The following is a 111242-nucleotide window of genomic DNA, read 5'->3' on the forward strand; positions in this document are numbered from 1 at the left end:
CTCGATGTGCCGCTGGCGAAGTCGCGGGCCTCGACCAGGCCGACGCCGAGCCCGCGGGTGGCGGCGTCGAGCGCCGCTCCGGCCCCGACCACGCCGGCCCCGATGACCAGCACGTCGAGCTCTTCCGTCGCGAGGTGGGCCAGGGCCGCCGACCGGGCCTGCGGTGAGATAACTCCGGTGTTCATCTGAGGTCCTTTCGTCAGACCCAGTCGAGGGTGCGGTCGATCGCCGCTCGCCAGCGGGTGCTGCCTTCGTCCCGCCGCTGCTGGGTCCAGGACGGCTCCCAGCGCCGGTCCTCCTGCCAGTTGGCGCGCAACTCGTCGGGGGACTTCCAAAAACCAACGGCCAGACCAGCGGCGTACGCGGCACCGAGCGCGGTGGTCTCGGCCACGGCCGGCCGGCTGACCGGTACGCCGAGGATGTCGGCCTGCAACTGCATGCAGAGCGCGTTGGCGGTGACCCCGCCGTCGACCTTCAGGCAGTCCAGGGCGGTTCCCGCGTCGAGAGCCATGGCCTCCATGACGTCGCGGGTCTGGTAGCAGATGGCCTCGAGCGCGGCCCGGGTGATGTGCGCGGCGGTGTGGTAGCGGGACAGGCCGACGATGGCGGCCCGCGCGTCCGGCCGCCAGTAGGGGGCGAAAAGGCCGGAGAAGGCGGGTACGAAGCAGACGCCCTCGCTGTCCTCGACCTGGGCGGCCAGCTCCTCGCTGTGGCCGGCCGAGTCGATGACCCCGAGCTGGTCGCGCAGCCACTGCACGGCCGAGCCGGTGGCCGCGACCGAGCCTTCGAGGGCGTAGATCGGGGCGCCGGTGCCGGATCGGTAGGCGACCGTGGTGAGCAGGCCGTGCGTCGAACGGACCGGGGTGGTGCCGGTGTTGAGCAGCACGAAGTTGCCGGTGCCGTAGGTGCACTTGGCCTCGCCCGGCCCGAAGCAGGTCTGCCCGAACAGCGCGGCCTGCTGGTCGCCGATGGCCGCCGCGATGGGAACGCCGCGCAGCGCGGCTTCCGCCGTCCCGTAGATCTCCGACGATGAGCGGATGGCGGGCAGCATCGGCCGGGGGATGCGGAACAGGGCGAGCAGTTCGTCGTCCCAGTCGAGCGTCGTCAGGTTCATCAGCATGGTGCGGCTGGCGTTGGTGACGTCGGTCAGGTGCCGGCCGCCGCTGAGGTTCCAGATCAGCCAGCTGTCCAGGGTGCCGAAGAGCACCTCGCCCTTCTCGGCCCGCGCCCGGAGCCCCGGGACGTGGTCGAGCATCCACTGGATCTTGGTGGCGGAGAAGTAGGTGGCCGGCGGGAGGCCGGTCTTCTCGCGGATGAGACCCGCGTCCAGCGACGGAATCACGCCGGCCGTCCGGGTGTCCTGCCAGACGATCACGTTGTGGCAGGGCTCGCCGGTGCTGCGGTCCCAGATCAGCGCGCTCTCGCGCTGGTTGGTGATGCCGATGGCGGCCAGGTCGGCCGGGCCGAGGCCGGTGTCGGCGAGCGCGACGGCGATCGTCTTGAGGGTGTTCTCCCAGATCTCGGTCGCGTCGTGTTCGACCATGCCGGCGCCGGGCAGGATCTGCCGGTGCTCGATCTGGTGCCGGCCGATCTCGTGGCCGGCCCGGTCGAAGATCATGAAGCGCGTGCTGGTGGTGCCCTGATCGATCGCGCCGACGAAGTCCGCCACATCGCCTCCCTGGTGTCGGGCTGACGCTAGGAACGGCTCGGAACAGGGTCAACGACGATCGTGCGACAATGTCGCACGTTGTCGGGGCGCCAATAGTGGGCTAGTCTCGCGCGGTGCCCGGGATGATCCAGTCCATCGAGCGGTCGTCGGCCGTGTTACGGCTGCTCGCGGCCGGTCCCGACCGGCTGCGGGTCAAAGAGGTCGCCGACGCGCTCGGGCTGCCCAAGTCGACCGCGCACGGCATCCTGCGCACCCTCGAGCAGGTCGGGTTCGTCGAGCAGGACCCGCGCACCGCCCGCTACCGGCTCGGCCGCGGGTTGCTCGACCTCGCCAACGTCGGGCTCGACGTCAACGAACTGCGCTCACGCGCCCTCGACTGGGCCGACGCCCTCGCCGGCCGCACCGTCGAAGCGGTCCGGATCGGGGTCCTGCAGGGCGCCTCGGTCCGGGTCGTCCACCACGTCTTCCGGCCCGACGACACCACCCAGGCGATGGACACCGGCCTGGTCGTGCCGGCGCACGCCACGTCGTTGGGCAAGGTCCTTCTGGCGTACGACGTGACGGCGCTCGCCAGGGGCGGGCTCGACCCGTACACCCGGAAGACCGTGACCGCCCCGCGAGAGTTCGCCCGGGCTCTCGCCGAGGTCCGCGCCCAAGGGTGGGGCTCGGCGGTCGAGGAGTGGGAGCCGGGCCGCGCGGGTATCGCCGCCCCCGTGCGCACCTACGGCGGGCTGGTGGTCGGCGCGATCGGCATCTACGGGCCGGTCGAGCGGATCTGCGACGGCCGGCTGCGGCCGCGAACCGCGCTGGTCGAGCAGGTCTGCGCGACCGCGCACGCGATCTCCCGCGATCTGGCCGGGCCACGCCGATGACTTCACCCGAGCGCTACATCCTCGCCATCGATCAGGGGACCACCTCGACCCGGTGCATTCTCTTCGACCGGCGGGCCACCGTCGTCGCCGTGGCCCGGGCCGAGCATCCGCAGAGCTATCCCCGCCCCGGGTGGGTCGAGCACGACGCGGCCCGGATCTGGCGGGACACCCAGCGGCTGATCGCCCGGGCGATGCGGTCGGCCGGGATCGGCGCGTCCCAGGTCGCCGCGATCGGCATCGCCAACCAGCGGGAGACCACGGTGGTGTGGGACCGCGCGACCGGCGTGCCGGTGGCGCCGGCCATCGGCTGGCCGGACACCCGCACCTCGTCGCTGGCCTCGGCCCTGGATCCGGCCCTGATCGGTGCGAAGACGGGACTCCAGCCGGCCACCTACTTCTCCGCGACCAAGGTGCAGTGGCTGCTCGACCACATCCCCGGGTTGCGGGCCCGGGCCGAGAAGGGCGAGGTGCTCTTCGGGACGATGGACAGCTGGCTGATCTGGAACCTGACCGGCGGCCGGGAGCACCTGACCGACGTCACCAACGCCAGCCGCACCATGCTCATGGATCTGTCGACGCTGGCGTGGGACGCTTCGCTGCTGGATGTGTGCACGATCCCACAGGCGATGCTCCCGTCCATCCGCTCCTCGTCCGAGGTCTACGGCGCGGCTTCGTCCGTGCTGCCCGGCGTGCCGATCGCCGCCGCGATGGGGGACCAGCAGGCCGCGCTCTTCGGCCAGACCTGCTTCGCGGCCGGAGACGCAAAATGCACATATGGTACGGGCGGGTTTCTGCTCATGAACACCGGCTCCACGCCGGTGCGGTCGACGCACGGGTTGCTGACCACGGTGGGTTACCGGATCGGCTCCGACCCGGTCGCCTACGCGCTCGAAGGCTCGATCGCCGTCGCCGGGTCGCTGGTGCAGTGGGTGCGCGACGGGCTCGGGCTGATCGGCACCGCCTCGGAGATCGAGACCCTGGCCGGGACGGTCGCCGACAACGGCGGCTGCTACATCGTGCCGGCCTTCTCCGGGCTGTTCGCGCCGCACTGGCGCAGCGAGGCGCGCGGCGTGATCGTCGGCCTGACCTCCTACATCACCAAGGGGCACCTGGCCCGGGCGGTGCTCGAGGCGACCGGGTGGCAGACCCGCGAGGTGGTCGACGCGATGAACGCCGACTCGGGCCTCGCGCTGACCGCGCTCAACGTGGACGGCGGGATGACCGCCGACAACATGCTCATGCAGATCATCGCGGACGTCCTCGATGTGCCGGTGGTGCGCCCGATGGTCGCCGAGACCGTGTCGCTCGGTGCCGCTTACGCGGCCGGCCTCGCCGTCGGTTACTGGTCGGACCTCCAGGACCTGCGCAACAACCGGCACCGGGCCGGCCGCTGGCTGCCGGCCATGGAGGCGACCCGGCGCGCTGCCGAATACCGCAAGTGGCAACGCGCCGTCGATGCTGCGGTGCTATTCAGTTCGGTCGGCGATCACGGCCAGACGTAGGGCGACCTGGCCGGCTTCGGCTCCTTCCGCTGCTTGTACGGGTGGGTGCGGAACTGCTCGCTGTGCAGCCCGAACGACCGGTCCAGCTTCGGCATCCAGTACGAGTCGGCGTGGTTGCCCGCGCCCAGCTGGTAGTCGTGCTTGACCCCCTTCGACGCCAGGGCCACGCTCATGTTCTTGGCCGCGGTGCCGAAGCCGTACTCGTCCTGGTCGCCGCCGTCGAAGTAGTAGGTGTGCACATTCAGCTGGGTCGCCGTCATCCCGGTGACCATGTTGATCGGCTGGAGACCGGCGTTGGCCGCGCGCTCGGCGGCGGTGCCGGCCAGCGGCGGGTAGCTGAACGCGCCGATGTGGCTGGCGATCGAGCTGAACAGGTCGGGCCGGGTGAGGCCGATCGTGAACGCGCCCTGGCCGCCCATCGAGACGCCGGAGATGCCGCGGTGCTCCCGATCGGGAATCGTGCGGTACTCCCTGTCGACCATCGGCACGATCTCACCGGTGATCATCGTCTTGTAGTTGCCGGCCGAGGTGTCCACATACCACCCGCTGCCGCCGTCCGGGAAGACCACGACGAAGTCCTCGAGGCCCTTGTCCTTGATCAGCTTGTCGAGGACCGTGTCGATGTCGCGGGCCTCCCACTCGATGTTGCTGCCGTTGATGCCGTTCAGCAGGTAGACGACCGGGAAGCGCTCGGCCGTGGTGCGGGTGTAGTTCTTCGGCAGGTAGACGTTGAACTGGACCCGCTTGCCCATCGCGGCCGAGACGTAGCTGTCCCGGAAGAAGCGGGCATGGTCGCCCAGCTCGACGCTCCTGCGTGGGTCGAGGTAGAGCATCTCCCGGGTGGCCGGCAGCAACTCGGTGCCGTCGGCGGCGGTCCAGCCGCGGATGGTGTCGACCACGAGCCGGCCCTGCGAGTCGACGAAGACCTCGGCCTGCGTGTCGGTCAGCGTGATCTTCTTGTTGGCGCTGATCCAGCCCTTGACCTCGGACAGTCGCCGGTCGGCGGTGTCGCCCCGGTGGAAGAAGCCGTCGGCCAGCGTCGAGGCGTAACCGCGCACGTCACCCGAGGCGATCGCGCGGTGCTGCTTGTTCAGGATCGCGCAGGCGTACGCCAGCTGGCTCTTGGTCGCGGCCTTGCCGGTGATGCCGTTGAGCGCCCGCAGATGCGCCTTCGTGTAGAGGCCGACCGGGCCGGCGTAGAAGCCGCCACCGCCGGTGCCGTCGTAGGCCCGGACCGCGATGGTGTTGGTGGCGCCCCACTTGAGCAGGCCGTCGGCCGGGTAATACTCCCGCGGGACCTCCCACGTGGAGTCGAAGTTGGGCGGGAAGCCGCCGGTGCGGCCGATCTCGGTGCCGTTCAGGAAGGTCTGGTCGGCGTCGTCGATCTGCCCGAGCGCGGCCACGATCGTCGAGTCGGTGACACCCGACGGCCGGGCCGGCAGCGTGAACGTCTTGCGGTACCACGCATAGCCGTCGTACTTGGCCAGGGTGGCGTCGGTGTTCCAGTTGTCCGGGACCGTCCACGACTTCCAGGCGGTGTCGTCGAAGGACGGCGCGGCCCAGGCGACGTCGTCGCCGGTGGTGAACTTCCAGCCGTCGCCGGCCAGGTCGAATCCATAGTCGATCGAGCCGGTGGTGGCACAGGAGGTGTCGCCGCCGCCGGTGGCGAGGGCGGGCTCCCCGGCGGTGACGGCGAACGCCGTGCCGGCCACGAGGGCGACGGCCAGCAGAGCGCGAGGGGTTGTGCGTGACATGGGATTTGGCTCCTTGTCGAATGCCGACTACGTGCACGTGCACACGTTGCACAAAATCAAACACGAAACACGATGGTCGAACAGTCGCAACATTCGTGACCGATGTCAACGGCTGGGAAGATCAATCCTTTCGCCAGCTAGAGGCGGCATTGGCGCAAGTTGTGCGTCGATGTTTGGTCGCGTGGGAAAATCGACGCGATCAAGGGGGTCGATACGGCTTTCGAAAGCGACGCCCGCTCTGCGGGCAAGCCGCACGACGACCCACGCGTACGCGCTGAGCACCAGCACGTCGACCACCAGGAACTGCCACGGCATGTCGGCCGCCGTCTCGTCCGTGCCCAGCTCACCGAAGGCGGCCGCCGCCACGCTGCCGAGCAGGTTGTTGGCCACGTGCAGCGCGATCGCCGCCTCCAGACCGCCGGTGCGCACCGTCAGCCAGCCCGTGACCACCCCGAACAGCAGCAGGTCGGTGAACCCCCACGGCGTGCCCCACCCGTGCAGCGCCGCGAAGATCACGGCCTGGATCCCGATCGGCAGCCACGGCCGCCGGCACCACGAGCCCACCGCCTGCAGCAGCCAGCCCCGGGTCACGAACTCCTCGGCCGCCGCCTGCGGCGGGACCACCAGCACGAGCACCGCCATGGAGGCCAGGAACGGCCCCCAGCCGACCAACTCGGCCCGGTCGAACCCGGCATCGACCCCGGTGGCCGCGGCGAGCGCCGTGCCGCCGCCGAGCAGCAGCACGATCGCGACGGCCGCCACCGCCAGGCAGGTCAGCAGCCAGCGCCACCGCAACCGCCCGGTGACCGACGCGAGCGTGCCGGCCGGCCGTCTCTGGATCGCCCGCGCCGCGACCAGCGTCACCGGCAACAGCGCCGCGACCATCAGGAACGCGAGCGCCAGATCGGCGCGCTCGCCGAAGCTCGGCACCCCGTCGGGCCCGTCGGGCCGCCCGGCGATCGCGGCCGCCATGGTGACCAACAGGAATCCGCCGATCGCGAGGACCGGCCCGGCGATGACGATGAACAGCGTGCCGAGGACCGTGCGGGAGACTCTCGGACCGGCGAGGCGGTGATATCGAGGCATGCCGAGAGTTTGGCGGCCGGGGCACCTTGATCGAATCGGACCACGGTCTGAATTGGCCTAGGACCTTGGTTATAGACCAGAGTCCAGGGACATGAAGCAGTGGAGAACCTGGCTGCTGCCGGCGCTGCTGGTGGCGGTCCAGTTGGCCCTGTGGCCGCACCACGCGCTGCCGCCGCTGCGTGCGATCGCGCTGGCCGGGACGACCCTGGTGATCGGCGCGGCCCTGCTGTGGCGGCGCACCCGGCCGGTCCTCACCATGATCGCGGTCAGCATCGCGATCCCGGCCGGCGAGCTGATCGCGCCGCGCGATTCCCTCCTGGTCGTGTCGGCCGCCGACATGGTGGCCCTGTTCAGCGTCGCCGCCCGCCGGGACGGCCGCACCACCGCGATCGCCACCGCCGGCGCCGTCCTGGTCCAGGCCGGGGTCACGGCGCTCGACGACGAGGTCGGCGCCGACTACCTGTGGATCATGCTGGCCGTGGTCGCCGTCTACGCCGCGATCGCGGCCCTGGGCCGCCGCCGGGGCCAATGGGTCCGAGCCCGCGCCGAGGCCGCCGACCGCCTGGCCGAGGCCGAACGAGCCGAACGCGAGGCGGCCGTGGCCGAACGCCGCCGCCTGGCCCGCGAGCTGCACGACGTCACCGCCCACCACCTCACCTCCATCGTGATCAACGCGTCGGCCGCCGAGATGCTCGCCACCCAGCGCCCCGAACTGCGCCCCGAGGCCCTCACCTACGCCGCCCGGACCGGCCGGGACACCCTCGCCGCCCTGCACCGCCTGGTGCGGATCCTGCCCGCCGACGAGCTCCCGCCGGACCGCCCGCAGAGTTTGGCCGACCTGGCCGAGGCCTTCGCCCCCCTGGGCCAGCCGGTGACCACGGACCTCCCGCCCGGCGATCCGCCGCCCGCCATCGCCGACGCCGCCTACGGCATCGCCCGCGAGGCGCTGACCAACACCCTGCGATATGCGCCAGGCCGTCCGGTCCGGCTGCATTTGCGGTACGCGCGGGAGCACGCCGAACTGGTCATCGACGACGACGGGCAGCCCGATGGCCCGGCGGTGACCGGCCTCGGCGGCGGCCGCGGCGTGACCGGCATGCGCGAGCGCGCGGCCGCGGTGGGCGGCACCGTCACCGCGGGCCGGCGCGACGACGGCGGCTGGCGGGTGCGCGCCGTTCTCCCGCTGACCGCACCCTCGCCCCGGCGGCGACAGTGGAGTCCCGTCGTGCTGGATGCCGTCCTGGTCGCGCTCCTGGTGGTGGCACCCCTGAGCGGCCTGGCCGTGAGCGCGGCGGAGGACGGCCTCACCGCCCCCGGCATCGCCCTGGTCGTCCTGGCCGTCGTGGCGCACCCGGTGCCGCTGTTCTGGCGGCGCAGCCACCCGTGGCCGGTGTTCGCGGCCGTGGCCGCCACCACTTGGCTGGGCCCGCTGCTGGTCGGCCTGGCCGTGATCCCGTCCGGCACCGCCTGGCTGTTCCTGTTCAGTGCGGGCGCCGAATTCGCCGCCGTCTACTCCGTCGCGTCCCGGGGCAAACCCGCCGGACTGACCTGGCTCTCCGCCGGGATCGCGGCGATCTCGTCGGCCGCGGCGCTCGGCACCCTGATCGGCCTGGACCCGCCGGACGCCACCGAGCCGGCGACCAGCCTGGCGGCCCGCATCTTCATCGCCGCCTTCCTGGCCGGGGTCGTCGCGGTCCTGCTGGCCGTCCCGGCCGGCCTGAGCTGGCTGGCCGGCCACCTGGAACGCGGCCGCCGCGACCGCCGCCACGCCCGCGAGGAGGGCCGGGTCGAAGCCGTCCTGTTCCGGGCGGCCGACCACGCCCGCGGCGAGCGTGCCCGGGTGGCGGCCGGCCTCCGGGACGCCGTCCTGCAGCATGCGGCCCAGATCCCGGCCGCGGCCGCCCGCGACGACCTCCCCGCCGTGGTGGCCGCCGCCCGGCACGCCCTGGCCGCGATGCGGGCCCTGCTGGACGGCCTGGGCCGGCCCGCCGAGCCCTACGATCGGGGCGTCGGATCCGAGGCTGCCGGGGAGGTGTCACCATCGCCGTCCGAGTGATGATCGTGGATGACCAGGTGATGGTGCGGGCCGGGCTGGCCGCCATCGTCGGGTCGCAGGACGACCTCGAGGTGGTGGGGGAGGCCGGTGACGGCGCGACCGCACTGACACTGGCGGCGGCGGTGACACCGGATGTCGTACTCATGGATGTGCGCATGCCCGGGATGGACGGCCTGGCCGCGACGGAGCGGCTGGCCGCCTCGGCCAGTCCGCCGAAAGTGCTCGTGCTGACGACGTTTCATCAGGACGCCCACGTCTTTCAGGCGCTCAAGGCGGGGGCGTCCGGGTTCCTGCTCAAGGACGCCGACCCGGCCGACCTGGTCGCGGCCATCCGGGTGGTGGCGGCGGGGGAGGCGATGCTCAGCCCGACGGTCACCCGGCGGTTGATCGACGCGTTCGCGACGGGCGCGGTGGCCGCCGCGCCGGAGGCCGACCGGCGGCTGGCCGCCCTCACCCCGCGCGAGCGCGAGGTGCTGCTCGGCGTGGCCCGCGGGCTGTCCAACGCGGAGGTCGGCGCCGAACTCGGCATCGGCGTCGGCACGGTCAAGGCCCACGTGAACGCTCTGATGGCCAAGCTGGGCGCGGCCAACCGCGTGCAGGCCACCATCGTCGCCTACGACCTGGGCTTGGTCCGCCCGCGCTGACGTGGTGGGTGAGCCCGGTGACCCTCCGGGCAGGAGGTCACCGGGCTCGGCCGGCGGTTCGGGTGGAGGAGCCGACCGCCGGCGGCTCAGCCCCGTGCCTTACGGGCCGGTCACTCCGGTGGCGATGCAGCTGGTGCCGTCCGGGCCCTCGCCGATCTTGGTGGGCTCGTCGCCGGTGTCGTTGCCCTCGAAGAGGTCGCACAGGGAGATGTCGTCGCCGACCAGCGTCACGCCGTTCAGGGTGACCTTGTCGCCCAGGTTGACGTTGATGCCGGCCAGCGTGTTGCCGGGGGCGGTGGCGGTGATGTTCTCCAGGGTGGTGGTGCGGGCCGCCTGGGTGGAGCAGTTGCCGCAGGAGCGGTAGAGCTTGCCGAAGTCGGAGACCGCGAAGTTGCGGATGGTCACCGAGCCGCCGGCGCCGCGGTTGTCCTGGAAGACCTTGTCGTCGGCCGAAACCGCGCTGCCGCCGTCGATGACCACCGTCGCGTTCGTGCCGCGGAAGGTGGCGGCGTCCTCGCCGACGTCCTCCCATTTCACGTTGCTGAGGGTGCAGCTGCCGGCGCAGTGCACGCCGTCGGCGGCCGGGGTGCCGAGGATGACGTTCGTGAGCGTGGCTCCGGCGGCCAGGTCGAACAGAGCGTCCTGGCCCTCGGCCTGGCCGCCGTCGCCGAGATCGCCACCGCCGATGAAGCGCTGGCCGGCGCCGTCGAAGACCCCGGTGACCTCGATCGTCTCGGTGACCACCTGGTCGCCGGCGGCCGTGGTGCGGGCCGCTGTCGTCTCGGCGGCCGAGGCGAAGTTGGTGAAGACCACCGCGGAACCGACGCCCACGAGGGCGATCGCCGCGGCGAGCAGTCGTTTCACACGAGTCCGAGTCATCGCTGGAACCTTTCGCTAGCAGGGACGGTGGCAGCGATAGGTACGGATGAATCAGGTAAGCGGTTTCCTCGGGAGCGAAAAGTTTTCTTCGGAGTCGCCGTGCCAGGAGTGCCAGAGCGCCGAGTAGGGGCCGCCGGCGGCCACCAGCTCGTCGTGGGTGCCCAGCTCGATGATGCGGCCGTCGTCCATGACCGCCACCGCATCGGCGTCGTGGGCGGTCTGCAGGCGATGGGCGATGGCGATCACCGTGCGCTCGTGCAGCACGGCGGCCAGCGCGCGCTCGGCGGTGCGGGCCGCGGTCGGGTCGAGCAGCGCGGTGGCCTCGTCCAGGATCACCGTGTGCGGGTCGGCCAGGACCACCCGGGCCAGCGCGAGTTGCTGCGCCTGCGCGCCGTCCAGCGGCCGCTCGCCGAGGTCGCGATCGAGGTCGTCGGCCCAGTCGGCGCCGACCGTGGCCAGGGCCTCGCGCAGCACCGGGTCGGGGGCCGGGACCATCAGGTTGTCGCGCAGCGTCTCCCGGAACACGTGGTGCTCCTGGGTGACCAGGACGACCTGGCGGCGGAGCACGTCGGGCGGCAGGTCGGCGATCGGGACGCCGCCGACCGTCACGGTGCCGGCGGTGGGCCGGTCGACGCCCGCGATGAGCCGGCCCAGGGTGGACTTGCCGGCGCCGGAGAGCCCGACGATGGCGAGGCGTTCCCCCGGGCGCACGGTCAGGCTGACGTCGTGCAGAACGTCCCGGCCCTCGTCGTACGCGTATCGGACGCCGGTCACCTCGATCCGGTCGCTGGTCGGGGTGGCGGTGGCGGGCGGGGGCGGCGGCGGGATCTCGGCGATGCCCTCGACCCGGGCGAAGGAGGCGCTGCTGCTCTGCAACTGCTCGATCCAGATCAGCAGGGTGTCCAGCGGGCCGACCAGCTGCCGGAGGTAGAGCACGGCCGCGCCGACCGTGCCCAGGCTGACTTCTCCGTGGATGTAGAGCAGACCGCCGACGACCAGCACGAACACGGTGGGCACGGCGTACGACGTCTCGACGCTCGGGAAGTAGACGCTGCGCAACGCCAGGGTCGCGAGCCGCGTGCGCCGGGTCTCGGCGATGGCCTCGTGCCCGGCGGTGAGCCGGCGCTCGTGCAGGCCGAACGCCTCGACGGTGCGGGCGCCCTCGGTGGTGGCGGCGAGCTCGTCGGCGAGCCGCGAGTTGGCGGAGCCCTCGGCCAGGTAGGCATCCCGGGCCCGGCGTAGATACCACCTGGTCACGAACCAGATGCCGGTCAGGCCGGTCACCCCGACCAGGCCGAGCAGCGGATCGATCAGCAGCACCGCGCCGATGATGAAGAGCATCTGGACCAGGCCGATGAACACGTTGGGCAGGATGTCGCGCAGCGTGGTGGCGACCTGGTCGATGTCGGTGGTGCCGCGGGCGGCGAGGTCGCCGGCGGGCACCCGCTCGATGACCGCGGCGGGCAGGCTGAGCGCCCGGCGCAGGTAGCCCTCGCGGATCCGGGCCGCGGTGCGCTCGCCGAACCGGTAGGCGATGGCCAGCGCCTGCCGGGACAGGATGGTCTGGGCGACGGCGCAAGCCAGCACGGCGATGGCGAGCCGGTCGACCGAGTCCGGTCCGTGCCCGGCGGTGACCTCGTCGATGATGCGGCCGAGCAGCCAGGGCCCGCCGAGGGCGGCGAGGGCGGCGAGCGCGTTGAGCGCCAGCATGCCGGCGACCGCTCGCCGGTCGGCGGCGATGAGCCGCAGCGCGGCCCGCCCGACGGTCTTCTGGCTCGCCACCGGCAGCACGGCGCTCACTCGTCCTCCTCGAACACCCGGGTGACCAGGGCGCGGTAGCCGGGCTCGGAGGCCAGCAGCGAGCGGTGCGTACCGGTGGCGGCGACCCGGCCGTCGACCAGGTAGTGCACGGTGTCGGCCCGGTCGAGCAGCAGCGGCGAGGTGGTCGTGACGAGGGTGCCGCGGCCGGATCGAGCCGCCGTGAGCCGCTCGGCGATGGCCGCCTCGGTGTGTGCGTCCACGGCCGAGGTCGGTTCGACGGCGAGCAGCATCTCCGGGTCGGTGTAGAGCGCCCGGGCCAGCCGCAGCCGTTGTCGCTGGCCGCCGGACAGGTTGCGCCCGGTCCACTCGACCGGCCGGTCGAGCGACGTGGCGACGTCGGCCGCGGCGGCCGTGTCGATGGCCGTCTCGACGCGCAGATCGTCGGGCTCGGCGGGGCCGGCGACCACCGCGCGCAGCGGGCCGGCGAACAGGTCGGCGTCCTGATGCGCCACCAGGATCCGCGATCTGATCTCGGGTTGCGCGATCTCCTCGAGGGGCACGCCGCCCCAGGTCGCGGTGGTCGGCCCGTATCGGCCGAGCCGTTCGACGATGGCGGCGCCGTCGCCCGCGAGCGCGGTGAGCTGCCCCGGCTCGGCGAACACCCCGGACTCGGGATCGTGGAGCCGCGCCGGACCGGCCGGCCCGGGCCGCCCGGCCGGGTCGTCGAGCGGGATGCGCAGGAAGTTGGTGACCCGGCGGGCGGAGACCAGGCCGTGGGTGACGTCGAAGCCGCAGAAGATCAGCACGCTCACCGGGATGACGAGCATCGCCGTATACCCGTACACCGCGATCAGCTGGCCGATCGTGATGTCACCGCTCGCGGCGAGGCGGGCCGCCAGCCAGATCACCACGCCGATGAACACCACCGGCAGGCCGTCGCCGATCGCGCCGATCCAGCTCGACGGGCCGCCCACCCGGTAACCCTGCTCGCGCAGGCGCGCCGACTGCTCTTCATACCGCTCCTGGTGGGTCTCCTTGCCGCCGAGCCCGTTGAGGATCTTCAGGCCGCCGAGCACGTCGACCAGCCGGGCGTTCAGCTCGCCCTGCTGCTCGCGGTAACGGGAACCGGCTTTCTGGGTGCGGCCGAGCAGTGGCCCGACGACGAGGACGAGCAGCGGCACGCCGATCAGCATGACGACGGCCAGGACGTGCGAGGTGTGGAACAGCAGCGCGGCGATCGCGGCCCAGGCCACGACGGATGCCACGCCGACCCCGCCGACATTCATGGCCCGGCCGATGGTCCAGACGTCGGAGATGCCGATGGTGACCACCTCGCCGGCGGTGACCCGGCGGGGGAGCGCGGCACCGAGCCGGGTGGCGTGGGTCATCACCAGGTCGGCGGTGTGCAGGGCGGCGGCCAGGCGCAGCTTGGTCATGCTGCGGTGCCGCATGATGCCGAACACCGCGTTCGAGATGCCGACGAGCAGCACCAGGGCGGCCCACTCCAGCAGCGGGCCGGTCTTCCGTGGATGCAGGCCGTGGTCGATGGCCTGGGCGAGCAGCCACGGAATCAACGCGAGGCTCAGGAACCACAGCGTTCCGAACATCGCGCCGAGCCCGACCCGCCCCTTGTGTTCGCGTGCCAGCCACCACAGAAATCGGCCCGGTCCCCGTGCGTCCACGTTCGTTATGCTGCCACGGGGGTCCGACAGGTCTCGCCCCTATTTCCCGGCCGCCGGCCCGGGCGGTGGCGCATCCACGCAGTGAAAGCGCTCCCATGCGTGGCGGACCCCCCATTGTGTAGCGACGATCTAGTACGGTCGCCCTTTGGTTTCGTCCCAGCGGGGTGGGAGAAGCTTCGTGCCGTCTTGGACAACCCGGGAGTTCCCGGCTGCCGCAGCCGCTGCGCTGCTGTCGATGGGCGCCTACTGCCTGTCGCTGTTCGCGAACGGGATCTATCCGTTCGGGCCGACCTCGCGCGCCGTCAACGATCTGGGCAACCAGTTCATCCCGTTCCACGCCGAGCTCTGGGACCTCGAGCACGGCAAGGCCGCCGGCGACCTGTTCTTCAGCTGGAGCAGCGGCTACGGCACGGCCTTCCTGCCCGACTTCTTCTCGTTCTTGACCAACCCGTTCTCCTGGCTGGTCGGCCTGTTCCCGCGCGACCTGCTCGACCTGCCGGTCTTCCTCGTCACGCTGCTCAGCCTGGGCCTCGCCGCGGCGCTGATGACCGTCTTCCTCGGCCGGCTGGCGCCGGGCTCACCGTGGTGGCGGATGCTGCTGGGCGTCGGGTACGGCCTGTGCGGCTGGGTGATCAACGACGCGTTTGCCGACCCGATGTGGCTGTGGGGGCTGGCCGCGCTGCCGGCGATCTGCATCGCCGCCGACTGGTGCCTGCAGGAACGGCACTGGGTGCCCGGCACGCTGATCATCGCAGCTGCCTGGCTGGGCAACTTCTACACCGCGGCGATGGTCACCATCGCCGCCGCGCTGATCTTCCTGGTCCGGTTGCTGCTCACCAAGTTTTCCTGGGCCGTCCTGCTGCGCGCCGGCTCGATGACGCTGGTCGGCGTGCTGCTGGCCGCGCCGGTGATCATTGTCTGCGGGCTGGCCAGCAACGGTGCCCAGCCGCCGCCCGCGATCGACTTCCGCGGTGCCCCGCCGCTGCTGGACATCCTGGCCCAGTTCCTGCCCGGCGGTAAGTCCCTGGTGTCCAGCCCGAACATCCTGATCGGCATGTTCGGGCTGCTGCTGGTGGCGGCTTTCCCGTTCCACCGGGGTGTGCCCGCCAAGGAGCGACTGGCCTGGATCGGCCTGCTGGTGCTGGTCCTCCTGTCGTTCTTCTGGCGGCCCACCATCCTGCTGTGGCACGGGCTCGCCATCCCCAACGGCAGCCCCTACCGCGCCGCGTTCGTGTTCAGCGGCATGCTGACCATGGTGGCGTGGCTGTCCCTGGCCCGGCGGCCGCGGGTCACCGCCCTGCTCGGCGGGGCCGCCCTCATCCTCGCGATCCTCGTGTTCGCCCGGAACACCACGGCGGTACGGCCGTCGACCTGGCGCAGCGTTCTGATCGGCGGCCCGCTGATGCTGGGTGCGCTGGTCCTGCTGCTGCGGGTGCGCACCTCCCGGTGGCTGCGGACCGGTTCGGCGGCCGTACTCGTCGCCGGGGTCTTCTTCGGCGCCGCCTACTCCACCTATGTGGCCGACGCGGTCCGGAAGGACATCCCGTTCTTCGACCCGCACCCGACCCTGCAGCAGTCCGATGTCCGGTCGACGTTCGACGCCATCCAGGCCGCCCGCACCTGGCCGGCCGCGCGGGTGGAGTCCGGCCCGCACCGGTTCGCCAACGGCGACCCCGCCCTGCTGCGCGCCGAGGGTTCCCGCTACTACGACACCTACGTGATGGCCGAGACCTCGCAGGCGCTGCAGTCCCTCGGCATCTCGTGGACCTGGCGCGGCCGGCACATCCACAGCCCCACCGACCCGGTGACCCGCGCCCTGATGGCGGTCAACACGTACGTCGACGACAGCGGCGCGGTGGTTCCGGCCGGCCCGGCCGCGCCGATGGTGACCGTCCACCCGGCCGGTTCCGGCAACCAGCCGTTCACGTCGGTCTTCGCCCGCCAGGAGGCGCTGCTCGGCGCCACCGTCTACGAGACGCCGGCGCTGACCTGGACCGACGGCCCGGCGGCGACGCCGGCCGGCACCGGCTGGCAGGTGCCACCGACGCCCAAGGGCAGCCGGTGGACGACCTTCACCGCGACGTGTACGCCCGGCCGCGAGGCCTACTTCTACACGCCCTGGTTCGCGGGCGCGGTCCACAGCCTGCAGTCGGAGATCCCGTTCGTCGCGACCGAGCCGATGACCAGCAACCCGATGCGGCTGCTCGGCACGGTGCCGGCCGACGGAAAGGTCAAGCTGGAGGTGTGGGCCTCCCGGCCGCAGGTCCTGCCCGCGCCGGTGCTCGGCTGCCTCGACCGCGCCGCGTTCGCCACCGCGGTCGAACGGCTCCGGGCCACCGGCGCGACCAAGGTCGAGGCCGGCGGGCACACCCTCAGCGCCACCCTCCCGGCCGGCAGCACCGGTACGGCGATGGTGGCCGCGCCCGCCGTCAAGGGCTGGTCGTGCGGGGTCGACGGCGGCGCGCGGCACGCGCCGATCTCGTACTACGGGTTCATCGGCGTGCCGCTGACCGACGGCGCCACCCGGGTGGACTGCTCGTTCGAGCCACCCGGCCTGCGGCCCGGCCTCGCCGTCGCCGGTGTCGCCCTGATCGCGTTGCTGGCCGTGCCGGTGGTGGCCACGGTGCGCCGGCGGCGGCGATGAGGTTCGCTCTGGCCGGCTTCGGCTTCCGTGCGGCGGCGATCCACCGGGTCGCGCAGGCGCTGCCCGGCCTGGAGTGCGTCGGCGCGATCGTGCGCGGCCGGCGCGAGCTGCCGGTCCCCGCCTTCGGCGACCTCGCCACCTGTCTCCGGCAGGCCCGGCCGGACTTCCTGATCAGCGCGGTCCCACCCGCCGCGGCCGCGAGGTTCGTCACCGAGGCCGTCGCCCACGGCCTGCCCGTGCTGACCGAGACCCCACCCGCCGCCGACCGGCCCGGCCTGCGGGAACTCTGGGCGGCCGTCGGCTCGACCGGGCTGGTGCAGGTCGCCGAGCAATATCTGCTGATGCCCGCGCACGCGGCCCGGCTCGCCGCGGTGCGCTCCGGGATCATCGGCACGCCCACCCAGGTGCAGGTGTCCTCCACCCAGCAGCACCACGCGGTGTCGCTGATCCGCGGATTCCTCGGCGCCGGACACGCTCCGGCCGCCGTCCGCGCGGTGCGCACCGTCGCGCCGCTGCTCGACCCGCTCGACCGGCAGGGGTGGACCGACGACCCGGCGCCGAAACCGGCCACCACGACCATCGCCACGCTCGACTTCGGCCAGGGCCGGTCCGGCGTCTACGACTTCACCACCGGGCAGACCCGCAACCTGCTGCGCTTCCGCCGGCTGCTGGTCCGTGGCACGCACGGCGAACTGCACGACGACGAGATCGTGCACCTGCCCGCCCCGCGCACCATCGCCCGCACGGCGCTGGCGCGCCGGCAGAGCGGCCACGACCTGGACCTGAATGGCTACGACACGGAGACCATCACGCTGGGTGGCGAGGTGCTCTACCGCAATCCGTACGCCGGTCACCGCTTCAACGACGACGAGATCGCCATCGCGACGCTGCTGGACGCGATGGCCGCGTGGATCCGGGGCGAGGCCCCACCGCCGTACCCGCTGGCCGAGGGCGCGCAGGACCACCTGCTGGCGCTGGCCATCGAGGAGGCCGCCGACACCGGCGAGCAGGTCACCACGACCGCCGAAGGGGGTTTTGGACTTTTTGTCCGTCGAGCTGAGCCGGAACGCCACTAACGTGCGCCGAGTTCCACCTCGACACTGGAGATGATCAATGAGGGCTCTGCACATGTTCGGTCTTGCTGCCGGCGCGCTGGTCGTACTCGGCGGATGTTCCAAGGCTGAACCGGCCAAAACCACGGCCAATGTGCCGGCCGCACCGGCGTCCGCACCGGCCGCCGCCCCGCCGGCCTGCAAGGACGTGTTTCAGCCGGGCAAGCTCGTCGACACCGAGAAGGCGAAGGCGGGCTGCTCGAGCCCGTCCGGCACCGCGCTGATGCTGGCCTCGATGGACTGCACGGACGGCACCCTGCTGTGGCAGGTCGAGGCCTCCTCGGGCGCACCGGCCGGTTACGTCCACGAGGGAGAGCCCTACCAGGTGGTGAAGGCCGACGCCGCCGGTGACGCTGCCTACAAGAAGGCGTATCAGGCCTGCATCGGCTGACCCTCGCGACGGGGTGCCTCGCTACGAGCGCAGGATCGCGTCCAGCGGCAGGTCGGCGGCGCTGCGCAGGAGCAGGTCGGCGGCGGCGAAGCGGGCGTGGTCGGCGTGCGGGTTCGGCACCGCCACGCAGCGCAGGCCGGCCGCCTGCGCGGCGGCCACGCCGTGCGGGGTGTCCTCGAAGGCGACGGCCTCCGCGGGCGGCAGCCCGAGCCGCTCCAGAGCCAGCCGGTAGACTGCCGGATCGGGCTTGTGCGCGGCCACCTCCTCGCCGGTCGCCAGCACCTCGAAGCGGGACAGCAGGCCGGCCCGGTCGAGCATGGCGCCCACATGGTCGAACGGGGAGCTGCTCGCCACCGCCAGCCGCAGGCCCAGCTGTGCGGCCCGGTCCAGCCAGTCCCGGACCCCGGGGGCCGGCTCCAGGGCGGCGTTCAACGTCGCGCGGTGGGCCATCCGCAGGGTGTGGCTGGACTCGCGGTCGTAGGCCGGCCCGACCGCGGCGGCCAGGGCCAGGTAGCGGGGTTCGTTCGCGTCGCCGCCGTGGGGTGCGAAGAAGCCGGTCGGGTCGAGCTCCAGGCCGTGCCGCCGCCACTCCCAGCGCCAGCTCTCCAGCAGCGTGGTCTCCGTGTCCATGAGCAGGCCGTCGAAGTCGAAGATCAGCGCCTTGATCGTCACGGCTACCAGTATCTCGGGGCAGGATCCGGCGCGGGCTCTGGGGTTTCCCGCGGCCGGCGAGTTAGATCAGCCCATGTCGATGCTCAAGGCGCTGTTGATTCCGCTGCTCCTGGTGGGCCCGGCGCCGACGCAAGCCGCCGCGGAACCCGGCTGGACCGCCCCGCTCAGCACGCGCGGACGCTACATCGTGGATGCCAACGGCGAACGGTTCAAGCTGCGCTCGGCCAACTGGCACGGCGCGAGCGGCACCCGGAACGGTTCCGGCGACGTCAACGACGACGCCGATCATCATGCCGGGGAGAATTCGCGGCGCATTCCGATGGGCCTCGACCGGGTTTCGATCGCCACCGTCGTGGCCGGCTTCCGGGCCATCGGCATCAACAGTGTGCGGCTGCCGTTCTCCGACGAGATGCTGCGCGACACCCAACCGGTCACCGGCGCCGCCGATCCGGCCCTCAACGGACTGACCCCACTTCAGGTGTACGACCGGGTGGTCGCCGGCCTGACCGGCGCCGGACTGGCCGTGATTCTCAACAACCATACGAACACCACGAAGTGGTGCTGTGGCGTCGACGGGAACGAGCGCTGGAATGCCTCCCAGACCACCGCGGAATGGGAGGAGAACTGGCTGTTCATGGTGCGGCGCTATCGCGACGATCCGCGGGTCGTCGGCGCCGACCTCTACAACGAGGTGCGCCGGAACGTGCTGGACGACCCGAACTGGGGAGGCGGCGACGACCACGACTGGTTCGCGGCGTCGCAACACCTCGGCGATCGGATTCTGCGCGAGGCCAACCCGAATCTGCTGATCATCGTGGAGGGCATCAACTGGACCGGGATCCCGGTGGACGGGTTCGCGCACGGGCGGCCCACCCTCGTTCCGGCCCGGACGCTGTCGCACACGCTGGTCGCCTCTGGAAAGCTCGTCTACTCGGCTCATTTCTACGACTACACCGGGCCCCATCACAGCGGGGCGACCGGCATCGGCGAGACGAGTGATCCGCGCTATCGCGACTTCTCCCGGGACGACCTTTTCGACGTGCTCGACCACGACGCCTTCTACGTCTCCGCGACGCCCGGCCAGCATTTCACCGCACCCGTCTGGATCAGCGAGTTCGGGGTCGACGCCGGATCCGCCCCCGGCTCGTCGCAGCGCCAGTGGTTCGCCAACTTCACCGACTACCTGGTCCGGACCGACGCCGACTTCGCCTATTGGCCGGCCGTCGGCTGGCTGGAGAATCGCTCGGTCAACAATTGGGCGCTGCTGTTCTGGGACCGTGCCGGCGGCTTCGACTCCGTGCGGAGCGACTGGCGCTACGACGCGTGGAATCGTCTGGTCACCTCGGGAAGGTCGGGTTATGTGGCTCCGGTCGCGCGTTGGTCGATGCTCAGCCCGGACCGCGGTGACTTCGTCGCTTCCGCCCTGCTGCGCGACCGCCCGGACTGGGATTCCGGCGCCCGCAAGTCGGCCTGCCCGGATGGGCAACGCCTGATCGGCCTGGCCGACAAGGGCAACCGAGGATTGTGTACGGATACCGCGGGCGTCTCGTCGTGGACCGGTTACGAGGTCGTCAAGGACGAGCGGTACGTGACCACCGATTGGGCGTCGGGGTACACCAAATTCCAGTGCCCGGCCGGTTCCCTGCTGGTCGGTTACGCGGTGCGCGGCGCCGCCATGTCCAGCGCTCTCTGCGGGTTCACCAGCGGGCCGGCGAGTTCCGGACGCACGGTCTGGTTCGACCGCGGCGACAACCGTCCGGCCGGTAACCCGGGCGGTGACTTCGCCACCGGCAATTACCAAGGTCAGTGCGCCGACAACGAGTACGCCGCGGGAATCGCGTGGACCGGTCGGATCGGCTCAGCCCGTACACCGGATGCCGTTTATTGCCGTCTTCTGGGGTGAGAAAAAAGGCCCGGCCCCTCGGCGGAGGGGCCGGGCCCGTGCACTGCCCGGAGGCGGCCGGACAGCGGTTCAGGACTCCCGGGTCGCCACCGCGGGCGCCTCCTCCTCGGGTGTGCGCGTCTCGTCATCGTCGGCGTCGAGCATCGTCGACTCGTCGAACGGCAGGTCACCGGCCAGCACGGCCTGCGCCTTCTCCCGGTTGATCTCGCCGGTCCAGGTGCCGACCAGAACGGTCGCCACCGCGTTGCCGGCGAAGTTGGTCATCGCGCGGGCCTCCGACATGAACCGGTCGATGCCGACGATCAGGCCGACGCCGTCGACCAGGTCGGGCCGGTGGCTCTGCAGCCCGCCGGCCAGCGTCGCGAGCCCCGCGCCGGTGATCCCGGCCGCGCCCTTGGACGCGATGATCATGAAGGCGAGCAGGGAGATCTGCTCGCCGATCGACAGCGGGTCACCCATCGCCTCGGCGATGAACAGCGACGCCATGGTCAGGTAGATCGCGGTGCCGTCCAGGTTGAACGAGTAACCGACCGGCACCGTGATGCCGACCACCGGCTTGCTGACGCCCAGGTGTTCCATCTTCGCGATCAGCCGCGGGAACGCCGACTCCGACGACGACGTCGACAGGATCAGCAGGAACTCCCGGGCCAGGTAGCGCAGCAGCGAGAAGATGTTCATCCGGGCGAACGCCCACAGGATCACCGCGAGGATCACGAAGATGAAGATCGCGCAGGTGACGTAGAAGCCGAGCATGATCTGGGCGAGGCTCTTCAGCGCGTCCACGCCGGTCTCGCCGACCACCGCGGCCATCGCGCCGAACGCGCCGATCGGGGCCAGCCACATGATCATCGCGAGGACCTTGAAGACGACCTTCTGCAGCAGCCCGATGGCCCGCAGCACCGGCTCGCCGCTGCGGCCCATCGCCTGCACCGCGAAGCCGACCAGCAGCGCCACCAGAAGCGCCGGCAGCACGTCACCCTCGGTCACCGAGGAGAACAGCGTGTCCGGGATGATTTCGAGCAGGAAGTCGGACAGCCCCTCGGAGGCGGCGCCGCTGGCTGCCTTCTGCCCGGCCGCGGCGGCCGCCGTGTCCAGGTGCAGCCCGGCGCCCGGGTGCACGATGTTGCCGACGATCAGGCCGATCGCCAGCGCCACCGTGGACATCACCAGGAAGTAGCCGAGGGCCAGACCACCGACCCGGCCGACCTTCGCGGCCTGCCGGATCGAGCCCACCCCCAGCACGATCGTGCAGAAGATGACCGGCGCGATCATCATCTTGATCAGGTTGACGAAGCCGGTGCCGATCGGCTTCAGGTCTTTGCCGACTTCCGGGAACAGCAGACCGACCGCGATACCGGCCAGCACGGCGGCGATCACCGCCAGGTAGAGAAAGTGCGTCCGGTCCCGCCGGACCCGGGAGGATGAGGTGTCGGTGCTCATACCGCAGAATGTGGCCCAGGTCTCACCCTGGGGGCACCCTTGCGTTCATTCTGTTCACCGGCCTGGAGCATCGCCCGTCAGCTGTTCGTGTTGCAGGCGCTCGTGGTCACCTGCCTGGTCGCGATCGGCACGACCGGCGCGGTGCTGCTCGCCCGGGACGACGCCACCCAGGCCGCCATCGACCAGGTCACCGGCATCGCCGTGGCGGTCGCCCACGCGCCGACCGTGATCGAGGCGGCCCGCACCCCGAACCCGTCGGCCGTGCTCCAGCCGTACGCCGAAAGCGTCCGCCGGGCCACCCACACCGACTTCGTCGTGGTGATGGCCACCGACCGCACCCGATGGACCCACCCCACCGCCAACCTGATCGGGCAACCCTTCATCGGCACGATCGCCGGCGCCCTCGCCGGCGGCCGCGTCGTCGAGACCCACGCCGGCACGCTCGGCGAGTCGGTGCGCACCGTGGTCCCCGTCCTCGCCGGGCGCACGGTGATCGCGCTGGTCTCGGTCGGCATCACCACCGACGCGATCAACAAACGCCTGCTCGGCCGCGCGCCCGTCGTGCTGATCCCGGCAGCCGTCGCGCTGCTGCTGGCCGCGGCCGGCTCGTGGCTGCTCAGCCGGCGGCTGAGCCGCCAGACCCACGGCCTCGGGCCGGCCGAGATGACCAGGATGTACGAGTACCACGACGCCGTTCTGCACTCCGTGCGCGAGGGGCTGATCGTGGTGGACCGTTCCGGCCAGGTCACCCTGATCAACGACTCGGCCCGGGCCCTGGTCGGCGCCTCGGAGGGCCTGCCGCCGGAACTGGCCGACCTGATCGCCACCCGCGCCGAGGTGACCGACGAGCCGGTCCTGGTCGGTGACCGCGTCCTGGTCGCCAACCAGCGGGTGATCCCCTCCCAGGGCCACCTCGTGATCACCCTGCGCGACCACACCGAGCTGCGCGCCCTCACCGGCGAACTCGACTCGGTGCGCGGCCTCACCGAGGCGCTGCGCGCCCAGGCCCACGAGTCGGCCAACCGCCTGCACACCGTGCTCACCCTGGTCGAACTGGGCCGCAGCGACGAGGCCGTCCGGCTGGCCACGGCCGAGCTGGAGGTCGCCCAGCAGCTCACCGACCAGGTGGTCGGCGCGGTGCGCGAGCCGGCCCTGGCCGCCCTGCTGCTCGGCAAGTCGGCCCAGGCCGCCGAACGCGGCGTCCAGCTGGTCGTCGACGAGGCCTCTTCCCTGAGCGAATCGCCGCCGGCCGGTCGTGACCTGCTCACCGTGGTGGGCAACCTGGTCGACAACGCCCTCGAAGCGGTGGCCGGCACCCCGCCGCCCCGGAAGGTCACGGTGCTGGTCGTCCAGGAGGACGGCGAGGTGCGGGTCACGGTGAGCGACACCGGGCCGGGCATGCCCGACCCGGCCGCCGCCTTCCGGCGCGGCTGGACCACCAAGGAGGGCGGGCGAGGCGTCGGCTTGTCGCTGGTCCGGCAGGTGACCGAGAGGTACGGCGGTGCCTACGACGTCCAGTCCTCGGCCGGCACGATCATCACCGTACGCCTGCCGGTGCCGTCATGATCCGCGTCCTGATCGTCGAGGACGAGCCGCTGATCGCCGAGGCCCACGCCGCCTACACGGCACGGATCGACGGCTTCCAGGTCCTGTCGGTGTCCCACACGGCCCAGCAGGCGATGGCCACCCTGCGGACCACCCCGGTCGACCTGATCCTGCTGGACCTGAACCTGCCCGACATGAACGGCCTGGAGCTGACCCGAGCCCTGCGAGCGGCCGGCATCGGCACCGACGTCCTGGTGGTGACGTCGGCCCGTGATCTGGCCGTGGTCCGCTCGGCCGTTTCCCTCGGCGTGACCCACTACCTGCTGAAGCCGTTCACGTTCGCCACCTTCCGCGAGAAGCTCCTCGGGTACGCCCGCTACCGCAGCCAGCTGCTCGGCGCCGGCCAGGTGCCGGCTCAGCACGAGATCGACCGAGCCTTCGCGGCGCTGCGCGGTACCGCGCCGGACTCACTGCCGAAGGGCCTCGACCAGAACACCCTCGACCTGGTCCTGGGCGTGCTGCGCGCCGACCCCGTCCCGTCCGGGTTGTCGGCCGCCGAGGTCGGCGCGCGGATGGGCGCGTCCCGGGTGACCGCACGCCGCTACCTGGAGCACCTGGCCGAGACCGGGCAGGTGGTGCGCAGCCCGCGCTACGGCGGCCCGGGCCGCCCGGAGGTGGAATATCGCCGGGTTTAGATCTCCAGCACGATGACCGACAGCCCGACGACGGCGATGACACCACCGCATTCACTACGCGCCGCTTCCCGTCCAGCCGAGCTTGCTGTTCGCCGGTGGCGGGATCCCACAGCACCACTCTGGCGTCACCGCCGGCCGTGGCAAGGAGGGCGGGCGTCGGGGCTGAACGACACTGACCTCACCCTGCGGGAGTGTCCTTCCAGACGAGCGCGCTGTTCGCGCCGGTCGGCATGGCTGTAGCTGACGAACACCACGTCCCGTTGCTCGACCACGCCCGGATCATCCCAGCCCTGGAGCCCCGCAGCCACCCATCGAAACGGGCATGATGGTCGCCGTGGACGCCGTACTCCTGCTGTCTCTTGCCGGTTTGGCCATTATCGACAGCACCAGCATCGGCACCCTGTTCATCCCGATCTGGCTGCTGCTGGCGCCGGCCGGTATCAGGGCCGGCCGGCTGCTGACCTACCTGGGCACGATCGCCCTGTGCTATTTCGTCGTGGGTGTCGGGCTGGTGGTGGGCGGCACCCGGATCGCGTCCGCGTTCGGCGAGGTCTCGGCGAGCCGCCCGCTGCTGATCGCGCAGCTCTCGGTCGGGGTGATCCTGTTCGCCCTGAGCTTCTGGGTGGAGCGACGCAAATCGGCCGCGGCCGCCGCGGTGCTGGCCTGGCGGGACCGGGCCGTGACCGGCGCGTCCGGTTCGGGTTCGCTGACCGGCCTGGCCGTGCTGGCGGCGCTGGCCGAGGTGGCCACCATGCTCCCGTACCTCGGTGCGATCGGCATGATGGCCACCGCCGACCTGTCACCGTGGCAGGTGCCGCCGTTGCTGGCGGCCTACTGCGTGGTGATGGTCCTGCCCGCGCTGGCACTGTTCCTGCTGCGCCGTTTCGGCCCCACCTGGGTCGAGCGGGTCCTGGCCCGTCTCAACGCCTGGGTCCTGACGAAGGGCAACACCATGTTGAGCTGGCTGCTGGGCATAGCCGGCTTCCTGGTGGCCCGGGACGCCGCCGCCCGCCTCTGGTTCCCCCAGCCGATGGGCGGCTGACCCGCGTCAGTCGTTCAGGCCGATGTCCTTCCTGATCGTGCGCAGCGATTGCATGCGCAGCAGGGCCGGGGTGATCGGGATCAGGGCGACGGCAACGAAGGACGCGATCATCGCGAACTCGATGTCGCCGCCGTGGCCGCTCAGACCGGTCTCGCCGCCGAGCACCCGGAGGCACAGCCACTCGGCGCGGATCGCGCACACGATCAGGGCCAGGTAGATGACGACGAGGACCCATCGGGCCACCGCCAGGCCGAGCGCCAGCCGGGTGGCCCACCGGGTCGGGCGCTCGCGCACCAAGTTTCGCAGGAACCGCAGCTCGGAGCTGTAGGAGCGGTGGATGGTGAGAATCTCCAGGGTGGCGGCGAACGCGAGGACCGGCAGCGTCTGCGCGGTGACCGACGCGAGACTATCGGTGAGCGTCATGCCGCCATGGTTCAGGTCGCGGTCAAGGCTCAGAACGCCTGCTCGTACAGGGACAGCAGGCCCGGGGTGTCGGCCTCGCCGCTGTAGCCGCAGACCAGCAGGGTGCCCTCGTTCGCGGCGATCAGGTAGCCCTTGCCGACCTCGAACGTGCCGCTGCCCATCACCGTCTCGGAGCTGCCGGGCTGCTTCTCCACCTGCACCGTCGTGGTGGCCGGGCCCCGGTAGACCTTGCTGACCCGCAGGGTGACCAGGTCGCCGACGGTGGTCACGGTGCCGGCGAAGGCGTAGTCGGCGTTCGCGGCCAGCATCGCCGCCTGCGGTTCGCGGCATTTCGCGTTGCCGCCGGGTGCGGCGGTCAGGCGCACGGGGGCGGCGGAGGGGAGGGCCTGCGGCAGGATCGCGACCGGGTCCGATGGGCGGAAGATCAGCCAGCCCGCGCCGGCCAGCAGCAGGACGGCCGCGGCGGCGGCCAGGACGGGCAGCAGCAGCAGCAGCCGGCGGCGGGCCGGGAGGGTGGCAACACCAGCGGTCATGGTTTCCTCCAGAAGTCGTGAGACCTGGCCGGGAGGCAGTGGCGCCAGCGATGCCGCCGGGTCCGTGCGACGCAGGCGGGTGCGCAGGTCGTCGTCGGTCATGGCCTTCTCCCTTCGGTCGACTCCTCATGTCCGGCGGCCGCGCCGGTCTTTCGCAGCTCATCGCGCAACCTCTGTTTGGCGCGGTGCAGGCGGATGCTCGTGGCGTTCGCGGTGATGCCGAGGACGGCCGCGATCTGCGCGGGGGCCAGGTCCTCCCATGCCCACAGGCGCAGAATTTCGGCGTCCTCGCCGCGGAGGCCGGCCATCGCGGCGGCGAGCTCATCGTCGGCCGGTTCCGGCGGGGCGACCACAAAACCATCAAGGGCGGCTATCCGTACGGCCAACCGTTCCTGCCGGCGGTGTGCGCGTTCGGCGTTGGCGAGACAACGGCGGGCCACACCGTACGCCCAGGGCAGGTGTTCGCCGGGCATCTCGTCGAGCCGCCGCCAGCAGATCAGCAGCGTCTCGGAGAGCACGTCGTCGGCGGTCGCCGGGTCGGTGCGGCGGGCCAGGTACCGGCGTATCGCGTCGATAACGGCCGGCGCGAGTGCCTCGAACCGTTGCCGGCGATCGTCGGAAGTCACGGGTTCCACCCTGGCGTATGTCCGGCACCGGGGCGGATCTTTCCGGCCTGGTCCGCGAGTCGCTGCAGCAGCGGCTGCTGCGCGCTCGCCGAGCGCAATGCGGGGAGTGCGGGTTAGCCTCAAGAGCATGTCCGACCTGACCGCAATGGTGCGCAGCGTCATCGACGGCAACCGATACATGACATTGGGTACGGTCGAGCCCGACGGGCTTCCCCGGCTGACCCCGGTCTATTTCACGCACGACGACTACCGATCGCTCTACTGGGTTTCGGAGCCCGGCTCGCAGCACTCGCAGAACCTGGAACGGCAGCCGCGGATCTCGATCGTCATCTTCGACTCGCAGCGCCGGCCGGGCGACGGCGAGGCGGTCTATCTGAGCGCGAACGCCCGCCAGATCGCCGACGACGATCTGGCCGACCAGTGCGAGATCGCGTTCCGGGACACCAGCGGCGGTGCCGAGCCGTTCGTGCCGGAGGAGTTGAGCGGGGAGGCGGAGCTGCGGCTCTACCGGGCCGACATCACCAGCTTCGCGGTGCACATCCGCGGCGGCCACCCGGAGTACGGCACCGGCATCGACAAGCGGATGTCCGTCGTCATGTGACGGCCCGTTGCCGTTCCAGGCCGTCGAGCAGCAGGTCGAGGGTGAACTCGAACTCGGCCCGGGTGTCGCACCAGCCGAGCGAGTCGGCATCGGCGGCATGCATCTCGGCGGCCATCATCGCGGTCAGGTGCGGCACCGCGGCGGCCATCTCGGCCAGGTCGGCCTCGGCCGCGCCGGTGTCGGTGGTGCCGGGGGTGAAGAGTTCCTGCACGAAGCCGAGCGCCATGGTGCCGAAGGCGTGCAGGGCGCGGTGGGCCAGGTGCGGGGTGAAGCCGGCGGCGGTCAGCGTGCCGACGATCTCGTCGTAGTAGCCGAACAGGGCGGGCGGGATGGCCGGGCGGGAGCCGAGCACGGCCGGCGCCCAGGGATGGCGCAGCATGACCTCGCGGGCCAGCAGGAAGCGGCCGCGCAGGGCCGCGCGCCAGTCCGCCGCCGCGGGCACCGGGGCCGCGACGATCTCGCCGATCACCGTTTCGGCGAGGCCGTCGAGCAGGCCCTCCTTGCCGGGCAGGTGGTAGTAGAGCGACATCGCCTCCACCTCGACGGCGGCGGCGAGTCGGCGCATGGTCAGCGCCTTCAGGCCTTCGGCGTCGGCGATCGCGACCGCCGCGGCGAGGGCGCGTTCGCGACACCCTCACCAACCTCGCCGACCACCCTTCGCTGGCCCGGCTCGGCGTCGCGCTCGAACTGCTCGTCGTGCTCACCCAGGCCCTCGCCGCCGCCGGGTTCTACCGCCTGTTCCGCGAGAAGGCACCGGTCGCGGCGGCCGGCATCGCCGCGTTCGGCCTCGTCAATGCGGTCGTCGTGCTCGGCAGCGCGGCCCTGCTGGCCACCGCCGCCGAGGTGGCCGACCGGCCGTTCGGTGATGCCGCCACCACGGTCCAGCTGCTCTATCTGGTGAGCGGGCACCTCTGGACCGCGGGCGGCATCTTCTTCGGACTGTGGCTGATCCCGATGGGGCAGGCCGTGCTGACCACCGGCTGGATGCCCCGGCCGCTCGGCTGGATCCTGATCGCCGGCGGCGTCGGCTACGCAGTCAGCGCCTTCGTCCCGAGCGACCTGCTGGCGGTGCCCGCGTCGATCGGCGAGTTCTGGATGGTGGGCTACCTGCTGGTGAAGGGCGTCAGAAACTGACGCCCAGGGCCTCGAGAGCCGTGCCCGCCGCGCCGTCGGGATCGTCGTCGTCGGTGGCCCACCAGACGTAACCGTCCGGGCGGACGATCATCGTGGTCGGGCCGGTCGCCACCCGCACGCCCAGCCGGGTCGCGGTGATCGAGGCATGCGGCAGCGGGCGCGGCGAGAGCAGCACCGGTTTGGCGTCGTGCAGGTCGGCGCCGGTCACCCGGGAACCGGTCAGCGGATGCGCGGCCGGGTCGGCCGGTGGATAGGCGACGTCGATCGCGGACAACCGCCGGGCCAGCCGCAGCGAAACGTCGGGGAACTCGCCGATCAGGTCGGCGAGCAGCTCGCGCAGCGCCAGCCCCTCCGGCGTGGTCGCGGTGATCAGGGCGGTCTGCGCCATGGTGTGCCGGGCCACGTCGTCACCCCACGGGCGCCGCTCGGTGTCATAGGAGTCCAGCAGCTCGGCCGGGGCCCGGCCCTGGACGACGGCGGCGAGTTTCCAGCCGAGGTTCATGGCGTCCTGCAGGCCCAGGTTGAGGCCGTTGCCGCCGGCCGGGAAGTGCATGTGCGCGGCATCGCCGGCCAGCAGCACCCGGCCCCGGCGGTAGCACTCGGCGACCTTCGTGGTGTTGCCGAACCGGCTCAGCCACTTCGGGTCGTGGACGCCGAACTCGCGGCCCGCGATCCGCCGGCAGATGTCGTTCAGCTCGTCCAAGGTGATCTCCCGGCGGCCGTCGTGCTCCTGGTGGGCGGGGTCGTAGCCGGCGATCCGGTAGACCCCGCCGGGCATCGGGGCGACCATCATCGCGCCGTGCTCGTTCACCACGTCGAAGCCGGGCGGTGGCGGATCGTCGGCCAGCACATCGCCGAGGTACGAGTAGAAACGCGCCTCGATGCCGCGAAACCCGACGCCGGCCGACCTGCGGACCACGGAGTTGGCGCCGTCCGCTCCGACCACCCAGGCGGCCGTGAGGTCGTTGACCCGTACGCCCGAATCGTCTTGCGAAACGGCCGTGACCGGCACGCCTCGGGTGACCGTGGCACCCAGCTCGATCGCCTTTTCCTCGAGCAGCGCCTCGGTGCGGTTCTGCGGAAACGTGAGCACGAAAGGGTACGGCGAGTCGATCGCGGTGAAGTCGATGCGGGTGCCGAGGAAACCGAAATGCCAGCTCGGCAACCGCACCCCGGCGCTCAGCAGCGGCTCGGCGAGACCGCGCATGGCGAGCTGCTCGACCGTGCGGGCGTGCACGGCCATCGCCTTGGTGTGCGGGCCGCGCTCGGCCCGCTGCTCCAGCACCGCGACCCGGACCCCGGCCAGCCGCAGCTCACACGCGAGAAGGAGGCCGACCGGCCCGGCGCCGACGACGATGACGTCGTGATCCACGTCCTCAGCCTAGGCGACCGTCCTCAATGTACGGTGCCCCGTTCCAGCCGGTGCACGGCCAGATCCCGGAAGGTCGACGCCATCAGGTCCAGCACGCCGTCGTCGAAGGCCACCGCCGCGGAATGCATGGCCGGGCCGGTCGCCGGGTCGACGCCGGGCGGGCAGGCGCCGACGAACAGCAGCGTGCCGGGCACCTGATCGAGCACGTAGGCGAAGTCCTCCGAGGCCATGCCGGAGGCGGGCAGCCGGTCGGCGCCCAGCAGCTCGATCACGGCCTCGGTCTCGGCCGGGTCGTTGTAGGTCACCGGGTAGGCCTCGACGAACTCGGCGTCGACCGTGCAGCCGTGCGCGGCGCCGATCGCGGCGAGCATGGCGGTCAGGTCGTCGCGCACGAGGGCGAGGGTCTCCCGGGAGAGCGTCCGCACGTTGACGTCGATCTCCACCGTCGACGGCATCACGTTGCGGGCCTGGGAGTTGGTCTGCAGGCGGGTGACCGAGACGATGGCCGGGTCGTGGGCCGGCACCCGCCGGGTGACGAACGACTGGATGGCCAGGACGATCTCGGCGGCCACCGGCACCGGGTCGACGCCGGTGTGCGGCAGCGCCGCGTGCCCGCCGGCGCCGTTGACCCGGAGGTCGAGGATGTTGCTGCCGGCCATGATGGACTCGGGCCGGGTGCGGCGGACGCCTGCGGCGAGCTTGCTGTCGACGTGCAGCGCGTACGCCGCCACCGGCCGCTCCCCGGCGGCGTCCAGCACCCCCTCCTCGAGCATGATGCGAGCCCCGCCGGCGCCCTCCTCGCCCGGCTGGAACATGAACACGACGCTGCCCGGCAGCTCGTCGCGGCGCTCGGCGAGCAGCCGGGCCGCACCGACCAGCCCGGTCATGTGCATGTCGTGCCCGCAGGCGTGCATCGCCGGCCGGTCGGCGGCGATCGGCAGCCCGGTCTCCTCGGTCAGCGGCAGCGCGTCCATGTCGGCCCGCAGCAGCACCACCGGCCCGGGCCGGCCACCGCGCAGCACGGCGGTGACGGAGCTGAGCCCGGCCCCGAGGCGGATGTCGAGGCCGAGCCCGGCCAGCGCGTCCAGGAGGATCGCCTGGGTCTCCGGCAGGTCCAGGCCCACCTCGGCGTGCGAGTGCAACAGATGACGTAGTTCGGCGAGGGACGTCATGTCCGGATCCTACGGGCTGACGGCGACCGTCAGCAGGTTCACCTTCTGGGTGCCGCCGGTGCCGACCGGCAGGATCGCGGCGAGCAGTGTGGAGTCGTCCTGCCAGGCGAGGCCCACCGGCATGGAGGACTTGCCGGACGGGGGCCGGGCGAATTTCCGGTCGGCCAGGACCGCGCCGTCCGAGAGGCGCAGCACGGCGAGGCCGACGGTGAGGTCGGTCGTCCGGTAGGCGACGGCGATCCGGGTGGCGTCCGGCGACAGGCGCAGACCGTTGACGTGCGCGCAGGGCACCCCGCGCAGCGGCATCGTCACGGTGGTGCCCTCGTCGAAGAGCCATCGCAGGCTGCAGGGCGCCGACGCGAGCGACACCACGAAGCGCCGGCCCACCAGGTCGGCGGCGCCGTCCAGGGTGCTCGGGACGCCGAGCCTGTCGCGCTCGACGAGGACGTGTTCCGAACCGCTGCCGAGGTCGTGCTGGACCAGGCCGGCCGGCCGCCACAGGTAGGCCGACGTGCTGTCCGCGGCCACCAGCGCGACACTCTCGCCGGGGTGCCGTACGTTGCGCTTCACCTCGATCCGGCCGTCGGCCCGGGTCACCACGAGGTTGATGTCCGGGCCGGTGACGTCGGTGCCGGGAGTCGGGCCGTGCGGGCCGAGCGCGACGATCCGGCCGTCCCGCAGGCCGACGTACCGGTCCCAGCTGTCGGCGCCGGTCACCCGATGGATGGCGAAACCTCGACTGACGGTCAGCTCGCCGAACTCCGAGGCGCCCAGCTGGACCTGCGGGCCGCCGGTCACGTGATAGATGCCGGGCCCATCGAGCATGAGAAGCCGCTGAGCCGGAACGACCGCAGGCGCCGAGACCGATGGCGCGACCGGGGGCACGACCGCGACGTGCCGCGTCTCGGGGCGCAGCAGGAAGCCGGCGCCGGCCAGGGCGAGCACCGCGGCGAACGCGCCGGCCACCTGACGGTTGCGGCGCCGCCGGGCCCGGCGGTACACGTCGCCCAAGCCGCCGGAGTACCCCGGGGCGCTGATCGCCTCGGCCCGCACGGCCGCCTCGACCTCGGCCGGGATCTGATCCATGGTCATCGGTTCTCCTCCGAAAGTGCGGCGCGCATCGTGGCCAGGCCGCGGGACAGCCGGCTCTTCACGGTGCCCTCGCTGACGGCCAGGGCGGCGGCGGTCTCGGCAGTGCTGAGGTCGAGCAGGACACGGCAGGTCACGACCGCGCGCTGGGGCAGCGGCAGTTTGGCGAGCGCATCGCGTGCCGCCACCTCGCCGTCCGGCGGACCGTGGTGCGGGTGGGCCGACTCCTCGGCGGGCGGGCGCTCCCGGCGCGCCTTGCGCCAGAACGACGTCGCCCAGTTGAGCCCGACCCGGAACACCCAGCCGGCCGGGTTGTCCAGCGCGTGCACCGTCGCCCATTTCGCATAGGCGCGGGCCATCGCCTCGTCGACCGCCTCCTGCGCGAGGTCGTCGCGGCGCAGCGTCACCGCGAGCGCCCGGTAGACCCGGTCCACATTGGCCCGGTAGAACGCCTCGAAGTCGTCGGTCGTCCGGTCCGCGCCGGTCGTCATTGCCGCAACCACCATGTCCCGTACACGCGCTGCCCGGTCCGGAGGTTCCTTTGGTCTTTTTTGCTTTTGCCGCACATGACTCTCAGTAATCGGCTCGGAACCGCACCAAAATGGCAGTAGCGGAGCGATAGGCCCGATGAGCTGCCTTTATCGTTCATTCCATGGTGATCCGAACCGACTATTTCCAAAATCATCGCACACGCCCACTTGACAGTTCTCGAGCGATCCAATGCACCCACTCCGAACTGCTGTTATGTGCGGCTGAGCGGCTTTCAGAAATTGATCTTACGGACCCGGGCGGTATTGACGAGTGCGCCATGATGTGGGGCGTGGCAGCAGAATCACATGACTTCGCGCGCGCCAAACATCGACGGCAACCCGAACAACGGACCTACCTCAACCATGCCTTCACGACCCGCCGGGCCTACGAAGAGTCATCAAATAACCCCGTGTGGTACGAGCACGGTGAGCCACCGGCCCGCGGTGAGGCCATCCAGGCCCTCACCCGCGACGTCCTGATCCGCCGTTCGCTCGAGGTCTCCCCGAACGGATTCATCACCATCATCAGCATCATCCAGGGTGTCGCCCTGGCGCTGCTGGCCCAGAACACCTTCCCCAAGCCGACGGCGCTGGTCAGCGCGCAGAGCTTCACCCTGCTGCTGGTGTTCGTCTCGGTCTTCTACTTCTACCTGACCCTGAGCGTCCTGATCCGGTGGGCGCCCAGCTTCGTCGACTGCTTCCTGCCGTTCGCGGTGGCCGGCCTGGAGATCCCGCCCGCGTTCTTCCTCGGCAACGTCACCGCCTGGTGCATCTGGCTGGCCGCGTTCTGGCTCTTCACCATGGCCGGGCTGTGGATCACCGCGAAGTGGTCACCGCTGTCGCACTTCGGCGGTGCCCGGGAGGCGCACGACATGTTCCACACCTGGCTGCGCGAACTGCGGCTGGTGACCGGCTGCGGCGGCGTGGCGATCTTCCTGTGCGGCGCGCTGGCCGCCGGCGACCCCTGGCACAAGACCGCGTGGGGCCTGATCGCGGCCACAACGGTGCTCACCACCGTGGCCCTGATCGTGGCCCGCACCGAGGCCCGCGCGTCGCAGATCCACGCCTACTTCGGCGTCAACCGCGCCCCCTTCAACTAGGTCCGTTTCGCAGGATTCGAACCCCACGGAACGGCCCGCTGGGCGGCGAACTTGCACTTCTTTTCGGGTACGGGCATGGGGTCCACAACCGCAGCTACGGGCGGGCCGCCGCTCAGCGCGACCTGCGCGCGGGCACGGCGCGCGCCGCGCCTCGCGCGCGATACGGGTCTGTCCGCGGGGCCGGCGCCGGTTTCCATACGGCTCAGATCTTGGCGACTTACCCCCCGGTGCGGTGTGCCGGCGCCACAAGATCTGGGGCTGATCGCGAATGCCGCGGCCGTCGATCAGTGCTGAGGGCCGAAGCACCCTCCAGCGCGGATGAAGGGTGTCCGGAGGGGTCCTCAGTCGTGAGTGGAGATGGGTCCGGCAGCGGGCGGAGTTGCCGGGCGGGCCCGCCCGGCGGGGGCGCGCGGAGGGTGAGTCCCGCGCAGAGGGACCGAGTGCCACGGGGCCGGGCCCACCGCGTACCGAAGCTTGGCATTGTTCCTGCCGGTCTGTGCGGGCCAACCGGTTGCGAGACAGATGCCGGAGTCAGCGGTAGGGGATCAGCGTGGTGTTGATCGATTCCCATTTCGTGCGCAACGAAGCCAGCAGGGCCGGTTGCTTGGCGGACAGGTCGGCCTGTTCGCGCGGGTCAGCCCGGATGTTGTAGAGAGCGTCGTCCGCGTCGGTGGTCGCTCGTAGGTACTTCCAGTCGCCGCGGCGCAGGGCTCGGGCGTCGGCGGTGCGCCAGAACAGGTCGCGGGCCGGGGCCTGCTCGCCGCGCAGCAGGTACCCGGCGAAGCTGCGGCCGTCGCCCGGATAGGCCGGGTCGGGCCGGGCGCCGGCCAACTCGAGCAGGGTGGCCGTCCAGTCGTGGGTCACCACCGGCTCGTGGCTCACCTGGCGGGGGCGCAGCCGGGCCGGCCAGCGCAGGATGTTCGGCACCCGGATGCCGCCCTCGCTCAGCTCGCCCTTGGCGCCGCTCAACGGCCATTGGTAGGAGAAGCGCTCGCCGCCGTTGTCGCTGGAGAACAGGACGATCGTGTCGCGCTCCTGGCCGGTCTCGCGCAGCGCGGACAGCACCTTGCCCACGTTGCGGTCCATGTTCTCGACCATTTTGCGGTAGATGTCGAGCGACCCGCCGTCGTAGTGGAACAGCGCCCCGGTGTCGCCGGCTTTGGCCCGCGCGGTCAGCTCGGCGCTGGTCTGCCGGTCGCCGGGCGCCTCCCACGGCCAGTGCGGGCTGGTGAAATTCAGGTTCAGCAGCCACGGTGCGGAATGGGGTCGGTGGACGTATTCGGCGGCGCGGTCGCCGATCGTGTCGGTGTAGTACTCGATCGACTCGACCGGCACCTCACCCTCGTACAGGTCGAGCGTGCCGCTGTTGTCCACCTTGGAGTAGTAGTCGACCGCCCCGGAGAAGTTGCCGAAGAACTCGTCCCAGCCCGAGCGCAGCGGGCTGAACCAGGGCAGGAAGCCGCAGTGCCACTTGCCGAACATCGCGGTGCCGTAGCCGGCCGCCTTGAGCAGTGAGGCGAGCGTCGGATGCTCGGGCGGGATGCCGTTCTGGTCGGTGTGCGCGCTGATCGGCTCGGGCAGTCCACCGGGGATGCGACCGGGGTAACGCCCGGTGTAGAGGGCGATCCGGGTGGGGGAGCAGACCGCGGCGGCCGAATAGCCGTCGGTGAACCGGACGCCGCCCTTGGCCAGCCCGTCCAGGTGCGGGGTGGCGATGTGCGGGGAGCCGTAACTGCTCAGGTCGGCCCAGCCGAGGTCGTCGCCCAGGATGACCAGGATGTTCGGCCGGCGGGACGAGCCCAGCTGCGGGATCGCGGCGAACTTCCGCTCCTCGGCCGTGCCCGCGAAGGCCGGCTCGGCGGCCAGAGCGGCCCCGGACGCGAGCCCGGCTATTCCGGCGATCACGCCCCGTCTGGTCAGGTTGTCAGCCACGGCGCGAACCTCCACGGTCATCGATGAATGCAGTGGCGAACATAACCGATAGGAGCAATAGGATTCAAGGACAGGGCACGCGATGTGTCCCCTAGCGAAACGCTGTTTCCTGTGCATAGGGTGCTGCATGGCGGAGAACGGCCTGCGTGCGTGGTCACCCTCCAAAGACCGAAACCACACGCCGGTAACCCGTCCGAAACGGACGGGCGTCGTGAGGACCATCTAACGCCCGGTTGTTCCGGATGAAACAACGGGGAAACGCGCTCTGCCTTGACTGGCTCTCACCAGCGACGAGAACGGCCAGGTGAGAGCCATGCCGGAACGGTACGTGTCGGTGCGTTGGCCGGATGGCCACACGCAGGAGATCTATTCGCCCTCGACGGTGATCGAGGATTACTTCCACATCGGACAGACGCTTCCGGTGGCCGAATTCGTGGCACAGAGCCGGGCCGCGCTGACCATCGCGAGCGACCGGGTGAGGGCGGCCTACGGGTTTCCGTGCAGCCGGGCCGCGGCCTCCATCGCGGCCGTCACCGAGAACGCCGCGCGCTTCGAGAAGGGCGACGTCACCGTCCAGGGGATCGCGGCGTGAACAGCCACTACAGCGTTGCCGTCATCGGCGGCGGGCAGGCCGGCCTGTCGATGAGCTGGCACCTGCGGCAGCGCGGCGTCGACCACGTGGTGATCGAGCGGGAGCGGGTCGGCCACGAGTGGCGCACCCGCCGCTGGGACTCGTTCTGCCTGGTCACCCCGAACTGGCAGTGCAACCTGCCGGGCTACTCCTACACCGGTGACGACCCGGACGGCTTCATGCTCGGCGCCGAGGTGGTCGGCTTCCTGGAGAAGTACGCGGCCAGTTTCGACCCGCCGCTGATCGAGGGCGTGGAGGTGACCCGGCTACGCCGTACGCCGCAAGGAGTTTTTGATCTGGAGACCTCGGCCGGCCGGATCAGCGCCGATCAGGTGGTCGTCGCGACCGGGCCCTATCACGTGCCGGCCGTGCCGCGGATCGCCGAACGCCTCCCTTCCGCACTGACCCAGCTGCACTCCGCGCAGTACCGCAACGCGGCCCAGTTGCCGGACGGTGGCGTGCTGGTGGTCGGCACCGGGCAGTCCGGCTGCCAGATCGCCGAGGACCTGCACCTCGCCGGGCGCCAGGTGCACCTCGCGGTGGGCAGCGCACCCCGCGCCGCCCGCCGCTACCGGGGCCGCGACACCCTCGCCTGGCTCGACGAGATGGGTCACTACGCCCGCGGCATCGACGAGTTCGGCGACGCCGACGAGGTGCGGCTGCGGGCCAACCACTACATGACCGGGCGGGACGGCGGCCGCGACATCGACCTGCGGGCCTTCGCCCGGGACGGCATGAAGCTGTACGGGCACCTGCGCGGCGTCACCGGCGTTCGTCTGGAGTTCGCGGCTGATCTGGCGGCTTCTCTGGACAACGCGGACGCCGTCGCCGAAGGCATCAAGGACGCGATCGATCGGTACATCGACAGCGCGGGGATCGCAGCGCCGGCAGAGGCCCGCTACGTCCCCGTCTGGCGACCGGACGACTCGGAAGGCGCGCTCGACCTGGCCGCCGCCGGAGTCTCCGCGGTCGTGTGGGCGACCGGATTCCACCGCGACCACCGGTGGATCGAAGTGCCGATCTTCGACGGGCGCGGCTACCCGACCCACGAGCGGGGCGTCACCGGCTGCCCCGGCCTGTACCTCCTCGGGCTGCCCTGGCAGTGGACGTGGGGGTCGGGCCGGTTCGCGGGGGTGGCGCAGGACGCCGCGTACCTCTGTTCTCGCCTCCTCGCCGCGCGGCGGCAGCGGTTCACCGACGAGGTCAGCTGGCTCGCCGGTACGCCCACCGAGACGTACCCGCAGGTGGAGTGGTGGGCGGCGGCATGACCTTGTACGACGCGCATCGCCACCTGGGAGTGCTTCCGGCGTACCCCTTCTATGGGGGACCGCCGGTGAACCCGGACGTGACCGCCCGCGGGACCATCGCTCAGCTTCTCTCCGATCTGGACCGTGAGGGAACGGAGCGGGCCCTCGTCATCCCCAACTACGGCGTGCCCGACCCCGACATCGCGTTCGGCTTCAACGAGCTCGTCGTCGAGGCCGCGCAACGGGACGACCGGATCCGGGCCGGGCTGTGGGTCTCGTCGTTGGAAAGGGATCTTTCGCGCACGGCGGCCGCTTTGAAGCTGGCCGGGGAACCCGGGGTGCGAGCGCTCAAGCTCAGCTTCCTGCTCGGCGGCGGTGTCGACGATCCGAGCCTCTCGGCGATCTTCGCGGCCGCCCGGGAACACGACCTCACCGTCCACGTGCACACCTCGCCCGGCGCGGGCAGCGACATCGACCAGGTCGGCAAGCTCGTCGATCGCTTCGGCGACGACGTGCGCATCCACCTCGTGCACTTCGGCGGCGGGATGAGCGGCCACATCAAGCTGATCGGCTCGCGGTTCTTCGACTGGATCGCGGCCGGCAAACAGGTCTACACCGACCTGTCCTGGGCCATCGGGTTCGCACCCCGCTGGCTCGTCACCGAGATCGACCGGCGTGGCTTCGGCCACGACCGGGTGCTGTTCGCCAGCGACGAGCCGTGGGGCGACCACGCCGGCGAGCTGGCCCGGCTGCGCGCCGCAGCCGACGGGAGAGAACTGTCCACGGCCGTCTTCCAGACGAATTTCGAGACGCTCTACGGAGGAACACGATGACCGACCTGAACGAACTCGAGCAGCAGAGCCTCAACGAGATCCCGCACCCGGCGCTGCCGGAGGGCTCGTCCATCTACGGCGGCACCAAGGTCTTCCCCGACTACAAGGCCGAGGAGGGGCAGAGCTACTTCACCCTCGTGCACGGCATCGCCCACGAGTCCTCGGTCAGCTTCGTCGCCGTCCTGCAGGCCACCCGGGCGCTGCGCAAGGGCTTCGAGTCGGCGATCTACTTCTACGGCCCGGGTTCGCTGAACTGCCTGGCCACCCGGGGCTTCCCGACCACCGGCACGTCGGCCTTTCCGGGCGAGCACAACCTCAACAACTCGCTGAAGACGTTCATCGCCGAGGGCGGCAAGGTCTACTGCTGCCGCTTCGGCCTGTCCCTGCACGGCGCCCGCGAGGAGGACCTGATCGAGGGCGTCATCCCGACACACCCCCTCGACGTGCAGGACGCGCTGATCCACTACGCGCGTAAGGGCGCGATCATCAACTCGACCTACATGTTCTGATGTCCCTCGACGTCCATGCCGACCTAGCCGTACGCGGCGTACGGGTACCCACCCCCGTACGCCGCCCGGCCGGGGCCGGCCCGAGCGACGACGGCCATGTAGTGGTGGATGGCCGCAACGCGGCGTTTCCCCTCAACCCGGCCAGCCCCTACGACGTTCGCGACGGCCGCGTCTGGCTGGGTGAGGTCAACACCGGTCTGTCGCTGGAAGTCATCCGGCGCCCGAAGTTCTACGACCTGTCGACGGCGGACGGGATTCCCTACGAGCAGATCGCCCGCCTGCACGGCCGGGACGTGCTGGCCACCACGGTCGTGCAAACCTGCATCCGGTACGCCGAGGACCAGCGCTGCCGCTTCTGCACCATCGAGGAGTCGCTGCGCTCCGGCGCGACGGTAGCCGCCAAGACGCCCGCCCAACTGGCCGAGGTGGCATCGGCCGCCGTCCGCCTGGACGGCGTCAAGCAGATGGTGATGACCACCGGCACCACCACCGGCCCCGACCGAGGTGCCCGCAACCTGGTCCGCTGCGTGCGTGAGGTCCTCGCCGCCGTACCCGGCCTGCCCATCCAGGTCCAGATCGAGCCACCCGGCGACCTGGCGGTGATCGACGCCCTGAAGATCGCCGGTGCTTCGTCCATCGGCATCCACGTCGAGTCCCTCGACGACTCCGTTCGCCGTCGCTGGATGCCCGGCAAGGGTTCGGTGCCGATGGCCGAGTACGAGGCGGCCTGGGACCGGGCGGTCGAGGTCTTCGGCCGCAACCAGGTCTCGACCTACCTCCTGGTGGGCTTGGGCGAGGACCCGGACGAACTGGTGGCCGGCGCGGCCCGGCTGATCGCCCGCGGCGTCTACCCGTTCGTGGTCCCGTTCCGCCCGATGGCCGGCACGCTGGCCCGCCGGGACGGCGCCACCGCCCCGTCCCCGTCCCTGGTCGGCGAGATCAGCGCCCGGGTGGCCGCCCTGCTGCGGAAAGCCGGCATGCTCGGCACCGACCAGAAGGCCGGCTGCGCGGCGTGCGGCGCCTGCGGAGTCCTGCAGGCGGCCGGCGGATGACACCACAAGATCGCAGCTCTGGGTGGGGGGTGGGGTGGCGTGACTGATCTGGTGCCCGTGTTGGTGGGGCCGCACTTCATGGTTGAGCGGGCCGAGGAGACTGCGGCGTATTACGCGCTTCGGCGGCGGGTGTTCGTCGACGAGCAGGGGCTCTTCGATCTTCATGATCGGGATGGGCGGGATGACGACCCGCGGACCGTCGTGCTCGTTGCCCGGTCGGCTCGCGGTGAACTGCTCGGCGGGGTGCGGGTCGGGCCGGCCGGGGACGGGCCGGACATCGGCTGGTGGCAGGGCGGGCGGCTGGTTGTCGATCCGGCGGCCCGGGGCACGCTGGGGATCGGGCCGGCTCTCGTGCGGGCCGCCTGCGCCTATGCCGAGAGTGCCGGCGCCCTGCGGTTCGACGCCACCGTGCAGCGCCGCAACGAACCCATGTTCCGCCGGCTCGGCTGGCAGCCCGTCCGGCATGTCGCCGTCGCGGGGCGGCCGCACACGCTGATGCGCTGGCCGATCCGGCGGCTGGCCGCGCTGGCCGCCGCGACCAAGAACCCGCTCGGCGAACTCCTCGACGGGCTCGCGCCCGGCGGCACCGGCTTCGTGGGGGACGACGGTGCGCCGGTGCCCGGGTCCGATCTGATCGCCGCCTGCGACGCGATTCTGCCGTCCATGGTGGAGCGTGACCCGGACTGGGCCGGCTGGTGTGCCGTGCTCGTCAACGTCAACGACCTCGCGGCCATGGGGGCCGCGCCGGTCGGGCTGCTCAACGCGGTCGGCGCGCGCGATGCCGCGCACGCGGCCCGGATTCTCGGTGGGCTACGCCGCGCGGCGGACGCCTACGGCATCCCGATTCTGGGCGGGCACACGCAACTCGGCGTCCCGGCCGCGCTGTCCGCGACCGCGCTCGGCCGCACCGACCGGCCGGTGCCGGGCGGCGGGGGACGGCCCGGTCAGCGGGTGCGGCTCACCGCCGACCTGGGTGGCGGGTGGCGGCCCGGATACGGCGGCCGGCAGTGGGACTCCACCAGCGGTCGCACCCCGGCCGAGCTGCGGCGGATGCAGTCGTTCGTGGGCCGGGCCACGCCGGCCGCGGCCAAGGACGTGTCGATGGCCGGCATCGCCGGGACGCTCGGGATGCTCGCCGAGGCCAGCGGCTGCGGCGCCCTGCTCGACGTGGCCCGGGTGCCGCGACCGGCCGGTGCCAGCGCCGGCGACTGGCTCACCTGCTTCCCCGGCTTCGCCATGCTCACCACCGGACCGCTCGGTGACGGCGACGCCGGGCCCGCGGTCACCGCCGACTGCGGCGAACTGGTTCCCGGCGACGGCGTGCGCCTGCGCTGGCCGGACGGGGAGATCACCGGGGCGCTGGACGCGTCGGTCACGGGATTGGGGAGGGCAACATGAGTGTCGTCCGGATGGCGGCCGTTGCCGCACCGTTCGATCGGGACCTGGAAGGCGACTTCGAGCGCATCAAGCGGCTCATCGGCGAGGCGCGGGCGTACGGCGTACGGCTGCTTGCCCTGCCGGAAGCATGTCTCGGTGGCTATCTCGCCCACTTGGACGGCGGAGCCGACGAACCGCCCGCCCTGCGGGCGGACGGCCCGGAGATCGCCCGGCTCGCCGCGCTCGCCGGTGACATGGTGGTGTGCGCCGGCTACTGCGAGGCGGACGGCGACCGCCGCTACAACAGCGTGATCTGCGTGCACGACGGGCGGGTGCTCGGCAACCACCGCAAGGTGCACCAGCCGTTGCGGGAGAACGCCAGCTACGACTCGGGGGACTCGTTCGCCGCGTTCGACACCCCGGTCGGGCGGCTCGGGCTGCTCATCTGTTACGACAAGGCGTTTCCCGAGTCGGCGCGGGCGCTCGCGCTGGACGGCGCCGAGATCATCGTGGTGGTGTCGGCCTGGCCGGGCAGCCGCACGAACGCGCCGGCCGACCTCGCCGACGACCGGTGGACCCGGCGCTTCGACCTGTTCGACCGGGCCCGTGCCCTGGAGAACCAGGTGGTGTGGGTGTCGGCCAACCAGTCCGGCACGTTCGGCGCGATGCGGTTCGTGTGCAGCGCGAAGATCGTCGATCCGGGTGGTGACGTGCTGGCCACGACCGGTACGGTCCCGGGCATGGCGATGGCCGATGTGGATGTGCCGGCGGTCGTCGCGGCGGCCCGGCGTTCGATGGGCCACCTGCGCGACCGCCGTCCCGAGGCATACGCAGTGCCGGCTCTAACGTGAGAATCGCCGCGGCGGCCGCCCACTTCGGCCGGGACCTCGACTACGACCTCGGGCGGATCGGCAAGCTCATCGCCGACGCCCGGGCCGCCGGGGCCGGCCTGCTCGTGCTGCCCGACGCGGCGATCGGTGGCTACCTCGCCGACCTGCGCCACCCCGACCCGGCCGCGCTGCCGCCCGCCTTCAAACCGGACGACCCGATCCTCGACCAGGTCGCCGCGATGGCCCGGGAGATGGTGGTCTGCGTCGGATACTGCGAGGCCGACGGCGACCTGCGCTACAACGCGGCCGTCTCGCTGAGCGGCGACGGCGTCCTCGGCCGGCACCGCAAGGTGCACCTGCCCGCCGCGGAGAGCACGGTCTATGCGCCCGGTGACTCGTTCGCTGCGTTCGACACCCCGGTCGGGCGGCTCGGCATGCTCATCGACTACGACAAGACGTTCCCCGAGTCGGCCCGCACCCTCGCCGTCGACGGCGCGCAGATCGTCGCCTGCCTCTCGGCCTGGCCGGCCAGCATCACCAACCAGGCCCCCAAGCTCAACCAGGACCGCCAGTCCCGGCTGTTCGACCTGTACGACTGCGCCCGCGCAGCAGAGAACCAGGTCGTCGTGGTCAGCTCCAACCAGACCGGCGCGGTCGGCGGGATGCGCTTCCTCGGCCAGGCCAAGGTGGTCGGGCCGGGCGGCAACATCCTGGCCCGCACCTGGGCGAAGGCCGGCCTCGCGGTAGCCGAGCTGGACGTGGCGGCCGAGATCGCCGCCGCCCGCCGGGTGCTCAACCACCTCCGCGAACTGCGCCCGGCCACCTACCGGAGCGCCCCTTGAGGATCGCGCTGCTGACCTACTCGACCCGGCCGCGCGGCGGGGTGGTGCACACGTTCGCGCTGGCCGAGGCGCTGGCCGAGCTCGGTGCCGAGGTCACGGTGTGGACGCTGGGCCGCGGCGAGCTCTTCCGCCCGATCGACGAGCGGGTTCGGCTTTCGATAGTCGAATTCCCCGAAATCTCGGGCGAAGCCGTCGGTGCGCGGATATTGCGTTCCATCGCCGCGCTGCGTGCAGCCTTCACCCCCGATGAGTACGACATCGTCCACGCCCAGGACTGCATCAGTGCCAACGCCGTCGACCATTGCGTACGGACGATCCACCATCTCGACCAGTTCACCACGCCCGAGCTGGCCGCCTGCCACGAGCGGGCGATCGTCCGGCCGTACGCGCACGTCTGCGTCTCGGCCGCGGTGGCGGCGGAGGTGACGGCCGGCTGGGGCCTGCACCCGGTGGTGATCCCGAACGGGGTGGAAGCGGCCCGGTTCGCCGCGGCGGTTCCGGCTCGGCGGCACGGGCAGTATTTGCTGTCGGTCGGCGGGATCGAGCCGCGCAAGGGATCACTGGACCTGCTCGAGGCGTACGCCGAATTGCGGGTTGTTCTTCCGGGTCTGCGCCTGATCATCGCCGGCGGCGAGACGCTCTTCGATTACCGCGACTACCGCGCTGCCTGGGAGGCCCGGGCGGTGGAACTGGGTGTCGTGCCCGAGGTGCTCGGGCCGGTGCCGCACGACGAGCTGCCCGGCCTGGTCGCCGGGGCGGCCGCGTTCGCGTTCCCGTCGACCAGAGAGGGCTTCGGGCTGGCCGCCATGGAGGCCCTCGCCGCGGGCGTGCCGGTCGTGGTGCGGGATCTGCCGGTGCTGCGCGAGGTGTTCGGCGCCGCGGTCGGCTACGGCCGCGACCCGGCGTCGCTGGCCGACGCCCTTCTCCAGGCGATCAAAGAGCCCGATCCGGTACGCCGTGAGCACGGTCGCGCCCTGGCCGCCGCACACACCTGGGCCGCCGCGGCCCGCCGCCACCTGGAGTTCTACGAGGGTCTCAGGTGAACAACGGGTGAACTGACGAAACCCCGGGGCGGCCGGGCCGAACAGAGAATCATGGGGCTAGGCCGCTGGGTCCGGGATCGCCGCGAACGATGAGCGCGGTTACCAGCAGCCGGAGCAACGCCAGCTCCGAGGCCGGCGCCCGGCAGGCCACCGTGGTGGCCGAGTCGGCCGCGACGATGTCCGACAACATCCGCACCGTGGCGGCCGGCGCCGAGGAGATGGGCGCCTCGATCCGGGAGATCAGCCTCGGCGCCACCAAGGCCGCCGAGGTCGCCGCCCGGGCCGTCCACATCACCGCGGCCACCAGCGGCGTGATGGCCAAACTGGGCGAGTCGTCGGCCGAGATCGGCAACGTGAGCGTCTCCGAGGCCGCCTCGGCGGGCGGCCAGGTGGCCGCCACGATCAACGAGGTCGCGTCATCGGTGCAGCTGACCAGCGTGGGCGTCAGCGAGGCACACCAGGCGGCGGGCCGCCTCACCCGGATGTCGGCCGAGCTCGGCCACATCGTGGCGCGCTTCCGCCTCTGACCTGTCACATCCGCCGCCGCCGCGGTGCTCACCAGGTGTGGACCTCGTAGAGCATCGTGAGAGAGCCCCGGCTGCTGCCCGGGTGCGCGAGCGGAAGGACGGCGTGAGCTTCCCCAGGCCCGACCTCGAGCAGGTGTTCCGGGCCGCGTACCCGCGGGTCGTGGCCGTCGCCGCGCGTGTCCTCGGCAACCGGCACGAGGCCGAGGACATCGCCCAGGAGGTGTTCCTGACCTTCGGGCGCTCGGCCGTCCCGGCCGGTGAGGCGACCGGGTGGCTGTCCGTGGCCGCGGCGCACACCGCCCTCAACCATCTGCGGACCGGCCGGCGGCGCGCCTCCCGCGAGGAGACGGTGGGCGCCGCCGAGACGACCGCGCCGGACGTCGCCGAGACGGTGATCGCCCGGGACGAGCGGCGCCGGGTGCGGGCGGCGCTGGCCCGGTTGCCCCGCAAGCAGGCGGTCGCCCTGGTCCTGCGGCACAGCGGCCTCAGTTACGCGGAGGTCGCGGCCGCCCTCGATCTTTCCCCCGGCAGCGTCGGCACCACGGTGCGGCGCGCCGAGTCAGCCCTGCGCGAGGAGTTGAACCGTCATGCGCCATCCGAGTGACGGCACGCTGCGCCGGCTCGTGGACGAGCCCGCCGGCGTAGCCGACACCGACCGCTCCCACGTGGCGTCCTGCCCGAAGTGCGAGGCCGGCCTGGCCGCCGCTCGGGATGATGCCGCCACTGTCGCCCTTCACTTCGAAATATCGGATATTTCCGGCCGAGAGGTGGACGAAGCCTGGCAGCGGTTGCTGGCCAACCCGGCCGCGACGGGGCTGGCCGCCTCGGCCGCCTCGGCCGCCTCGGCCGCCTCGGCCGGGTTGGCCGGCGCGGCTGGCGCGGGTGGCTTGGCTTTGCCGGGCGTGCCGGGCGTGCCGGGCGTGCCGGGTGCGGGTGGCTTGGCTTCGCCGGGCTCGGCCGGGCGGTCCGCTCGGTGGCGGGCTCTGCTGCGCAGCCCGGTGATCGCCGGGATTGCGGTGGCGGCTCTGCTGGCCGGGGCGGGGGCTGCGGCGGCCGCGAATTGGCTGCCGATCTTCCGGGCCGAGCGGGTCGCGCCGCTCGTCATCGTGCCATCGGATCTGGTTCAGCTTCCCGAACTGTCCGGCTACGGCAAGCTGGAGATCACCTCGGCGCCGCGGGTGCGCCAGGTGGCCGACGCCGCGGCCGCCAAGGAGGGCGCCGGGCTCGGTGTTCCGCAGGTCGCGGAGCTGCCGCGCGGGGTCACCGGGGAGCCGTCCTACCGGGTCGGGGACAAGGCCACCGCGACGTTCACCTTCTCCGCCGCCAAGGCCGCGCAGACCGCTGCGGCCGACGGGAGGTCGCTTCCGCCGATGCCGGCCGGGCTGGACGGCAGTCAGTTCCGGCTCAGCGCCGGGCCCGGGGTCGCCGCGACCTGGGCCGAGGCGCGCGGCGTACCGGCTCTGATCGTGGCGCGGGCGGTGGCGCCGGCCGCGTTCTCCGGTGGGGTTCCGTTCGAGACCGCCCGTGACTATCTGCTCTCGCTGCCCGGCCTGCCGGCGTCGGTGGCGTCCCAGCTGCGGTCCTTCTCGGGGGACGGCACGCTGCCGCTGATCGTGAAGGCCGGGCGGGAGGAGTCGTTCACCGCCGATGTGGGCGGGGTGCAGGGCACCGTGCTGGCCACCCGGGACGGTGCGATGGCCGGCGTGATCTGGGTCGACGACGGGCTGGTCACCGTCGTGGGTGGGTCGCTCAGCACCGACGAGGTGCTCGAGGTTGCCCGGGGGCTGACGTGGCAGAGGTGATCGAGTCGCCCGCGGTGTGGTGCTCCGGGCTGCGCAAGCGGTACCGCAAGCGGGTCGCGGTGGACGGGGTCTCGTTCACGGCCCGGCGCGGCGAGGTGATGGGGCTGCTCGGGCCGAACGGGGCCGGCAAGACCAGCGTCATCAAGATGCTGCTCGGGCTGGTGCGGCCGGACGCCGGCGAGGTGATGCTGCTCGGCCGGCCGGCCACCGAGCCCGGCTCTCGGGCGCGGGTGGGTTATCTGCCCGAGCTGTTCCGCTACCAGCCGTGGCTGACCGCGGCCGAGGTGCTCGACCTGCACGTGCGGCTGGCCGGTGCCGCGGTGCCGGCCGCCGACCGGCGCGAGTGCCTGGGGCTGGTCGGGCTGGCCGATCGGGCCGGCGACCGGGTGGGCGGCTTCTCCAAGGGCATGCAGCAGCGCCTCGGCCTGGCCGTCGCGCTGGTCGCCCGGCCGGAACTGGTGGTGCTCGACGAGCCGACCAGCGCACTCGACCCGCTCGGCCGGGCCGACGTGCGGGATCTGCTGCTGTCGCTGAAGGCGCGCGGGGTGGCGGTGCTGCTCAACTCGCACCTGATCGGCGAGGTCGAGCGGGTCTGCGACCGGGTGGTGATCCTCGACCACGGCCGGGTCGTCGCCGACGGCACGCTCGCCGAGCTGCTCGGTGGCCAGGAGTTGCGGCTGCGCCTCGACGACGTCGGCGAGGCGGCGGAGAAACGGTTGGCCGCGGCGGGTGTGGTGACCCGCGAGGGCGATCACTTCGTGGTGGCGTTGGCCGGCGAGAGAGACGTGCCGGAACTGGTCGCCGACCTGGTCGGGCTGGGCGTGCGAGTGCACGCCGTCGAGCCCGGGCGGGTCAGCCTCGAGGAACGCCTGCTGGACATCCTCCGGGGAGAACACGGCTCGGCCGCGGGCGTCGATCAGCGCGCAGCTCAGGAGGACGTGGCGCGGGCCGCCGGTAGGGATCGGCGCTCGTTCGAGGAGAGCGCGGCCGGGGCTGCCGGCGGGGACCGGCGCTCGGCTGAGGAGGGCTCGGCATGATCATTCTTACCGTTGCGGGGCTCACCCTCAAGGAAGCGGGTCGGCGGAAGGTGCTGCGCTCGCTCGCCGGGCTGACCGTTGTGTTGCTCGGGCTCAGCGCCTGGGGTTTTGCCCGGCTCGACGCCGAGTTCGGCGGGCTGACCAGCGGCGAGGCCAAGGTGGCCGCGTCCACCGTGCTCAACCTGGTGATGTTCGGGCTGAGCCTGATCGCGGCCCTCGGTACCGCGTTCCTGGCCGGGCCGACCCTGGCCGGCGAGAGCGAGTCGGGCGTCGCGCTCGCCATGCTGGCCCGGCCGATCCGCCGGTCGTCGGTCCTGATCGGCAAGTGGCTGGGCCTGGTGACCTTCGGCGGCGGGTTCGTCGCCGTGGCCGGGTTCGCCCAGCTGGTCATCGTGCGGGTCACGATCGGTTACTGGCCACCGCGGCCGGTCACCGGGCTGGCGCTGCTCGCCGCCCAGGCCGCGGCCCTGCTCACGCTCGGTCTGCTGCTCTCCACCGTGATATCGCCGATGGCCTCCGGCATCGTCGCCGTAGGTCTGTTCGGCGCGACCTGGATCGCGGGCGTGGTCGGTTCCGTCGGGGACGCTCTCGGCAACGACAGCGTCGCGCGAGTCGGCACCGTCTCACGCATGCTGCTGCCCACCGACGGACTGTGGCGCGGCGCCATGAACGCCTTCCAAGACCCGAGTCTGTTTCCCCAGTTCGCCGACGGTTTCGGCGAGTCGCCGTTCCTCAGCGAGGCATCGCTGACCGTCACCTACCTGGGATGGGCGGCACTGTGGGTGGCCCTGGTCCTGGGCCTGGCCGGATTGTCGTTCCAGCGCCGCGACCTCTAGGCAACTCTTGAGGTCGGGTCGCGAGAACAGGAGACATCCGCGCCGCTCGGCCCGGAGGGCGTTCGATACGTATTCGACCCCGTCGTGACGGGGTCGATGCCACGTCGTGGCGCCCCGGCCTCGCAGATCTTGTGGAGTTGTCGCTCTGTCCTCGCGGAAAGTCCACAAGCTTGTGGCCGGCCGGGCTACCGGCGTCGGACATAGGTGATATTTCCTGTCTTGGGCCGGACCCGCCGACAGTGGCGCGCTTGGGCCGGGCCCGCCCGCAGCGGGCGCGCGGAGGGTGCGTTGCACCTGCCGGCACTGAGTGTCACGGGAGTGAGCCTGCGCGTACCGGAAGATTTCCGCGCGAAGCGTGCCGTCCTCCGTTTCGCGGAAGGCTGAGCGGGGGTCCCGTTCTTTCTGGGATGGCGGGACCCGAGCCCGAAAAGATCTCTGGAAAGCGCCGTGATCTGGAAGGCCGGCGCCGGGGTGGAGGGCACCCCGGCACCGGATCCAGCGGTCTGGCCTGCTGGTCATGCCTCGCCCGACTTGGCCGGCAGGGCAGACCGCTCTAGCGGGGGCGGTAGACCACGTCGAACGTGGTCAGCCATCGGATCTGCTCGCGGGGTGGCACCCCGCAGCCGCGCAGGAAACTGACCAGCGTTTCCCGCCGAGGTGAGCCGGCGGCGGTGATCAGGTTGTAGACCGTGGCCCGCGAGATGGGGGTTCCGGCGTCACGGCTGCGCCGGGCCACGCTGTCGAGTGAACGGCGACGCGCCGTCATCAATGCGCGTAGGCGCATCGCGAACTCGACCGGCGTGGCGGCGCCGATGGGATCAGGGGGGACAGTCGTAACGGTTGCTGCGCTCATCAACCTCGCCTCGTTGTGACGGAGCCGGCCCGGGGAGCGGGCCGACCACAGTCGACCTTCGTTCGGCCGGAAGCGTGGAACAAGAGCGCAGGTGCGTACCGATTTTGCAGGTCGTGGACGTGCAAGTTGCACGCTGTGAGGATCGGTTGTTCGGTCCTCCCTCCGAGGTGACGGTGTGCACCGTCGCGTGGCGGGCGATGCGCGGATGGTGATTGCGGTCGGTGGACCGATCGAGCCATGACCTGGTTGAGCCCTGTCGATACCTCACTCGTCCGTACCGTGCGTGACCACACTGCGGGCACGGAGAGGGCGCACCGCTCAGGCACGAACCGGAACAGGGGAGGTCGAAGTCAAAGTCATTAATTCTTTGTCACTCGTACGGGTGACAGGTCACCAGGCGGTCCACCCGCCGTCGACAACCAGATTCGAGCCGGTGATGTAGCTGCTGCGCGGTGACGCGAGGTACAGCACCGAGGTGGCGATCTCGGCCGGGTCGCCGACCCGACCGAGCGGGGTCTGCGCGGCCAGCCGGGCCAGGAGTGCCGGGTCGCCGCCGCCCGGGAACGGTCCCGGCGTCACGCAGTTGACCCGCACCCCGGACGGTCCGAGCTCGACCGCCGCATAGCGGGTGAGCTGCACGAGACCCGCCTTCACCGCGCCGTAGTAGGGCGGGTTCCCGGCCTCCGGCGTGTCGTAGAGCTGCGGTTTCGGGCTGACCAGGCCGTACATCGAGGCCACCGTGATCACCGAGGGGGAGCTGTCGGCGGCCGCCGCGACGAGCAGGTCGCGGGTCGCGTCGAGCAGCCGCTGAAAGGCGCCCAGCGCCAGGTCGGCCGCCTCGAGGTAGTCGGCGGGCCGGGCCGAGCGCAGCGATCCGCCCCGGCCCACGTGCGCGTTGTGCACCAGCACGTCGACCCGGCCGCCCGCCTCGCGCAGCACCTCGCCGAGCGCGGTCACGTCCTCGTCGGAGGTGACGTCGCACCGGAACGGACGGCCTCCGAGTTCGTCGGCGAGGTCCTTCAGGCGCCCCTCGTCGCGGCCGATCAGCCAGATGGTGGCGCCGGCACCGGCGAGGGCCGCGGCCATGACCCGGCCCAGTCGCCCGGTCGCCCCGGTCACGACGGCGACCCGCCCGCGCAGCCCGAAAAGATCATCAACGGTCGTCATCGTGTCCACCGGCTCGGGTCGAGGAGGGCTTCGGGCATCTCCGGAAGGGCGGCCAGCACGGACTCGCGCTCACTCTCGGTCAGTGCTTTACGGCGTACGAGATCGGCGTTGTCTCGTAGTTGATCTTCGGTCTCCGCTCCGACCACCAGGGACGTCACCCAGGGCAGGGACAGCAGGTAGGCGATGCAGAGATCGGCGCGGCCGGCCCGGCCGAGCTCCACGGCCAGCCGGTCGAGGGTCGCCACCAGTGCATCACGCTCGAGATCCGGGAGATTGGGCCAGGTCACCGCGGTGCCGGCGACGAGCAGACCCTGGAGGTACGCGCTTCGCACGGTCACCACGAGGTCGGGGCGGTCCTCAATCGACCAACGCCGGTCGAGGATGTTGCACGGTAACTGGACGTAACCGAGGTCGGGTAGATCGAGGACTCGGCGCAGTTCGTCGGGGTTCTGCACGGACACCCCGATCCGGTCGGCCTCGCCGTGCTTCACCAGCGCGCGCAGGTCGTCCCAGGCATCGAGGGCGTCGGCGGCGCGGTGGAACAGGATGGTCAGCGGCCCGGTGCGGCGCAGGGCGGCCCGGCTGGCCGCGACGCTCTCCCGGACCGGAACACCCGGGCCGACCTTGGTGATGATCGAGAGCCCGGCCGGGGCGACCGCGCCGATCCGCCGTTCGCTGTCGCCGTAGGCGCGGGCCGTGTCGAGGTGGGTGACGCCGAGGTAGCGGGCCGTGGCCAGGATGCGGGCGGTGGAGTCGTCGTCGGGCGCGCCGGTGCGGTTGGCGATGCCGTACGCCATGCCCAGCTGGGCCGTACCGAGGATCAGCACCGACTGCCGGTAGGCGCCGCGCCGCCGCACTTCGATCATCGAGTCAACCGCCTGTTCATCGCCCGTCAAGGTGCTGTTTTCCCAGCTCCCGGTGCATATGGGCGATGTTATGCTGGCGCCGATGCACCACGCGAACTACTACTACGGACACGCCCACATCCTCGCCCGTTACGCCCGGCTCGAGGATCCGATGCACCCACCACGCATCCAGGGCTACCTTCAGCATGGATGGAACATCGGCGACGGCATGGCCCCGGGTGTGCCGTTCGTGGACGGCAGCCCGCTGCTGGTGTGGTCCGAGCAGACCCGCCGCCGCGCCTGGTCGCAGGGCCGCCGGGACGCCGTGGTGGTGGGCTCCCCGTTCGCCTACCTGATGGCGATGGACGACGAGCCGGCCGACGACGCCCAGCGCGACGGCACCATCTTCTACCCCTTCCACGGCTGGGAGGGGCAGCAGGTGATGGGCGACCACCGGCGCCTCATCGACGAATTGAAGGCGAACGAGACCGGCCCGATGACGGCCTGTCTCTACTGGAACGAGTACAAGATGCGCTCGATCCGGAAGATCTACGAGAGCGCCGGCTTCCGGGTCATCTGCCACGGTTACCGCGGCTTCTGGTGGCGCGACACCGACCGGGAGTTCCTGGTCCGCCAGCTGGCCGAGCTGAAACGGCACAAGCGGGTGGTGTCCAACCGGCTGTGCAGCGCCATCTGGTACGGCCTGCTGGCCGGCTGCCAGGCCGCTGTCTACGGCGACCCGATGGTGCTCGAGGACGCCGACCTGACCTTCGGTGGCGAGCCGCGCCTGCACCGGCAGTGGCCCGAGGTGTACGGCTACGACCCCGACCCGGTCGCCGGTCGCCGGATCGCCGTCGCCGAGCTGGGCGCCGACGTGCTGTCCACCCCCGAGGAACTGCGCACCCACCTGGGCTGGGTCAGGGTTCCGGTCGCGGCGTGACCAGGCCGGTTTCGTAGGCCAGCACTACCGCCTGGGCCCGGTCCCGCAGCTGAAGCTTCGTGAAGATGCGGGCCACGTGGGTTTTGACGGTGGCCTCGCTGAGCGTCAGCTCGGCGGCCAACTCGCCGTTGGACAGCCCGTGGCCGAGCAGGACCAGCACCTCCAGCTCGCGTGGGGTGAGCGGGCCGAGATCGCGGTGCAGGGGTGACGCCTCGGCGGCGAACCGCTCGACCAGCCGCCGGGTGATCGACGGCGCGAGCAGAGCGTCCCCGGTGACGACCAGCCGCACCGCGTTGGCCAGGTGCGCGGGCGTGACGTCCTTGAGCAGGAAGCCGCTGGCCCCGGCGGCGAGCGCGGCGTAGACGTACCGGTCCAGGTCGAACGTGGTGAGCATGATGACCCGGCACCGCGGCAGGGCCGCGACGATCTGCCGGGTGGCGGCCAGGCCGTCCAGGTTCGGCATCCGGATGTCCATGAGTACGACGTCGGGCCGCAACGACCGGGCCGCGGTGACCGCCTCGACCCCGTCGGCCGCCTCACCGACCACCTCGACGCCGCGTGCTCCCAGGATCAGCCGGAACCCGGTGCGAACCAGCTCCTGATCGTCCACGATCAACACCCGCGGCCCGGTCATGGCGGGTCCAGCGGAATGCGGGCTCGCACGCGGTAGCCGCCGCCGATCCGGCGGCGGGCGTCCAGGTCGCCGCCGTAGATGCCGACGCGTTCGCGCAGGCCGAGCAGACCGCGCCCGGTGCCGCCGCCGTGCGCCGGCGCGCGCGGGCCGGTGTTGACGATTTCCAGGCGCAGGTGGCGCTCGGCGTAGCGGACCTCGACCTCGGCCCGGCCGGCCGCGCCGTGCTTGAGAGCGTTGGTCAACGCCTCCTGCACGATCCGGAACGCGGTCACGTCGATCCCGCCGGGCAGCGGCCGCGGGTCGCCGATGATCCGCACGTCGACCGGCAACCCGGCGAACGCGATCCGGTCGACGAGCCGGCTCAGCCGGTCGAGGCCCGGCTGCGGCTCCTCCGCCGGCTCCGTGCCGTCGGCCGCCGGCGCCAGCAGTCCCAGCAGGTTGCGCAGCTCGGTGAGCGCGTTGCGGCCGGTCGTCTCGACGGCGGCGAGGGCCTCGGCGGCGGCCGCCGGCACCTGGTGGTCGGCCAGCACCTCGCGGGCGGCGCTGGTCTGCACCACCATCACGCTGACGTTGTGGCTCACGATGTCGTGCAACTCGCGGGCGATGCGGGCGCGCTCGTCGCCGACGGCCGCGTCGGCGCCCGCCTGCCGTTCCCGCTCGAGCAGCCAGCCGCGCTCGGCCAGGGCGTCGCGATGCCGCCGGCGCGCGCGGGCCGCCGCGACCGCGAAGGCGCAGGCCACCCCGCCGGCGACGATCGCCACGACGAAGAGCAGGAGGATCACGCGGCAACGATGCCAGAGGAGGCGTGGCTCCCGCATCGGCCCGGGGTCCCATCGCCGTACATCTGTGGGATGACGACGGCCCGGACCTGCATCCCGCAGTGGACGCCGCCGCCGAGGCCGCGGCCTTAGCTTGGGCGGCATGACAACGGTGGTGCGCCTCGACGGGGTGCGTAAGGAGTACGGCGAGACGGCCGCGCTCGACGGGGTGTCGCTGCGCATCGAGGCCGGCGAGGCGGTCGCCGTGATGGGGCCGTCCGGCTGTGGCAAGTCCACGATGCTCAACCTGATCGCGGGGCTGGACCGGCCGACCGCGGGCCTGGTCGAGGTGCACGACGAGGACCTCGGCAAGCTGAACGAGACCGGGCTGGCGCTGTTCCGGCGCCGCCGGATCGGCATGATCTTCCAGTTCTTCAACCTGCTCGACGACCTCCCGGCCCTGGACAACGTGGCGCTGGCCGCGCAGCTGATGGGGGTGACCGCCCGGCAGGCGCGGCGGCGCGCCCTGGAACTGTTCGACGAGCTCGGCATCGCCGACCGGCGCAACGCCTACCCGGCGACGCTCAGCGGCGGCGAACGGCAGCGGGTCGCGGTGGCCCGGGCCCTGATGAACCGGCCGGCGCTGCTGCTGGCCGACGAACCGACCGGCGCGCTGGACAGCCGCTCCGGCGAGCAGGTGATGGACCTGCTGCTCGACCTCAACCAGATCGGGCAGACGCTGCTGCTGGTCACCCACGACCGGCAGCTCGCCGAGAAGTGCGCGACCCGCGTGGTGGAGATGGCCGACGGCCGGGTGGTCGTATGAGGGCGGTGTGGCGGGCGGCGCGGGCCGCGGTGCGCCGGCGCCGGTTGCAGACATTCGTGATCACGCTGGTCACGCTCTTCTCGACGGCCACCATCGTGATCGCGCTGGCGCTGCTGGACGCGTCGAGCGCCCCGTTCGACCGGGCCTTCGACGCACAGCGCGGGCCGCACGTGGTGGCGGTGTACTCGTCGGTCACACCGGCCGTCGCGACCGACGCGGAGGCGGTCGCGGGTCCATTCCCGCAGGTCGAGCTGGACGTGCCGGGCGACGGCGGGCCGGTCTGGGTGACCGGGCCGATCACCCTGGTGGGCCGGGCCGAGCCGGGCGGCCCCGTCGACCGGCTCGACCTGTTCGCCGGGCGCTGGGCCACCGGCCGCGACGAGGCGGTCATCAACCTGGACCCGCCGCCGGCCGGGATGGCCGACGATTTCACCCGGGAGATCATCGGCCGGACGATCACCGTGCCCGGCCGGCCGGTTCTGACCATCGTGGGCACGGCCTGGAGCCTCAGCCACACCGCCGACGTGTGGGTCTCGCCCGCGACCATGGCCTCGCTGCGGCCGACCGGCTCGCAGGTGCTCTACCGCTTCACCGGCGGCGACCGGCCTGTTCCGCCGGAGGGGCTGCTCGCCACCCGGTCCTACCTCACCCAGAAAGCGGAGGTGGCGGCCGGGCCGGGCACGATCCTGCCGTTCCTGATCGTCTTCGGACTGCTCGGGCTGATCACCGCGGTGCTGATCGTGGCGAACGTGGTCAGCGGCGCGGTCGTCTCCGGTTTCCGGCACATCGGGGTGCTCAAGGCGCTCGGCTTCACGCCGCCGCAGGTGGTCCTGGTCTACCTGATCATGGTGACGGTGCCGGCGTTCGTGGGCGCGGTCCTCGGTACGGTCGCCGGTTCCCTCGCCGCGAAACCCCTGCTGTACAACGCGTTTCTCGGACTCGGCCTCGATCCGCAGGTCACCAGCCGGCCCTGGGTGCCACTCACCGGGCTGGTCGGGGTGCCGCTGCTCGTCGTGCTCACCGCGGTCGTCCCGGCGTCCCGCGCCCACCGGCTGTCCGCGGCCGAGGCGATCAGTGCCGGGGCGGCGCCCAAGGCGGGTCGTGGGCTGCGGGCGCAGCGGGCGCTGGCCGGAACCCGGCTGCCCCGGGTGCTCAGCCTCGGGCTCGGGCTGCCGTTCGCGCGACCGGGCCGCACCGGGCTGACCCTGGCCGCGCTGCTGCTCGGGGTGACCACGGTGACGTTCGCGGGCGGACTGGCCGCGTCGGTGATCCGCTACACCGAGGCGGTGGACCAGGCCGACGCCGTGCAGGTGCAGGTGCGGCCGAACCCCGCGGCCGTCGGATCGACCACCTCGCAGCGCACCGACCCGCAGGTGGAGGCGCTGCTGCGCGGACTGCCCGGCACGGTGCACGTGACCGCCGACCTGAGCATGCCGGTGTCCGCCGCCGGTCACGTCGAACCGCTCAACGTGGACTTCCTGCGCGGCGACGCGGACACCCTCGGCTATCAGGATCAGCTGGTGGAGGGCCGGTGGCGGTCGGCGCCGGGCGAGGTGGTCGCCTCCTCGGCGGCCCTGCACCACCTCGGTCTCGCGGTCGGGGACACGCTGTCACTGTCCTACGACGGGCGGCACGAGCCGGTGACCATCGTGGGCAAGACGATGGAGGGCGGGCTCGGCGACGGCGACCTGTTCGCCGACTGGTCGCTGTTCACCGCCCTGGCGCCCGGGCATCGGGTGGTGAACAACGAGGTCATGTACTGGATTCGGGTCTCCGGCGACCCGGGTGCCTACCTGAGCGCGGTCCGGGCCGCCGACCCCGGACTCAGCGCCTGGGCGGCCGGCTCGGGGCTGAGCAACTCGTTCACCCTCTCGGTGCTCGCCATCTCGGTCGTCTTCGCCGGCATGATCGGCATCGTGGCCGCGCTCAGCGTCTTCAACACGGTTCTGCTCAACGTCCGGGAACGCCGTCGCGACCTGGGCATGCTCAAGTCGATCGGGATGACCCCGCGGCAGGTGGTGGCCATGACGGTCACCTCGATGGCGGTCCTCGGCGTGGTGGCCGGCGTCGCCGGGATCCCGGCCGGCATCGGCGCCCACCGGCTCATCCTGCCGATGGCCGGGGCGGCCGCCGAGATCGACCTGCCGGCCCGGATGTTCCACGTGTGGAACCCGGGCGGGCTGGCCCTGGTGGTCCTGGCCGGGGTCGCGATCGCCGTGCTCGGCGCGCTGCTCCCGGCCCGCCGGGCGGCCCGGCTCCCGATCGCCGAGGTGCTGCACAACGAGTAGCGTCGGCGCATGCCCGAACTGATCGTGCCCACCGTCCGGTTGCGTGCCGCCTGGCTCGACGCGCATCGCGAGTGGGGGCCCGGGCAGCACGAGGACGGCTTCGGGTTGCGGCCCTCCGACGACGTCGGCTCGGCGGCCGGGTTCGCCGAGTGGGTGGCCCGGCTGGTGTTCGATGAGGACCCGGACGAGGAGCACGACATCGGGCACGTCTACCGGTGGATCGTCGAGGGGGAGCGGGTGCTCGGTGGCATCGCCCTGCGCTACGAGTTCGACGGTGCCACCCCGCCGATGGGGCACGTCGGCTTCGGCGTACGCCCCTCGGCCCGGCGCCGCGGCCTCGCCTCCTGGGCCCTTACCGGGATCCTCGACGAGGCCCGCTCGGCCGGGCTGCGCCGGGTGTCGTTGATGTGCGCCGAGGAGAACACCGCGTCGGCCCGCACCATCGAACGCGGCGGCGGTGTTCTGGAAGGCGTGCGGGACACCCCGTACGGTCCGGCCCGCCGTTATTGGATCTCGCTGTAACCGGTGCGGTACCGGCCGGGCGCGACGCCGTGCCGGCGCTTGAACGCGGTGGCGAACGCGAACTCGGAGGTGTAACCCACCCGGGCCGCGACCACGCTGAGCGGCGCGTCCGACTCGCGCAGCAGCCGGGCCGCGGTGACCATGCGCCACCAGGTCAGATAGGTCAACGGCGGCTGACCGGTGCGCTCGGCGAAGCGGCGGGCGAACGGCGCCCGGGACAGTCCGGCCCGCGCGGCGAGAGTCGCGACCGTCCACGGCCGGGCCGGCTCGCGGTGCATCGCCTCCAGCGCGGCCGCGGTGGCCGGCTCGTTGACCGCCGCCGCCCAGCCCGTCTCCGACCGGTCCAGCCAGGTGCGCAGGATGTGCAGCAGCAGGGTGTCGAGCAGCGCGGGCACGATGGCGTCGGTGCCGAGCCGGGGGCGTTCCATCTCGGCGGCCAGCAGGTCGACGGTGCCCCGCAACTCGGCCGGCCGGGGCAGGTGGATCAGGTCGGGCAGGCCGGCCAGCAGCGGATGGGCGCGGTCGGTGCCCAGTTCGTAGGCGCCGCAGAGGGTCACGGTGTCCGGTGCGGTGACCGCCACGTAGCCGTCCGAGGCCCGCGGGTCGCCGGGGTGGCAGGCGGGCGCGACCGGCCGGGTCGCCGGGTCGTCGGCGAGGATGTGCCCGGCGCCGTGCGGGCGGAACACCACGTCCCCGACCGCCAGGGGCAGCGGGTCGGCCGCCGGCCGCAGCAGCCAGCACGGTCCACGCAGGACGATCTGGAAGCCGGCCGAGCCGGGCACCGCGGCGAACTCCTGCGCCCACGGCGCCTGCCAGCCGGCCAGCGCCGAGCGGGGCCGGCCGGTGCGCATCACCGTGATCACGTCGCTGAGCACGTCCACCTCGACACCGTAGCGAGACGATCGCGTATGGACCAGCGACTGTCGCGCATTGTTCGTCTTCGCCGGCCGCCATAGGTTCGCCTGGTGAAAGCCATGCGAATTCATCGGTACGGGGACGCCGCCGAGATCCGGGCGGACGACGTGCCGCGCCCCGTGCCCGGCCCGGGCGAAGTGCTGGTCCGGGTCGAGGCCACCTCGTTCAACCCGTCCGACATCGGGCTGCGCCGCGGGCTGCTGCGCGACATCATGCCGGTCGAACTGCCGGTCACCCTCGGCGGCGAGGTCGCCGGCACGGTCGTCGGGACCGGCGAGCGGGTGGTCGGCCGGGCGTCCGGCGCCGCCGCCGAATACGTCGCGGTGCCGGCCCGCAGCCTCGTCGCGGCACCCACCACGGTGCCCCTCGCGCACGCCGCCGTGCTGCCGATCGCCGGGGTCACCGCCTGGCAGGCCGTGTTCGAACACGCGAAGATCGCGGCCGGGCAGCGCGTGCTCGTCAACGGGGCCGGCGGGGCGGTCGGCCGGATCGCGGTGCAGTTGGCCGCACACGCCGGCGCGCACGTCACCGCGACGGCCCGGCCGGGCAGCGTCGACGCCGTCCTGCATCTCGCTCCGATCGGGGTCGGCGACGCGGCGTCGCTGCTGCGGCCGGGCGGAGTGCTGGTGTCGATCACCGACCGGGTGCCGCCGCCCGGCGTGCACTTCGTGACCCGTGACGACGCCGGGGATCTGGCCGTCCTCGTCGCGCTCGTCGACGCCGGCGTCGTACACCTCGATGTCCGGACCCGGCCGCTGGCCGACCTGGCCCTCGTCCATCGGGAGGCCGAGGCCGGTCTCCTGGGCGGCAAGACCGTGCTGGTCATCCACGGCAGATGAGACCCCGCTCCGGCCGGCCGTGCAACGATCCGCGCCATGGGGATCGTCTTCCTCGTGGTGGTCGGGGCGCGGTTCGTCGTGCCGCTGTTCATTCCGCTGTTCCCGCTGCCCGCGATCGTGGCGGCGCTCGTGCTCGACGGCATCGACCAGTCGGTGTTCCAGTGGTTCGGCTACGACCCGCCCGGCTACCAGAGCTACGACAAGGCGATGGACATGTTCTACCTGTCCGTCGCCTACCTGTCGGTGCTGCGCAACTGGACCAGCCGGCCGGCCCTCCGGGTGGCCCGGTTCCTCTTCTTCTACCGGCTCGCCGGGGTCGTGCTGTTCGAGCTGGTCGCGTGGCGGCCACTGCTGCTGATCTTCCCGAACACCTTCGAATACTTCTTCATCGCGTACGAAATCGTCCGCCTCCGTTGGAACCCGGCGAGCGTGAGTGCCCGAGGGTGGGTGACCACCGCGGCCTGCATCTGGGTTTTTGTGAAGCTTCCGCAGGAGTGGTGGATCCACGTCGCCCAACTCGACGTGACCGACACCCTGCAGGCCCACCCCGGGCTGATCCCCGTCCTCGCCGCACTCGGCGTAGCCCTGGTGCTCTTCGTGCGGCTCTGGCTGTGGCCCCGCCTGCCCGGCCCGGCCTGGACCACGCGGGTGGCCGCCGAACCGCTCCCGGCCGAGATCGACACCGCGGCCGAACGGGACCACTGGGTCACCACGCACTGGCGGCTGCTGTCCGGGGCGACCGCCGAGAAGGTGATGCTCATCGGACTGCTGTGCGTCATCTATGGCGAGGTGCTGCCCGGCATCCGAGCCACGCACTTGCAGATGTTCCTGGGCATCGGCGTGTTCGTGCTGGTCAACACGGCGATCACGCTGGCCGTGGCTCGCCGCACCGGCAGCCGCGAGTCGGCAGTCGCGGCGTTCGGCCTGCGGCTGTTGACCAACGCCGGCCTGGTGCTGGCGGTGGAGCTGCTGCGCGGCGAGCTGAAGCTGGGCAACGCACTCTTCTTCACACTGCTCCTGAGCCTGCTGATCACCCTGGACGACCGCTTCCGCCCGGTAGCCCAGGTCAGACAGTCATCCCGAGAATCCCGGTCCGCGGCCACGTAGCGAGAGGCGCGGTGGGCCGTGCGTCCAGGGCGGGGGCCCCGCTGAGCTTTAGGGGTGGCAGCCGCTCGGCCACCTCGCGTCGATTAAGAATACCCACTTTCGGCATGTCGTCGCCTTCGACAATTGGGCTCCCGGCAGCAATGCTGTGCCGGAGGATGATTTCGCCCTCCGTGCCTTTTGCTGGGCGAGCTTTTCGCCCCTTTTCCCAAGATCGTTGCCGATTATTCAGCAACTGATGCCGTCGGTCTATTCTTGGCGTTCCCCCAGGCTTTAGTGACGTGTTATTGGCGCAATGTCGCGGCCCAATGCCGGCCGGAGCGAGCCTGTTGTCGCACAGCGATCGCCGCCGGGTGCACCGCGATTCCGCCGACAGCGATACGGCCGATGGACCTCCCCTCCGGGGCGGGAGTCGCGAGGGCGGGAGTCGCGAGGGCGGGAGTCGCGAGGGCGGGAGTCGCGAGGGTGGCGGTCGCGTAGTCGGGGGGCGCACGGGCGGGAGGCGCGCAGCGCGCGGACGCGGACCGTGCGACGACATCGGGCAACCGGCATCGTCCGGTCCCGCTCTGCCGAGCCGTGACGGCCGACGGCCTCGGCCGGGCGTTCCTACTCGGCTCGGCTGGGTGCACCGACGCAGCCCGGCCCGGAGTGTCGGCCCGGCCTGGAGTGTCGGCTCCGCCCGGAGTGTCAGCCCCGCCCGGAGTGTCGGTCCCGCCCGGAGTGTCGGTCCCGCGGGGAGTGTCCGCTCGGGCTGGACTGTCGGTTCGGCCTGGAGCGTCCGCCTGGATGGGACTGTCCGGCTGGCCGGGACTGTGCGGCTGGCCGGGACTGTCCGCCTGGCGCGCGGCGTCGGCCTGCGTCGCCGCTCCGGTCTGCCACGGGGACTCGCTCTGAGCAGCGGTAACTGCCATGTGCGTGGGATCGGTCCGGGCGGTCGCTTCTGTTGCGCGCGCGGATTCCGCGTGCGTTTCGGTGTCCGTCCGGCACGTGGAAGCTGCCTGGCCGGCGAGGGCGGGCCGCTGCTTCTCGCCTGCCGGCACGTCACGCCCGGCTGAGGCATCGCGGCCCGGCGCGGGCCGCTGCGCACAGGTCGCCCCCTCCGGCCAGATCAGTGGTGGGACCGGCTCGGCGTGATCATGCAGGCCCACCTCGGCGCACCTGCGGGAGCAGCCGTGCAGCTGGCACAGCTTGCGCGCGTGGCGCCGCGCGAGGCCCCAATTTCGGCGACGCGCATGGTCGCGGCGGAACTCCTCTTTCGTCGGCGAATAGTTACGTGCTCGGGTGCGGTCACGCAGGGCAGCATTGGTGGACCGGCTGAATAGCTGAAGCTGCTGGTACCGCATGGATATATTCTTTCGCGCCCCGCATTGCGTCCGCTAAGGAAGGATCATGCCAATCGCGGAAACAATTCCCGGCCCGACAGAGAGGTAACCTCGACGAGGACAAAGTCAGGCTCGCAGGTAACGCAGGACGGCCAGGACCCGCCGGTGGTCGGAGCGGTCGTGGGGCAGGTCCAGCTTCGTGAAGATGGACGTCACGTGCTTTTCCACGCTGCGCTCCACCAGGTGCAGGGACTCGGCGATGGCCACGTTGGAGCGGCCCTCCGCCAGCAGGCCGAGGATCTCGCGCTCGCGGGCGCTGAGCCGGGCGAGGCCGGCGTCCACCGCGGGCGCGGCCAGCAGGTGCCGCACGAGTTCCGGGTCCAGGGCGGTGCCGCCGGCCGCGACCCGGCGCAGCGCGTCCACGAACTCGTCGGTACTGACGATGCGGTCCTTCAGCAGGTAGCCGACCTTGCCGGCGTTCTCCGACAGCAGCCGCCGGGCATAGCTCGTCTCCACCCACTGGGAGAAGACCAAGACCCCGATCTGGGGGTACGCCGACCGGATGGTCAACGCCGCGCGCAACCCCTCGTCGGTGTGCGTGGGTGGCATCCGCACGTCCACGACGGCGGCATCCGGTTGTTCCCGGTCGACGGCGGCCAGGAGCGTGTCGCCGTCGCTGACAGCGGCGGCCACCTCGATGCCGTGCTCGCCGAGCAGCAGCACGATGCCGTCCCGCAGCAGCGGGTTGTCCTCGGCGATGACGACGCGCATGTCAGTACTCCCGGGGCAGAGTCATGGTCACGATGGTCGGGCCGCCCGCGGGGGAGTCGACCCGCAGGCCGCCGTCGAGGGCTTCGGCACGACGGGCCAGCCCGGCCAGGCCGCTGCCCGCCGGCGTTGCGCCGCCCGGCCCGCCAGCCGCGCCGCCGCCCGGCCCGCCAGCCGCGCCGCCGCCAGGCCCGCCAGCCGCGCCGCCGCCGCCCGGCCCGCCTCCCGGCACGCCGCCCCCTGGGCCGCCGCCCGGCCCGCCAGCCGCGCCGCCGCCGCCCGGCCCGCCTCCCGGCACGCCGCCCCCTGGGCCGCCGCCCGGCCCGCCGGTCGGGGCGCCGACTGCCGCGCCGCCCTGGCCGTCGTCGTGGACGGTCAGGGTGAGGCGGGTGGGGTCGTCGGTCAGGACGATCGCCACCCTCGTGGCTTTGGCGTGCCGGGCCACGTTGGTGAGCAGTTCCGCGACGGTGAAGTAGATCGCCGAGGCGGTGGCGTCGGGTGGGCGGCCGGCCAGGTCCACCCGCACCGTGGCGGGGACCGCGCTGCGGGCGGCCAGCGTGGACAGGGCGATCTCGAGACCGTCGTCGAGTGCGGGCGGGTGCATGCCCCGGACTATGTCGCGCAGCTCGGCCAGGGCCTCGGTGACGGTGTGGCGGGAGTCGGCGGCCAATGCGCGTACGTCAGGCTCGTCGGTTTTGTGCTCTATCCGCGCTAGTTGGACGCCCAGGGTGACCAGCCGCGCCTGGGTGCCGTCGTGCAGATCGCGTTCGACGCGGCGCAGCAGGGCCGCCGCGTCGGCCTGCAGGGCCGCCCGGCCCGCCTCCAGCTGGGCGATCCGCCGCGCCGCCTTGCTGGGGTGCAGCAGGCCGCGCACCAGCAGCGAATCGGCGAACACCACGAGCCGGACGAACCACGGCGCGGCCAGCAGCAACAGCAGACCCTCGCCGGCCACCAGCCAGGAGCCCGCCCAGCTGTGGTCGCCCGCCTCGGCGAACCACCAGGCCGGATAGGTGAGTGCCGCCAGTCCGCTGCCCAGCAGGAACACGGTGAAGTAGGCACCGGTGTAGATCAGGGCGAAACCCACGAAGCAGTACGCGAGGGCGCGCCACGCGGTGCTGTCGGTCAGCGGGTTGCGGCTCGCCGGTTTCGCGTCCGGCCAGTCCCAGCCGAGCAGTTTGCGGGCCGGCGCGCGGAAGTAGGCGGGGGTGCGCCGGGCCACCGCGAGCAGGCCGGCCAGCAGCGCCAGCCCGAAGATCACGACAGAGAGCCCGCAGGCCGCGATGCCCAGCAGGGCGAGTGCGGTGGTGGGCAGCCGCAGCACCGCTCCGGACAGGACGAACGCCAGCTCGCGCCACCAGCGGGCGCTCGCCCACACCCGGAGCAGGATCACCCGACGACCTCGATCGGCGGTTGCCGCAGCATCGCGGCGGCCGGCAGGGCCAGCCCGGCCAGGACCAGCGCGGCCGTCCCCAGGATGCTGCCGGCCAGGAACGGCGCCGGCACCCACGGGCGCCAGGTGCCCAGGGCGGTGTGCAGCAGGGGGAGCAGGACGGTCGCGGCCACCACGGCCCCGGCCACGAGCGCGGTGGCGGTCACCACCAGAGCCTCGCAGATCACCACCCGCAGCGTGTGCCCCCGGGTCCCGCCGACCAGTCGCATGACGGCCAGGTCGTTGCGCCGGGCCCGGATCACGGTGATCAGCGTGTTGACCGCGGCGATCGCCGCGAAGGCGGTGTACGTGCCGGTTCCGGCGTAGGTCAGCCACCGGTCGGCGGCGGCCTGGGCGACACCGGTGACGTGTTCGGTGGTGGCGGCGATGACGATGGTGAACGCGGCGAATCCGATGGCCAGGGTCAGCGGGACCAGCGCACCGGACAGCGAGCGGCGGCGGGCGACCACGTTGTCCGCGGCGACCTGGCCGGCCGCGCCGAACAGACGGGCCGCCGGCGCCGCGAGCCGCAGCAGCACCGGGCCCAGCATGCCGACGCCGAAGCACATCGCCAGCATGACGAACAGGCCGGCGTTGTCGGCGGTCTGCGCGTCCGCGTCGCTGATCAGGACCGCGAGCGCGATGCCGCCACCGACCAGGAGCAGACCCATCGGCGTACGGATGCGGCCCTTCCGCCGCCCCGGCACCGCGGCCTCGGTCATCGCCATCGCCGGGCGCAGCCGGGACGGCCGGATCGCGGCGATCAGCGCCCCGAGCAGCGAGGTGCCGATGGTGACCGCGAACGCGATCGGCACGGTGCCGCCGTGGATCCGGAAGGTCACCTCGGCCGGCACGATGCCGTGGCCGACGAGGCCGTGCACCCAGGCCCGGCCGAGCAGCAACCCGAGCGGTACGCCGGCCACCGTGGCCGGGACGGCGACGATGGCGGCCTGCGCGGCGATCGCCCGCCGCACCCGCCAGGGCGTGGCGCCGACCGTGCGGAACAGGGCGAGGTCGCGGCCCTGGTCGGCGATCGCGGTCCCGATCGTCACCCCGACCACCAGGATGGACAGATAGATCGACATCATCAGGAAGAGGATCCCGATGTCGGCCGTCCCGTCGGCGGTCATCGTGGCCCGCTGGGCCGCGGTCAGCGGCGCGCCGCCGAGCGACGCCGTCCCGCAGAGGCCGATGGTGACCAGCGCGGCCGCCAGCGACTGGGTGGTCGCCGGGCCGAGGAACGCCCACGGGTTCCGCCGGAGCGCCTGCCGGATCACGCCGCCACCGCCGACACTCCGCGCAGCCGGCCCGCGATCTCGGCCGCTTCCGGGGCCGGACCGTCGTGCGCGACCACGCCGTCCCGCAGCAGGACGAGGCGGTCGGCCCAGGCGGCGGCGGCCGGGTCGTGGGTCACCATCAGCACGGCGGCGCCGTCCCGGTCGGCCGCGGCCCGCAGCAGCGCGAGGATGCGACCGCCGGTGGCCGGGTCGAGCGCGCCGGTCGGCTCGTCGGCGAAGACCGCCGCCGGGGTGGTGATCAGCGCGCGGGCGATCGCGACGCGCTGCCGCTGGCCGCCGGACAGCTCGCCCACCGGCCGCTTGCCGTAACCGGCCAGCCCGACCTGGGCCAGCACCTCGTCGACCGTGCGGTTGCGCGGCCCGCCGAGCCGCACCGGGAGCGCGACGTTCTGCCGGACGGTCAGCTCGGAGAGCAGGTTGTAGGCCTGGAAGACGAAACCTGCGTGGTCACGCCGCAGGCGGGTGCGGCGCGACTCGTTCATCCGGGTGATGTCGTGTCCGGCCAGCCGCACCTGTCCGCCGGTGGGCCGGTCGAGGCCGGCCGCGCAGTGCAGGAGGGTGCTCTTGCCGGAGCCGGTGGCGCCCATGACGGCCACGAACTGGCCGGGCGGAACGTCGAGGGACACCTCGTGCAGCGCGACCACTCCGCGCGGATAGCGCCTCGATACCGAGGCCAGGGAGATGACGGAATCCATGTGTCCACCCTGGTTTCCGGCGGGCCGGGAAACAGCCGGGCAGACCGGCCGATGCGGGTGCGGTTAACCGCACCCCGCTCTCAGCACGGTCACAGCGGCGGCGGGCGAGGATCTGCCCGTGTTCGGATCCCGGCGGGCGTTGCACTGGCTGGTGCCGGCGGTCGCGGCGGCCGTTGTCATCGGCGGCGGGGCGACCGCCGGCACGATCGTGGCGAGGGCGGACTCGGCGCTGCCGCCGCGCAGCGCGGCGCAGCTGCTAGCGGACCTGCGCGATGCCGAGGTGGACGGGGTGTCCGGAACCATCGTGCAAAGCGCCGACCTGGGGTTGCCCGGCGTCGCGAGCCTCGCCCGGGGCGTCGGCAAGCGGGGGACCGGTGGTGCCGCCGACCTGGCCGGTCTGCTGACCGGCACGAGCACCATCCGGGTCTGGTTCGCGGGGCCGGACCGGCAGCGGCTGGCGCTGCTGAACGCCCACGGCGAGACCGACCTGATCCGCAACGGGGCGGAGGCCTGGCTGTGGAACAGCACCGACCGGATGGCCAGTCACCTCACCCTGCCGGACACGCCGCTGGGGACCGGTGCCGCACTGGCCTCGATCGACCCGGCCACCGCGGTCAGCACGGGCGGCGTCACCGAGGTCGCCGGCCGGGACGCCTACGAGCTGGTGCTGCGCCCCCGGGACCCGGCGTCGCTGATCGGCCGGGTGAACCTGGCGGTCGACGCCGAGCACCACATCCCGCTGCGCGTCGACGTGTACCCGAAGAACGCGGCCAGGCCGGCCATGCGGGTCGCGTTCCAGCAGATCAGCTTTGCGGTGCCGGACCGCGAGCAGTTCGTGTTCAAGCCGCCGCCCGGCACCACGATCACCGAGGGCAACGACCACACCGCGCTGCCCGTGGCCTCGGTGCTCGGGGCGGGCTGGACGTCGGTGCTCACCGCGCGGCTGCCCGATCCCGACGGCCGCCGCCGCGTGTTCGCCGGCACCCTGGTCAGCGTCCTGGTCACCGCGGACGGCCGGTTCTACGCGGGCGCAGTGACCCCGGCCCGGCTCGAGGAGTCCGCAAAACTCTGATGTTTACCTTCGCGCCCGTCGCATTCCCTCCGGAAGGGCGAGGATGGGACGGCGAGCCCCGTTTGGGCCCGCAGATGACGCAAGGAGACAGACATGGCAAAACCCACCATCGTTCTCGTGCACGGCGCGTGGGCCGACGCGTCCAGCTGGAACGCTGTCGCGTCCGAACTGCGGAACCAGGGATTCACCGTTCTCGCCCCGCCCAACCTGCTGCGCGGGGTGGCCGCCGACGCCGCGTACATCTCGTCCTTCCTCGCTCAGCGGACGACCGGGCCGGTGGTGCTGGCCGGGCACTCGTACGGCGGTTTCGTCATCACCAACGCCGCCACCGGTGGCGGTGACGTGCGCGCCCTGGTCTATGTCGATGCCTTCGTCCCGGAGGAGGGCGAGAACGTCTTCCAGATCCTCGGCGGTTCCGGGTCGGCGCTCGATGTTCCCGACCCGACCACCGTTCTCGACATCGCGGGTTACCCGGGCGGCCCGGAGGGCGACGCGGAGGCGTTCCTCAAGCCGGACACGGTGCACAACTTCTTCGCCCAGGACCTGCCCGAGGCGGACCGGTGGCTGATCGTGGCGGGCCAGCGGCCGATCACGCTGAGCGCCAACACCACTCCGTCGGTCAGCGCGGCCTGGAAGACCCTGCCGAGCTGGGCCGTCGTCGGCACCGAGGACCTGGTCATCCCGGCCGCCACCCAGCGGTCGATGGCCGAGCGGGCCGGCGCCAAGATCACCGAGGTGGCCGGGTCACACGTCTCGATGGTGTCGCACCCGCAGGTCACGCTGGACACCATCCTGGCCGCCGCGGCCCACGTCGGCGAGTGACGAGTCGGCCGCTTCCGCCGCGAGAGCTTCAGAGGCGGAAGCGGCCGATCACCTGCTGCAGCTCGCCGCTGATGCCGGCCAGCTCGTGCACCGCGCTGGTGGTCTCGGCGAGCGCCGTGGTGGTGGCCTGGGTGGCGTTCGCGACGCCGCTGATGGTGCCGGCGATGTCGGTGCTGCCCTGGGCCGCGTCGGCGACGCTGCGGCTCATCTCGCCGGTGGTCGCGGTCTGCTCCTCGACCGCGGAGGCGATGGTCAGCTGGTAGTCGTTGATCCGGGCGATGATCGTGGAGATCTCGCCGATCGCCACGACCGCGCTCTCGGTGTCGGCCTGGATCGCCTCGACCCGCTTGGAGATGTCCTCGGTCGCCCGCGCGGTCTCCTGGGCCAGGTCCTTGACCTCGCTGGCCACCACGGCGAAGCCCTTGCCGGACTCGCCGGCCCGGGCCGCCTCGATCGTCGCGTTCAGGGCGAGCAGGTTGGTCTGCTCGGCGATCGACGTGATGGCCTTGACCACGTTGCCGATCTCGACGCTGGAGACACCGAGCTTCGACACCGTGGCGTTGGTGTTCTCGGCCACCCCGACCGCCTCGGACGCCACCCGGGCCGCCTCGTTGGCGCTCTCCGCGATCTCCCGGATCGACGCGCCCATCTCGTGGCTGCCGGCGGACACGGTGTGCACGTTCGCCGAGACCGCACCGGCGGCGGCCGCGACCGCGTCGGCCTGGGTGGCCGCCTCGCGGGCCGACAGACCGATGCGTTCGGTGCTGCCGGTCAGCTGGGCGGTGCTCTCGCCGAGGGCCCGGGAGCTGGAGGAGAGGTGGCCGACGACGTCGCGCAGGCCGTCCCGGGCGGTGTTGACGGCCATCGCCATCGCGCCGAGCTCGTCGCGGGACTGCACCTGCGCGGCCACCGCCAGGTCGCCCTGGGCGACGGCGCCGAGCGAGTCGGCGACGCTGGCCAGCTGGCGCAGGATCAGCCGGCAGACGAATACGGCCAGGCCGAGCGCGACCAGCAGGGCCACCACCATGATGATGATCAGCTGGTTGCGGGCGTTCCGGTAGGCCTCCTCGGCGTCGGCGGTCATCGCGGCCGCCTCGGCCTCCTCGGTCTCCTGCAGCGTGACGATCGCGTCCTTCAGGTCGGTCTGCGTCTGGCCCCAGACCTTGCCGATCTGGTCGCCGGTCGGGGTCTCGAATCCGGCCGGGGCGGACTCGTGGAACACCAGCACGTCGCGCAGCGTCTGGTAGTAGTCGAAGGTCCCGGCGAGGCTCGTCGCGGCCGCGGTGCTCTCCGGCGAACCGGCGGCAAGCTGACGGTACGCGGTCAGAGCGGTCACGAACCCCGCGTCGGCGGTCTTGGTCCGGGTGACGTAGGTGTCCTTGTCCGTGGGCAGCAGGGCGTAGAGCCACATGCCCTGGAAGCTGTCGGCCGAGTAGCCGCGCATCGTGCTGAGCTGCACGAGCGCGTCGACATGGCGGGTCTTCATCTCCTTGATGTCGCCGTTGAGGCTGTTCATCCGGCTGATCCCGAACACCCCGATGCCCAGCGCCGCCACCGCGACGATCAGCACCGACACGTAGATCTTCGTGCCGACGCGGAAGTCGGCGAGCCGGCCGGCCACCGCGTTCCGCCGCGTGGTCACCTGGACCGTTTTGGGATTGACCTCCACGACACCCGCCCTTTCGCCGTAACCGACCCCAAAACTCCTTTCGGTCCGGGACGTTCCCGGCTGAGCGTGAGGCGTCATTCAGCGGCGACGGTATTGGGTCGGGCAGCCAGGTCGGCCTGGTAGCGGCCCGGGGTCTGCCCGACGACCGCGGTGAACGCCTCGATGAAGCTCGACGGGTTCGACCACCCACACGCCATCGCGGTGTCGGTGACCGACCGGCCCTCGGCCAGACGGACCAGGGCGTGGTGGATGCGCAGGATGGTGCGCCACCGGTGGAAGCTCATCCCCAGCTCGGTGTGGAACAGGCGGCTGAGGGTGCGCTCGCCGGCCCCGGCGGCCCGGCCGAGCTCGGCCAGGGTCGCCGACCGGGCCGGGTCGGCGTGCAGCAGGCCGGTGACCGTCAGCAGCCGGTCGTCCCGCGGTTCGGGCAGGTGCAGGGACTGCTCGGGGGTCTCGCCGAGCTCGTCGATCACCACCGCGCGCAGTCGTTCGAAAGCGCCCGGCCGGATCTCCGGCCGGTCGGTCAGCGCCAGAAGCGCTTCCCGCAGCAGCGGGCTGACGGCGAAGACACTGGGGTACGGCACGAGCGTGTCGCACAGGCCGGCCGGGATGACGACGAGCCGTACGTCGGTCCGGCCGTAGAAGCGATGGGAGTGGTCGAACCCCGGCGGCGTCCAGGTGACCCGGTGAGCCGGCGCCACCCAGGTGCCGCGCTCGGTGCTGGTGGCCAGGGCGCCGAAGGCCGCATAGACCAGCTGGCCGTCGGTGTGCGAGTGTGGGCCGAGGTGATAGCCGTGCGGCAGCCACCCGCCGCCGGTCTCGGCCCGCGGCGGCGGCTGGCGGCTTTCCGGCATAGCGCATGAGTTTACCGGCGGCTGACCGTTTAGAGTTTCGCGCAATGGTTGCCTTTGAACTCGCGGTCCAGGACACGAACGGCCTGGCCGTCGCGGCCCGCCTCGGCGTCGACCGCATCGAACTCTGCTCGGCGCTGCCCCTCGGCGGCCTCACCCCGTCCCTGGCGTTCATCGAGGCGGCGGTCGCGACCCCGGGCATGCCGCCGGTGCATGTGCTGGTGCGCCCGCGCCCGGGCGGCTTCGACTACGAGCCGGACGAGGTGGCGCTGACGGTCCGGGACGTCCGCCACGCGATCGAGGCCGGCGCGGCGGGAGTGGTGGTCGGCGGGGTGCGGTCCGGCACGGTGGACACCGCCCTGATGCGGCGGGTGATCGATGCGGCCGGCGCGGAGGTCACCTTTCACCGGGCGTTCGACACGGTGGTGGATCCGCTCGCGGCGATCGACACGCTCGCGGAGCTGGGCGTGCGGCGGGTGCTGACCTCGGGTGGGGCCGCCGCGGCCGGCGATTCGCTGCCCCAACTGGCCCGGCTCGTGAAACACGCCGCCGGCCGGATCGAGATCATGGCGGGCGGCGGGGTGCGGCCCGAGGTGGTGGTGGACCTGGTGCGGGCTGGGGTGGCGGCGGTGCACGCCTCCGGCAAGGGGTTCGTCGCCGACACCGTCGGCGTCACGCTGGGCAGTGCGGCCCTCGGCGGCCAGAGCGGGCGGGAGACGACCGACGAAGTGGAGGTCGGCCGTCTCCTCGCGGCGCTGCGGTCAGTGCATGACGACCGGGGTCGGGACGGCGCCTTCGTCGGCTGACGGGGCCTCGGACGCCGGGGCCTTCTTGCGGGGCAGGAAGGCGATCGGGATGAACGTCGCCAGGACCAGGATGAAGCCCACCCAGAAGGTGCTGGCGAACGAGTCGGCCACGAACGTCAGACCCCGCTGCAGGACGTCCGGCGGGAGCTGCATCTGTGCGCCGTGCTGGGCCGCGATCGCCGCCTCCGCCTCGGTGACCGGTTCGCCGGTGCCCGGGTTGGTGACGCCGGGGATCGGGGCCGAGCCGTTCAGGTGGCTGGTCAGGATCACCGACATGGTCGCGGTGCCGATCGAGCCGCCGATCTGCTGCAGGATGTTCACCAGCGTGGAGCCGCGAGCGACCTCGTGGTTGGTCAGCGTGCGCAGGGCCGAGGTCATGATCGGCATCATCGTGCCGCCCATGCCGAGACCCATCACGAACAGCGAACCGCACAGCAGCAGGTAGGACGTGTCGGTGCCGACCTGGGTGAAGGTGAAGAACCCGAGGGCGATCAGGGCCATCGCGAACGGCACCGTGCGGCCCACCGGGATCCGGTCGGCGAGCGTGCCGGCGATCGGCATGGTGATCATCGCGCCGATGCCCTGCGGTGCCATCAGCAGGCCGGCGTGCAGCGTGGACTCGCCGCGCACCTGCAGGAAGTAGCTGGGGAACAGCAGGCCGGCGCCCATGAACGCGATGACGAACACGAACAGCGAGATCGTCGAGACGGCCAGCCGCTTGTTGCGGAACAGCCGCAGGTCGAGCAGCGGGTGCTTCGGCTTGAACGAGTAGACCACGAAGCCGATCACCAGCAGCGCGCCGATCAGCATCGTCACCCACACCTTGGTGGCGGTGATCGTGCCGGTCTCGGGCAGCGAGGACACGCCGTACAGGAAGAGGGCGAGGCCGGGGGAGAGCATAAGCATGCCGACGAAGTCGAACGACTCGGACGGCTTCGGGTCGTCCTTGGGCAGCGCGAAGAATGCGTAGACCAGGCCGATGATGCCGATCGGCAGGTTGATCAGGAAGACCCAGTGCCAGCTCGCCGCCTCGATCAGCCAGCCGCCGAGGATCGGGCCGCCGATCGGGCCGAGCAGCATCGGGATGCCGAGGACCGCCATCAGTCGGCCGATCCGCTCGGGACCGGCGGCGCGGGTCATGATCGTCATACCGAGTGGCATGAGCATGCCACCGCCCAGGCCCTGCAACACCCGGTAGGCGACGAGCTGCTCGATCGAGCCGGCCGTGGCGCAGAGCACCGAACCGGCCGTGAACAGGAACAGGGCGAGCATGTAGAGCCGCTTGGTGCCGAACCGGTCGGCGGCCCAGCCACTCAGCGGGATCACCGTGGCCAGCGCCAGGGTGTAGCCGGTCAGCGTCCAGGCGACCTGGGCGTAGGTGGCGTCGAACTCGGTCTGGAAGGTGGGCAGGGCGACGCTCACGACGGTGATGTCGAGAATCGACATGATCGCGCCCAGGACCACCACGCCGGCGATCTTGAGAACGGCGGCGTCCAACTTGGCAGGCTGCGCGGCTGCCGTGTCAGTCACAAGAAACTCCAGGGTCGGTCTGGAAGCTGCGGAGAGGGATTTCGAAAAAGAGCTTCTTATCCTGTCACCGGGCCCTACCTGCTAGCACGCCCATTTACGACACCGAAAGGGTGCCCTTCGCCACTATCGGCCGTACGGTGGCCTGGTGAGCCGATTCATCGATGAAGTGATCATGACAGCGCAGGCCGCGGCGACCGGCATGGTCACCGGCGAACCCGCGGCAAAGGCTCGCATCACCTGGTCCGAGCTGCATCGTAAGGCGAGGGGCGTGGCCGCCGGGCTGGTTCGCGGTGGCTTGCAACCGGGGCAGGCGGTGGCCGTGCTCGCCGGGCTGCCGGTCGAGACCGCGCCGGTGGCGCAGGGCATCTGGCTGGCCGGCGGCAGCATGACCATGCTGCACCAGCCGACCCCGCGCACCGACCTGCAGGCGTGGCGCGCGGACACGGTGCGCGTCCTGCGCATGATCGACGCACGGGCGGTGGTGGTCGGCGCTCCCTTCGAAGCGGTGACACCGGTGCTGGAGGCGTACGGCATCAAGAATTATCAGGCCGGTGAGCTGATCGCCGGGCCGGACCACCCACCGGTCTCCGTCGGCGAAGACGACGTCGCGTTGTTGCAGTTGACCAGCGGTTCCACCGCCGAGCCGAAGGCCGTGCGGATCACCCACCGCAACCTGTACGCGAACCTGGCCAACTCCCGCGACCACCTGGGCTGCGACGAGACCGGCGTGATGGTGTCGTGGCTGCCGATGTTCCACGACATGGGCATGGTGGGCTGCCTGCTGTTGCCGATGATGACGGGGATGGAGCTGGTGAGCCTGCGGCCCGCCGATTTCCTGAGCCGCCCGCTGGTGTGGGCCGAGATGATGAGCCGTTACGGCGGCACGATCACCACGGCGCCGAACTTCGCGTGGGCGGTGCTCAACCGGCAGCTCGCCCGGGTGCCGGACGGCGCGCTGGACCTGTCCACGCTGCGGGTGGCGGGCAACGGCGCGGAGCCGATCGACCCGGCGACGATGCGTGCGTTCGTCGAGACCGCGGCCCGGTTCGGGCTGCGGCCCGAGGCCGTGAACTGCTGCTACGGCGCCGCCGAGAGCACGCTGGTCATCTCCATGTCGGAGATGTCGGACGAGATGCTGCTCGACTCGGTGGACGGTTCGGAACTGGAGCGCGGCCGGGCGACACCCGGCGACACGAGGGAGATCCCGAAGCTGGGCCGGCCCTACCCGAGCGTCGAGGTGCAGGTCGTCGACGACGACGGAAAACCGCTGGGCGTGCGCCAGGTGGGCCGCATCCAGCTGCGCGGCGATTCGGTGACCGACGGGTACGTGACCCCGGACGGTTACGAGAGTGCCCGCGACGCCGACGGGTGGCTGGACATCGGCGACGAGGGATATCTGGTGGAAGACGGGCAGATCGTGGTGTGCGGCCGGCGCAAGGACGTGATCATCATGGGCGGCCGCAACATCTACCCCACCGACATCGAGCGGGCCGCCGGCACCGTCGAGGGCGTCCGCGAGGGCAACGTGGTCGCGGTGCGGCTGATGGCCGGCGAGGGCCAGGCCCGCGAGTCGTTCGCGGTGATCGCCGAGTCGAAACTGGCCGACGACGAGACCGCCGCGGCCAAGATCGTCAAGGAGGTCACCTCCCGGGTGGTGGCCGAGATCGACGCCCGCCCGGCGCAGGTCCGGGTCGTGCCGCCCGGCAGCCTGCCGAAGACTCCCTCCGGCAAGCTGCGCCGGGCGGCCGCCCGCACGCTCCTCTAGACCCGCGGCAGGCCGGCGATCGCGGCCTCGACGGCCGCGGTGGACAGCTCGTGGTCCACCATGTCGCCGGCCAGGAAGCGGCCGTACGCGGGCAGGTCCAGGTGGCCGTGCCCGCACAGCGCCGTGAGGATCACCTTCTCCTCGCCGGTCTCCTTGCAGCGCAGCGCCTCCTCGATGCAGGCCGCCAGGGCGTGTGTCGGCTCCGGCGCCGGGATGATGCCCTCGGTGCGGGCGAACGTCACGCCGGCCTCGAAGCACTCCTTCTGCGTCTTGGCGACCGCCTCCATCAGGCCCAGCTCGTAGACGTGCGAGATCAGCGGCGACATGCCGTGATAGCGCAGCCCACCCGCGTGGATCGGGTCCGGGATGAAGTCGTGGCCGAGCGTGTGCATCTTCATCAGCGGCGTCATCCCGGCGGTGTCGCCGAAGTCGTACGCGTAGACGCCCTTGGTCAGCGACGGGCAGGAGGCCGGCTCGACCGCCCGGATCGTCGGGTTCATCGTGCCGGCCAGCTTCTCCCGCAGGAACGGGAAGGCCAGGCCGCCGAAGTTGGAGCCGCCCCCCGTGCAGCCGACGATCACGTCCGGCTTGTCGCCCACCTTCGCGAGCTGGAGCAGCGCCTCCTCGCCGATGATCGTCTGGTGCAGGAGCACGTGGTTGAGCACGCTGCCCAGCGCATAGTTGGTGTCGGCGTGCTGCGCGGCCACCTCGACGGCCTCGCTGATCGCGATGCCGAGCGAGCCCGGCGAATCGGGGTGCTCGGCGAGGATCTTCCGCCCCGCGTCGGTCAGATTCGACGGCGACGGGTGGATGATCCCGCCGAACGTCTCAATCATGATCTTCCGGTACGGCTTCTGATCGTACGAGGCCCGCACCTGCCAGATCTCCACGTCCAGCCCGTACTGTGCGCCGGCGAAGGCCAACGCCGTACCCCATTGGCCGGCCCCGGTCTCGGTGGTGAGCCGGCGGATGCCGGCGGCCGCGTTGTAGAAGGCCTGCGGCACCGCGGTGTTCGGCTTGTGCGACCCGGCCGGCGACACCCCTTCGTACTTGTAGTAGATCTTCGCCGGGGTGCCGAGCGCCTTCTCCAGGCGGTGCGCCCGGTAGAGCGGCGACGGCCGCCAGAGGCGGTAGACGTCGAGCACCTCCTCGGGGATCGGCACGTAGCGCTCGGTGGTCACCTCCTGCTCGATGAGGGCCATCGGGAACAGCGGCGCGAGGTCGTCCGGCCCGACCGGCTGCAGCGTGCCGGGATGCAGGACGGGCGGTGGTGGCGAGGGCAGGTCCGGCACGAGGTTGTACCAGTTCCGCGGCATCTCCGATTCGGACAGCAGGATCTTGGTCTCGGATGTCATCTGCCGATCATCTACCGGTGAGGTCCGGCGCGGTCAGACCTTGTCGCTCTTATTGCTGACAGGGTTACAGGCCGTACGTCTTGCCGATGATGTCGCGCTGGATCTCGCTGGTGCCGCCGTAGACGGTGGAGATCAGCGCCGCCCGGACGTGGCGTTCCATGTCGTACTCGGTGGCGTAGCCGTAGCCGCCCATCATCTGCATGCCGGCCAGGGCCATCTCGCGGGCCACCTCGGTGGTCTTCAGCTTGACCATCGAGCTTTCCCGGGGCAGCACCCGGGACGGGTCGCGGTCGACCAGCTCGGCGGTGCGGTAGACGAGCAGTTTGCAGCACTCGATCTCGGTGGCCAGGTCGGCGATGCGGTGCCGCATGGCCTGGAAGGTGCCGATCGGGCGGCCGAACTGCTTGCGCTCCTTCACGTAGGCCAGAACGTCGTCGAAGGCGCGCCGGGCCGTGCCCAGCATCAGCCCGGCCAGGATCAGCCGCTCCAGGTTGAGGCCGGCCATCAGTTGCTTCCAGCCCTCGCCGACCGCGCCCACCACGGCGTCCTCGGGCAGCACGCAGTCGGTGAAGTAGAGGTCGTTGACCTCCTTGCCGCCCATCGTGTCGATGCCGGTGATCTGCAGGCCGGGCGTGTCGGCAGGCACCAGGAACATGGTCAGGCCGGCATGCTCGCCGGGCACCCCGCCGGTGCGGGCGACCAGCAGGATCGCGTCGGCGAAGTGGGCGTTGGAGCACCACGTCTTCTGGCCGTTGATCACGTAGCCGGTCTCGCCGGCGACGGCGCGGCAGGCCAGGGCGGCCACATCCGAGCCGGCCTCCGGCTCGGACATCGCGATGGAGTAGGTGCGGCCGGCCGCGGTGCCGCCGACGATGGCCTTCTGCTGCTCGGGGGAGCCGAAGCGGCTGATCGCGCCGGCCACGATGGACGAGGTGGCGAACCCGCCGATCGGGGCCATGCCGTACGCGGTGTGCTCGAGGAACAGGCACATGTCGACCGCGCTGCTCTCGATCACCTCGAGCCAGCCCAGGTCGGCCATCTTCTGGTAAAGGCCCTGGTGGTGTTTGTGCAGACCGCCCTCGGTGAGGGCGTCGCGCTGGGCCCGGGTGCCGGTCTCGCGCTTGCAGAAGTCGTCGACGGCGGCCGCGAACGCGCGCTGCTCGTCGGTCAGATCAAGATCCATGTCAATCCCTTCACGGGGCTGTACTTGGGATTGACGCGACCGTAGCATATCAAATATCAAATTTTGGGGGTGCCATGGAAGCCGTCTCCAACGCTCGTGCGGCCGCCGGCTGGTGGGCCGATCTGAGCTTCCGCGAGCGACGCGAACATCTGCTCGACTGGAAACGAGTCATCGCCGCCCGATCCGACGAACTGGGCGACGTCATACACGAAGAGACCGGCAAGCCGGTCGGGGACGCGCTGCTCGAGATCATGCTGGCGGTCGAGCACCTGGACTGGGCGGCCCGCAACGCCTCGCGCGTCCTGCGCCGCCGCCGGGTCCGCTCCGGGCTGCTCGCCGCCGATCAGGGCGCGGCTCTCGAATACCGGCCGCTCGGCGTGATCGGCGTGATCGGGCCGTGGAACTATCCGGTCTACACACCCATGGGCTCGATCTCCTACGCCCTCGGGGCCGGCAACGCGGTGGTGTTCAAGCCGAGCGAGCACACCCCGCGGACGGGTGAGTGGCTGGCCGCGGCCTGGGCCGCCATCACCGATCAGCCGGTTCTGCAGGTCGTCACCGGCGACGGCGCGGTCGGCGCGCAGTTGGTCGCGGCGGGCGTCGACAAGATCGCGTTCACCGGTTCGGCGGCCACCGGCCGTACGGTGATGGCGGCCTGCGCCCGGAGTCTCACGCCGGTGGTGATCGAGGGCGGCGGCAAGGACGCGATGATCGTCGCGGCCGACGCCGATCTCGACGCCGCCGCCGAGGCGGCGGCCTTCGGCGGGTTCGGCAACGCGGGCCAGACCTGCGCCGGCGTCGAGCGGGTGTACGTCGAACGCGCGGTCTACCCGGAGTTCCTGGCCAAACTGGCCGCGATCGCCGAGACCGTCGAGCCGGGCGAGGACGGCCCCTACGGCCGGATGACCGTCGCCACCCAGGTCGACATCGTCCGCGACCACGTCGACGACGCCATCGCCAGAGGCGGCCGGGTCGTGGTCGGCGGCCCGGAATCGATCAAGCCGCCGTACGTCTTCCCGGTCGTTCTCGCCGAGGTCCCCGAGGACAGCACCGCGGTGACCGAGGAGACCTTCGGTCCGACCGTGGTGGTCAACCCGGTCTCATCGCTGGACGAGGCGGTGAGTCTGGCCAACGCTTCTCGATATGGCCTGGCCGCGTCCATCTTCTCGAAGAATCGGGAGAAGTCGCTGAACATCGCTCGGCGTCTGCGCACCGGCGCTGCATCGATCAACTCGGTGCTGGGCTTCGCGGGTGTGCCCGCGCTCCCGTTCGGCGGCGTCGGTGACTCCGGGTTCGGGCGGGTGCACGGCGCCGACGGACTGCGAGAGTTCAGTCGGCCGCAGTCGGTGACGTGGCGGCGTTTCAAAGCCCCGATGGACGTGATGAGCCTGCATCGCGACCCGGCCGTCCTCGACCGAGCGCTTCGGATATTCCGGATGCGGCACGCCCGCGGGGCTACGCCCAGACCCCCTGGTTCTCGAGGTGCTTGATCAGCAGGTCGGCGCCGTCCGTGAAATGCCGGGTCATCACGGTACGGGCGGCGCCGGGGTCACGCGCGGTGAGTGCGGCCAGCAACAGCTCGTGGTCCTGCTTCATGCTGCTGCGCCACCGGGCGTCCGACGAGTAGAAGCGAACCGGCGTGTACCGGGTCGCCGTGTGCAGGAACCAGCTCAGCTTGCGCGCGTCGGCGATCCGGTTGATCGTCCGGTGGAAACCGAACTCGAGCCGCTCGACCTCCTCGGCCGGCTTGGCCCGCTGCAGCGCCCGGTCGGCGACGACCAACTCGTCCAGCTGACCGTCGGTGATCGCCACGGCGACCCGGGCGGCCAGCTCCCCGGCGATGTCACCCTGCAACTGGAACAGGTCGTGCACGTCCTGCTTGGACAGCGGCGACACCACGTACCCCTTGCGGGGTTGCAGTTCGACCATGTCCTCGCCGCGCAGCGTCAGCAGCGCCTCGCGCACCGGCGTGATGCTCACGCCGAGCTGCGCGGCGATCTCCTCGAGCCGGACCCGGGCGCCCGGCCGCAGCTCGCCGGACATGATCCGCGCGCGCAGCGCGGCGGCAACTTCGTCGGAGAGCTGGGGTCGCATAAGACGGCACGGTATCAAATATCAAATAACCCGGCCCGCCTCATCGCCACGGTGAAGGAGATGCTCGGATGACCCGCCGCTACGACCTGCTGCAGCGCATCGCCGGGCTCGACCCGGTCCGCGACCACCTGGAGATCTACCAGATCTCGGCCGGCCTGGAATTCCCCTGGGATTACACCCGGGCGCTGGAGTTCGCGCTGTTCCGCACCTACTGCGTGCCGAGCATCTCGAAACTGCTGGCGGCCACCGGCGAATTCGAGAGACGCCCGCAGAAGCGCTACGACGACACCGCCCTGCTGATGGCCGAGATCGCCGCGCACGGTTACGACTCGCCGCGCGGCCGGGAAGCTCTCAAGGTGGTCAACCGTGCCCACGGCCGGTACGCGATCAGCAACGACGACATGCTGTACGTGCTGTCCACGTTCGTCTACGACCCGATCGCATGGCTCGCGTCGTACGGCTGGCGGCCGCTTCACGTCAACGAGAAACTCGCCGCTTTCCACTACTACCGCGAGGTCGGCCGCCGGATGGGCATCCGTGACGTTCCGGCGACGTTCGAGGAATTCGCCGCCTTCAAACGCGACTACGAGGCTTCGCATTTTGTCTACACGGACACCAATCGGAAGGTCGGCGAATACACGGTCGGGCTCTTCGCCGCCTGGTTCCCCGGTTTCCTGCGCCCTGCCGTACGCCTCGGAGTGCGCGGCATGCTCGACGAGCCGATGTTGCGCGCCTTCGGTTTCGACCCCGCCCCGCACTGGGTCGGCGCTCTCGGCGCCGCCGGCCTCAAGGCGCGGGCCGGCGCCATCCGTTTCTTCCCGCCACGCCGCACCAGCGTGCTCGGCGTGTCCAAGCACAACCGCACCTACCCCGGCTATCCGGCCGGCTACCAGCCCTCCGACCTCGGCGCACCGGCGCCGCCGGCCGACCTGCCGGCCGAACACCTGCGCCGCGGTGCTTGACCGGCTGCGGCCTGTTCCTCGCGACCCGCTCACGCCCAGCCGGCGCACCGGACCGCGGCCCCGGCATCCCAGCGATTCTCGTCCCGGAAGACCTGATGGGGGTCGTCGGCGTCGAGGAGGAGCGCGATCTCCCGTCGGCGGGCCGCCTCCTCGGCGTCCCGCATCTCCGTGGCCACCTCCCAGTCCCCGGATTTCAGGACCGCCGTGTGGCACATCGCCCAGAACGAGCAGGTGCTGTACTCCAGCACGTCGAACTGCGCTTCCGGGTCCTCCTTCGGCCAGGCCACGGCCAGCGCGGTGCCCACCGCCACCATTCGCGCGTAACGGAAAGCGGCGTCGTCCGGCCCTTCACCGGGGTCGGGGTCGCACTCGTCGAACCGCCGCAGGACCCGCACCGGCCCGTCCAGTGAGCGGCGCAGGCCACGGCCCCGCACCTCGCAGATCTCGGCCACCTCGGCCACGAACGAGGCGTTCGCGGCGTCGAGGATCGGCAGCATGCGCCGCACCCGTATCGCACCGAGCACCCGCAGTCGGGCCCGCTCGGGCACCATCGCCCGCCGGAGCGGCTCCGTGACGATGCCATGGTGCCGCTCGCCCGCCAGGTCGTCCCGCTCGCCGCTCATCCCGCCGGGCACCCACCGCACACCGCTGGGCCGCTCGCCGGTCGCGGCCCGGCAGAACTCCTCGACCGCCGCGCGGATCCGCGCGACCGGCAGCGTGCTCTCCGGGTGGAAGCTGAGCGGGCCGCCCGAATTCGACAGTACGAACGGATCGAAGCCCGGCGGCTCCGGGTTGTCGGACACCCAGCACCCGCCGCCGCCGAGCCAGACGAGGCCGCCGTACCCGCTGAACGAATTCACGCCGACCTGCAGGTAGTTGTCCGGCAGCCGGCTGTCCGTCACCGGCTCCGCGGTGACGGACAGCGCCACCGAGCCACCGATGCCGAACCCGGGAAACCAGTTTTCTTGCCGCCGCATTATCCGATCGATGAGTTCCGCCGTCTCCGCCCAGCTCTCCGGGTGGTAGTGGTCGCCCTCGATCGAGACGTTCAGGACGCTCCTTGGCATGGCGATCATGATGGCCTGGATCGCGCGCCACCACCGCCCCGTCTGCCACGATCAACTGATGTCGACACTGCGGCTGATCTGGGTCCAGCCGGCGATGGGCTTCCCGGACCGCCCATGGGCTGAGCACCCCGACGAGGACGCGTTCGCGCGCAGCGCCAATTCCGTGTTCGAGCTGTACTCCGAGGCGGTGCGCCCCGCGAAGATCCAGAACCGGCACAGCGAACTCCGGATAGTCGCTTGGCACGACATCGAACGCGACGACGCCCTGGTCACCGTGCACCCCGAACTGACCGAGGGCTTCGAGATGGGCGTCGCCTCGCTCCCGCCCGGAATCGCCGAACTGACTCCGCAGGCTCGAGCGGAGCTGGTCCTCGAGGTGGTGCACGCGGCCGCGACCCGGCTGGGCCGGGACCGCGGCTGGGATCAGGCCGCGCTCGACGCGGCCCGCGCTCACGCCCTGGCGGCCGGCTTGCACTACCGCTGGACCGGGCCGACCAGGACCAGCCCCGACCGGCGGCACGTCGCCGAGCCGACCTACGCGATCTACCCCGACGGCTACGGCCGCGTCGTGGTGCACATCCGCCGCCGTGCCGACCGCTCGGTCGTCGCGGTCTCCCCGCTCGCGGCCACGGGTGGATTCACCCGGGCGTTCGACTGTGAGCTGCGCTGGCGCAGCAAGACGGTCGTCGAGTTCATGGCCACTTCCGGCCTGGCGATCGACCGGACCGGCGCGACCGTGCGAGGGCCCGACCGCCCCGGTCGGATCCGCGTCGACCTCGACGACCCGGGCACCTTCGGCGATCCGGCCGGCCTCCCGCCCGTCGAGTACGACAGCGAAGCGGCCACCGTTCCCCGCGTCGAGGTGCGGACCCCGGCCGACCTCGGTCCGCGCATCGAATTCATCGGCGGCGGCGGTATGGACGAGGTGCCACGCGCATATTCGGACCCGATCCACCATCTGCTGGGTCGCCTGGAAGGCCCCGAGTGGCAGGCCTGGTGGTCCGACGCCGCCCACCCGGTCCTGCAGATCGACTACGACTTCTACGCCAACACGGCCGGCATCTCGGTCCGCCGGGCCGGCAACGACCTGCGGGCGACTCTCCGGCGACCGGCGGCGACACTCGTGTCCGCGCCGGATCTGGTGGAGTTGGCGCACGCCGACGTCGCGGCGCTGCTGACGACCGTCCGCCGTCGCACCGGGCTGGGCGAGCATCCGCCGCTGCGCTGACGGTCGCTACGGTGTCGGGGACAGTGAGGTGACGACATGGATCCACGGCTTCGTGGTGCGGTTGATGCGAGCGTCGGCTGGTACGAGGACCTCTGCACCCTGCACGGGGTCGGTTCGGTCCTGGTCGACGGGCTCTGGAGCGCGCTCGGCACCCCGCCGCCGCTGCACTCGACCGCCGTGGTCGTCGAGCCCGAGGTGACCGCGGAGCAGGTCCTCGCGCGCCTCGACGGCCGGGAGCACGGCGGGGTCAAGGACAGCTTCGCGACCATGGACCTCACCGGCGCGGGCCTGGACCTGCTGTTCTCGGCGACCTGGATCCACCGCGAAGCCGAGCCGCCCGGCCGGACCGGCACCCCGGCGGGGTGGTCGGCGGTGACCGGCCCGGACGAGCTTTTCGAGTGGACCGGCCGGCACGACACCCGGGACGTGCTGCTGCCGCCGCTGCTGCGGCGGGCGCACTTCCGCATCCTGGCCAAGCGCGCCGGCGATCACATCGTGGCGGGCGCGGTCGCCCGGCTCGGCAGCGGCACCGTCGACGTGTCGAACGTGTACGCCGTACCCGGGCATCGCGTCGATTGGGCCGAGCTCGCCGCGGTCGTCGGCGTGCACTTCCCGGCCCGGCCGCTGGTCGGCTACGAACGTGGGGAGGCGCTGGCGGCCGCGCTGGACGGTGGTTTCACCTCCGTCGGGGAGCTGCGGGTCTGGGTCCGGCCGGCGTAGAGGAAATCAGGGGTAGAGCGAGCTGATGGTGTCCGCGTACCGCTCGGCCACGACGCGGCGGCGCAGCTTCAGGGTCGGGGTCAGTTCGCCGGTCTCCGGCGTCCAGGCGGTGGGCAGCACCCGGAAGGTCTTGACCTGTTCGGGCCGGGCGAGTTTCTCGTTGGCGGCCTCGACCGCCGCGGTGATCTCGGCGAGCAGGTCGGGATGATCGGCCAGGTCGCCGATGGAATCAAAAGCAAGGCCACGACGACGAGCCCAGAGGGGTACGGACTCGTCGTCGAGGACGATCAGCGCCGTCACGTAGGGCCGGCGGTCGCCGATCGCCACGGCCTGCGCGATCAGCGGGTGGGCGCGCAGCAGGTTCTCGATCTGGGCGGGGGAGATGTTCTTCCCGCTCGAGTTGATGATCAGTTCTTTCTTGCGGTCGGTGATGGTGAGGTAGCCGTCGTCGTCGATCGTGCCGACGTCGCCGGTGGCGAGCCAGCCGTCCGCGTCGACGATCGGCTCCACGCCACCGCCGGGGCGGAGATAGCCGGCCGCGACGAGCGGGCCCCGTACCAGAATCTCGCCGTCCTCCGCGAGCCTGACCTCCATGCCCGGGTTGACGCGACCGACCGTGCCCGTACGGAAATGGTCGGGGGTGTTGATCGTGGCGGTTCCGGTGGTTTCGGTCATGCCCCACACCTCGAGCACGTCCAACCCGATGCTCGCGAGGTAGAGCAGCACCTCGACCGGGATCGGCGCGGCGCCGCTGCCGGCCCACAGCATGTTGTCCAGGCCGAGTTTGGCGCGCAGCGGCCGGAGCACCTGGGCGTCCAGGGCGGCGTGCCGGATCTGCAGTTCGGTCGGCACCGGCTGCTCGTCGGCGCGCAGCCGGTAGACCTCGAGGGCGGCGGCCCGGGCGGCGTCGACAGCGGCCCGGATCGGCGGCTCGGCGGCGGCGAGCTGTGCCTGGATGCCGGCGACCATCTTCTCCCAGATGCGCGGCACCCCGAAGAACGAGACCGGCCGCACCGTGACGAGACCCGCCACGAGCATGGCGGGGTCGGGGCAGATGGTGACGTGCCCGGCGCGGTAGATCGGGTTGTAGATGCCGAGCATCCGTTCGGCGATGTGCGCGAGCGGCAGGTAGGCCAGTGACGGGCTGTGGTCGGGCATGCTGACCGTGGCCTCCAGCACCACCGATTGGTAGATCACGTTGCCGTGGGTGAGCACGACACCCTTCGGGTCCCCGGTGGTGCCGGACGTGTAGAGCAGCGTGACCGCCTGGTCCGGGCGTACCTCCGGCCAGGTCTTCTCGAAGGCCTCCGGGTCGGCCTCGTGCGCGGCCTTGCCGCGCGCCTCGACCTCGTCGAGCGAGGACCCGACGACGAGGATCCGCGGTGGTGCGGCCAGGCCGTCGACGATCGCTTCCCATCGCGTACGGGCGGAATCGTCCTCGACCACCACGATCTTCGCCTCGCTGTGCCGGGCCAGGTAGCGCAGCTGGTCGGTGGAGAGCGTCGCGTACACGGTGGACGGGACCGCGCCGAGGTGCACCGCGGCCAGGTCGACCAGCCAGTGCTCGGGCCGGCCGGACATCATGATCAGCATCCGGTCGCCGGAGCCGAGGCCCAGCTCGGCGAGGCCACGGGACAGCGCGGCGACCCGGTCGCGCAGCTGCCGCCAGGTGAGCGTGCCGTCGCGGCCGAGGACGCTCAGCGCGGGCAGGTCACCGAAGTCGGCGGCGTTGCGGTGCAGCAGTACGGGAATGGTCAGCCCACGCGCGGTGTCGGCACACCGCTGGGCGACGGAGGGAGCCATGGGTGTCGTCCTCCTTCAGCCGTCGGCCGCGAGCGGGCTGCGGCGCCGGGCGAATCGCTTGCGGAGATCTTTGAGGTAGTGGTCCTTCAGCCCGGCCCGCAGCTTGAGCGGCAGGCGGGGGTACACGACGGCGGAGGCGGTGAGACTCCCGTCGAGGATTCGTTGCTGGAGCGGCGACCACGAGTAGCGGTAGCCCGCCCGGATCGGGGCGGGCAACAGCCCGATGGTGAGGAAACGGTTGACCGGCTTGCCGGGGCGCAGCGCGAGGGGCAGGTTCTTCGGCCACATCAGGGCGTCGCCGATCGCCTTGCCTTCCGGGCTGACCTCGAGCGTGTCGATCATGTGGGTCCAGTAGCGGTCGAACGCGGCCCGGTCGGCCGGCCAGGCTTGTTCGGGGCACCCGATCGAGGTGGCCAGCACGCTGTACTGCTGGTAGCACTCCTCCAGCTCGGCCGGGGTCAGCGGCCGGACCACCCGCTGGTAGAGCACCACCGCGGTCTCGTAGAGCGTGGCGTTGACCCACACCTGCAGGTCGGGGTCGTCGGCGTGGTAGCCGGGGCCGGTGACCCGGCGGTGTATCGCGGCGACGGCACGGCTGATCGTCCGCGCCTCCTCGCGGGTGCCGAACAGCACGCCGTAGACGTAGTTCATCGTGGTGCGCAGGCGGTCGAGCGGGCGCTCGGCGAAGTCGCTGTGGTCGTACACCCCCTGGGCGACGCCGGGGTGTGCGACCTGCAGCAGCGTCGCGCGCCCGCCACCGGCGAGCAGCAGGCCCTCCCGGGCCACCCGCCGGATGACCGCGGCGTCGTCGAACAGGCCGTCATCCATGCAAGGAACGTAAACGACGATTAACTTGTTGGGAACAGTCCTGCTCTCATGACGCGATTTTCGTCGGCGAAATCTTGCGAAACCGGATTAACTTACGAGAGCAGTACGGCGTGCATGAGCCGCACCAGGTGCTGGTCCATGCCGGTGCGCCGGTCGAAGTGCACCCAGCGGCTCAGGTCGGTGACCAGGTTGATCGCCGCGTGCACGAGCACCCGCACCTCCGGCGTCGGCAGGCCGGGCCGCACCGCGCCGAGCAGCCGCACCCAATCCTCGACGTGCAGGCGCTGCACCTTGCGCAGCTCGTGCCGGTCGGACTCGGGCAGGTTGTTGTTCTCGGCCAGGTAGACCGAGACCAGGTCGCTGCGCTCGAAGGTCAGATCCACGTACGACTCGACCATGCGGCGCAGGGCGTCGGTGTCGTCGGCCGCGCCGGCCAGGGCGGCCGCGGTCGCGTCGCTGACCCGCTCCGAGGCGCGGTAGAACGCGGCGGCCAGCAGGTCGGACTTGCCCGGGAAGTAGCGGTAGACACTGGACGCGTTGATGCCCGCGGCCCGGCCGATGTCCTCGATGTTGACGGCGTGGTAGCCGTACTTCCGGAAGAGCCGGATCGACTCGGCGAGCAGGATCTCCCGGCGCGAGCCCGATCGCAGCCCCGGGTTTTCCGGCGGGCCGGCCGGCATCGCGGCCGGTGTCGGTGGCTCGCGGTGCAGCACGGCTGAGGCGACCCGGAACAGAGCCTGCTCGGCGCGCGTGCGGGCGATCGCGGCCCGGTGCGTGCCGAGGCTGCCGAAGATGCTGAGCGCGGCCCGGGACAGCGCCGTCGCGTCGGCCGCGGTCAGCTCCGGGCGGGCCGCCGACAGCGGGGTGACCACCCGTCGGAGCAGGGTGGCCAGGTCGTCGCGGAACTCGGCCCGGTGCTCGGGCGTGAGGTAGCGCCACTCCCACTGGTAGAGGCCGGAGGTCGCACGATGGGTCGTGGCCAGCCGGGCGAGAGCCGCCAGCAGTGCCTCGAGGGTCGCCCAGGCGTCGCCGCCGGGCGGCAGGTCGGTCGCGGTCAGCGCGGAATCGACCAGACCGCGGGTGGCGAAAACCAGGATCGCGTACTTATTTTCGAAGTGGCGGTAGACGGCGGGCGCGCTGATACCCACCGCCGCGGCGATCTCGTCGAGGCCGACACCGTGGTAACCGCGGGCGCCGAACAGCTCGGCCGCGACCTGGGCGATCTGGGCCTTGCGGTCCTTCGGTCGTTTCCGGCCGCCGGACACGTCGACGGTTGCGTGGCGCACTGGGTCAGCGTACCCCCGGCAGTTATCTGTGATTCATCCGTGGCATCTGTTGATTTCCTTGACACCAAGGGGAAACACGGGAAAAAGTTAACCGGGATTCGCGATTCTCGACGGGAGACAGGTTGTGGCTACCGAGGCGTTCATCTACGACGCCCTGCGGACGCCCCGGGGACGGGGCAAGCGAACCGGCTCGCTGTACGGCACCAAGCCGGTCTCGCTGGTCGTGGGACTGATCGACGAACTGCGTAAGCGCCGGCCCGGGCTCGACCCGGCCGAGATCGACGACGTCGTGCTCGGGGTCGTCTCCCCGATCGGTGAGCAGGGCGCCGACATCGCAAAGACCGCGGCCCTGGCCGCCGGGCTGCCCGAGACGGTGGCCGGCGTGCAGCTGAACCGCTTCTGCGGTTCCGGGCTGGAGGCGGTCAACATCGCCGCCCAGAAGGTGCGCTCCGGCTGGGAAGATCTCGTGCTCGCGGGCGGTGTCGAGTCGATGTCCCGGGTGCCGATGGGATCCGACGGCGGCGCCTGGGCGCTCGACCCGGAGACCAACCTGACCACCGGTTTCGTCCCGCAGGGCATCGGCGCTGACCTGATCGCCACGATGGACGGTTTCAGCCGGTCGGACGTCGACGCGTGGGCGGTGCGCTCGCAGCAGCGGGCCGCGGCGGCTTGGGCCGGCGGCTACTTCGCCAACTCGGTGGTGCCGGTCGTCGACCGCAACGGCCTGGTCATCCTCGACCGCGACGAGCACATCCGGGCCGACAGCACGGTCGAGAGCCTCGGCACGCTGCCCGCGTCGTTTGCCAAGATCGGTGACCAGGGCGGCTTCGACGCCGTGGCGCTGCAGAAATACCACTGGGTCGAGCGCATCGAGCACGTCCACCACGCCGGCAACTCGTCCGGCATCGTGGACGGTGCCGCCCTCGTCCTGGTCGGTTCGGCCGACGCCGGCGTGCGTAACGGGCTCACCCCGCGGGCCCGGATCCTGTCCACCGCGCTCAGCGGTGCCGACCCGACGATCATGCTGACCGGCCCGGCCCCGGCCTCCCGCAAGGCCCTGACGAAGGCCGGTCTCACCGTCGACGACCTCGACCTCGTCGAGATCAACGAGGCGTTCGCGGCGGTGGTGCTGCACTACATCGACGACCTGAAACTCGACCCGGACATCGTCAACGTCAACGGCGGCGCGATCGCGATGGGCCATCCGCTCGGCGCGACCGGCGCCATGATCCTCGGCATCCTCGTCGACGAGCTGGAACGGCGGGGCGGCCGCTACGGCCTGGCCACCCTCTGCATCGGCGGCGGGATGGGCATCGCGACTGTGATCGAGAGGCTGTCATGATCAACTACGAACGTGCTGCCGACGGCATCGTCACGCTCACCCTCGACGACCCGTCGCGCGGCGCCAACACCATGAACCGGGCGTACGTCGACAGCATGGAAACGACCGTCGCCCGCCTCGAGGCCGAGCGCGACGAGATCACCGGCGTGATCATCACGTCGGCGAAGAAATCCTGGTTCGCCGGCGGCGACCTCGACTCGCTCCGGGCCATCGGCCCCTCCGACGGTCAAGCCGCCTTCGACCAGGCCAACCGGGTCAAGGGGCAGCTACGCCGCCTCGAGACCCTGGGCCGGCCGGTGGTGGCGGCGCTCAACGGCTCGGCTCTGGGTGGCGGCCTGGAGCTGGCGCTGGCCTGCCACCACCGGATCGCGCTGGACGATCCGCGCCTCGAGGTGGGCCTGCCGGAGGTCACGCTCGGCCTGCTGCCGGCGGGCGGGGGAGTGGTCCGGACGGTACGGCTGCTCGGGCTCGCGACCGCGCTGACCAAGGTCCTGCTGCTCGGCACCCGGCACAAGATCGCCGCCGCCCGGTCGTTGGGCTTGATCGACTCCGTCGCCGCGACCCCCGACGAGCTGATTTCCCGGGCCCGCGCCTGGATTGCCGACAATTCGGACGCTGCCCAGCCGTGGGACAAGCCGGGCTACAAGATCCCCGGCGGCTCGCCGTCCACTCCGGCCCTGGCCGCGCAACTTCCGGCCTTCCCGGCCAACCTGCGCAAGCAGCTCAAGGGCGCGCCCTACCCTGCACCGCGCAACATTCTCTGCGCCGCCGTCGAGGGTGCGCAGGTCGACGTGGACACCGCGTTCGTCATCGAGAGCCGGTACTTCGTCGAACTCGCCACCGGCCAGACCGTCAAGAACATGATCAAGGCCTTCTTCTACGACCTCAACGAGGTCAACCGGCGCGACGTCGGGGCCGTCCCGCCGATCACGAAGGTCGCGGTGCTGGGCGCCGGGATGATGGGCGCGGCCATCGCGTACGTCTGTGCCCGGTCCGGTCTTGATGTTGTGCTGCGCGACGTGACCCTGAAGGGGGCGCAGCGCGGAAAGGCGTACGCCGAAAAGCTTGTTGCCAAAGGCCGGGGACCGGCCGATCTGCTCGACCGGATCACGCCGACCGCCGAGATCGCCGACCTGGCCGGCGCCGACCTGGTGATCGAGGCCGTCTTCGAGGACGTCGGCCTCAAGCACAAGGTCTTCGCCGAGATCGAGGGCGTGGTGGCGCCGAACGCGCTGCTCTGCTCCAACACCTCCACCCTGCCGATCACCCTGCTGGCCGAGGGCGTCAACCGGCAGGCCGACTTCATCGGCCTGCACTTCTTCTCGCCGGTCGACAAGATGCCGCTGGTCGAGGTGATCCCCGGCGAGAAGACCAGCGACGAGACCCGGCGCCGCGCCCTCGACGTGGTGCAGCGCCTGCGCAAGACCCCGATCGTGGTCAACGACAGCCGCGGCTTCTTCACCAGCCGGGTGATCGGCACCTTCACCAACGAGGGCATCGCGATGCTCGGCGAGGGCGTGCCGCCGGCCAGCATCGAACAGGCCAGCAGCCAGGCCGGTTACCCCGCCCCGGTGCTCGCCCTGATGGACGAACTGACCCTCACCCTGCCGCGCAGGATCCGCGAGGAGACCCGCGCGGCGGCCGGCGACGCCTGGGTGCCGCATCCGGCGGATGCGGTCGTCGACCGCATGATCGACGACTTCGGCCGGCCGGGCCGCTCGTCCGGCGCCGGCTTCTACGAGTACGCCGAGGGAAAGCGCGTACGCCTCTGGCCCGGCCTGTCGGCGTTCGCCCGCCCCGACGTCGAGGTGCCGTTCGAGGACCTCAAGGAGCGGTTGCTCTTCATCGAGGCGATCGAGAGCGTGAAATGCCTGGACGAGGGCGTGCTCACCTCGGTGGCCGAGGCCAACATCGGCTCGATCCTCGGCATCGGTTACCCGGGCTGGACCGGCGGCGTGCTGCAGTACATCAACGGTTACCCGGGCGGCCTGCCGGCCTTCGTGTCCCGCGCCCGCGAACTGGCCGCCCGCTACGGCGACCGCTTCACCCCGCCGCCGCTGCTGCTCCGCAAGGCCGACGAGGGAACGCAGTTCATCTGATCCGGTCTATGCTCCCTCCGCGGATCACGCGGGGGGAGCATTGTCCATGTGGGACTGGGACACTGAGCAGCCGGCCAGGAAAGCGGCGGCGCAGCGGTCGACCGGCCGGTGGATCGGCGGCGGTGTCGGTGCCGTGGTCGTCGGCGCGCTCCTGATCCGCCTCGTCGTCCACCTGATCGCGCAGGACGGCGGCGCGGCCGATCGGCAGCAGCCGTTCACGCTCCGCGGCTCCGCGGCGGCGCGACCGTCGGCCGGCATCGACGACGACCAGGTCCGGTCGGCCGCGGAGATCCTGCTCGGCGGCGGCCTGCGGCCGCTGAGCCCCAACGCGCTGAACCTCGGACCGGCCGAGACGCTCGCCCTCGGCAACCGCGACAACGAGGTGCGGCTGACTCCCGGCGCGGTCGGGGTGCGCACCGACCGCTGCGCCGACGGGCCGCTGCTGACCGTCGCGATGACGGTGACCACCGTCCGGGGAACCGTGCCGTGGGACCCGTCCGCCCTGCGGGTGCTCGGCACCGGCGGGCAGGAAACGCAACTCCTCCCGCAGTGCGTACACGGGCTGGAGCCGCAGGCCGCGGTCGACGCCGGCCACCCGCTCGCCGGCGAGCTCGTGTTCCCGGCCTCGTCGCCGACCTGGCTGGCCTACGCTCCGGGCGGTGGCGCACCGCAGGCCCGATGGCGCCTGGCCTGACCGGGATGGCTCGACTGTGGAAGATCAAGCGGCCCGGCGGCGTCTACTGGTTCGATCTCCGGCCGGTCGCCGAGGACGGTGCCGGCGTCTGGCTGTCGGGTCCGGTCGGTTCGCCGTGGGAAGCGCCGCACGACCGGGGCACCCTGCCGGTGCCCGTTCTGGTGTGGCTGGTGCCGGGCCGTCCGTGGGCGGCGTGGTGGGTCGACGAACCGGCCGACCCGCGGGTCGAGATCGACGTCTGCCTGCCGCCCGAGGCCGCCGAGGACGGCTGGCAGTATGTCGATCTGGAACTGGACCCGGTGCTCCACGAGTCGGACGGGCGCGTCGAGATCGAGGACTGGGACGAGTACGACCAGTCGTGCCGCGAGGGCTGGATGAGCCCCGAGGACGCCGCGCTCGCCCGGGACACCGCGGAGAGCTGTGCCGAGGTGCTCCGGCGGGGAACCGAGCCGTGGCTGCGGCGCGGATGGCAGCTGCTGCGTCCTACTCGTCCGGGTCCCAGTCGATGAGCTGTTCGAAGATGTGGGTGTCGCCCGTCGTCTCCAGGGAGTCCACCGGGATCCGGAGGTACAGGACCAGAACCAGGTCACTGGCCGTGCCCCGGATCGACGCGTCGGCCGGGCTCGGGTCCGGGCTCGCCACCCGAACGCCGTCGGCGGTCAGCCACAGGCGCCACGAGCGGCCCTCGGTGGCGTGATAGTCGAGGACGGCGGGCTTGTGCGGCCAGACGTACGGCCCCGCGCAGCAGGTGGCCAGGAACTCGTCGACGCCGTCCAGGGCCACCTCGGTCGGTAGCGGCTGCGGGGCGCCCGCGGCGATCTGGGCGTCGTAGGTGTGCACCGCGACCTCCTGCAGCCGGTGCCGGGCGACGGCACCGCTGGTCGACGGCGACTGCGACCCCTCCCACCACGTCCAGCAGCCGCGGTCCGGGCCGCTCTCGCGCAGGGTGCCGAGGAGTGCCTCCGCCGACTCGGCCGACCAGGCGAGCAGGTCCTCCGGTGCGACCGGGGAACTTTCGACGACGGCCTTGGCCGAGGCCGGACCGGCGGCGACGGTCGCGGCCCAGGTGCGCTGCCCCTCACCCAGGTGCCGCACCAGATCCAGCAGCGTCCACCCGGGGCAGGTCGGCACCGGCACGTCGAGGCCGGGAGCATCGGCGACCGCCGCGCGGAAAGCGGCGGACCGCTCGTCGATCAGCCGCAGCAGATCGGGGAACTCCAGAGTTGTCACCCCGGGTGTTTACCATCGGGGTCCGGCCGGCGGAAACGATTATCGGTACGGGCGGAAGAATTCGCGCAGCTCCTCGACGTACGCAAATGGTTGCTCGAAGGGCGCGAAGTGCCCGCCGCCGGGATGTTCCGTCACCCGGACGGTGTTGGCCATGCGGTCCAGCCACGCCCGGGGTGGACGCACCAGGTCGGCCGGGTACAGCGAGAAGCCGGACGGCACCTCGACCCGGCGGGCATGCTGGGCCGGCGGGATGGCGCCGTTCACCCGGTACATCCGCATCGCCGAGCCGATCGTGCCGGTCAGCCAGTAGATGGTGACGTTGGTGAGGATCTCGTCGCGGGTGAAGGCGTCGCGGTCGCTCCACGCGCGCATCTTCTCGACGATCCAGGCGAGCAGCCCGGCCGGCGAGTCGTTCAGGCCGACCGCGGCGGTCTGCGGCTTGGTGCGGTGCATGGCGGCGTAGGCGCCCTCCTCCGTGCCCCAGCGGGCAGCGCGGTCGAGGAAGTCGCGCTCCTCCGGGGCGAGGTCGGCCCGGTCGCCGAAGTAGACCGGGAGGCCGGCGTCCATCCGGTGTACGGCCACCACCCGGTCGGGGTGGTCGAGGGCGAGATAACGGCTCACCCCGCTGCCGATGTCCCCGCCGGCCGCGGCGAACCGCTGGTAGCCGAGCTCGCTCATCAGCTCGGCCCACAGTCCGGCGACCGCGATCGAGTCCGGCGGAGTGCCGGTGGGCCGGTCGGAGTAGCCGTAGCCGGGCATGTCCGGCACGACCACGTCGAACGCGTCCGCCGGGTCACCGCCGTGCGCACCGGGATCGGTCAGCAAACCGATGACCTTGGTGTACCGCCAGAACGAGTCGGGCCAGCCGTGACTCAGGACCAGCGGCAACGCGGCGCCCACCGGCGCGGCGGCCCGGGCGTGCACGAAGTGGACTCCGCCTGCGCCGACCGTGGTCCGGAACCGGGGCAGGCGGTTGAGCGCCGCCTCCTGAGCCGGCCAGTCGAAGCCGTCGGCCCAGTAGGCGGCCAGCTCCCGCAGGTAGTCCACGTCGGCACCCTGCGACCACCCGGCATCCGCGGGTGCGTCCGGCCACCGGGTGGCCCGCAGCCGCGCGCGAAGATCCTCAAGAACAGCGGGCTCGGTGCTGGTGCTGAACGGCTCGGCCACGATCGAAACGGTACGGGATGGGTCGCGCTCGTTCCGGCCTACTCAAAACTGCCGGCGGTCCGGCAGATCCAGGTCTATACCGCCGAGTTGTGCGAACCGCTCGAGAAGTGCCCGGAACAGGTCGGTCTGTGGGCTGTCGGCACCCTCCGCGGAGCGGCCGCTCCGGGCGATGTGAACGATCAGTCTCGCGCTCACCGAGTCATCAAGATCTCTGATGCCGAAGTTCGCCATGCCGGCAACGCTAGCCGTATCCACTGGGCGTCAGCTTTCGGGATGAAGTCACGGCGCCGGGGCCGGCGGGGGACGAAGCCGTGGGTGTCGCGCACGCACCCACTCAGCTCGGCGCCATTGCGGATCGTGTGGACTTGCGGCTCTGTCCGCACGGTGAGTCCACAAGGTCGGGTGCGGGCCCGCCCGCAGCGGGCGTGCGGAGGGTGAGTTCCGCTCAGCGGAAACCGTGGGGCAGGGGACTGGTCCTACGGCGTACCGGAAAAGGAGCGCACGGGAACGGTCAGGGTGAGGTGGCGGGGAGGCCGTCGGGGGTGGCGGCCTGGTCCGGTGGGGCCTTGCCCGGGTCGCGCGGGGTCCAGACGTTGAAGAGCAGGTTCAGCAGGAAGACGATGATTACCGTGGTGGTGATGGAGCTGCCCAGGATGATCTGCAGTTCGTCGGGCATGCGGTCGTAGAACGCCGGGGCCACCACCGGGACCATACCGGCGCCCAGCGAGATGGCGACGATCAGCAGGTTGTGGTTGCCGTCGAAGTCGACCTTGCGCAGGCTGCGGATGCCGACCGCGGTGACCGTGGCGAACATGACCAGGGCCGCGCCGCCGATCACCGGGCCGGGGATGGCGGCGATGATCGCGCCCAGTTTGGGGATCAGGCCCAGCAGCACCAGGATGATGCCGGCCGCGGTCACCACGAAACGGCTGCGGACCCTGGTCACCTGCACGAGGCCGACGTTCTGGGCGAACGCCGTGTCCAGGAACGAGTTGAACGTGCCGGCCAGGATGCCGGACAGGCCGTCGGCGGCCAGGCCGCGGGCGATGTCGTTCTCGGTGGGCTCGCGGTCGACCAGGGTGCCGACGGCGATCATGTCGGCGGTCGACTCGACGTAGATCACCAGCATCACCACGCACATCGAGATGATGGCGGCGGCCTGGAACTTCGGGGCGCCGAAGTAGAACGGGCGGGCCAGGCCGAACCAGCCGGCGTCGCCCACGCCGGCGAAGTCGACCAGGCCCATCAGGGCGGCAACCATCACCCCGAAGATCAAACCGATGAGTACGGCGAGGGAGACCAGGAAACCCCTGGCGAACCGGTTGATCAGGACGATCAGCAGGATGATGGCCCCGGCCAGCGCGATGTGCGACAGGTTGCCGTAGCCAGGCGCGTCCGGATCGTTGCCGGCGATCAGGCCGGCGCCCGCGTCGATCAGCGACAGGCCGATGATGGTGATCACCGTGCCGGTCACCAGCGGCGGGAACAGGTGGATGATCTTCGCGAACGGCTTGGCGATGAGCAGACCGAAGACGCCGGCGCAGAGGATCGCACCGTAGACGGCGGGCATGCCGTACTTGGCTCCGATCAGGATCATCGGGTTGAGCGCGGTGAAGGTCGCGCCGGCCACGATCGGCAGCCGGACACCCAGGATCTTGCCGACCCCGACGCTCTGGATGATCGTGATCACGCCGGCCACGAACAGGTCGGCGTTGACCAGGACGCCGATGGTCCGGGTGTCCAGCCCGAGCGCGCCGCCGACGATGAGCGGGACGGCGACGCAACCGGCGTACATGACCAGGACGTGCTGGAGTCCCAGGACGGTCAACCGGCCCAGCGGCAGCACCTGGTCGACGGGATGCTTCTCGGCGGTCGCAGTCATCGGCGGTCCTTTCCCGCGAAGAGGCCTGGAACAACGATTCTCGATGCGTTGCGTTACCGCGGTGTGACAGGACGGCGAGATTCAGCGGTAGGCGCGCTCCTGCAGGCGGTACAGCTCGGCGTACTGGCCGCCCGCCGCCATCAGCTCCGGGTGGCTGCCCTGCTCGGTGATGCGGCCGTCGTCGAGGACGGCGATGTGGTCGGCCATGCGCACGGTGGTGAAGCGGTGCGAGACCAGGACGGTGACCGCGCCGGCCAGCCGGGCCGCGCGGGCCCGATCGACGAAGAGCTGGAACAGCTCGTGTTCGGCGAGCGGATCGAGGGCGGCCGTCGGCTCGTCGAGCACCACGCACAGCGGCGGCCGGTCGCCGGCCACCTCGCGCATCAGGGAGCGGGCCAGCGCGAGGCGCTGCCACTGGCCGAGCGACGGTTCGACCCCGCCGAAGGGTGCGCCCAGCTGGGTTTCGAGGCCGGCGAAGGGCGGCGCTCCGGCCTGGGAGATAGCCGAGCCGACCACCGTGGGCGACCTGATGAATCGGATGTTTCCCACGCCGACGGTCTCGCGCAGTCGCAGGCGGAGCCGGGCGAAATCCTGGTGCACCCCGGCCAGCCGGGCGTTCCACCGAAAAGGGGACAGCGTGCTCAGCGGCACCCCGTCCACCAGGAGCGAGCCGGCCGACGGGACGTGCAGCCCGGTCAGCAACTTGATCAGAGTGGACTTCCCGGCTCCGTTCGCCCCCACCAGCGCCACCGTCGAACCGGCCGCCAGATGCAGATCGACCGAGTGGAGCGTGTCGGCGGCGGCGCCGGGGTAACGGAAGCCGACCCCGCGCAGGGTGATGCCGTCGGTCAGCGCGGACGGCGGTGAAATGCCGGAATCGTCAACCGGGTACCGCCGCAACCACCAGTAGTGCGCCACCGCCTGCCCGGCCTCGGCCGCCGTCGTCAGGCTGTCCAGCACCACCCGGAGCTGGCTCTGCAACTGGGTGGCCAGCGAGACCACCAGCACCGCGGAGCCGACCGTGGACCGATCGTCCCGGATCAACCGGGCCACCACCACCATGGCGAGGGCGAAACCGGCCGCGTACGCCATCCAGGCCGTGCTCTGCCACAGCGCGCCGCGCAGGCGCGCGGTCGTCTCCCGGACCGCCGCGGTCTCCCACATCGCCGCGGCCCGGCGGTTCAGAGCCGGACCACCGGCCGACAGCATGACCTCCTTCGCCGACTCGGGCGAGACGCACAGCTCGTGCAACCGCTCCTCGTGCCGCAGCAGCTCGGTCCCGGCGTCGCGGGAGTCGCGCAGCAGCCGGTCGGCGCGCCGGTTGGCCAGGACCAGCGGCACCCCGAGCGCGGCGAGCAGGCACAGCACCGGGGTGATCGAGGCGAGCAGCCCGACCGTCACGGCGAGACCGAGCACCGCGACCACCGAGTTGAGCGCCGACCAGGGCATCGCGGACAGGGCCTGCGAGCTGCCGAAAATCCGGTTCCAGCGGTCGATGTACGGTGCGTGTTCGAGGTGGGTGATGGTCGGGATGGACGAGACGCGGCGCTGGATCTCCTCGCTCACCCGGCCACGGACGCGGCCGACGATGTAGATCAGCAGGTTGCCGCGCACCCGGCCGGTCACGGCGCTCACGGCGTACGCGAGGGCGCCGATCACGACCGCGGCGATGACGCCCCCGGTCGCGCCGGCGGCGCTGTCGTCGACCAGTTCGCGCTGGCTGAGCCCCATGGCCGCGATGACGCCGGCCTCGCACACGACGAGCACCGCCAGGATCACCGCGGACCGCCGGCCCTCGCGCAGGGTGATCCGGGTGATGTGGCCGAGCAGCCGCCACCAGTCCCTCACCGGAATGCCTCGGCCTGGGTGCGGAAGAACCGAGCGTACCGGCCGCCGAGGGCGAGCAACTCGTCGTGGGTGCCGTCCTCGGCGACGCGCCCGTCGTGCAGGAGCAGGATGCGGTCGGCGGCGCGCACGGTGGACAGCCGGTGCGAGATGAGCAGTGTCGTGGTGTCCCGCACCTGCGCGATGACCTGCTCATGGAACGCGGCTTCCGCCCGGACGTCGAGGTTGGCGGTCGGCTCGTCGAGGACGAGGAGCCGCCGGCCGGCGGCGACCGCGTAGAGCGCGCGGGCCAGGGCCACCCGCTGCCACTGGCCGCCGGACAGATCCGTACCGCCGTCGCCCTCCCGCCAGAGCAGGGTGTCGAGATCGGCCGGCAGGCCGTCGGCGCCCGCCTTTCGCAGCGCCTCGCGCACCGCCTCGTCGTCGACCGGATGGTCGGGCACCGCCGCCGTGACGTTGTCGCGCAGGCTGGCCGGATAGTGCACGAAGTCCTGGAACAGCACGGTGATCGCGGGCCGCTGCCGGTGCGGGTCGGCGCCGTCGACGGTGATCCGCCCGGAGTCCGGCCGGTAGAGGCCGGCGATCAGTTTCACGAGCGTGGTCTTGCCGGCGCCGTTCTCACCGACCACCGCGACGATCTCGCCCGGCCGCAGGGTCACGCTCAACCCGTCGAGGACGGGCCGGGCCGAGCCCGGATAGGAGAAGACCACCCCGTCGAGGGTCACGGTCGGCGGCCCGCCTCCGCTTGCCGTCCTTTTCCCGTACGCGCTGCCGTGTGCACCGGAGAGTTCGTCGGCCGCCGCGATGCCGCGCAGACCGTACTCGATGTCGTAGGCCTCCATGCCCATCGCGCTGATCGCCAGAACGCCGAGCCCGGCGAGGACGCAGGTGATGAGCCGGCCCGGTTCGAGCCGCCCGTCGAGCACGGCGGCGGCCGGGATGCCCATGGTCGCGGCGGCCGCGGCGCCCAGCGCGGCGGCGATCCACCACTGCCCGTGCAGGACGCCGAGCAACTCCCGCCAGACCGGCCCGTAGGTGCGGGTGGCCGCGGCCCGGAACCGGCCACCGAACCAGTCGCTGAGCCCGTAGAGCCGGACGTCCTTGGCCGCGCCCATCACGGCCTGGGTGGCGATGTAGTACTCATAGCGCTGGCCGGCGGTGTCGGCGTCGAGCTTGTCGATGATGCGCATCCACTGCCGCCGCATGATCGCGCGCAGGGCGAGGGCGGCCACGAGCAGGCCGGCCGCGAGCGGGACGGAGAAGGTGGCGACCACGACGGCCGCCGCGACGGCGCTGAGCATGCGGACCACGAGCTCGAGCTGGCCGGCGGCCGCGTTGCCGGCCGAGCGGTCGCGGGCGACGCCCATGCCCGCGTCGACGGCCCGGGAGATGCGGTCCTGGAAGGCAGTGCTCTCCAGGGTGTCCAGACCGGGCAGCCCGGTGGCCAGGGTGCGCATCCGGGCGCGCAGGTCGCCGTCGATGCGCCGGACCAGCAGGTTGCGCACCGGGGCGATCAGCAGCCAGGCGATCTGGTCGGTGAGGAACAGGCCGGCGACGGCGGCGATCGCCACGATCTGGCCTTCTTGCTGGGCGAAGAGCGTGGTGGTCAGCCGGCCCACGGCGACGGCCAGGGCGGCCGGGAGCGTGGCCCGCACCAGTTGCAGGACGACGAGGGCCGCCGTCAGGCCGCGCCCGCCGCGTGGCAGCAGGCGCAGCAGTCGCATGCGCTCGGTGATCATCGACAACACCCCCGTGGTCGGGGTCCATCGTGCTGGGTTCCCCCGCGGGAGGGCAATGCTATTGAATTCGGCGCAGCTCGCGCACCGGCGAGAACCACACCCAGACCACGCCGAGCAGGGCGCCGACGGTCGCTATCCAGAGCGCCGGGCGTACGCCCAAAAACGCGCCCAGCGTGCCGCCCAGCACCGCGCCGATGGGCCGGATGCCGTAGTTGATCGTGCGGTTGACGCCGGCCACCACCGCCAGCCGGTGGGCCGGCGTCGCGGCGGTCTGCACCGAGCCGGCCGCGATGTCGAGAAGCATGACGCCCAGCGCGGCACCGAACTCGGCCAGGAACAGCATCGCCACCACCACCCGCTGCGGGCCGTGCGCGAGCGGCACCAGGATCAGCGGCGCCGGGAAGACGATCAGGCCGAGGATGAGCGCCGGGCCGATGCCGATGCGCCGGCTGAGAGGGCCGGCCAGACCGGCACCGAGCAGGCCGCCGACCGCCCCGAGACCGACGATGACGCCGAGGGTGCCGGGCGCGATGTGCAGGCGGGTGGTCACGTAGAGCACGAACAGTGCGGCGAAGATGTAGTTGAACAGGTTGAGCGTGGTGGTGCCGAGCAGAATCGCGCGCAGCACCGGATGCGTGAGCACGAACCGTAGGCCGTTGCCACTCCTCTCGACGGACTCGGTGGGCCGCTCGGCCACCTCGACGCGCCGGAGAAAGGCGGCCGAGGCCAGGAACGTCAGCACGTCGGCGAGCAGCGCGAACGGTGCCGTGAAGACCTGCACGAGCAGGCCGCCGGCGCTCGGACCGGCCACGTAGGACATCGCCCGGCTGCCGTTGATCAGGCTGTTGGCGGCGACGTAGTCGGGCCGCTCGACCAGGGTGGCGAACAGGCTGCTGTGCGCCACCTCGAACAGCATCGACAGGGTGCCGGCGGCGAACGCCACCGCGTAGAGGACGGTCAGGGTGAGGTGGTCGGCCCACCAGAGCAGTGGGATCGCCAGCAGCAGCGCGGCCCGGCCCAGGTCGGCGCCGATCATCAGACGGCGTCTGTTCGGGTGGCGGTCGACCCAGGCGCCGGCCGACATCGAGAACAGCAGGTTGGGCAGCAGCGCTGCGGCGGTCAGGTAGCCCATCTCGGCCGGGCCGGCCCCGACCGCGAGGACGGCCAGCAGCGGCATGGCCAGCAGCGTGACCTGATCGCCGAAAAGCGACACGGTCTGCGCGGCCCAGTAGCGCCGGAAGGGTGCCCGGCGCAGCAGCGTGTCAGTCATCCGGCAGCGCCATCTGGATGAGGTGCACCGGGCGGGTTCCGGGCCGGTGTGCGGTGTAGGGCGCCAGCAGGTCGTCGATCCGCTGGGTGATCTCGCGCAACTCGTCCGCGGTGACGTGCAGCAGGGCGTCGCTGAACCCGCCGGCCGTGCGCCACTCGACCGGCTCGTCGCCGCGGATCGCCAGGTACTGCTGGGCACGCTCGACGTACTGCCCGAGGAGTACGCTGTTGAGCTGGTCGGTGGCCGCCTTGACGGCCGGGTCGTCGGAGTCGTCGTCCCACGATGTGTACTGCGCGGTGGCCTGCCACGGCCGCTCCCGCTGGTCGGCGCCGGGGGCCCGCTCGGCCAGGCCGTACTTGGCCAGCTGGCGCAGGTGGAACGAGCAGTTGGGCACGGTTTCGCCGAGCCGGGCGGCGGCCTGGGTGGCGGTCATCGGCCCCTCGCCGCGCAACAGCCCGATCAGTCGCATGCGCAGGGGATGGGCGTACGCCCGCAGTGATCTCGCATCGCCCAGCCGTACCTCGTCCTTCATTCCTAGAGAATGCTTTATAAAGACTTCTCTAGCAAGTGCGATGTGACACCATGGCGCGATGCGCAGGGTGACCGACGACGAACGCCGCGCCCGCCTGGCCGTGCGGCACGCGCTGGCGCCGGCGCACCGCGCCGTGTCGCCGGAGGACGCCACCCGGGCGATGACCGTGCTGCACGCCACCGAGCCGGCCACCGTCTATCTCTCCTGCTGGGCGCGGGTTCCCGACGTCCGGCCGGGTGATGTCGACCGGGCCCTCTACGACGACCGCAGCCTGGTGAAACAGCTCGCCATGCGGCGCACCCTGTTCGTCTTCCCGCGCGAGCTGCTGCCGGCCGCGTGGCCCAGCGCGTCGGCCCGGGTCGCCGCCACCGAGCGGGCCCGGATGACGAAGGACGGTGCGCTCGCCGGGCTGGCGCCCGGCTTTCTCGACCTGGCCCGGGCCGAGGTGCTGGACCTGCTGGCCGGCGCGCCGGAAGGTCTCCCGGCGGCCGAGATCCGCCGCGCGATCCCGATGCTCGACGTCAAGGTCGCGGTCTCGCCCGGCGCCGTCTGGGGCGCCTCCCGGGTGCTCACCCATCTGGGCCTGACCGCCGACATCGTCCGCGGCACCAACACCGGCGGCTGGCACGTCTCCCGTCCCCGCTGGACGCTGATGAGCGACTGGCTCGGCGACGTGCCGCCGTCGCTCGACGCCGACGCCGGCTACCGCGAGATCGTCCGCCGCTGGCTGTACTCGTTCGGCCCCGGCACCGAGGACGACCTGGTCTGGTGGCTGGGCTCGACCAGGACGGTGGTGCGGGCCGCGCTGGCCTCGCTCGCCGCGGTGCCGGTCACCCTGGACGGCGGCGCCACCGGCTGGCTGCTGCCGGACGACGTCGACGAAGTGCCCGACCCCGGGCCGTGGGCGGCGCTGCTGCCGGTGCTCGACCCCACGGTGATGGGCTGGCAGGGCCGCGATTTCTACCTCGGCCCGCACCGCGATCCGCTGTTCGACCGCACCGGCAACGCCGGCACCACCGCGTGGGTCGACGGCCGGGTGGTCGGCTGCTGGGTGCAGGACGCGGCCGGCCTGGTCGAGGTGCGCCTGCTGGAAAAGGTCTCGGCCGCCGAGCGCAGGGCGCTCGACGCCGAGGCCGCGCGTCTGACGGCTTGGCTGGGCGGCTTCCGGGTCTCCAGCGTGTACGCGTCGGCCGCGATGAAAGGCAGCCGCTGAGCGCGCGGAGGCTCAGGCCGGCCGGGGCGGTCCGTAGCGGGCCGGCCCGATCCGATCGGCCAGCCGGTAGCGGAGTGGCTCGGCCGGTCGTCGGTTCGGGGCGGGATAGCGTACGTGCGGTGCCGTGAACCGCGTGACCGGAGGAGCCGATGCTGGGATGCCCACACAGGACGACGTGCTCGGGTATTTCGACACGCTGTCGAACTGGGGACGGTGGGGTGACGACGACGAGCTCGGCACCCTGAACCACATCACCGACGACGTCCGGGTGGCGGCGGCGCGGGCCGTCCGGCACGGCCGGAGCGTGTCGTGCGCGTGGGAGGTTGCCGTACCGGAGGACATGGAGCGGTCGACGACCACGTGCCCGTGCGCCGCCGACATGCCGGGTGGCGAGAACATGCCGGTGCCCGCCTTCCACGCCGACCGGCGCTGGGGGTTCTCGTCCGAGCGGCTCGGCATCTCGTTCCACGGCAACACCCTCACCCACCTCGACTCGCCGTGCCACATCTTCTGGGACGGCACGATGTACAACGGGCGGTCGCATTCGCTGGTGGACCCCGCGACGGGGTCGGCGTGGGCGGCCGTCACGGCGGCGGCGAACGGGATCGTCACCCGCGGTGTCCTGCTGGACGTCGCGGCGGCCCGCGACGTGCCGTGGCTGGAACCGGGGGAGGGCGTGTTTCCCGAGGACCTCGAGGAGGCCGAGCGCCGCCAGGGGGTTCGGGTTCGATCCGGCGACGCGGTACTCCTGCGGACCGGCTACGGCCGCGCCCGGCACGAGTCCGGTGCGGCCATCGGTTTCACCCAGGCCGGCTGGCACGCGTCCTGCCTGCCGTGGCTGCACGAACGGCAGGTCGCGCTGATCGGCGCGGACACCCCGCAGGACGTTCAGCCGTCGGGGTACGACGACGTGTTGATGCCGGTCCACGCCGTGAGCCTGGTCGCGATGGGCCTGTGGCTGCTCGACAACTGCGACCTGGAGGCGTGCGCGACCACGGCGGCCGAGCTCGGCCAGTGGGACTTCCACCTGGCCGTGGCGCCGGTCCGCCTCGCCGGCACGTCCGGCAGCCCGGTCAACCCGATCGCCACCTTCTGATGGCGACCGACCACGCCGACCAGGTGGCGGCCGGTGTCCTGTCCGTCGCCTATCTCGAGGACGGTCCGTCGGACGGCTGGCCGGTCGTTCTGTCACACGGCTTCCCGTACGACGTCCAGGCCTACGACGAGGTTGTCCCGGTGCTGACGGCGCAGGGCGCCCGGGTGATCCGTGGCGGCAGTGGTCGCCCCGATGGGTCTTCGACGAGGCGACTTTCGCCCGGACCGCCGCGTCTTTCGACAACCCCGACTTCGTCGACGTGGTCGTCCACGCCTACCGGCACGCGCTCGGCCAGGCTCCGGGTGATCCGGCCTACGCCGACCTGGAGACCCGCCTCGCGGCCCGCCCGAAGATCACCGTGCCGGCGGTGACGTTGGACGGAGCCACCGACGCCCTGAAGCCGGGCGGCACCGCAAGCCACGCCCCGATGTTCGTCGCCGGTCACGAGCACCGATTGATCGACGCCGGCCACAACCTTCCGCAGGAGGCGCCCGAGGCGTTCGCCGATGCCGTGCTGACCGTGCGGGCCTGGCGCTGAAGCGCGCCGGTCACCGCACCGGCTGGACGATTTCCGTCTCCCAGGTCGCCGGGTCCGGATGTTCCCCCGGATCGGTCAGGTACGTCTCCCGGGGTGCTCCCGCCGCCGACAGACCCTGGTCGCGCATCCACTTCTCGATCTCCTGATAGGACTCGAGCAGGCTGTCATAAGGTCCATGATGGATGGTCACGACCGCGCGGCCCGGTGGGATGACGAGCGCCTCGATCCCGTCGGGGAGCGTGGTCGACGGTGGCTCGGCGACGGTGATGCCACTCTCGATGACGAGCGACCCCATCCCCACCTCCGGATACCGGGCGAACGGTGGCCCGGCGATGGCCAGCCCGTTCCGCTGGGCGTAGTCGAAGACCGCCGGCAGACTCTCGGCGAGCGCGGTCGCGATCTCGTCGCGGGTGACCCGGCGGCGGATCACGAGGGCGTGGACGGTGGGCAGGTCATGAACCGAGATGTCCAGGGGCACAGCGGGTTTCCTCTCGGTGATGTCGATGCGGTCGATGCTGATGCGGTAGAGGCCGAGGCAGGGTGCCGCCGAACTCACCGTCGCGGCGTGCACGGCGGCGATGTGCCGGCCGGCCACGGTCAACCCGCGGGCGCGGTAACTCTGCGGGCTGCGACCGAGGTGGCGGGTGAACGTCCGGGTGAAGACCTCATGACTGCCGAATCCGTGGTCGAACGCGATCACCGACACGCGCCGGTCGCCGGCCACCAGGTCGGCCGCGGCCCGGGCCAGCCGGACCCGCGTCGTGTACGCCTTCGGCGTCTCGCCGGTCAGCTGCCGGAGCCGTCGGTGCAGGTCGAAACGCGACCGGTTCGCCCACCGCGCCAGGGCCGGCAGCGAGACGTCCTCGCCCAGCCGGTAGTTGACGACGGCGAGTAGTTGCAGCAGCTCCCGGGTCCGCGACGACACGGTCGGACGGTACCAATCCGGCGGCCCGGCCGCTTGACGGTTCTTGCGGGGTCACGGTTCGAGCTCCCAGGTCGGCCAGGCGGACAGGTCGGCCAGCATCTGGCGGTCGTGGGTGGCCACCACGACGGCGGCGCTCGTGCCGAGCAGGGCCTTCGTCAGGTCGTCCACCAGGGGTGCCGACAGGTGGTTGGTGGGCTCGTCGAGGATCAGCAGGTCGGGGCGGGTGGCCAGCAGGGCGGTCAGGTGGCGGCGGCGACGCTGGCCGGGGGACATCCGCTCGCCGGCGGGGGTCTCCTGCGCCAGGTAGGCGACCCGGGCCTCGCTCAGGTGGCGCACCTCGCCGGTGTCCGGTTCCAGCTCGCCGGCCAGGACGGCCAGCAGCGTCGACTTTCCCGCTCCGTTCGGGCCGGTCACGAGCAGGCGGCTGCCGCCGCCGAGGGCCAGGGTGACCGGCCGGCTCAGACGGCCGGTCACGATGACGTCGTGACAATTGAGCAGGGGTACGCCGGGACGCGTGCCGGGGTCCGGCCAGTGCGGCGGGCGTGGCGGCACGGGGACGGTGATCCGGTGTTCGTCCAGGTCGTCTTGCCGACGGCGGATCGCCTGGACCACCCCGGGGGCCCGGCTCTGCCGCTGGTGCCGGCCGGTGCCCTTGTCGGGCCGCCAGCCGGTGCTCAGACGGTTGCGTGCCTCGGTCACCGCCTCCCGCAGTCGTGCGTGTTCGGCCTGTTGTGACGCGTACGCCTGAAGCCAGCTCTCCCACAGCCGAGCGCGACCCTCCCGCCAGCCGGCGTAGCCGCCGGCGTACAGCCGCGGCCGGCCGTCGTCGGTCGGGTCCAGGTCCAGGAACTCGGCCGTCACGTCGCGCAGCAGGGCCCGGTCGTGGGTGACCACCGCGAACCCGCCGGCCGGCTGCCGCAGCCGGGCGGTGAGGAAGGCCAGGCCGTCGGCGTCCAGGTGGTTGGTGGGCTCGTCGAGCAACAACAGGTCGGCGCGGGCGCCGAGAGCACAGGCCAGGCGTACGCGGTACCGCTGGCCCACCGACAGCGTGGCGAGCGGCCGGCTCCGGTCGGTGCAGGCGTTCAGCCCGGCCAGCGCGACGTCGAGCCGCCGCTCCGCGTCCCAGGCGTCCAGCCCGGTCGCGACCTCCAACGCGGCGGAGTAGGCCGCCTCGGCGCCGGCGGCCGACGTGCCCGCGGTCAGCGCCCGGCCGGCGGCCGGATCGGTGGCCGAGGCGGTCGCCGCGAGCGCGGTGGTGGCCTCGTCGAGCGCCCGCAGGGCGGCCAGGGACGGGCGGATCGCCTCGGCGACCAGGGTGCCCACCGTCTCGCCGGCGTGCGACTCCAACTCCTGGCGGACCACGCCGATCGTGCCGGTGCGCTGCACGGTGCCGCTGTCGGGCGGCAGCAGGCCGGCCAGGACGTGCAGCAGGGTGGTCTTGCCACGGCCGTTCTCGCCGACGATGGCCAGGCGGGAAGCGGTGGACACGGTCACGGTGACGTCGGACAGGACGACGTGCGCGCCCAGGACTACGCGGATGTTCTCGGCGCGGATGTGTGCGTGGGTCATGGTTCTGCTCTCGGCTCGTCGTGGAGCCGGGCAGCGTCAGGGCGCCGCCCGGCGAGAACGCCAGGACGGCGGAACAGAGCTGTGGATCGTCAAGCTCGCCGCCGTCAGCGGCGAGCGCGCAACCTCAGCGAAGCGGTGCCTCTACACATGCGGGCGAGAATATCGCGGTCAGGCGACCGCGGGATACGCATATAACTCGATCAGGCGGTGCCGGGACGCCTGGAGGCGGTCGGCGGTCACGCGCAGGATGCGGGTGGTCAGTTCGCGGCCGAACTCCGGGTCCTCGTCGATCAGGTTGCGCACCGCGGCGGCGCCGAACTCGACCGCTCGGATCTCCTCGGCGACCACCGCGCCGAACTGCCAGCGGTACGGCACCGTCAGCCAGGACCAGCCGATCAGCGTGCTCGGGCCGACCCGCTCGATGACGATGTCGCCGCGGCCGGGCACGCAGAAGTCGATCGCCACCGTGCCGTTGTGCAGCAGCCAGAACCGGTCGGCGTTGCCGTCCTCGCGCATCAGGCGGTGGCCGGTGCCGTAGTAGACGGGGTGGCCGACGGCGGCCAGGCGGTGCAGCCAGTCGCCCGGCAGGTCGGCGACGAAGTGGTGCACGGCCAGCAGGTCGAAGACACTCAGCGACGGCATGGCGATCTCCTGATGAACAGCTGCCAGGAGCAGCAGGGCCCACCCCGCCGCCGGCGGCGGTGAGGCCGAGGGAAGGTGAGCACTCCGGCCGTCACCGCCTTGCGCGCGATCATCGCCGTGCGGGGTGGCGACGAATGCGGCGCAGCCGCGACCGAAGCCTGTCCTGCATCAGGTCGGTCGCTTCCTGGAACGTTTCGCCGACCGCGTGCACGTGAACGCCGGCGCCGTTCACATCGACGTGTGCGTCCACGCGGTCGCCGGGGGCGTGCGAATCGAGGGTGAGCTCCGCGCGCAGGATCGGTGCGGGCGCGTGGTGAAGCGCGGCGGTCAGTTTTCCCACGGCGTAGTCGGTGGCGTCCGCCGGAACCTCGCCGTGGGTGTGCACCTGAGGGTTGATGACCTGCTCGACGCGTTCCATGACCCCTCCTCGAGGTAGCCCCGGCCCGTTGCCGGGCTACCTCGATTCCACGCCCCATGGGTGCCTCGCCAGTAGGGCCTAACGTCCCGGCGGGCCGCCGAAACCGCCGCCGGCCGGGGCGTCGCCGGCCGTCATCGTGGTCAGCTCGGTCGCCGAGCCGAGCGAGCCGGCGGCGGCCAGGCCGCCGGTGCTGGTGCCGGAGGCGGTTCCGCCGGAGTGGACGGTGTACTGCTCACCCTTCGTGATCGACGCCGAGGAGTAGACGATGTTCTGCATGTCCTTGCTGGTCACGAACGTGGCGAGGACCTTGCCGTCGGCGTCGGTGATCTGCAGGGTGGTGCCGCCCTTGATGGTCGAGTCGAAGGTGGCGGACAGCCAGCCCTGCGCCGAGTCCTCGCCGGGCGCGACGACCATGCCCGAGGAGCCGGCCGCGACCAGCACCCCGCCGCTGACGGTGAAGCTGCCGTTCGCGTCGAGCGCGCCGTTGCCGCCCATGGTGGGGCCGTTCACGACCACGGTCCCGCCGCTGATCGCGGCCGTCCCGTTGGAGTCGAACCCGTCGCCCTCGGCATTGATGATCAGCGTTCCGCCGGTGACCGTGGCGGTGTAGTCGCCGACCTGCTCACCGCCCCCGCCGCCGGGGCCCTGCTGGTCGGCCGAGGACGAGGAACCACCGGCCGCGTTCAGGCCGTCGTCGCTGGAGGTAACGGTGGTGAGCCCGCCGTTGACGATGATGTTCGCGGACTCGATGCCCTCGTTCGACTTGGTCACGGTGAGGGTGCCGTCGTCGATCCGCAGGGTCTGGTCGGCGTGCACGCCGTCGTCACCACTGGCCGCGGTCAGGGTGATCCCGTCGACCCGGACCACGCCGCTGCTGTGCACGGCGTCGTCGGCGGCGTCCACCGTGGCGGTGCCGCCCTCCAGGACGGTGATGACCCCGGACTTGAGGCCCTTGGTGGACGTGTCGTCGCTGGGTGAGTTGCCGCTGCCGCCGCCCGCGGTGACGGCGAGTTTCCCGCCGGTGATCACCAGGTCGGTGGCGGCGTCGGCGCCGTCCCCGCCGGCGGTCACCGTCACCGTGCCGCCGGAGACCGCGATGTACCCGGAGTCGGCATCGTCGGCGTTGTCGGCCTTGAGCCCGTCGCCGCCGGCCGAGACGTCGAGGGTGCCACCGGTGATCACCAGGTAGTCCTTGCCGCGCAGGCCGTCGTCCTTGGCCACCACGGTGATCGTGCCGGCCGTGACCAGCAGGCCGTCCTTGGAGGTGATCGCGTCGTTGCCGCGGCCGTTGATGGTGAGCGCGCCCGTCCCGCTGAGGGTGAGGTCACCCGCGCTGAACAGGGCCGCGTTCACGTCGGCGTCCGAGGCGTAGGTGGTGGTGTCGGTGAGCGTGTTGATGCTGCCGTCGGCGAGCACCACGTCGAGCTGGTCGACGTCGGTGGCGGCGATCGCGGCGGTGGTGGAGCTGGTGACGTTGGCGCCGTCGAGGATGAGGATGACGGTGGCGTCCTTGGCGTCGACCACGATCTGCCCGTTGCTGAGCGTTCCCGAGATCCGGTAGGTACCGGCGGCAGTGATCGTCACGGTCGAGCCTTCGATCTTGACACCATCGCCGGTCGCCGAGTTGCCGGTAAGGGTGATGGCCACCGGATCGGACGCCACCGAAGCGGCTGAATGGGTCGATTTGTCCGCGGCGAGCACTTCCTTGGCGTTCTGCACGGACACGACGGCGGCCGTGGTGGAGGTCGAAGTGGAGGAGGAACCGGAGGAGGAACCGGAGGAGCAGCCGGCCAGGACCGCTGCCGCCAGCGCTACCGGGAAGATGGCCTTCTTCATGGTCAACTCGCTTCCGATCGGCGGAAATGCTGGCGCAGGATGCGGTGCCACCGGTTGTCCGGCAGGTCGGGGTGCAGGGCGGCCATTCCGGTCGCGTACTTGGAGATCGGGCACGGCCGGTGGGACAACGACCAGAGCAGCCGGTCCAGCGGCGAGGCCCCGCGTGCCGACTTCGTCTCGACGATCATCCGGTCGGACAGGCACAGGGCGCCGCCGTCCGGGAGGGTCCAGGTCAGACCGCGATCGATGGTCGCCCGGCTGCCGGTCGACGGCAGGAGCAGGGTGATCCGCTCGAACCGGGTGGTGATGACGGCTTCGAAACGAGGGTCCCGCACGGTGACCCGGGCGGCTTCCAGCGACCGTACGGCGTACGCCCGCATCTCCGGTGAGAGGGTCACGCCGTCCCCGGCGTACGGAAATCGGTCCTTGATCGTCAGGCCTCGCGGACCGCGCGTCTTGACCTCCAGAAGGTGCAGGTCGGAGTCGAGATAGCTGCGGATACGCAGCTTGAAGCGGCGCCTGCGCCGCTGCGCGGTGGTGCGGTAACTGTCCAGGCCGGGCGTGTCGAAATAGGCGGACCGGTACCCGAAGTGCCGGCGCCCGTCGATCTCGAGGATGCGCGCGTCGCCAGGCAGCCCGGCCAGGATCACCGGGAGCGCGGACGCCGGGAGCAGGTATTTGCGGTCGATCCGGGTCAGCAGGCCGGCCCGTTCGACGAGTTCGTGCAGCCCGATCGGGGCGAGTTCGGTGATCATGCGACGGCCGCCCGGATGTAGCGGACGTCCACCATGGTGGTGTCGTTGACCAGATCGACGCTGCGCACCGAGAGATTGACGATCCGGCCCTTGAGCAGCACCTCGAGGTGCCCGCGCAGCGCGTCGTCGTCGGTGTAGGCGGCGTCCAGGGTGACGGTCCGCTGCTGGTAGTGCCGGAACAGGCGGGGATGATCGCCCACGTAGAGCGCCACGATGACCAGCACCATCAGCCCGGAGACGAGCCAGCTCACGTCGCTCTCCAGGCCGGCCAGCAGGCCCAGCGCGAGCGCGGCGAAGTAGTACGCCACCTCGTGCTGGGCGATCTCGCTGGACCGCAACCGGATGATCGACAGCACGCCGAAGAGGCCGAGCCCGACCCCGGCGCCGACCGTGGACGAACCGAGGATCATCGCGGTCGCGAGGACTCCGATGTTGACGCCGAGGAAGGCCGTCACGAGGTCGCGCCGGTGATGCCGGGGGAAGTAGATACCGAAGGTCAGCAGCGCGATGGCGGCGACATCGATCAGTACGGCCAGTAAGTGACTCACCGGGCAATTACGCCCGCGTCGTCTGTGAACCGGCTGTTCTCAGCCTGTGGCGTTCACCTTTTGTTCAGCCGACGGCTGCTCCCAGGATGATTCCGATCGCCGCGGCGCCGAGCCCCGCCACGATCGACACCACGACGTTGGCGGCCGCGTAGAAGCGGTTGCCGTCCCGCACGAGCCGCAGCGTCTCGAAGCTGAACGTGGAGTAGGTGGTCAGCGCCCCGCAGAAGCCGGTGCCCACGAGCGCGGTCACGGCCGTGTCCGAGGGGAGGGCGGTGACCAGGCCGAGCACGAACGACCCGAGCACGTTGACGGTCATCGTGCCCCACGGGAACACCGAGTCGTGCCGCCGCTGGATCGCCCGGTCGGTGAGATAGCGCAGCGGCGCCCCGATCGCGGCACCCAGCGCCACCAGCAGCAGGGTCATCGCCGCACCAGCCGGCTCGCGGCCTCCCAGCCGGCCCAGACCGCGGCCACCGCCCCGGCCAGGGTCAACCCGAGATAGGCCAGCGCCACCCAGGGCGCGTGCGCCTCGGCCGTCCGGTAGATGTCGACGATGTAGGTGGAGAACGTGGTGTACCCGCCGAGGAAGCCGACGCCGAGGAACGGCCGCAGCAGCCGCCGGCCGGGCGCCACCTCCGTGACGATCACCATGAGGACCCCGATGAGCAGGCAGCCCGACACGTTGATCACCAGGGTCGACCAGGGGAAACCGCCGGCCGGGTGCGGCCAGGCCGCGGCGAGGCCGTAACGGGCGAGCGCACCGAGAACCCCGCCCGCGGAGACCGCCGCGAGCACGTGCGGATCGACGTCAGGGTCCATCGGTTCCTCCCTACCAGGGGTTACTGGTAGGGACCGTTGGCATCGACGCGGTTCACCCCGTGGGGTCGGCGGGCCCCACCGCCGTACGCCCAGATTACCCGCGGACCGGGCAGCCCGAGACACCGGCACGAGACATCACGTCGCTATGCTCGCGCCCGGCACGGCGAGGTGAAGGAGCGGACATGCGCATCGCGCGGATGGCGGCCGCTGCGGTCGCCGGCGCGGCGGTTCTGATCGGCGGGTGCCCGGCCGCGGCGGCCCTGCCCAGCGTCACCGCGTCACCCGGTGAGATCTACACGGCGATCGGCGCCGACCGGGTGCCGGCCGACTTCGTGTTCCTGGTCGACGTGTCCGCCGCGATGGACGCCACCGCCTATGCGCGGGTGCGGGAGGGCCTGGCCGGATTCTTCGC

General features: G+C 71.7%; 105 protein-coding genes (2 of these 105 cut by a window edge). 50 read left to right on the plus strand and 55 right to left on the minus strand.

What is annotated here, in order from left to right; genetic code table 11:
- Both Ato02nite_RS13015 and glpK (Ato02nite_RS13020) read right to left on the minus strand, forming a co-directional pair.
- On the minus strand, nt 1–185 hold the start of the coding sequence (locus Ato02nite_RS13015; protein ID WP_213006736.1) for a glycerol-3-phosphate dehydrogenase/oxidase. It extends 1513 nt beyond the left edge of the window; only the first 185 of its 1698 coding nucleotides appear in the window; the start codon lies at nt 183–185; its stop codon lies off the left edge, out of view.
- A gap of 14 nt (nt 186–199) precedes the next feature.
- Complete coding sequence (gene glpK, locus Ato02nite_RS13020; protein ID WP_213006737.1) at nt 200–1669, minus strand: glycerol kinase GlpK; 1470 nt, start codon at nt 1667–1669, stop codon at nt 200–202.
- 113 nt (nt 1670–1782) lie between these two features.
- Between glpK (Ato02nite_RS13020) and Ato02nite_RS13025 the strand changes: the two genes are divergently transcribed.
- The gene (locus tag Ato02nite_RS13025) at nt 1783–2541 is read left to right on the plus strand and encodes an IclR family transcriptional regulator (RefSeq protein ID WP_213006738.1); all 759 of its coding nucleotides are present in this window, start codon (nt 1783–1785) and stop codon (nt 2539–2541) included.
- Nucleotides 2538–4043, plus strand: a complete 1506-nt coding sequence (gene glpK / locus Ato02nite_RS13030; RefSeq protein WP_213006739.1) for a glycerol kinase GlpK — start codon at nt 2538–2540, stop codon at nt 4041–4043. The genes Ato02nite_RS13025 and glpK (Ato02nite_RS13030) overlap by 4 nt, the downstream gene beginning before the upstream one ends.
- Here glpK (Ato02nite_RS13030) and Ato02nite_RS13035 read toward each other — a convergent pair.
- Entirely contained in the window at nt 4028–5797 is a 1770-nt protein-coding gene (locus Ato02nite_RS13035; protein WP_213006740.1) for an alpha/beta hydrolase, read from the minus strand. The genes glpK (Ato02nite_RS13030) and Ato02nite_RS13035 overlap by 16 nt on opposite strands.
- A 105-nt stretch (nt 5798–5902) precedes the next feature.
- Entirely contained in the window at nt 5903–6883 is a 981-nt protein-coding gene (locus Ato02nite_RS13040) for a CPBP family intramembrane glutamic endopeptidase (protein ID WP_213006741.1), read from the minus strand.
- Between the two features lie 91 nt (nt 6884–6974).
- Between Ato02nite_RS13040 and Ato02nite_RS13045 the strand changes: the two genes are divergently transcribed.
- Together Ato02nite_RS13045 and Ato02nite_RS13050 are read left to right on the plus strand one after the other, a co-directional pair.
- Nucleotides 6975–8939, plus strand: coding sequence for a sensor histidine kinase (locus Ato02nite_RS13045; protein WP_213006742.1), 1965 nt, complete (start codon nt 6975–6977; stop codon nt 8937–8939).
- Nucleotides 8939–9583: a response regulator gene (locus Ato02nite_RS13050; protein ID WP_213006928.1), complete on the plus strand. Its 645-nt coding sequence runs from the start codon at nt 8939–8941 to the stop codon at nt 9581–9583. The genes Ato02nite_RS13045 and Ato02nite_RS13050 overlap by 1 nt, the downstream gene beginning before the upstream one ends.
- Before the next feature lie 99 nt (nt 9584–9682).
- Here the strand turns inward: Ato02nite_RS13050 and Ato02nite_RS13055 are convergent, their stop codons facing one another.
- From Ato02nite_RS13055 to Ato02nite_RS13065, 3 genes are read right to left on the minus strand one after another with little or no spacing between them, the layout of a single operon-like run.
- Nucleotides 9683–10462 (minus strand): pectate lyase, encoded by a 780-nt coding sequence (locus Ato02nite_RS13055; protein ID WP_213006743.1) that lies wholly within the window; start codon nt 10460–10462, stop codon nt 9683–9685.
- Nucleotides 10463–10513: 51 nt separating this feature from the next.
- A complete protein-coding gene (locus Ato02nite_RS13060) occupies nt 10514–12262 on the minus strand; it encodes an ABC transporter ATP-binding protein (protein WP_213006744.1) in 1749 nt (582 codons plus the stop codon).
- Nucleotides 12259–13830 carry an ABC transporter transmembrane domain-containing protein gene (locus Ato02nite_RS13065; RefSeq protein ID WP_213006929.1) on the minus strand — a complete coding sequence of 524 codons (1572 nt, stop codon included), beginning with the start codon at nt 13828–13830 and terminating at the stop codon, nt 12259–12261. The genes Ato02nite_RS13060 and Ato02nite_RS13065 overlap by 4 nt, the downstream gene beginning before the upstream one ends.
- A 253-nt stretch (nt 13831–14083) precedes the next feature.
- On the opposite strand from Ato02nite_RS13065, the gene Ato02nite_RS13070 reads away from it, so the two are divergent.
- From Ato02nite_RS13070 to Ato02nite_RS13080, 3 genes are read left to right on the plus strand one after another with little or no spacing between them, the layout of a single operon-like run.
- Nucleotides 14084–16549, plus strand: coding sequence for a YfhO family protein (locus Ato02nite_RS13070; protein ID WP_213006745.1), 2466 nt, complete (start codon nt 14084–14086; stop codon nt 16547–16549).
- Nucleotides 16546–17625, plus strand: coding sequence for a Gfo/Idh/MocA family protein (locus Ato02nite_RS13075; protein WP_213006746.1), 1080 nt, complete (start codon nt 16546–16548; stop codon nt 17623–17625). The genes Ato02nite_RS13070 and Ato02nite_RS13075 overlap by 4 nt, the downstream gene beginning before the upstream one ends.
- A 37-nt stretch (nt 17626–17662) precedes the next feature.
- Nucleotides 17663–18052 carry a hypothetical protein gene (locus tag Ato02nite_RS13080; RefSeq protein WP_213006747.1) on the plus strand — a complete coding sequence of 130 codons (390 nt, stop codon included), beginning with the start codon at nt 17663–17665 and terminating at the stop codon, nt 18050–18052.
- Nucleotides 18053–18073: 21 nt separating this feature from the next.
- Here the strand turns inward: Ato02nite_RS13080 and Ato02nite_RS13085 are convergent, their stop codons facing one another.
- Nucleotides 18074–18724 carry an HAD family hydrolase gene (locus tag Ato02nite_RS13085; protein ID WP_213006748.1) on the minus strand — a complete coding sequence of 217 codons (651 nt, stop codon included), beginning with the start codon at nt 18722–18724 and terminating at the stop codon, nt 18074–18076.
- Between the two features lie 73 nt (nt 18725–18797).
- Here Ato02nite_RS13085 and Ato02nite_RS13090 point away from each other — a divergent pair, with 73 nt between their 5' ends.
- Complete coding sequence (locus Ato02nite_RS13090; RefSeq protein ID WP_213006749.1) at nt 18798–20627, plus strand: glycoside hydrolase family 5 protein; 1830 nt, start codon at nt 18798–18800, stop codon at nt 20625–20627.
- Nucleotides 20628–20696: 69 nt separating this feature from the next.
- Here the strand turns inward: Ato02nite_RS13090 and Ato02nite_RS13095 are convergent, their stop codons facing one another.
- Nucleotides 20697–22067, minus strand: coding sequence for a cation:dicarboxylate symporter family transporter (locus Ato02nite_RS13095; protein WP_213006750.1), 1371 nt, complete (start codon nt 22065–22067; stop codon nt 20697–20699).
- Nucleotides 22068–22106: 39 nt separating this feature from the next.
- Between Ato02nite_RS13095 and Ato02nite_RS13100 the strand changes: the two genes are divergently transcribed.
- The 3 genes from Ato02nite_RS13100 (at nt 22107) to Ato02nite_RS13110 (ending at nt 25349) form a co-directional block, all read left to right on the plus strand.
- Nucleotides 22107–23633, plus strand: coding sequence for a sensor histidine kinase (locus Ato02nite_RS13100; protein ID WP_213006751.1), 1527 nt, complete (start codon nt 22107–22109; stop codon nt 23631–23633).
- Nucleotides 23630–24307 (plus strand): response regulator, encoded by a 678-nt coding sequence (locus Ato02nite_RS13105; RefSeq protein WP_213006752.1) that lies wholly within the window; start codon nt 23630–23632, stop codon nt 24305–24307. Before Ato02nite_RS13100 ends, Ato02nite_RS13105 begins: the two co-directional genes overlap by 4 nt.
- 334 nt (nt 24308–24641) lie before the next feature.
- Nucleotides 24642–25349, plus strand: a complete 708-nt coding sequence (locus Ato02nite_RS13110) for a GAP family protein (RefSeq protein WP_213006753.1) — start codon at nt 24642–24644, stop codon at nt 25347–25349.
- Nucleotides 25350–25355: 6 nt separating this feature from the next.
- On the opposite strand, the gene Ato02nite_RS13115 is transcribed toward Ato02nite_RS13110, so the two are convergent.
- From Ato02nite_RS13115 to Ato02nite_RS13125, 3 genes are read right to left on the minus strand one after another with little or no spacing between them, the layout of a single operon-like run.
- Nucleotides 25356–25772 (minus strand): hypothetical protein, encoded by a 417-nt coding sequence (locus Ato02nite_RS13115; RefSeq protein WP_213006754.1) that lies wholly within the window; start codon nt 25770–25772, stop codon nt 25356–25358.
- Between the two features lie 29 nt (nt 25773–25801).
- A complete protein-coding gene (locus Ato02nite_RS13120; protein ID WP_213006755.1) occupies nt 25802–26407 on the minus strand; it encodes a hypothetical protein in 606 nt (201 codons plus the stop codon).
- Nucleotides 26404–26931, minus strand: a complete 528-nt coding sequence (locus Ato02nite_RS13125) for an RNA polymerase sigma factor (protein ID WP_213006756.1) — start codon at nt 26929–26931, stop codon at nt 26404–26406. The genes Ato02nite_RS13120 and Ato02nite_RS13125 overlap by 4 nt, the downstream gene beginning before the upstream one ends.
- Before the next feature lie 127 nt (nt 26932–27058).
- On the opposite strand from Ato02nite_RS13125, the gene Ato02nite_RS13130 reads away from it, so the two are divergent.
- Nucleotides 27059–27532, plus strand: a complete 474-nt coding sequence (locus Ato02nite_RS13130) for a pyridoxamine 5'-phosphate oxidase family protein (RefSeq protein WP_213006757.1) — start codon at nt 27059–27061, stop codon at nt 27530–27532.
- Here Ato02nite_RS13130 and Ato02nite_RS13135 read toward each other — a convergent pair.
- Nucleotides 27525–28097 carry a TetR/AcrR family transcriptional regulator C-terminal domain-containing protein gene (locus Ato02nite_RS13135; protein ID WP_246606805.1) on the minus strand — a complete coding sequence of 191 codons (573 nt, stop codon included), beginning with the start codon at nt 28095–28097 and terminating at the stop codon, nt 27525–27527. The genes Ato02nite_RS13130 and Ato02nite_RS13135 overlap by 8 nt on opposite strands.
- 95 nt (nt 28098–28192) lie before the next feature.
- On the opposite strand from Ato02nite_RS13135, the gene Ato02nite_RS13140 reads away from it, so the two are divergent.
- On the plus strand, nt 28193–28666 hold the full coding sequence (locus Ato02nite_RS13140) for a DUF4386 domain-containing protein (RefSeq protein WP_213006931.1): 474 nt from the start codon (nt 28193–28195) through the stop codon (nt 28664–28666).
- Here the strand turns inward: Ato02nite_RS13140 and Ato02nite_RS13145 are convergent.
- The 4 genes from Ato02nite_RS13145 to Ato02nite_RS13160 are packed head-to-tail and all read right to left on the minus strand — an operon-like array spanning nt 28656 to nt 32790.
- Nucleotides 28656–30038, minus strand: coding sequence for an FAD-dependent monooxygenase (locus Ato02nite_RS13145; RefSeq protein ID WP_246606812.1), 1383 nt, complete (start codon nt 30036–30038; stop codon nt 28656–28658). The two genes, Ato02nite_RS13140 and Ato02nite_RS13145, sit on opposite strands and share 11 nt — an antisense overlap.
- Before the next feature lie 23 nt (nt 30039–30061).
- On the minus strand, nt 30062–31210 hold the full coding sequence (locus Ato02nite_RS13150; protein ID WP_213006758.1) for a M20 metallopeptidase family protein: 1149 nt from the start codon (nt 31208–31210) through the stop codon (nt 30062–30064).
- 9 nt (nt 31211–31219) lie between these two features.
- Nucleotides 31220–32302 (minus strand): hypothetical protein, encoded by a 1083-nt coding sequence (locus Ato02nite_RS13155; RefSeq protein ID WP_213006759.1) that lies wholly within the window; start codon nt 32300–32302, stop codon nt 31220–31222.
- A complete protein-coding gene (locus tag Ato02nite_RS13160) occupies nt 32299–32790 on the minus strand; it encodes an RNA polymerase sigma factor (RefSeq protein WP_246606822.1) in 492 nt (163 codons plus the stop codon). Before Ato02nite_RS13160 ends, Ato02nite_RS13155 begins: the two co-directional genes overlap by 4 nt.
- Nucleotides 32791–33239: 449 nt before the next feature.
- Here Ato02nite_RS13160 and Ato02nite_RS13165 point away from each other — a divergent pair, with 449 nt between their 5' ends.
- Nucleotides 33240–33929 (plus strand): hypothetical protein, encoded by a 690-nt coding sequence (locus Ato02nite_RS13165; RefSeq protein WP_213006761.1) that lies wholly within the window; start codon nt 33240–33242, stop codon nt 33927–33929.
- A gap of 531 nt (nt 33930–34460) precedes the next feature.
- On the opposite strand, the gene Ato02nite_RS13170 is transcribed toward Ato02nite_RS13165, so the two are convergent.
- Nucleotides 34461–35861: a sulfatase family protein gene (locus Ato02nite_RS13170; protein ID WP_246606850.1), complete on the minus strand. Its 1401-nt coding sequence runs from the start codon at nt 35859–35861 to the stop codon at nt 34461–34463.
- A gap of 313 nt (nt 35862–36174) precedes the next feature.
- On the opposite strand from Ato02nite_RS13170, the gene Ato02nite_RS13175 reads away from it, so the two are divergent.
- The 14 genes from Ato02nite_RS13175 (at nt 36175) to Ato02nite_RS13240 (ending at nt 48427) form a co-directional block, all read left to right on the plus strand.
- Nucleotides 36175–36453: an MSMEG_0570 family nitrogen starvation response protein gene (locus Ato02nite_RS13175; RefSeq protein ID WP_213006763.1), complete on the plus strand. Its 279-nt coding sequence runs from the start codon at nt 36175–36177 to the stop codon at nt 36451–36453.
- On the plus strand, nt 36450–37760 hold the full coding sequence (locus Ato02nite_RS13180; RefSeq protein ID WP_213006764.1) for an MSMEG_0569 family flavin-dependent oxidoreductase: 1311 nt from the start codon (nt 36450–36452) through the stop codon (nt 37758–37760). Before Ato02nite_RS13175 ends, Ato02nite_RS13180 begins: the two co-directional genes overlap by 4 nt.
- Nucleotides 37757–38572, plus strand: coding sequence for an amidohydrolase family protein (locus Ato02nite_RS13185; protein ID WP_246606851.1), 816 nt, complete (start codon nt 37757–37759; stop codon nt 38570–38572). The genes Ato02nite_RS13180 and Ato02nite_RS13185 overlap by 4 nt, the downstream gene beginning before the upstream one ends.
- On the plus strand, nt 38569–39081 hold the full coding sequence (locus Ato02nite_RS13190; protein ID WP_213006765.1) for an MSMEG_0572/Sll0783 family nitrogen starvation response protein: 513 nt from the start codon (nt 38569–38571) through the stop codon (nt 39079–39081). Before Ato02nite_RS13185 ends, Ato02nite_RS13190 begins: the two co-directional genes overlap by 4 nt.
- Nucleotides 39081–40133 carry an MSMEG_0568 family radical SAM protein gene (locus Ato02nite_RS13195; RefSeq protein ID WP_213006766.1) on the plus strand — a complete coding sequence of 351 codons (1053 nt, stop codon included), beginning with the start codon at nt 39081–39083 and terminating at the stop codon, nt 40131–40133. The genes Ato02nite_RS13190 and Ato02nite_RS13195 overlap by 1 nt, the downstream gene beginning before the upstream one ends.
- Before the next feature lie 39 nt (nt 40134–40172).
- Nucleotides 40173–41531: an MSMEG_0567/sll0787 family protein gene (locus Ato02nite_RS13200; protein WP_246606852.1), complete on the plus strand. Its 1359-nt coding sequence runs from the start codon at nt 40173–40175 to the stop codon at nt 41529–41531.
- Nucleotides 41528–42361 (plus strand): carbon-nitrogen hydrolase family protein, encoded by an 834-nt coding sequence (locus Ato02nite_RS13205; RefSeq protein WP_246606853.1) that lies wholly within the window; start codon nt 41528–41530, stop codon nt 42359–42361. Before Ato02nite_RS13200 ends, Ato02nite_RS13205 begins: the two co-directional genes overlap by 4 nt.
- The gene (locus tag Ato02nite_RS13210) at nt 42358–43182 is read left to right on the plus strand and encodes a carbon-nitrogen hydrolase family protein (RefSeq protein ID WP_246606854.1); all 825 of its coding nucleotides are present in this window, start codon (nt 42358–42360) and stop codon (nt 43180–43182) included. The genes Ato02nite_RS13205 and Ato02nite_RS13210 overlap by 4 nt, the downstream gene beginning before the upstream one ends.
- Nucleotides 43179–44225 (plus strand): MSMEG_0565 family glycosyltransferase, encoded by a 1047-nt coding sequence (locus tag Ato02nite_RS13215; protein ID WP_213006767.1) that lies wholly within the window; start codon nt 43179–43181, stop codon nt 44223–44225. The genes Ato02nite_RS13210 and Ato02nite_RS13215 overlap by 4 nt, the downstream gene beginning before the upstream one ends.
- Before the next feature lie 89 nt (nt 44226–44314).
- The gene (locus Ato02nite_RS13220) at nt 44315–44752 is read left to right on the plus strand and encodes a methyl-accepting chemotaxis protein (RefSeq protein ID WP_213006768.1); all 438 of its coding nucleotides are present in this window, start codon (nt 44315–44317) and stop codon (nt 44750–44752) included.
- 103 nt (nt 44753–44855) lie between these two features.
- The gene (locus Ato02nite_RS13225) at nt 44856–45356 is read left to right on the plus strand and encodes a sigma-70 family RNA polymerase sigma factor (RefSeq protein ID WP_246606855.1); all 501 of its coding nucleotides are present in this window, start codon (nt 44856–44858) and stop codon (nt 45354–45356) included.
- On the plus strand, nt 45340–46554 hold the full coding sequence (locus Ato02nite_RS13230; RefSeq protein ID WP_213006769.1) for a hypothetical protein: 1215 nt from the start codon (nt 45340–45342) through the stop codon (nt 46552–46554). The genes Ato02nite_RS13225 and Ato02nite_RS13230 overlap by 17 nt, the downstream gene beginning before the upstream one ends.
- Entirely contained in the window at nt 46542–47591 is a 1050-nt protein-coding gene (locus tag Ato02nite_RS13235) for an ABC transporter ATP-binding protein (RefSeq protein WP_246606856.1), read from the plus strand. The genes Ato02nite_RS13230 and Ato02nite_RS13235 overlap by 13 nt, the downstream gene beginning before the upstream one ends.
- Entirely contained in the window at nt 47588–48427 is an 840-nt protein-coding gene (locus Ato02nite_RS13240) for an ABC transporter permease (protein WP_213006770.1), read from the plus strand. The genes Ato02nite_RS13235 and Ato02nite_RS13240 overlap by 4 nt, the downstream gene beginning before the upstream one ends.
- Before the next feature lie 553 nt (nt 48428–48980).
- Here the strand turns inward: Ato02nite_RS13240 and Ato02nite_RS13245 are convergent.
- The 3 genes from Ato02nite_RS13245 to Ato02nite_RS13255 form a co-directional block, all read right to left on the minus strand.
- Nucleotides 48981–49280, minus strand: a complete 300-nt coding sequence (locus tag Ato02nite_RS13245) for a helix-turn-helix domain-containing protein (RefSeq protein WP_213006771.1) — start codon at nt 49278–49280, stop codon at nt 48981–48983.
- Nucleotides 49281–49670: 390 nt separating this feature from the next.
- Nucleotides 49671–50447: an SDR family NAD(P)-dependent oxidoreductase gene (locus Ato02nite_RS13250; protein WP_213006772.1), complete on the minus strand. Its 777-nt coding sequence runs from the start codon at nt 50445–50447 to the stop codon at nt 49671–49673.
- Entirely contained in the window at nt 50444–51313 is an 870-nt protein-coding gene (locus Ato02nite_RS13255; protein ID WP_213006773.1) for an aldo/keto reductase, read from the minus strand. Before Ato02nite_RS13255 ends, Ato02nite_RS13250 begins: the two co-directional genes overlap by 4 nt.
- Before the next feature lie 82 nt (nt 51314–51395).
- Here Ato02nite_RS13255 and Ato02nite_RS13260 point away from each other — a divergent pair, with 82 nt between their 5' ends.
- A complete protein-coding gene (locus tag Ato02nite_RS13260; protein WP_213006774.1) occupies nt 51396–52232 on the plus strand; it encodes a hypothetical protein in 837 nt (278 codons plus the stop codon).
- On the opposite strand, the gene Ato02nite_RS13265 is transcribed toward Ato02nite_RS13260, so the two are convergent.
- Complete coding sequence (locus tag Ato02nite_RS13265) at nt 52210–52866, minus strand: response regulator (protein ID WP_213006775.1); 657 nt, start codon at nt 52864–52866, stop codon at nt 52210–52212. The two genes, Ato02nite_RS13260 and Ato02nite_RS13265, sit on opposite strands and share 23 nt — an antisense overlap.
- Nucleotides 52863–53648, minus strand: coding sequence for a sensor histidine kinase (locus Ato02nite_RS13270; protein WP_246606857.1), 786 nt, complete (start codon nt 53646–53648; stop codon nt 52863–52865). Before Ato02nite_RS13270 ends, Ato02nite_RS13265 begins: the two co-directional genes overlap by 4 nt.
- Before the next feature lie 139 nt (nt 53649–53787).
- Between Ato02nite_RS13270 and Ato02nite_RS13275 the strand changes: the two genes are divergently transcribed.
- The 3 genes from Ato02nite_RS13275 to Ato02nite_RS13285 are packed head-to-tail and all read left to right on the plus strand — an operon-like array spanning nt 53788 to nt 57260.
- Nucleotides 53788–54450, plus strand: a complete 663-nt coding sequence (locus tag Ato02nite_RS13275) for an ABC transporter ATP-binding protein (RefSeq protein ID WP_213006777.1) — start codon at nt 53788–53790, stop codon at nt 54448–54450.
- The gene (locus Ato02nite_RS13280; RefSeq protein WP_213006778.1) at nt 54447–56738 is read left to right on the plus strand and encodes an ABC transporter permease; all 2292 of its coding nucleotides are present in this window, start codon (nt 54447–54449) and stop codon (nt 56736–56738) included. The genes Ato02nite_RS13275 and Ato02nite_RS13280 overlap by 4 nt, the downstream gene beginning before the upstream one ends.
- 9 nt (nt 56739–56747) lie before the next feature.
- A complete protein-coding gene (locus Ato02nite_RS13285; protein WP_213006779.1) occupies nt 56748–57260 on the plus strand; it encodes a GNAT family N-acetyltransferase in 513 nt (170 codons plus the stop codon).
- On the opposite strand, the gene Ato02nite_RS13290 is transcribed toward Ato02nite_RS13285, so the two are convergent.
- Nucleotides 57242–58141 carry an AraC family transcriptional regulator gene (locus tag Ato02nite_RS13290; RefSeq protein WP_213006780.1) on the minus strand — a complete coding sequence of 300 codons (900 nt, stop codon included), beginning with the start codon at nt 58139–58141 and terminating at the stop codon, nt 57242–57244. The two genes, Ato02nite_RS13285 and Ato02nite_RS13290, sit on opposite strands and share 19 nt — an antisense overlap.
- Nucleotides 58142–58234: 93 nt before the next feature.
- On the opposite strand from Ato02nite_RS13290, the gene Ato02nite_RS13295 reads away from it, so the two are divergent.
- Together Ato02nite_RS13295 and Ato02nite_RS13300 are read left to right on the plus strand one after the other, a co-directional pair.
- Nucleotides 58235–59014 carry an NADP-dependent oxidoreductase gene (locus Ato02nite_RS13295; RefSeq protein WP_213006781.1) on the plus strand — a complete coding sequence of 260 codons (780 nt, stop codon included), beginning with the start codon at nt 58235–58237 and terminating at the stop codon, nt 59012–59014.
- A gap of 36 nt (nt 59015–59050) precedes the next feature.
- Entirely contained in the window at nt 59051–60121 is a 1071-nt protein-coding gene (locus Ato02nite_RS13300; RefSeq protein ID WP_213006782.1) for a hypothetical protein, read from the plus strand.
- 1445 nt (nt 60122–61566) lie between these two features.
- Here the strand turns inward: Ato02nite_RS13300 and Ato02nite_RS13305 are convergent.
- From Ato02nite_RS13305 to Ato02nite_RS13320, 4 genes are read right to left on the minus strand one after another with little or no spacing between them, the layout of a single operon-like run.
- Nucleotides 61567–62211, minus strand: a complete 645-nt coding sequence (locus Ato02nite_RS13305; protein WP_213006783.1) for a response regulator transcription factor — start codon at nt 62209–62211, stop codon at nt 61567–61569.
- A 1-nt stretch (nt 62212) separates the two neighbouring features.
- Entirely contained in the window at nt 62213–63598 is a 1386-nt protein-coding gene (locus Ato02nite_RS13310) for a sensor histidine kinase (protein ID WP_213006784.1), read from the minus strand.
- On the minus strand, nt 63595–64914 hold the full coding sequence (locus tag Ato02nite_RS13315) for an FtsX-like permease family protein (RefSeq protein ID WP_213006785.1): 1320 nt from the start codon (nt 64912–64914) through the stop codon (nt 63595–63597). Before Ato02nite_RS13315 ends, Ato02nite_RS13310 begins: the two co-directional genes overlap by 4 nt.
- The gene (locus Ato02nite_RS13320) at nt 64911–65630 is read right to left on the minus strand and encodes an ABC transporter ATP-binding protein (protein WP_213006786.1); all 720 of its coding nucleotides are present in this window, start codon (nt 65628–65630) and stop codon (nt 64911–64913) included. Before Ato02nite_RS13320 ends, Ato02nite_RS13315 begins: the two co-directional genes overlap by 4 nt.
- A 112-nt stretch (nt 65631–65742) precedes the next feature.
- Here Ato02nite_RS13320 and Ato02nite_RS13325 point away from each other — a divergent pair, with 112 nt between their 5' ends.
- Both Ato02nite_RS13325 and Ato02nite_RS13330 read left to right on the plus strand, forming a co-directional pair.
- On the plus strand, nt 65743–66702 hold the full coding sequence (locus Ato02nite_RS13325; protein WP_213006938.1) for a LolA family protein: 960 nt from the start codon (nt 65743–65745) through the stop codon (nt 66700–66702).
- Nucleotides 66703–66795: 93 nt separating this feature from the next.
- Nucleotides 66796–67524 carry an alpha/beta fold hydrolase gene (locus Ato02nite_RS13330; RefSeq protein WP_213006787.1) on the plus strand — a complete coding sequence of 243 codons (729 nt, stop codon included), beginning with the start codon at nt 66796–66798 and terminating at the stop codon, nt 67522–67524.
- Between the two features lie 28 nt (nt 67525–67552).
- Here the strand turns inward: Ato02nite_RS13330 and Ato02nite_RS13335 are convergent, their stop codons facing one another.
- Nucleotides 67553–69166 carry a HAMP domain-containing methyl-accepting chemotaxis protein gene (locus tag Ato02nite_RS13335; protein ID WP_246606858.1) on the minus strand — a complete coding sequence of 538 codons (1614 nt, stop codon included), beginning with the start codon at nt 69164–69166 and terminating at the stop codon, nt 67553–67555.
- Between the two features lie 101 nt (nt 69167–69267).
- Nucleotides 69268–70047, minus strand: coding sequence for a helix-turn-helix domain-containing protein (locus Ato02nite_RS13340; RefSeq protein WP_213006789.1), 780 nt, complete (start codon nt 70045–70047; stop codon nt 69268–69270).
- Between the two features lie 44 nt (nt 70048–70091).
- Here Ato02nite_RS13340 and Ato02nite_RS13345 point away from each other — a divergent pair, with 44 nt between their 5' ends.
- Nucleotides 70092–70850, plus strand: coding sequence for a copper homeostasis protein CutC (locus tag Ato02nite_RS13345; RefSeq protein ID WP_213006790.1), 759 nt, complete (start codon nt 70092–70094; stop codon nt 70848–70850).
- On the opposite strand, the gene Ato02nite_RS13350 is transcribed toward Ato02nite_RS13345, so the two are convergent.
- The gene (locus Ato02nite_RS13350; protein WP_213006791.1) at nt 70806–72380 is read right to left on the minus strand and encodes a DHA2 family efflux MFS transporter permease subunit; all 1575 of its coding nucleotides are present in this window, start codon (nt 72378–72380) and stop codon (nt 70806–70808) included. The genes Ato02nite_RS13345 and Ato02nite_RS13350 overlap by 45 nt on opposite strands.
- 145 nt (nt 72381–72525) lie before the next feature.
- Here Ato02nite_RS13350 and Ato02nite_RS13355 point away from each other — a divergent pair, with 145 nt between their 5' ends.
- Nucleotides 72526–74145 (plus strand): fatty acyl-AMP ligase, encoded by a 1620-nt coding sequence (locus Ato02nite_RS13355; RefSeq protein ID WP_213006792.1) that lies wholly within the window; start codon nt 72526–72528, stop codon nt 74143–74145.
- Here the strand turns inward: Ato02nite_RS13355 and Ato02nite_RS13360 are convergent.
- Nucleotides 74142–75500 carry a TrpB-like pyridoxal phosphate-dependent enzyme gene (locus Ato02nite_RS13360; RefSeq protein ID WP_213006793.1) on the minus strand — a complete coding sequence of 453 codons (1359 nt, stop codon included), beginning with the start codon at nt 75498–75500 and terminating at the stop codon, nt 74142–74144. The two genes, Ato02nite_RS13355 and Ato02nite_RS13360, sit on opposite strands and share 4 nt — an antisense overlap.
- 64 nt (nt 75501–75564) lie before the next feature.
- Complete coding sequence (locus Ato02nite_RS13365; protein ID WP_213006794.1) at nt 75565–76683, minus strand: acyl-CoA dehydrogenase family protein; 1119 nt, start codon at nt 76681–76683, stop codon at nt 75565–75567.
- 74 nt (nt 76684–76757) lie between these two features.
- On the opposite strand from Ato02nite_RS13365, the gene Ato02nite_RS13370 reads away from it, so the two are divergent.
- On the plus strand, nt 76758–78173 hold the full coding sequence (locus Ato02nite_RS13370) for an aldehyde dehydrogenase family protein (RefSeq protein WP_213006795.1): 1416 nt from the start codon (nt 76758–76760) through the stop codon (nt 78171–78173).
- Here Ato02nite_RS13370 and Ato02nite_RS13375 read toward each other — a convergent pair.
- Nucleotides 78139–78777 carry a GntR family transcriptional regulator gene (locus tag Ato02nite_RS13375; RefSeq protein WP_213006796.1) on the minus strand — a complete coding sequence of 213 codons (639 nt, stop codon included), beginning with the start codon at nt 78775–78777 and terminating at the stop codon, nt 78139–78141. The two genes, Ato02nite_RS13370 and Ato02nite_RS13375, sit on opposite strands and share 35 nt — an antisense overlap.
- A gap of 68 nt (nt 78778–78845) precedes the next feature.
- Between Ato02nite_RS13375 and Ato02nite_RS13380 the strand changes: the two genes are divergently transcribed.
- The gene (locus Ato02nite_RS13380; protein ID WP_213006797.1) at nt 78846–79739 is read left to right on the plus strand and encodes an oxygenase MpaB family protein; all 894 of its coding nucleotides are present in this window, start codon (nt 78846–78848) and stop codon (nt 79737–79739) included.
- 29 nt (nt 79740–79768) lie between these two features.
- On the opposite strand, the gene Ato02nite_RS13385 is transcribed toward Ato02nite_RS13380, so the two are convergent.
- Nucleotides 79769–80806, minus strand: coding sequence for an Imm1 family immunity protein (locus Ato02nite_RS13385; protein ID WP_213006798.1), 1038 nt, complete (start codon nt 80804–80806; stop codon nt 79769–79771).
- A gap of 58 nt (nt 80807–80864) precedes the next feature.
- Here Ato02nite_RS13385 and Ato02nite_RS13390 point away from each other — a divergent pair, with 58 nt between their 5' ends.
- Together Ato02nite_RS13390 and Ato02nite_RS13395 are read left to right on the plus strand one after the other, a co-directional pair.
- Complete coding sequence (locus Ato02nite_RS13390) at nt 80865–82034, plus strand: hypothetical protein (RefSeq protein ID WP_213006799.1); 1170 nt, start codon at nt 80865–80867, stop codon at nt 82032–82034.
- 36 nt (nt 82035–82070) lie between these two features.
- On the plus strand, nt 82071–82754 hold the full coding sequence (locus Ato02nite_RS13395; RefSeq protein WP_213006800.1) for a hypothetical protein: 684 nt from the start codon (nt 82071–82073) through the stop codon (nt 82752–82754).
- 6 nt (nt 82755–82760) lie between these two features.
- Here the strand turns inward: Ato02nite_RS13395 and Ato02nite_RS13400 are convergent, their stop codons facing one another.
- From Ato02nite_RS13400 to Ato02nite_RS13410, 3 genes are all read right to left on the minus strand, one after another.
- Nucleotides 82761–84557, minus strand: a complete 1797-nt coding sequence (locus tag Ato02nite_RS13400; RefSeq protein WP_213006801.1) for an AMP-dependent synthetase/ligase — start codon at nt 84555–84557, stop codon at nt 82761–82763.
- A 15-nt stretch (nt 84558–84572) separates the two neighbouring features.
- The gene (locus Ato02nite_RS13405; RefSeq protein WP_213006802.1) at nt 84573–85385 is read right to left on the minus strand and encodes an oxygenase MpaB family protein; all 813 of its coding nucleotides are present in this window, start codon (nt 85383–85385) and stop codon (nt 84573–84575) included.
- Nucleotides 85386–85477: 92 nt separating this feature from the next.
- Nucleotides 85478–86671, minus strand: a complete 1194-nt coding sequence (locus tag Ato02nite_RS13410; RefSeq protein ID WP_213006803.1) for a TetR/AcrR family transcriptional regulator — start codon at nt 86669–86671, stop codon at nt 85478–85480.
- A 124-nt stretch (nt 86672–86795) separates the two neighbouring features.
- Between Ato02nite_RS13410 and Ato02nite_RS13415 the strand changes: the two genes are divergently transcribed.
- From Ato02nite_RS13415 to Ato02nite_RS13430, 4 genes are read left to right on the plus strand one after another with little or no spacing between them, the layout of a single operon-like run.
- The gene (locus tag Ato02nite_RS13415) at nt 86796–88013 is read left to right on the plus strand and encodes an acetyl-CoA C-acetyltransferase (protein WP_213006804.1); all 1218 of its coding nucleotides are present in this window, start codon (nt 86796–86798) and stop codon (nt 88011–88013) included.
- Nucleotides 88010–90112 (plus strand): 3-hydroxyacyl-CoA dehydrogenase NAD-binding domain-containing protein, encoded by a 2103-nt coding sequence (locus tag Ato02nite_RS13420; protein WP_213006805.1) that lies wholly within the window; start codon nt 88010–88012, stop codon nt 90110–90112. The genes Ato02nite_RS13415 and Ato02nite_RS13420 overlap by 4 nt, the downstream gene beginning before the upstream one ends.
- 46 nt (nt 90113–90158) lie before the next feature.
- A complete protein-coding gene (locus tag Ato02nite_RS13425) occupies nt 90159–90806 on the plus strand; it encodes a hypothetical protein (RefSeq protein ID WP_213006806.1) in 648 nt (215 codons plus the stop codon).
- Between the two features lie 5 nt (nt 90807–90811).
- Entirely contained in the window at nt 90812–91315 is a 504-nt protein-coding gene (locus Ato02nite_RS13430) for a ribonuclease FAU-1 family protein (RefSeq protein WP_213006807.1), read from the plus strand.
- Here the strand turns inward: Ato02nite_RS13430 and Ato02nite_RS13435 are convergent.
- The 8 genes from Ato02nite_RS13435 to Ato02nite_RS13470 form a co-directional block, all read right to left on the minus strand.
- On the minus strand, nt 91290–92036 hold the full coding sequence (locus tag Ato02nite_RS13435) for a maleylpyruvate isomerase family mycothiol-dependent enzyme (RefSeq protein ID WP_246606859.1): 747 nt from the start codon (nt 92034–92036) through the stop codon (nt 91290–91292). The genes Ato02nite_RS13430 and Ato02nite_RS13435 overlap by 26 nt on opposite strands.
- A gap of 39 nt (nt 92037–92075) precedes the next feature.
- Nucleotides 92076–93203, minus strand: a complete 1128-nt coding sequence (locus Ato02nite_RS13440) for an epoxide hydrolase family protein (protein WP_246606860.1) — start codon at nt 93201–93203, stop codon at nt 92076–92078.
- 42 nt (nt 93204–93245) lie between these two features.
- Complete coding sequence (locus Ato02nite_RS13445; protein ID WP_213006808.1) at nt 93246–93434, minus strand: plasmid stabilization protein; 189 nt, start codon at nt 93432–93434, stop codon at nt 93246–93248.
- Nucleotides 93435–93714: 280 nt separating this feature from the next.
- On the minus strand, nt 93715–95085 hold the full coding sequence (locus Ato02nite_RS13450) for a nucleobase:cation symporter-2 family protein (RefSeq protein WP_213006809.1): 1371 nt from the start codon (nt 95083–95085) through the stop codon (nt 93715–93717).
- A gap of 81 nt (nt 95086–95166) precedes the next feature.
- Nucleotides 95167–96933, minus strand: coding sequence for an ABC transporter ATP-binding protein (locus Ato02nite_RS13455; protein WP_213006810.1), 1767 nt, complete (start codon nt 96931–96933; stop codon nt 95167–95169).
- Nucleotides 96930–98669: an ABC transporter ATP-binding protein gene (locus Ato02nite_RS13460; protein WP_213006811.1), complete on the minus strand. Its 1740-nt coding sequence runs from the start codon at nt 98667–98669 to the stop codon at nt 96930–96932. The genes Ato02nite_RS13455 and Ato02nite_RS13460 overlap by 4 nt, the downstream gene beginning before the upstream one ends.
- A 58-nt stretch (nt 98670–98727) precedes the next feature.
- Nucleotides 98728–99939 carry an MFS transporter gene (locus Ato02nite_RS13465; RefSeq protein ID WP_213006812.1) on the minus strand — a complete coding sequence of 404 codons (1212 nt, stop codon included), beginning with the start codon at nt 99937–99939 and terminating at the stop codon, nt 98728–98730.
- On the minus strand, nt 99932–100471 hold the full coding sequence (locus Ato02nite_RS13470; RefSeq protein ID WP_213006813.1) for a helix-turn-helix domain-containing protein: 540 nt from the start codon (nt 100469–100471) through the stop codon (nt 99932–99934). Before Ato02nite_RS13470 ends, Ato02nite_RS13465 begins: the two co-directional genes overlap by 8 nt.
- Nucleotides 100472–100529: 58 nt before the next feature.
- Here Ato02nite_RS13470 and Ato02nite_RS13475 point away from each other — a divergent pair, with 58 nt between their 5' ends.
- The 3 genes from Ato02nite_RS13475 to Ato02nite_RS51570 all read left to right on the plus strand — a co-directional run bounded on the left by Ato02nite_RS13475 (nt 100530) and on the right by Ato02nite_RS51570 (nt 103318).
- Complete coding sequence (locus tag Ato02nite_RS13475; protein WP_213006814.1) at nt 100530–101684, plus strand: winged helix DNA-binding domain-containing protein; 1155 nt, start codon at nt 100530–100532, stop codon at nt 101682–101684.
- Between the two features lie 157 nt (nt 101685–101841).
- Complete coding sequence (locus Ato02nite_RS13480) at nt 101842–102780, plus strand: cyclase family protein (protein WP_213006815.1); 939 nt, start codon at nt 101842–101844, stop codon at nt 102778–102780.
- 259 nt (nt 102781–103039) lie between these two features.
- A complete protein-coding gene (locus Ato02nite_RS51570) occupies nt 103040–103318 on the plus strand; it encodes an alpha/beta hydrolase (RefSeq protein ID WP_246606861.1) in 279 nt (92 codons plus the stop codon).
- Nucleotides 103319–103328: 10 nt separating this feature from the next.
- Here the strand turns inward: Ato02nite_RS51570 and Ato02nite_RS13490 are convergent, their stop codons facing one another.
- The 9 genes from Ato02nite_RS13490 to Ato02nite_RS13530 form a co-directional block, all read right to left on the minus strand.
- On the minus strand, nt 103329–104243 hold the full coding sequence (locus tag Ato02nite_RS13490; protein WP_213006816.1) for a helix-turn-helix domain-containing protein: 915 nt from the start codon (nt 104241–104243) through the stop codon (nt 103329–103331).
- Between the two features lie 51 nt (nt 104244–104294).
- Nucleotides 104295–105812 carry an ATP-binding cassette domain-containing protein gene (locus Ato02nite_RS13495; protein WP_213006817.1) on the minus strand — a complete coding sequence of 506 codons (1518 nt, stop codon included), beginning with the start codon at nt 105810–105812 and terminating at the stop codon, nt 104295–104297.
- A 168-nt stretch (nt 105813–105980) separates the two neighbouring features.
- Entirely contained in the window at nt 105981–106454 is a 474-nt protein-coding gene (locus Ato02nite_RS13500) for a Crp/Fnr family transcriptional regulator (RefSeq protein WP_213006818.1), read from the minus strand.
- A gap of 109 nt (nt 106455–106563) precedes the next feature.
- Nucleotides 106564–106872, minus strand: a complete 309-nt coding sequence (locus tag Ato02nite_RS13505) for an HPF/RaiA family ribosome-associated protein (RefSeq protein ID WP_213006819.1) — start codon at nt 106870–106872, stop codon at nt 106564–106566.
- Nucleotides 106873–106950: 78 nt separating this feature from the next.
- Nucleotides 106951–108708, minus strand: coding sequence for a carbohydrate-binding domain-containing protein (locus Ato02nite_RS13510; RefSeq protein ID WP_213006820.1), 1758 nt, complete (start codon nt 108706–108708; stop codon nt 106951–106953).
- A 2-nt stretch (nt 108709–108710) separates the two neighbouring features.
- Entirely contained in the window at nt 108711–109463 is a 753-nt protein-coding gene (locus Ato02nite_RS13515; protein ID WP_246606862.1) for a polyphosphate polymerase domain-containing protein, read from the minus strand.
- Nucleotides 109460–110011: a DUF4956 domain-containing protein gene (locus tag Ato02nite_RS13520; protein WP_213006821.1), complete on the minus strand. Its 552-nt coding sequence runs from the start codon at nt 110009–110011 to the stop codon at nt 109460–109462. Before Ato02nite_RS13520 ends, Ato02nite_RS13515 begins: the two co-directional genes overlap by 4 nt.
- Nucleotides 110012–110075: 64 nt before the next feature.
- Nucleotides 110076–110435, minus strand: coding sequence for a fluoride efflux transporter CrcB (gene crcB / locus Ato02nite_RS13525; RefSeq protein WP_213006822.1), 360 nt, complete (start codon nt 110433–110435; stop codon nt 110076–110078).
- Entirely contained in the window at nt 110432–110830 is a 399-nt protein-coding gene (locus Ato02nite_RS13530; RefSeq protein ID WP_213006823.1) for a fluoride efflux transporter FluC, read from the minus strand. The genes crcB and Ato02nite_RS13530 overlap by 4 nt, the downstream gene beginning before the upstream one ends.
- Nucleotides 110831–111012: 182 nt before the next feature.
- Here Ato02nite_RS13530 and Ato02nite_RS13535 point away from each other — a divergent pair, with 182 nt between their 5' ends.
- Nucleotides 111013–111242 carry the beginning of a vWA domain-containing protein gene (locus Ato02nite_RS13535; protein ID WP_213006824.1) on the plus strand. 937 nt of this gene lie beyond the right edge of the window, so the window shows 230 of its 1167 coding nt (coding positions 1–230); its start codon is at nt 111013–111015; the stop codon falls past the right edge of the window.

Source organism: Paractinoplanes toevensis (assembly GCF_018332695.1).
GTDB classification, from domain to species: Bacteria; Actinomycetota; Actinomycetes; order Mycobacteriales; family Micromonosporaceae; genus Actinoplanes; species Actinoplanes toevensis.

Excerpts from the sequence above, each read along its gene's own strand:
- glpK (WP_213006739.1), top strand. The coding sequence starts at position 2,538 with ATGACTTCACCCGAGCGCTACATCCTCGCCATCGATCAGGGGACCACC.
- Ato02nite_RS13035 (WP_213006740.1), bottom strand. The coding sequence starts at position 5,797 with ATGTCACGCACAACCCCTCGCGCTCTGCTGGCCGTCGCCCTCGTGGCC.
- Ato02nite_RS13040 (WP_213006741.1), bottom strand. The coding sequence starts at position 6,883 with ATGCCTCGATATCACCGCCTCGCCGGTCCGAGAGTCTCCCGCACGGTC.
- Ato02nite_RS13045 (WP_213006742.1), top strand. The coding sequence starts at position 6,975 with ATGAAGCAGTGGAGAACCTGGCTGCTGCCGGCGCTGCTGGTGGCGGTC.
- Ato02nite_RS13050 (WP_213006928.1), top strand. The coding sequence starts at position 8,939 with ATGATCGTGGATGACCAGGTGATGGTGCGGGCCGGGCTGGCCGCCATC.
- Ato02nite_RS13055 (WP_213006743.1), bottom strand. The coding sequence starts at position 10,462 with ATGACTCGGACTCGTGTGAAACGACTGCTCGCCGCGGCGATCGCCCTC.
- Ato02nite_RS13065 (WP_213006929.1), bottom strand. The coding sequence starts at position 13,830 with ATGTTCGGAACGCTGTGGTTCCTGAGCCTCGCGTTGATTCCGTGGCTG.
- Ato02nite_RS13075 (WP_213006746.1), top strand. The coding sequence starts at position 16,546 with ATGAGGTTCGCTCTGGCCGGCTTCGGCTTCCGTGCGGCGGCGATCCAC.
- Ato02nite_RS13080 (WP_213006747.1), top strand. The coding sequence starts at position 17,663 with ATGAGGGCTCTGCACATGTTCGGTCTTGCTGCCGGCGCGCTGGTCGTA.
- Ato02nite_RS13090 (WP_213006749.1), top strand. The coding sequence starts at position 18,798 with ATGTCGATGCTCAAGGCGCTGTTGATTCCGCTGCTCCTGGTGGGCCCG.
- Ato02nite_RS13095 (WP_213006750.1), bottom strand. The coding sequence starts at position 22,067 with ATGAGCACCGACACCTCATCCTCCCGGGTCCGGCGGGACCGGACGCAC.
- Ato02nite_RS13105 (WP_213006752.1), top strand. The coding sequence starts at position 23,630 with ATGATCCGCGTCCTGATCGTCGAGGACGAGCCGCTGATCGCCGAGGCC.
- Ato02nite_RS13115 (WP_213006754.1), bottom strand. The coding sequence starts at position 25,772 with ATGACGCTCACCGATAGTCTCGCGTCGGTCACCGCGCAGACGCTGCCG.
- Ato02nite_RS13120 (WP_213006755.1), bottom strand. The coding sequence starts at position 26,407 with ATGACCGACGACGACCTGCGCACCCGCCTGCGTCGCACGGACCCGGCG.
- Ato02nite_RS13130 (WP_213006757.1), top strand. The coding sequence starts at position 27,059 with ATGTCCGACCTGACCGCAATGGTGCGCAGCGTCATCGACGGCAACCGA.
- Ato02nite_RS13135 (WP_246606805.1), bottom strand. The coding sequence starts at position 28,097 with ATGCGCCGACTCGCCGCCGCCGTCGAGGTGGAGGCGATGTCGCTCTAC.
- Ato02nite_RS13150 (WP_213006758.1), bottom strand. The coding sequence starts at position 31,210 with ATGACGTCCCTCGCCGAACTACGTCATCTGTTGCACTCGCACGCCGAG.
- Ato02nite_RS13155 (WP_213006759.1), bottom strand. The coding sequence starts at position 32,302 with ATGACCATGGATCAGATCCCGGCCGAGGTCGAGGCGGCCGTGCGGGCC.
- Ato02nite_RS13160 (WP_246606822.1), bottom strand. The coding sequence starts at position 32,790 with ATGACGACCGGCGCGGACCGGACGACCGACGACTTCGAGGCGTTCTAC.
- Ato02nite_RS13175 (WP_213006763.1), top strand. The coding sequence starts at position 36,175 with ATGCCGGAACGGTACGTGTCGGTGCGTTGGCCGGATGGCCACACGCAG.
- Ato02nite_RS13185 (WP_246606851.1), top strand. The coding sequence starts at position 37,757 with ATGACCTTGTACGACGCGCATCGCCACCTGGGAGTGCTTCCGGCGTAC.
- Ato02nite_RS13190 (WP_213006765.1), top strand. The coding sequence starts at position 38,569 with ATGACCGACCTGAACGAACTCGAGCAGCAGAGCCTCAACGAGATCCCG.
- Ato02nite_RS13195 (WP_213006766.1), top strand. The coding sequence starts at position 39,081 with ATGTCCCTCGACGTCCATGCCGACCTAGCCGTACGCGGCGTACGGGTA.
- Ato02nite_RS13205 (WP_246606853.1), top strand. The coding sequence starts at position 41,528 with ATGAGTGTCGTCCGGATGGCGGCCGTTGCCGCACCGTTCGATCGGGAC.
- Ato02nite_RS13220 (WP_213006768.1), top strand. The coding sequence starts at position 44,315 with ATGAGCGCGGTTACCAGCAGCCGGAGCAACGCCAGCTCCGAGGCCGGC.
- Ato02nite_RS13230 (WP_213006769.1), top strand. The coding sequence starts at position 45,340 with ATGCGCCATCCGAGTGACGGCACGCTGCGCCGGCTCGTGGACGAGCCC.
- Ato02nite_RS13240 (WP_213006770.1), top strand. The coding sequence starts at position 47,588 with ATGATCATTCTTACCGTTGCGGGGCTCACCCTCAAGGAAGCGGGTCGG.
- Ato02nite_RS13245 (WP_213006771.1), bottom strand. The coding sequence starts at position 49,280 with ATGAGCGCAGCAACCGTTACGACTGTCCCCCCTGATCCCATCGGCGCC.
- Ato02nite_RS13250 (WP_213006772.1), bottom strand. The coding sequence starts at position 50,447 with ATGACGACCGTTGATGATCTTTTCGGGCTGCGCGGGCGGGTCGCCGTC.
- Ato02nite_RS13255 (WP_213006773.1), bottom strand. The coding sequence starts at position 51,313 with ATGATCGAAGTGCGGCGGCGCGGCGCCTACCGGCAGTCGGTGCTGATC.
- Ato02nite_RS13260 (WP_213006774.1), top strand. The coding sequence starts at position 51,396 with ATGCACCACGCGAACTACTACTACGGACACGCCCACATCCTCGCCCGT.
- Ato02nite_RS13265 (WP_213006775.1), bottom strand. The coding sequence starts at position 52,866 with ATGACCGGGCCGCGGGTGTTGATCGTGGACGATCAGGAGCTGGTTCGC.
- Ato02nite_RS13275 (WP_213006777.1), top strand. The coding sequence starts at position 53,788 with ATGACAACGGTGGTGCGCCTCGACGGGGTGCGTAAGGAGTACGGCGAG.
- Ato02nite_RS13280 (WP_213006778.1), top strand. The coding sequence starts at position 54,447 with ATGAGGGCGGTGTGGCGGGCGGCGCGGGCCGCGGTGCGCCGGCGCCGG.
- Ato02nite_RS13285 (WP_213006779.1), top strand. The coding sequence starts at position 56,748 with ATGCCCGAACTGATCGTGCCCACCGTCCGGTTGCGTGCCGCCTGGCTC.
- Ato02nite_RS13295 (WP_213006781.1), top strand. The coding sequence starts at position 58,235 with ATGCGAATTCATCGGTACGGGGACGCCGCCGAGATCCGGGCGGACGAC.
- Ato02nite_RS13300 (WP_213006782.1), top strand. The coding sequence starts at position 59,051 with ATGGGGATCGTCTTCCTCGTGGTGGTCGGGGCGCGGTTCGTCGTGCCG.
- Ato02nite_RS13305 (WP_213006783.1), bottom strand. The coding sequence starts at position 62,211 with ATGCGCGTCGTCATCGCCGAGGACAACCCGCTGCTGCGGGACGGCATC.
- Ato02nite_RS13320 (WP_213006786.1), bottom strand. The coding sequence starts at position 65,630 with ATGGATTCCGTCATCTCCCTGGCCTCGGTATCGAGGCGCTATCCGCGC.
- Ato02nite_RS13330 (WP_213006787.1), top strand. The coding sequence starts at position 66,796 with ATGGCAAAACCCACCATCGTTCTCGTGCACGGCGCGTGGGCCGACGCG.
- Ato02nite_RS13340 (WP_213006789.1), bottom strand. The coding sequence starts at position 70,047 with ATGCCGGAAAGCCGCCAGCCGCCGCCGCGGGCCGAGACCGGCGGCGGG.
- Ato02nite_RS13345 (WP_213006790.1), top strand. The coding sequence starts at position 70,092 with ATGGTTGCCTTTGAACTCGCGGTCCAGGACACGAACGGCCTGGCCGTC.
- Ato02nite_RS13360 (WP_213006793.1), bottom strand. The coding sequence starts at position 75,500 with ATGACATCCGAGACCAAGATCCTGCTGTCCGAATCGGAGATGCCGCGG.
- Ato02nite_RS13365 (WP_213006794.1), bottom strand. The coding sequence starts at position 76,683 with ATGGATCTTGATCTGACCGACGAGCAGCGCGCGTTCGCGGCCGCCGTC.
- Ato02nite_RS13370 (WP_213006795.1), top strand. The coding sequence starts at position 76,758 with ATGGAAGCCGTCTCCAACGCTCGTGCGGCCGCCGGCTGGTGGGCCGAT.
- Ato02nite_RS13375 (WP_213006796.1), bottom strand. The coding sequence starts at position 78,777 with ATGCGACCCCAGCTCTCCGACGAAGTTGCCGCCGCGCTGCGCGCGCGG.
- Ato02nite_RS13380 (WP_213006797.1), top strand. The coding sequence starts at position 78,846 with ATGACCCGCCGCTACGACCTGCTGCAGCGCATCGCCGGGCTCGACCCG.
- Ato02nite_RS13385 (WP_213006798.1), bottom strand. The coding sequence starts at position 80,806 with ATGCCAAGGAGCGTCCTGAACGTCTCGATCGAGGGCGACCACTACCAC.
- Ato02nite_RS13390 (WP_213006799.1), top strand. The coding sequence starts at position 80,865 with ATGTCGACACTGCGGCTGATCTGGGTCCAGCCGGCGATGGGCTTCCCG.
- Ato02nite_RS13395 (WP_213006800.1), top strand. The coding sequence starts at position 82,071 with ATGGATCCACGGCTTCGTGGTGCGGTTGATGCGAGCGTCGGCTGGTAC.
- Ato02nite_RS13400 (WP_213006801.1), bottom strand. The coding sequence starts at position 84,557 with ATGGCTCCCTCCGTCGCCCAGCGGTGTGCCGACACCGCGCGTGGGCTG.
- Ato02nite_RS13405 (WP_213006802.1), bottom strand. The coding sequence starts at position 85,385 with ATGGATGACGGCCTGTTCGACGACGCCGCGGTCATCCGGCGGGTGGCC.
- Ato02nite_RS13420 (WP_213006805.1), top strand. The coding sequence starts at position 88,010 with ATGATCAACTACGAACGTGCTGCCGACGGCATCGTCACGCTCACCCTC.
- Ato02nite_RS13425 (WP_213006806.1), top strand. The coding sequence starts at position 90,159 with ATGTGGGACTGGGACACTGAGCAGCCGGCCAGGAAAGCGGCGGCGCAG.
- Ato02nite_RS13430 (WP_213006807.1), top strand. The coding sequence starts at position 90,812 with ATGGCTCGACTGTGGAAGATCAAGCGGCCCGGCGGCGTCTACTGGTTC.
- Ato02nite_RS13445 (WP_213006808.1), bottom strand. The coding sequence starts at position 93,434 with ATGGCGAACTTCGGCATCAGAGATCTTGATGACTCGGTGAGCGCGAGA.
- Ato02nite_RS13450 (WP_213006809.1), bottom strand. The coding sequence starts at position 95,085 with ATGACTGCGACCGCCGAGAAGCATCCCGTCGACCAGGTGCTGCCGCTG.
- Ato02nite_RS13460 (WP_213006811.1), bottom strand. The coding sequence starts at position 98,669 with ATGATCACCGAGCGCATGCGACTGCTGCGCCTGCTGCCACGCGGCGGG.
- Ato02nite_RS13465 (WP_213006812.1), bottom strand. The coding sequence starts at position 99,939 with ATGACTGACACGCTGCTGCGCCGGGCACCCTTCCGGCGCTACTGGGCC.
- Ato02nite_RS13470 (WP_213006813.1), bottom strand. The coding sequence starts at position 100,471 with ATGAAGGACGAGGTACGGCTGGGCGATGCGAGATCACTGCGGGCGTAC.
- Ato02nite_RS13475 (WP_213006814.1), top strand. The coding sequence starts at position 100,530 with ATGCGCAGGGTGACCGACGACGAACGCCGCGCCCGCCTGGCCGTGCGG.
- Ato02nite_RS13480 (WP_213006815.1), top strand. The coding sequence starts at position 101,842 with ATGCCCACACAGGACGACGTGCTCGGGTATTTCGACACGCTGTCGAAC.
- Ato02nite_RS13495 (WP_213006817.1), bottom strand. The coding sequence starts at position 105,812 with ATGACCCACGCACACATCCGCGCCGAGAACATCCGCGTAGTCCTGGGC.
- Ato02nite_RS13500 (WP_213006818.1), bottom strand. The coding sequence starts at position 106,454 with ATGCCGTCGCTGAGTGTCTTCGACCTGCTGGCCGTGCACCACTTCGTC.
- Ato02nite_RS13505 (WP_213006819.1), bottom strand. The coding sequence starts at position 106,872 with ATGGAACGCGTCGAGCAGGTCATCAACCCTCAGGTGCACACCCACGGC.
- Ato02nite_RS13510 (WP_213006820.1), bottom strand. The coding sequence starts at position 108,708 with ATGAAGAAGGCCATCTTCCCGGTAGCGCTGGCGGCAGCGGTCCTGGCC.
- Ato02nite_RS13515 (WP_246606862.1), bottom strand. The coding sequence starts at position 109,463 with ATGATCACCGAACTCGCCCCGATCGGGCTGCACGAACTCGTCGAACGG.
- crcB (WP_213006822.1), bottom strand. The coding sequence starts at position 110,435 with ATGACCCTGCTGCTGGTGGCGCTGGGTGCCGCGATCGGGGCGCCGCTG.
- Ato02nite_RS13530 (WP_213006823.1), bottom strand. The coding sequence starts at position 110,830 with ATGGACCCTGACGTCGATCCGCACGTGCTCGCGGCGGTCTCCGCGGGC.